107 protein-coding genes, 1 tRNA gene, 1 pseudogene and 1 riboswitch (2 of these 110 running past the window's edge) are annotated in these 115,343 nt (G+C 48.1%); of the genes and pseudogenes, 40 read left to right on the top strand and 69 right to left on the bottom strand.

Annotated elements, in window-relative coordinates; genetic code table 11:
* A protein-coding gene (gene ligD, locus HX448_RS01525; protein ID WP_102331442.1) for a DNA ligase D crosses the window boundary here: on the top strand, positions 1–550 show its 3' end. It extends 1,580 nt beyond the left edge of the window; 550 of the gene's 2,130 nt are visible here — the last part of the coding sequence; its start codon lies off the left edge, out of view; its stop codon occupies positions 548–550.
* Positions 551–893: 343 nt separating this feature from the next.
* On the opposite strand, the gene HX448_RS01530 is transcribed toward ligD, so the two are convergent.
* The 4 genes from HX448_RS01530 to HX448_RS01545 form a co-directional block, all read right to left on the bottom strand.
* Entirely contained in the window at positions 894–1,139 is a 246-nt protein-coding gene (locus tag HX448_RS01530) for a DUF2769 domain-containing protein (RefSeq protein ID WP_102331441.1), read from the bottom strand.
* 79 nt (positions 1,140–1,218) lie between these two features.
* Entirely contained in the window at positions 1,219–2,868 is a 1,650-nt protein-coding gene (locus tag HX448_RS01535; RefSeq protein WP_162485813.1) for an FAD-dependent oxidoreductase, read from the bottom strand.
* Positions 2,869–2,879: 11 nt separating this feature from the next.
* Positions 2,880–3,179, bottom strand: coding sequence for a Rieske (2Fe-2S) protein (locus HX448_RS01540; RefSeq protein WP_102331439.1), 300 nt, complete (start codon positions 3,177–3,179; stop codon positions 2,880–2,882).
* Between the two features lie 185 nt (positions 3,180–3,364).
* Complete coding sequence (locus HX448_RS01545) at positions 3,365–4,270, bottom strand: hypothetical protein (protein ID WP_102331438.1); 906 nt, start codon at positions 4,268–4,270, stop codon at positions 3,365–3,367.
* A gap of 229 nt (positions 4,271–4,499) precedes the next feature.
* On the opposite strand from HX448_RS01545, the gene HX448_RS01550 reads away from it, so the two are divergent.
* On the top strand, positions 4,500–5,156 hold the full coding sequence (locus HX448_RS01550; RefSeq protein ID WP_190259890.1) for a DUF6629 family protein: 657 nt from the start codon (positions 4,500–4,502) through the stop codon (positions 5,154–5,156).
* Between the two features lie 17 nt (positions 5,157–5,173).
* On the opposite strand, the gene HX448_RS01555 is transcribed toward HX448_RS01550, so the two are convergent.
* The gene (locus tag HX448_RS01555) at positions 5,174–5,797 is read right to left on the bottom strand and encodes a glycerol-3-phosphate acyltransferase (RefSeq protein WP_102331436.1); all 624 of its coding nucleotides are present in this window, start codon (positions 5,795–5,797) and stop codon (positions 5,174–5,176) included.
* Between the two features lie 248 nt (positions 5,798–6,045).
* Between HX448_RS01555 and ftsH the strand changes: the two genes are divergently transcribed.
* The 3 genes from ftsH (at position 6,046) to HX448_RS01570 (ending at position 11,143) form a co-directional block, all read left to right on the top strand.
* On the top strand, positions 6,046–7,938 hold the full coding sequence (gene ftsH, locus HX448_RS01560) for an ATP-dependent zinc metalloprotease FtsH (RefSeq protein WP_190259891.1): 1,893 nt from the start codon (positions 6,046–6,048) through the stop codon (positions 7,936–7,938).
* 599 nt (positions 7,939–8,537) lie between these two features.
* Positions 8,538–8,783, top strand: coding sequence for an AbrB/MazE/SpoVT family DNA-binding domain-containing protein (locus tag HX448_RS01565; RefSeq protein WP_102331435.1), 246 nt, complete (start codon positions 8,538–8,540; stop codon positions 8,781–8,783).
* Positions 8,784–8,830: 47 nt separating this feature from the next.
* Positions 8,831–11,143 carry an efflux RND transporter permease subunit gene (locus HX448_RS01570; protein WP_102331434.1) on the top strand — a complete coding sequence of 771 codons (2,313 nt, stop codon included), beginning with the start codon at positions 8,831–8,833 and terminating at the stop codon, positions 11,141–11,143.
* Positions 11,144–11,516: 373 nt separating this feature from the next.
* Here the strand turns inward: HX448_RS01570 and HX448_RS01575 are convergent, their stop codons facing one another.
* Positions 11,517–13,061, bottom strand: a complete 1,545-nt coding sequence (locus HX448_RS01575) for a reductive dehalogenase (RefSeq protein WP_102331433.1) — start codon at positions 13,059–13,061, stop codon at positions 11,517–11,519.
* Positions 13,062–13,287: 226 nt separating this feature from the next.
* Here HX448_RS01575 and HX448_RS01580 point away from each other — a divergent pair, with 226 nt between their 5' ends.
* Positions 13,288–14,844 carry a reductive dehalogenase gene (locus tag HX448_RS01580; RefSeq protein ID WP_102331432.1) on the top strand — a complete coding sequence of 519 codons (1,557 nt, stop codon included), beginning with the start codon at positions 13,288–13,290 and terminating at the stop codon, positions 14,842–14,844.
* Positions 14,845–15,042: 198 nt separating this feature from the next.
* Here HX448_RS01580 and aroF read toward each other — a convergent pair whose 3' ends face one another.
* Both aroF and HX448_RS01590 read right to left on the bottom strand, forming a co-directional pair.
* Positions 15,043–15,861: a 3-deoxy-7-phosphoheptulonate synthase gene (aroF, locus tag HX448_RS01585; RefSeq protein ID WP_102331431.1), complete on the bottom strand. Its 819-nt coding sequence runs from the start codon at positions 15,859–15,861 to the stop codon at positions 15,043–15,045.
* Positions 15,862–16,264: 403 nt separating this feature from the next.
* Positions 16,265–17,509, bottom strand: a complete 1,245-nt coding sequence (locus HX448_RS01590; protein ID WP_102331430.1) for a hypothetical protein — start codon at positions 17,507–17,509, stop codon at positions 16,265–16,267.
* 374 nt (positions 17,510–17,883) lie between these two features.
* Here HX448_RS01590 and HX448_RS01595 point away from each other — a divergent pair, with 374 nt between their 5' ends.
* From HX448_RS01595 to HX448_RS01610, 4 genes are read left to right on the top strand one after another with little or no spacing between them, the layout of a single operon-like run.
* A complete protein-coding gene (locus HX448_RS01595; protein ID WP_102331429.1) occupies positions 17,884–18,582 on the top strand; it encodes a response regulator transcription factor in 699 nt (232 codons plus the stop codon).
* 23 nt (positions 18,583–18,605) lie between these two features.
* Positions 18,606–20,753 carry a PqqD family peptide modification chaperone gene (locus HX448_RS01600; RefSeq protein WP_102331428.1) on the top strand — a complete coding sequence of 716 codons (2,148 nt, stop codon included), beginning with the start codon at positions 18,606–18,608 and terminating at the stop codon, positions 20,751–20,753.
* Between the two features lie 15 nt (positions 20,754–20,768).
* Entirely contained in the window at positions 20,769–21,437 is a 669-nt protein-coding gene (locus tag HX448_RS01605) for a Dph6-related ATP pyrophosphatase (protein WP_162485812.1), read from the top strand.
* Entirely contained in the window at positions 21,434–23,227 is a 1,794-nt protein-coding gene (locus HX448_RS01610; protein WP_226846802.1) for an adenosylcobalamin-dependent ribonucleoside-diphosphate reductase, read from the top strand. The genes HX448_RS01605 and HX448_RS01610 overlap by 4 nt, the downstream gene beginning before the upstream one ends.
* Here the strand turns inward: HX448_RS01610 and cbiE are convergent.
* The 20 genes from cbiE to HX448_RS01710 form a co-directional block, all read right to left on the bottom strand.
* Positions 23,202–23,900: a precorrin-6y C5,15-methyltransferase (decarboxylating) subunit CbiE gene (cbiE, locus tag HX448_RS01615; RefSeq protein ID WP_162485811.1), complete on the bottom strand. Its 699-nt coding sequence runs from the start codon at positions 23,898–23,900 to the stop codon at positions 23,202–23,204. The two genes, HX448_RS01610 and cbiE, sit on opposite strands and share 26 nt — an antisense overlap.
* 11 nt (positions 23,901–23,911) lie before the next feature.
* Positions 23,912–24,757: an ABC transporter substrate-binding protein gene (locus HX448_RS01620; protein WP_162485810.1), complete on the bottom strand. Its 846-nt coding sequence runs from the start codon at positions 24,755–24,757 to the stop codon at positions 23,912–23,914.
* Between the two features lie 23 nt (positions 24,758–24,780).
* The gene (locus tag HX448_RS01625) at positions 24,781–25,575 is read right to left on the bottom strand and encodes an adenosylcobinamide amidohydrolase (RefSeq protein WP_102331424.1); all 795 of its coding nucleotides are present in this window, start codon (positions 25,573–25,575) and stop codon (positions 24,781–24,783) included.
* Positions 25,576–25,593: 18 nt separating this feature from the next.
* On the bottom strand, positions 25,594–26,745 hold the full coding sequence (locus HX448_RS01630; protein WP_102331467.1) for a cysteine desulfurase family protein: 1,152 nt from the start codon (positions 26,743–26,745) through the stop codon (positions 25,594–25,596).
* A gap of 24 nt (positions 26,746–26,769) precedes the next feature.
* Complete coding sequence (locus tag HX448_RS01635; RefSeq protein WP_102331423.1) at positions 26,770–27,024, bottom strand: hypothetical protein; 255 nt, start codon at positions 27,022–27,024, stop codon at positions 26,770–26,772.
* Positions 27,025–27,042: 18 nt separating this feature from the next.
* Entirely contained in the window at positions 27,043–27,999 is a 957-nt protein-coding gene (cbiB, locus tag HX448_RS01640; RefSeq protein ID WP_102331422.1) for an adenosylcobinamide-phosphate synthase CbiB, read from the bottom strand.
* Positions 28,000–28,012: 13 nt separating this feature from the next.
* Complete coding sequence (locus HX448_RS01645; RefSeq protein ID WP_102331421.1) at positions 28,013–28,753, bottom strand: radical SAM protein; 741 nt, start codon at positions 28,751–28,753, stop codon at positions 28,013–28,015.
* Positions 28,750–29,493 carry an SAM-dependent methyltransferase gene (locus HX448_RS01650; RefSeq protein ID WP_162485809.1) on the bottom strand — a complete coding sequence of 248 codons (744 nt, stop codon included), beginning with the start codon at positions 29,491–29,493 and terminating at the stop codon, positions 28,750–28,752. The genes HX448_RS01645 and HX448_RS01650 overlap by 4 nt, the downstream gene beginning before the upstream one ends.
* A 1-nt stretch (position 29,494) precedes the next feature.
* Positions 29,495–30,274 carry a radical SAM protein gene (locus HX448_RS01655; RefSeq protein ID WP_102331419.1) on the bottom strand — a complete coding sequence of 260 codons (780 nt, stop codon included), beginning with the start codon at positions 30,272–30,274 and terminating at the stop codon, positions 29,495–29,497.
* A gap of 25 nt (positions 30,275–30,299) precedes the next feature.
* A complete protein-coding gene (locus HX448_RS01660; RefSeq protein WP_102331418.1) occupies positions 30,300–31,046 on the bottom strand; it encodes a radical SAM protein in 747 nt (248 codons plus the stop codon).
* A gap of 41 nt (positions 31,047–31,087) precedes the next feature.
* Positions 31,088–31,831, bottom strand: a complete 744-nt coding sequence (locus tag HX448_RS01665) for a radical SAM protein (RefSeq protein ID WP_102331417.1) — start codon at positions 31,829–31,831, stop codon at positions 31,088–31,090.
* A gap of 11 nt (positions 31,832–31,842) precedes the next feature.
* Positions 31,843–32,577 (bottom strand): Dph6-related ATP pyrophosphatase, encoded by a 735-nt coding sequence (locus tag HX448_RS01670; protein WP_102331466.1) that lies wholly within the window; start codon positions 32,575–32,577, stop codon positions 31,843–31,845.
* 77 nt (positions 32,578–32,654) lie between these two features.
* The gene (locus HX448_RS01675; RefSeq protein WP_102331416.1) at positions 32,655–33,386 is read right to left on the bottom strand and encodes a response regulator transcription factor; all 732 of its coding nucleotides are present in this window, start codon (positions 33,384–33,386) and stop codon (positions 32,655–32,657) included.
* Positions 33,387–33,410: 24 nt separating this feature from the next.
* Positions 33,411–34,067, bottom strand: a complete 657-nt coding sequence (locus HX448_RS01680; RefSeq protein ID WP_102331415.1) for a sensor histidine kinase — start codon at positions 34,065–34,067, stop codon at positions 33,411–33,413.
* Positions 34,068–34,729: 662 nt separating this feature from the next.
* A complete protein-coding gene (locus tag HX448_RS01685; protein WP_102331414.1) occupies positions 34,730–35,008 on the bottom strand; it encodes a dehalogenase in 279 nt (92 codons plus the stop codon).
* A gap of 11 nt (positions 35,009–35,019) precedes the next feature.
* Positions 35,020–36,510 (bottom strand): reductive dehalogenase, encoded by a 1,491-nt coding sequence (locus tag HX448_RS01690; RefSeq protein WP_102331465.1) that lies wholly within the window; start codon positions 36,508–36,510, stop codon positions 35,020–35,022.
* Positions 36,511–36,849: 339 nt separating this feature from the next.
* On the bottom strand, positions 36,850–38,430 hold the full coding sequence (locus HX448_RS01695; RefSeq protein ID WP_102331413.1) for a reductive dehalogenase: 1,581 nt from the start codon (positions 38,428–38,430) through the stop codon (positions 36,850–36,852).
* A gap of 534 nt (positions 38,431–38,964) precedes the next feature.
* Entirely contained in the window at positions 38,965–40,059 is a 1,095-nt protein-coding gene (locus HX448_RS01700) for a radical SAM protein (RefSeq protein ID WP_102331412.1), read from the bottom strand.
* Positions 40,060–40,382: 323 nt separating this feature from the next.
* Positions 40,383–41,933 (bottom strand): reductive dehalogenase, encoded by a 1,551-nt coding sequence (locus tag HX448_RS01705; protein ID WP_102331411.1) that lies wholly within the window; start codon positions 41,931–41,933, stop codon positions 40,383–40,385.
* 445 nt (positions 41,934–42,378) lie between these two features.
* Positions 42,379–43,917 carry a reductive dehalogenase gene (locus HX448_RS01710; protein ID WP_102331464.1) on the bottom strand — a complete coding sequence of 513 codons (1,539 nt, stop codon included), beginning with the start codon at positions 43,915–43,917 and terminating at the stop codon, positions 42,379–42,381.
* A gap of 946 nt (positions 43,918–44,863) precedes the next feature.
* Here HX448_RS01710 and HX448_RS01715 point away from each other — a divergent pair.
* The 4 genes from HX448_RS01715 (at position 44,864) to HX448_RS01730 (ending at position 46,758) form a co-directional block, all read left to right on the top strand.
* A complete protein-coding gene (locus tag HX448_RS01715) occupies positions 44,864–45,130 on the top strand; it encodes a helix-turn-helix domain-containing protein (protein WP_102331410.1) in 267 nt (88 codons plus the stop codon).
* A gap of 27 nt (positions 45,131–45,157) precedes the next feature.
* Positions 45,158–45,988 (top strand): hypothetical protein, encoded by an 831-nt coding sequence (locus tag HX448_RS01720; protein ID WP_102331409.1) that lies wholly within the window; start codon positions 45,158–45,160, stop codon positions 45,986–45,988.
* 123 nt (positions 45,989–46,111) lie between these two features.
* Entirely contained in the window at positions 46,112–46,387 is a 276-nt protein-coding gene (locus tag HX448_RS01725; protein WP_102331408.1) for a hypothetical protein, read from the top strand.
* The gene (locus HX448_RS01730; protein ID WP_102331407.1) at positions 46,384–46,758 is read left to right on the top strand and encodes a hypothetical protein; all 375 of its coding nucleotides are present in this window, start codon (positions 46,384–46,386) and stop codon (positions 46,756–46,758) included. The genes HX448_RS01725 and HX448_RS01730 overlap by 4 nt, the downstream gene beginning before the upstream one ends.
* Before the next feature lie 1,253 nt (positions 46,759–48,011).
* On the opposite strand, the gene HX448_RS01735 is transcribed toward HX448_RS01730, so the two are convergent.
* The 14 genes from HX448_RS01735 to HX448_RS01795 form a co-directional block, all read right to left on the bottom strand.
* The gene (locus tag HX448_RS01735; RefSeq protein WP_102331404.1) at positions 48,012–48,302 is read right to left on the bottom strand and encodes a dehalogenase; all 291 of its coding nucleotides are present in this window, start codon (positions 48,300–48,302) and stop codon (positions 48,012–48,014) included.
* Positions 48,303–48,320: 18 nt separating this feature from the next.
* Positions 48,321–49,841, bottom strand: coding sequence for a reductive dehalogenase (locus HX448_RS01740; protein WP_102331403.1), 1,521 nt, complete (start codon positions 49,839–49,841; stop codon positions 48,321–48,323).
* 278 nt (positions 49,842–50,119) lie between these two features.
* Entirely contained in the window at positions 50,120–51,577 is a 1,458-nt protein-coding gene (locus tag HX448_RS01745; protein WP_102331402.1) for a reductive dehalogenase, read from the bottom strand.
* 209 nt (positions 51,578–51,786) lie between these two features.
* On the bottom strand, positions 51,787–53,268 hold the full coding sequence (locus HX448_RS01750; protein WP_102331401.1) for a reductive dehalogenase: 1,482 nt from the start codon (positions 53,266–53,268) through the stop codon (positions 51,787–51,789).
* A 204-nt stretch (positions 53,269–53,472) separates the two neighbouring features.
* A complete protein-coding gene (locus tag HX448_RS01755) occupies positions 53,473–54,264 on the bottom strand; it encodes a Dph6-related ATP pyrophosphatase (RefSeq protein WP_226846804.1) in 792 nt (263 codons plus the stop codon).
* Between the two features lie 27 nt (positions 54,265–54,291).
* Entirely contained in the window at positions 54,292–55,746 is a 1,455-nt protein-coding gene (locus tag HX448_RS01760; RefSeq protein WP_162485808.1) for a B12-binding domain-containing radical SAM protein, read from the bottom strand.
* A gap of 10 nt (positions 55,747–55,756) precedes the next feature.
* Positions 55,757–56,350, bottom strand: a complete 594-nt coding sequence (locus tag HX448_RS01765; RefSeq protein ID WP_102331399.1) for a YkgJ family cysteine cluster protein — start codon at positions 56,348–56,350, stop codon at positions 55,757–55,759.
* Positions 56,351–56,419: 69 nt separating this feature from the next.
* Positions 56,420–56,710 carry a hypothetical protein gene (locus HX448_RS01770; RefSeq protein WP_102331398.1) on the bottom strand — a complete coding sequence of 97 codons (291 nt, stop codon included), beginning with the start codon at positions 56,708–56,710 and terminating at the stop codon, positions 56,420–56,422.
* A gap of 22 nt (positions 56,711–56,732) precedes the next feature.
* Positions 56,733–58,529, bottom strand: a complete 1,797-nt coding sequence (locus tag HX448_RS01775; RefSeq protein ID WP_102331397.1) for an adenosylcobalamin-dependent ribonucleoside-diphosphate reductase — start codon at positions 58,527–58,529, stop codon at positions 56,733–56,735.
* On the bottom strand, positions 58,529–58,735 hold the full coding sequence (locus HX448_RS01780; protein WP_102331396.1) for a hypothetical protein: 207 nt from the start codon (positions 58,733–58,735) through the stop codon (positions 58,529–58,531). The genes HX448_RS01775 and HX448_RS01780 overlap by 1 nt, the downstream gene beginning before the upstream one ends.
* 458 nt (positions 58,736–59,193) lie before the next feature.
* The gene (locus HX448_RS10680; RefSeq protein WP_102331395.1) at positions 59,194–59,583 is read right to left on the bottom strand and encodes a response regulator; all 390 of its coding nucleotides are present in this window, start codon (positions 59,581–59,583) and stop codon (positions 59,194–59,196) included.
* Between the two features lie 228 nt (positions 59,584–59,811).
* The gene (locus HX448_RS01785) at positions 59,812–60,495 is read right to left on the bottom strand and encodes a response regulator transcription factor (RefSeq protein WP_102331394.1); all 684 of its coding nucleotides are present in this window, start codon (positions 60,493–60,495) and stop codon (positions 59,812–59,814) included.
* A 539-nt stretch (positions 60,496–61,034) separates the two neighbouring features.
* On the bottom strand, positions 61,035–62,318 hold the full coding sequence (locus HX448_RS01790; RefSeq protein WP_162485807.1) for a tyrosine-type recombinase/integrase: 1,284 nt from the start codon (positions 62,316–62,318) through the stop codon (positions 61,035–61,037).
* Between the two features lie 530 nt (positions 62,319–62,848).
* Positions 62,849–63,865: a hypothetical protein gene (locus HX448_RS01795; protein ID WP_162485806.1), complete on the bottom strand. Its 1,017-nt coding sequence runs from the start codon at positions 63,863–63,865 to the stop codon at positions 62,849–62,851.
* On the opposite strand from HX448_RS01795, the gene HX448_RS01800 reads away from it, so the two are divergent.
* Complete coding sequence (locus HX448_RS01800; protein ID WP_102331390.1) at positions 63,855–64,358, top strand: AHH domain-containing protein; 504 nt, start codon at positions 63,855–63,857, stop codon at positions 64,356–64,358. The two genes, HX448_RS01795 and HX448_RS01800, sit on opposite strands and share 11 nt — an antisense overlap.
* Positions 64,346–64,966 (top strand): imm11 family protein, encoded by a 621-nt coding sequence (locus HX448_RS01805; RefSeq protein ID WP_102331389.1) that lies wholly within the window; start codon positions 64,346–64,348, stop codon positions 64,964–64,966. Before HX448_RS01800 ends, HX448_RS01805 begins: the two co-directional genes overlap by 13 nt.
* A gap of 130 nt (positions 64,967–65,096) precedes the next feature.
* On the opposite strand, the gene HX448_RS01810 is transcribed toward HX448_RS01805, so the two are convergent.
* Complete coding sequence (locus HX448_RS01810; protein ID WP_102331388.1) at positions 65,097–66,026, bottom strand: hypothetical protein; 930 nt, start codon at positions 66,024–66,026, stop codon at positions 65,097–65,099.
* A gap of 166 nt (positions 66,027–66,192) precedes the next feature.
* Here HX448_RS01810 and HX448_RS01815 point away from each other — a divergent pair, with 166 nt between their 5' ends.
* A complete protein-coding gene (locus HX448_RS01815) occupies positions 66,193–67,212 on the top strand; it encodes a PIN domain-containing protein (protein ID WP_162485805.1) in 1,020 nt (339 codons plus the stop codon).
* 512 nt (positions 67,213–67,724) lie between these two features.
* Here HX448_RS01815 and HX448_RS01825 read toward each other — a convergent pair.
* The 13 genes from HX448_RS01825 to HX448_RS01885 form a co-directional block, all read right to left on the bottom strand.
* Positions 67,725–68,621 (bottom strand): hypothetical protein, encoded by an 897-nt coding sequence (locus HX448_RS01825; RefSeq protein ID WP_102331386.1) that lies wholly within the window; start codon positions 68,619–68,621, stop codon positions 67,725–67,727.
* Positions 68,622–68,864: 243 nt separating this feature from the next.
* Complete coding sequence (locus HX448_RS01830) at positions 68,865–69,587, bottom strand: 4Fe-4S binding protein (protein WP_162485804.1); 723 nt, start codon at positions 69,585–69,587, stop codon at positions 68,865–68,867.
* Complete coding sequence (locus HX448_RS01835; RefSeq protein WP_162485803.1) at positions 69,523–70,032, bottom strand: FMN-binding protein; 510 nt, start codon at positions 70,030–70,032, stop codon at positions 69,523–69,525. Before HX448_RS01835 ends, HX448_RS01830 begins: the two co-directional genes overlap by 65 nt.
* A gap of 53 nt (positions 70,033–70,085) precedes the next feature.
* Positions 70,086–71,906, bottom strand: coding sequence for an adenosylcobalamin-dependent ribonucleoside-diphosphate reductase (locus tag HX448_RS01840; RefSeq protein ID WP_102331383.1), 1,821 nt, complete (start codon positions 71,904–71,906; stop codon positions 70,086–70,088).
* Positions 71,893–72,681, bottom strand: coding sequence for a carbon-nitrogen hydrolase family protein (locus HX448_RS01845; RefSeq protein WP_102331382.1), 789 nt, complete (start codon positions 72,679–72,681; stop codon positions 71,893–71,895). Before HX448_RS01845 ends, HX448_RS01840 begins: the two co-directional genes overlap by 14 nt.
* Before the next feature lies 1 nt (position 72,682).
* Positions 72,683–73,204: a cob(I)yrinic acid a,c-diamide adenosyltransferase gene (locus HX448_RS01850; RefSeq protein WP_102331381.1), complete on the bottom strand. Its 522-nt coding sequence runs from the start codon at positions 73,202–73,204 to the stop codon at positions 72,683–72,685.
* Between the two features lie 2 nt (positions 73,205–73,206).
* On the bottom strand, positions 73,207–74,139 hold the full coding sequence (gene cbiB / locus HX448_RS01855) for an adenosylcobinamide-phosphate synthase CbiB (protein ID WP_102331380.1): 933 nt from the start codon (positions 74,137–74,139) through the stop codon (positions 73,207–73,209).
* Complete coding sequence (locus HX448_RS01860) at positions 74,140–74,904, bottom strand: adenosylcobinamide amidohydrolase (RefSeq protein WP_102331379.1); 765 nt, start codon at positions 74,902–74,904, stop codon at positions 74,140–74,142.
* Positions 74,905–74,915: 11 nt separating this feature from the next.
* Positions 74,916–75,704, bottom strand: a complete 789-nt coding sequence (locus HX448_RS01865; RefSeq protein WP_226846805.1) for a radical SAM protein — start codon at positions 75,702–75,704, stop codon at positions 74,916–74,918.
* Positions 75,705–76,122: 418 nt separating this feature from the next.
* Positions 76,123–76,497, bottom strand: coding sequence for a hypothetical protein (locus HX448_RS01870; protein ID WP_226846806.1), 375 nt, complete (start codon positions 76,495–76,497; stop codon positions 76,123–76,125).
* Between the two features lie 108 nt (positions 76,498–76,605).
* Positions 76,606–76,899 (bottom strand): FmdB family zinc ribbon protein, encoded by a 294-nt coding sequence (locus HX448_RS01875; RefSeq protein ID WP_102331376.1) that lies wholly within the window; start codon positions 76,897–76,899, stop codon positions 76,606–76,608.
* 54 nt (positions 76,900–76,953) lie between these two features.
* The gene (locus tag HX448_RS01880; RefSeq protein WP_102331375.1) at positions 76,954–77,259 is read right to left on the bottom strand and encodes a dehalogenase; all 306 of its coding nucleotides are present in this window, start codon (positions 77,257–77,259) and stop codon (positions 76,954–76,956) included.
* Position 77,260: 1 nt separating this feature from the next.
* Positions 77,261–78,859, bottom strand: a complete 1,599-nt coding sequence (locus HX448_RS01885; protein ID WP_102331374.1) for a 4Fe-4S double cluster binding domain-containing protein — start codon at positions 78,857–78,859, stop codon at positions 77,261–77,263.
* 248 nt (positions 78,860–79,107) lie between these two features.
* On the opposite strand from HX448_RS01885, the gene HX448_RS01890 reads away from it, so the two are divergent.
* Positions 79,108–79,578 carry a MarR family winged helix-turn-helix transcriptional regulator gene (locus HX448_RS01890; RefSeq protein WP_102331373.1) on the top strand — a complete coding sequence of 157 codons (471 nt, stop codon included), beginning with the start codon at positions 79,108–79,110 and terminating at the stop codon, positions 79,576–79,578.
* A gap of 1,410 nt (positions 79,579–80,988) precedes the next feature.
* On the opposite strand, the gene HX448_RS01895 is transcribed toward HX448_RS01890, so the two are convergent.
* The 3 genes from HX448_RS01895 to HX448_RS01905 all read right to left on the bottom strand — a co-directional run bounded on the left by HX448_RS01895 (position 80,989) and on the right by HX448_RS01905 (position 82,906).
* Complete coding sequence (locus HX448_RS01895) at positions 80,989–81,240, bottom strand: hypothetical protein (protein WP_102331372.1); 252 nt, start codon at positions 81,238–81,240, stop codon at positions 80,989–80,991.
* Between the two features lie 559 nt (positions 81,241–81,799).
* Positions 81,800–82,282, bottom strand: a complete 483-nt coding sequence (locus HX448_RS01900; RefSeq protein ID WP_102331371.1) for a phosphatase domain-containing putative toxin — start codon at positions 82,280–82,282, stop codon at positions 81,800–81,802.
* 87 nt (positions 82,283–82,369) lie between these two features.
* Positions 82,370–82,906 carry a hypothetical protein gene (locus HX448_RS01905; protein ID WP_102331370.1) on the bottom strand — a complete coding sequence of 179 codons (537 nt, stop codon included), beginning with the start codon at positions 82,904–82,906 and terminating at the stop codon, positions 82,370–82,372.
* Positions 82,907–83,146: 240 nt separating this feature from the next.
* Between HX448_RS01905 and HX448_RS01910 the strand changes: the two genes are divergently transcribed.
* Positions 83,147–83,383, top strand: a complete 237-nt coding sequence (locus HX448_RS01910; protein WP_102331369.1) for a helix-turn-helix domain-containing protein — start codon at positions 83,147–83,149, stop codon at positions 83,381–83,383.
* A 729-nt stretch (positions 83,384–84,112) separates the two neighbouring features.
* On the opposite strand, the gene HX448_RS01915 is transcribed toward HX448_RS01910, so the two are convergent.
* On the bottom strand, positions 84,113–84,805 hold the full coding sequence (locus HX448_RS01915) for a tyrosine-type recombinase/integrase (RefSeq protein WP_102331368.1): 693 nt from the start codon (positions 84,803–84,805) through the stop codon (positions 84,113–84,115).
* Between the two features lie 320 nt (positions 84,806–85,125).
* On the opposite strand from HX448_RS01915, the gene HX448_RS01920 reads away from it, so the two are divergent.
* Complete coding sequence (locus tag HX448_RS01920; RefSeq protein WP_102331367.1) at positions 85,126–86,034, top strand: hypothetical protein; 909 nt, start codon at positions 85,126–85,128, stop codon at positions 86,032–86,034.
* Between the two features lie 13 nt (positions 86,035–86,047).
* Positions 86,048–87,079, top strand: a pseudogene (locus tag HX448_RS01925) (recombinase family protein); the annotation flags it as partial.
* 488 nt (positions 87,080–87,567) lie between these two features.
* Here HX448_RS01925 and HX448_RS01930 read toward each other — a convergent pair.
* Positions 87,568–87,643, bottom strand: a tRNA-Val gene (locus tag HX448_RS01930).
* Positions 87,644–87,879: 236 nt separating this feature from the next.
* Between HX448_RS01930 and HX448_RS01935 the strand changes: the two genes are divergently transcribed.
* On the top strand, positions 87,880–88,773 hold the full coding sequence (locus tag HX448_RS01935; protein ID WP_102331366.1) for a hypothetical protein: 894 nt from the start codon (positions 87,880–87,882) through the stop codon (positions 88,771–88,773).
* Positions 88,774–88,836: 63 nt separating this feature from the next.
* Here HX448_RS01935 and HX448_RS01940 read toward each other — a convergent pair whose 3' ends face one another.
* Positions 88,837–89,916, bottom strand: coding sequence for a type IV pilus twitching motility protein PilT (locus HX448_RS01940; RefSeq protein WP_102331365.1), 1,080 nt, complete (start codon positions 89,914–89,916; stop codon positions 88,837–88,839).
* A gap of 182 nt (positions 89,917–90,098) precedes the next feature.
* Between HX448_RS01940 and HX448_RS01945 the strand changes: the two genes are divergently transcribed.
* Positions 90,099–90,272: a hypothetical protein gene (locus HX448_RS01945; RefSeq protein WP_162485801.1), complete on the top strand. Its 174-nt coding sequence runs from the start codon at positions 90,099–90,101 to the stop codon at positions 90,270–90,272.
* A gap of 134 nt (positions 90,273–90,406) precedes the next feature.
* Here the strand turns inward: HX448_RS01945 and HX448_RS01950 are convergent, their stop codons facing one another.
* Positions 90,407–91,435, bottom strand: a complete 1,029-nt coding sequence (locus HX448_RS01950) for a DDE-type integrase/transposase/recombinase (protein ID WP_102331364.1) — start codon at positions 91,433–91,435, stop codon at positions 90,407–90,409.
* A gap of 124 nt (positions 91,436–91,559) precedes the next feature.
* Here HX448_RS01950 and gatC point away from each other — a divergent pair, with 124 nt between their 5' ends.
* Both gatC and gatA read left to right on the top strand, forming a co-directional pair.
* A complete protein-coding gene (gatC, locus tag HX448_RS01955) occupies positions 91,560–91,847 on the top strand; it encodes an Asp-tRNA(Asn)/Glu-tRNA(Gln) amidotransferase subunit GatC (protein ID WP_102331363.1) in 288 nt (95 codons plus the stop codon).
* 6 nt (positions 91,848–91,853) lie between these two features.
* Positions 91,854–93,311 carry an Asp-tRNA(Asn)/Glu-tRNA(Gln) amidotransferase subunit GatA gene (gene gatA / locus HX448_RS01960; RefSeq protein ID WP_102331362.1) on the top strand — a complete coding sequence of 486 codons (1,458 nt, stop codon included), beginning with the start codon at positions 91,854–91,856 and terminating at the stop codon, positions 93,309–93,311.
* An 86-nt stretch (positions 93,312–93,397) separates the two neighbouring features.
* On the opposite strand, the gene HX448_RS01965 is transcribed toward gatA, so the two are convergent.
* Positions 93,398–93,865 (bottom strand): hypothetical protein, encoded by a 468-nt coding sequence (locus HX448_RS01965; protein WP_102331361.1) that lies wholly within the window; start codon positions 93,863–93,865, stop codon positions 93,398–93,400.
* A gap of 38 nt (positions 93,866–93,903) precedes the next feature.
* Positions 93,904–93,984: riboswitch (ZMP/ZTP riboswitch) on the bottom strand.
* 99 nt (positions 93,985–94,083) lie between these two features.
* Between HX448_RS01965 and HX448_RS01970 the strand changes: the two genes are divergently transcribed.
* The 7 genes from HX448_RS01970 to HX448_RS02000 all read left to right on the top strand — a co-directional run bounded on the left by HX448_RS01970 (position 94,084) and on the right by HX448_RS02000 (position 98,086).
* Positions 94,084–94,401, top strand: a complete 318-nt coding sequence (locus HX448_RS01970) for a TfoX/Sxy family protein (protein WP_102331360.1) — start codon at positions 94,084–94,086, stop codon at positions 94,399–94,401.
* 53 nt (positions 94,402–94,454) lie between these two features.
* Positions 94,455–94,733, top strand: coding sequence for a glutaredoxin family protein (locus tag HX448_RS01975; protein ID WP_102331359.1), 279 nt, complete (start codon positions 94,455–94,457; stop codon positions 94,731–94,733).
* Positions 94,733–95,239, top strand: coding sequence for a ferredoxin-thioredoxin reductase catalytic domain-containing protein (locus tag HX448_RS01980; RefSeq protein WP_102331462.1), 507 nt, complete (start codon positions 94,733–94,735; stop codon positions 95,237–95,239). The genes HX448_RS01975 and HX448_RS01980 overlap by 1 nt, the downstream gene beginning before the upstream one ends.
* An 82-nt stretch (positions 95,240–95,321) precedes the next feature.
* Positions 95,322–95,795 (top strand): DUF6174 domain-containing protein, encoded by a 474-nt coding sequence (locus HX448_RS01985; RefSeq protein WP_102331358.1) that lies wholly within the window; start codon positions 95,322–95,324, stop codon positions 95,793–95,795.
* A gap of 51 nt (positions 95,796–95,846) precedes the next feature.
* A complete protein-coding gene (locus HX448_RS01990) occupies positions 95,847–96,311 on the top strand; it encodes a glycine zipper domain-containing protein (protein ID WP_102331357.1) in 465 nt (154 codons plus the stop codon).
* Positions 96,312–96,410: 99 nt separating this feature from the next.
* The gene (locus HX448_RS01995; protein ID WP_102331356.1) at positions 96,411–96,896 is read left to right on the top strand and encodes an Lrp/AsnC family transcriptional regulator; all 486 of its coding nucleotides are present in this window, start codon (positions 96,411–96,413) and stop codon (positions 96,894–96,896) included.
* 11 nt (positions 96,897–96,907) lie between these two features.
* The gene (locus HX448_RS02000; RefSeq protein WP_102331355.1) at positions 96,908–98,086 is read left to right on the top strand and encodes an aminotransferase class I/II-fold pyridoxal phosphate-dependent enzyme; all 1,179 of its coding nucleotides are present in this window, start codon (positions 96,908–96,910) and stop codon (positions 98,084–98,086) included.
* A gap of 278 nt (positions 98,087–98,364) precedes the next feature.
* Here HX448_RS02000 and HX448_RS02005 read toward each other — a convergent pair whose 3' ends face one another.
* Positions 98,365–98,757, bottom strand: coding sequence for a DUF2780 domain-containing protein (locus HX448_RS02005; protein ID WP_102331354.1), 393 nt, complete (start codon positions 98,755–98,757; stop codon positions 98,365–98,367).
* A 608-nt stretch (positions 98,758–99,365) separates the two neighbouring features.
* On the opposite strand from HX448_RS02005, the gene HX448_RS02010 reads away from it, so the two are divergent.
* The 5 genes from HX448_RS02010 to thyX all read left to right on the top strand — a co-directional run bounded on the left by HX448_RS02010 (position 99,366) and on the right by thyX (position 103,737).
* Positions 99,366–99,605, top strand: coding sequence for a hypothetical protein (locus HX448_RS02010; RefSeq protein WP_102331352.1), 240 nt, complete (start codon positions 99,366–99,368; stop codon positions 99,603–99,605).
* Positions 99,606–99,982: 377 nt separating this feature from the next.
* Complete coding sequence (locus tag HX448_RS02015; protein WP_102331351.1) at positions 99,983–100,735, top strand: gluconate 2-dehydrogenase subunit 3 family protein; 753 nt, start codon at positions 99,983–99,985, stop codon at positions 100,733–100,735.
* 14 nt (positions 100,736–100,749) lie between these two features.
* A complete protein-coding gene (locus HX448_RS02020; protein ID WP_102331350.1) occupies positions 100,750–102,468 on the top strand; it encodes a GMC family oxidoreductase in 1,719 nt (572 codons plus the stop codon).
* A gap of 33 nt (positions 102,469–102,501) precedes the next feature.
* Positions 102,502–102,951, top strand: coding sequence for a c-type cytochrome (locus tag HX448_RS02025; protein ID WP_102331349.1), 450 nt, complete (start codon positions 102,502–102,504; stop codon positions 102,949–102,951).
* Positions 102,952–103,152: 201 nt separating this feature from the next.
* Positions 103,153–103,737, top strand: coding sequence for an FAD-dependent thymidylate synthase (thyX, locus tag HX448_RS02030; RefSeq protein WP_102331348.1), 585 nt, complete (start codon positions 103,153–103,155; stop codon positions 103,735–103,737).
* A 108-nt stretch (positions 103,738–103,845) separates the two neighbouring features.
* On the opposite strand, the gene HX448_RS02035 is transcribed toward thyX, so the two are convergent.
* Complete coding sequence (locus HX448_RS02035; protein WP_104201583.1) at positions 103,846–104,454, bottom strand: COG4315 family predicted lipoprotein; 609 nt, start codon at positions 104,452–104,454, stop codon at positions 103,846–103,848.
* Between the two features lie 391 nt (positions 104,455–104,845).
* Here HX448_RS02035 and HX448_RS02040 point away from each other — a divergent pair, with 391 nt between their 5' ends.
* The 3 genes from HX448_RS02040 to mobB all read left to right on the top strand — a co-directional run bounded on the left by HX448_RS02040 (position 104,846) and on the right by mobB (position 113,648).
* Positions 104,846–108,877: a hypothetical protein gene (locus HX448_RS02040; protein WP_162485800.1), complete on the top strand. Its 4,032-nt coding sequence runs from the start codon at positions 104,846–104,848 to the stop codon at positions 108,875–108,877.
* A 51-nt stretch (positions 108,878–108,928) separates the two neighbouring features.
* Positions 108,929–112,858, top strand: a complete 3,930-nt coding sequence (locus HX448_RS02045; RefSeq protein WP_102331345.1) for a beta strand repeat-containing protein — start codon at positions 108,929–108,931, stop codon at positions 112,856–112,858.
* 145 nt (positions 112,859–113,003) lie between these two features.
* On the top strand, positions 113,004–113,648 hold the full coding sequence (gene mobB, locus HX448_RS02050; protein WP_102331344.1) for a molybdopterin-guanine dinucleotide biosynthesis protein B: 645 nt from the start codon (positions 113,004–113,006) through the stop codon (positions 113,646–113,648).
* Here mobB and fdhD read toward each other — a convergent pair.
* The 3 genes in view from fdhD to moaC are tightly spaced (at most 11 nt apart) and all read right to left on the bottom strand, a layout consistent with a single transcriptional unit that may run on beyond the window.
* Positions 113,614–114,450 carry a formate dehydrogenase accessory sulfurtransferase FdhD gene (fdhD, locus tag HX448_RS02055; protein WP_162485799.1) on the bottom strand — a complete coding sequence of 279 codons (837 nt, stop codon included), beginning with the start codon at positions 114,448–114,450 and terminating at the stop codon, positions 113,614–113,616. The two genes, mobB and fdhD, sit on opposite strands and share 35 nt — an antisense overlap.
* 11 nt (positions 114,451–114,461) lie before the next feature.
* On the bottom strand, positions 114,462–114,938 hold the full coding sequence (locus tag HX448_RS02060; protein ID WP_102331342.1) for an MOSC domain-containing protein: 477 nt from the start codon (positions 114,936–114,938) through the stop codon (positions 114,462–114,464).
* A protein-coding gene (gene moaC, locus HX448_RS02065) for a cyclic pyranopterin monophosphate synthase MoaC (protein WP_102331341.1) crosses the window boundary here: on the bottom strand, positions 114,922–115,343 show its 3' portion. The gene runs 52 nt beyond the window's last position; the window shows 422 of its 474 coding nt (coding positions 53–474); the start codon falls outside the window, past its right edge — the gene reads right to left on this strand; it ends in the stop codon at positions 114,922–114,924. The genes HX448_RS02060 and moaC overlap by 17 nt, the downstream gene beginning before the upstream one ends.

Below are 115,343 nucleotides of genomic sequence, written 5' to 3' on the forward strand. Positions count from 1 at the left end.
TATCGATCCCTATATCTATTCGGGGGAGGAGGCCGCGGGAGGGGAGCCGGAGCTGAATAAAGATGCGTTCAAAGCCGCCGTCGAAGCCGCGTTATGGGTCAAGGAGGCGGTCGAATCGGTAGGACTCACTCCATTTATCAAAATTTCCGGCAAGACCGGCTTACATCTGTTCACTCCGATCAGGCGCCAATTCAATTATGACGTCACCCGCGATTTTGCAGGGGTAATAAGCCGACTGGTTGAGAGCCAGTACCCCGACAAGATAACCACGGAGTGGGCGGTGGAAAAGCGGCGCGGCAAAATATTCCTGGACTATCGGCAGAACGTCCGGGGCAAAACGGTAGCTTCGGTTTATTCGGCGCGGCCCACGCCGTGGGCGGGGGTGTCGCTACCTGTTAAATGGGAGGAACTGGAACACATTTATCCGGGAGATTTCAATATTTTGAACGTGCCTTCTCGCCTGGCAACACTAGGCGATGTGTGGGCAGACATCATGAAATCCAAGAAGCCGTTAAAGACAGAAATAGTGCCCGGAAAAAACTCCTCCTGACCTATAGCAAATGGCTCACGTTCCGCACCCGGCGTGGATAAATTCAGGGATAGGCAGATAGAGCCTTAGTCTAAGACATCGATCAGACAGCGCTGTTTTAGTTCGAGACAAGACGAGCAGTATTTGGGCAGGTAACATTCTTTTAGACAGGGTACCTGACCGCCGGCATGTTGGGGCGACATCGGATACAACAAACCGGCATGACCGCTGACGTAGTCGAGGCAGGCGTTGATTCCGCTACAACTATTTAGGCGACTATATTTGAAGCCGTTCCCCATACGAATTAAAAGTTCTCAACAGAAGAACGTAAGAAATACCTGTCTTAAAAAAATCCTGATACACACTATATTCTGGACTTCGGGTCTTTCCCCGTATCGCAATAGAAAGTATCTTTAAAACCGTTGACTTTCCACACCAAACACGTGGGACACAGGCATTTAATCCGTTTGATCTCCAAGGGGCTTTTGCCCCTCTCGCAGTAAACTCGCGGATCGTTTTTCCCCGGGTAAGTCGGACAACTCTGGCAACGGCAGAACAAGGCGCTATTAAAACCGAGGATGGCCTTTTTTACGGGATTAGAGTTATCCATTGGATTCGGGAATCTCCTTTATTTTTTCTTTTCAAGAAATGCTATGCACGCACAGGGAATGCTTAAGTCCTCAATTTCGTCAAGCGATTTCCTTGACCTTTTCTTCGGCGGCGTTCAAACCAGCGACATATCCGAAAGTCAGGGCATTGCCCAGGGTTGCACCGCCCGCGATGTAGTTAGGCATCGGGGCGGCGATACAGTTGCCGGCCCCGTAGAGCCCGGGGATCGGTCGATTTTCGGTATCGAGGATATGAGCACCGGGGTCGATCCTGGGGCCGCCGTTTGTGTCCAGGGTGCCTCCGGCAATGAGGATGCAATAATAAGGTCCAGAGGCGGTAAACGGGTACATAGTCGGATTCGGTCGGTCGTTTTCCGGCCATTTGGTGTCTTTGGAGGGTATGGAAAATATCTGTGTATGCCACTCAACATCATAGGGGAAGCCGCCGCGCTGGAAGTCCTCGTCGATACCGCGGTTGGCGAATTGATTAAAACGGAGCACGGTCTGTTTCAGATTTTCTTCAAAACCCTCTGCCAGCCTCCAACTACCGATCCGGGGCGCGAGTTCGGCTACCCGCTGCCTGATGTTCCTGCTGAGATCGTCCCAGTCTTTGCCCTCTATGACATAATTCTCCTTCGTTCCGGGCGGCGGGACAGGGTAGGGCTCGGGCGAGTCACCGTACACATCGACGGTGCGCTGATCGTAGATCATACAAAGGATCTGGTTGGGGTACTCCTGTTCAACGGGGTCCCAATAAAAATGAACCTTGGTCCGATCATTGTAATTTCTCTTCTCATTGACAACCCGTTTGCCGTATTTGTTGACCAAAATCATACTGTCCCCGAGCGGCTGCCAGATGTCGTCAGGCGTGCTGGAGAGTTCCAGTGCCGGTTCCAGGGGAATCTCGGCATTCCAGGCGCAGTTCATGTTGGAGAGTTGAGCGCCCACGGCCTGGCCCATATAAACCAGGTCGCCGGTGTTGGTGATGACGGCGCAGCCCCCGAAGGTCGGCCCTTTTTGAAAGTGCAGGATCAAATCGCGGTTGTGGGTGAAGCCGCCGCAACCGAAGACCACAGCTTTTTTAGCTCTGAAGTTTTTAACGGTGCCGTCAGGCAATTCCGCGCTGACACCGACGGCTTCTCGCCTGTCGTTCAATAAAATCCGCCGGGCGCGGTGATTCAAGAGAACCGGAATGCCGTGATCTTTTATCCATTTACTGAACTGCTTGATCAAATCTATTCCAAAACCTGTCATCCCCTGGGGGTTTGCCGGAGCCACCAGTCTGCCGCGCAGCACTTTATTCTCTGGGACGTGGTCGACATAGTCTGGAAGCACCGGTTGTGACAATACAAATTGGCAGGCGCCGATCTTCATAAAATAGTCGATCGCCTTGTACCCGTTGTCGTAATAAGCCTCGAGTAAGCTGTACTCCTGGTCCATGAGTCCGAAATGCGGGTTCGTCGGGTCGTAGAGTTGGGGATAATTGCCCCTGGCCATGAACTTCAGGCAATCCTGACGATCATCAACCGTGCCCTGGTTTCTGAGGAAGACATTGTTGGGGATCCAGGGCTGGCCACCCGATTTCATGGTGGTGCCGCCGACCATTTTGCCCTTTTCAAGCATCAGCACTGAAGACCCCTTGCTGAAAGCCACCGATGCGGCTGCGGAACCTGCTGCTCCGGTTCCGACGACAATTACGTCAACTTCCGAATCCCACTTGATATTTTCCATAGCTTGACCTTTCATGGCACGTCGACGGTGATGTTTTCATCTTCGACCGTTACTTTATAGGATGGTTCTGGCTTTTTCGCCGGGCCGTGCACCAGCCCGCCGGTAGTGACATCAAACGTCGATCCATGACACGGGCATTGAACCTGGTTTCCTTTCAACGTCCCGTTAGACAGAGTGCAGCCCATATGGGTGCAGATGTTATTAATGGCGTAATACTTGCCGCCTATGTTGGCAATCAGAACAGATTTGCCTTCGGATTCGATACCGATCATAGTGCCGGCCGGGACATCCCGGGTCGAGGCGTTAAGCATCTTAGCCCCCTGTGTTTGTCAGTCCTTTCAACAGCATAGCCCAGAAAAAATCGGGTTACTATTCGTAGTTTTACCTAATTTTTCCGAATTGGTCACATAGGTTTCCTATTCGGAAATCCGGTTTTTCACAAACAAAAAAGAGGGAAGCCCGCGCTTCCCTCTTTTCTCTATCCGGCTCAAAGGAATCAAGGGTTGATGACAATCAGGGTGATGTTGACCATGATCGCAGGAGTCAACGGAGTATTGTCCGTATTCACTAATTGGACCCAAAAAACGTGCGGTCCTTGGGAGATGTTTTTCCAGGTGTTAGTCAACGAAGTGGTGGAGACAAACGTGCCGGCTGAGGTCAACGCTGACTGGCCGACGGTGGTGGGCGGAATGGCATCTAGGTAATAAACCAGGTGGCCGTAAGGCGCCTGCCCGGTCTGTCCGGCTTGGACCAGGTTGAAACCGGTTACTTGAACTCCGATGGTGATATCCGGCCCGTTGACCACAGGCCTTTCACCCGGATGAGCGGGATCAAAATCAAAGGTTGGTGTAATGATAGCCAGATCCGCGCCCGGTGCGCTAGTCGGCTGACCGATGGAAACCGGCGCGCCTTCGACTATGACCATGACGTTGTCAAAAGCGGGAACGCTCAGGGGCGTATTATCCGAATTCACGAGCATCACATAAAAAATATGCGGCCCTGTCGGGACATTCTGCCAGGTATGGCTCTTGGCAATCGTTGAAACATAGGTCCCCGGGTCAGTGAGTGCCGGTTGGCCGGTACTGATGAGAGGGACGACGTCGCGATAGTAAATGATATGGCCGTAAGGTGCCTGACCGGTTTGCCCCTCAGGCACCAGATTGAAGCCGGAGACGTCAACGGTTATGGTAATGCTGGTAGGACCCGCTATCACCGGCCTTTCACCGGGATGCGCTGGATCAAAATTGAACGACGGCGAGGTGATGCTGATCACTGGACCCTGAACAGCCGGCCCGGTGGTCGTGGTCTGAGTGTTGCTTCCGGTGGTACAGGCAGCCGGGATTAAAAGCAACGCGAGCGCGGAAACGAAGGCGAAGATTTTGATAACCTTGGCATATTTCATGTCAGCCCTCCTGTGAATACACATACATCCATCGTAATGGCCATGAAAGGTTTGGGTAATCCGTGAAAGCACCTATTTTTTCTGCATTCGGTACTTACTTCAGGGAGATTACGCCAGTAAACTTGAGTTCTGCCCGCGGATCATCAGTTTGTTTTTTGGTAACTGCGCCCGCCGGTGGGACAATTGCGGAGAAGCCATAAGGCTTCAGGATTGTTAGAAACGAAGACGTATGTGTTTCTCAGCGGTTGCCAGTTTCGCCGGAGGAACAGTGATTTCCGGTGTCGGGGTCGCTACCCAACGTGAAAAGCTGAAGCCGGAGCAACGGCTTTTTGCTAGCATCCCCTTTATTTTTGCTTTACAGCAGTTCGCGGAAGGAGCCCTTTGGCTGACACTCGGATCCGGTAGTCACGGGGTAATTCAAGATACCGCCACAAAGATATTCTTAGCAGTAGCTCTGGTAGCCTGGCCGTCAGTAATCCCGTTGTCGATCTATCTTATGGAGAAGGTAAAAGAGCGCAAGGCGGTTTTGATATTGTTGATTGTTGCCGGAGGGATTGTCTCCGCGTTTAACGCCTACTCTCTGGTGAATTACCAGGTGACGGCTCAAATCCAGGGTTTACACATCAAATACCTCGACAATTTCCCATCATCACAGGGATTTATTCCGGTCCTGTATGGCGTTTCCACGATAGTGCCGCTGTTTGTTTCGTCGGTCAAGCGCGTTTGGATTTTGGGGCTGGCGATATCGATTTCACTGGCGGTGTCGGTGATTTTCTATACACAGTTTGTCACTTCCGTATGGTGCTTCTTTGCGGCTCTATTGAGCGTGATGATTTTTTGGATAGTGCGAACGTCTCGAAAAACACTAGACGTCAAAACAAGTTAATCGATCGACAAAACGGCTTAGAAAGAATCCGAGTTGGCATCTTTTTTGTCTGGCTGCTCTGTTTCAGGGCAGGGTTCAGGAACGATGCCCGCTAGTCTTTGCCGTTCTTTGATAAGGTAGATAATTCCGAGGATTACCGGCAGAGTCATCGAGTAAATCGTCAATTGTTTGGAAACGCCGGTGTACCAGCACAGAGGGCTCAACGGTGCGAACATAACTATACTCGTTTTGATGACACTTTTGGTCCAGATCAAGGTGCCGACTGCGAATGTGCCGGCAATGATCATCGGCAGGGGAATGAGTGTCGTCAACACACCGATCGCGGTAGCCTCGCCGCGGCCGCCCCGGAAACCGAGAAACACTGACCAGGTGTGTCCCAGAACACACACGGTGCCTGCCCATAGCATTGCCGACAGGGTGCCGACAAGCGATGATGCCAGGCCGATCACCAGCGCCCCTTTCAGCGAATCGATGATAAATACCATAAGGCCGTACTTGAATCCATATGAACGGGCAACGTTCTGGGATCCGCCGTTGCCATCGCCCAAAGTCATGATGTCTGGGCGCCCGAGCAGCCGTCCGGTCAGGTAGGCAGTCGGGAATGAGCCGATAAAATAGCTAGCTATTATCAGCCAAATCATCGGTTTACATCATACATCGACCTGTTATTGCCTGTCTTTTATATAGCATCTCATGGGGGAGCGAATTTCTGATATGCAGACCATGGGAAGCAGGGCGGCTTGGTGAATCCATGGTACGGATTGTGTCTGGCCGTTAACGACCAGAACAGTCCGGAATCAACCCCCAATGCCATTTTTAGTTGCCGTTTCCTCGTGATAGAGTGAATCAGGAACAGTGAAAACAATCATAGTCTGATAATGTGCGACCGATGACGTTTTCGAAGAGAATTGCAGGTGTTCTCGCAATATTGGGGGCGATATTTCTGTCAGGCTGCGCCGCATCCGGGAACGCGATAAGCGTAAGCCTGGGCGAGGCAATAAGACTATCTCAATCGAATTCGTTCAGCAAAGTACAGATCGACACCGGGTCAGGTACCATGTCAATGGCCGTCGATGCTCCGGCGTCCATTCCGATCACCGATAGTAACGGCACCGCAAAGACCGCATCTACGGGAACGGTTCTGACTACAAACATCGATTCATTGAATATGGCGGACCTGAAATCGCTAGGGTTCGTTTTTCCGGTCAATACATCGACCAATGCCGCGGCCAGCAATCTGACGTCCCTGCTCATTTACCTGGGTATCCCGGTTCTTTTTATCCTGATGTTTTTCTTTTTTACCCGCCGTCAGGCCGCAGGCGGAGATGTCGCCGGTTTTGGGCGCAGCGGCGCAAAGCTATTGTCGCCGGACCGGCCTAAAGTCACTTTTGCGGATGTTGCGGGTGTGGAAGAAGCCAAACAAGACCTGCAGGAAGTGGTTGAATTCTTAAAGGACAGGGCGAAATTCCAGGCTATCGGAGCCACAATTCCCAAGGGTGTCCTGCTGGTCGGTCCGCCCGGAACCGGTAAAACCCTCCTTGCCCGGGCATTAGCCGGGGAGGCGGGCGTCCCGTTCTTTTCGATCAGCGGCAGCGAATTCGTCGAGTTGTTCGTTGGCGTGGGCGCCGCCAGGGTGCGAAATCTGTTCTCCGAAGCCAAAAAAATGGCGCCCTGCATCATTTTTATCGACGAACTGGACGCCGTAGGCCGGCAAAGGGCCGGCAACATCCCGGGGAGCCACGAAGAAAGAGAACAGACACTCAATCAGATCCTGGTGGAGATGGACGGATTCGACCCGAACATCGGTGTGATCGTCCTGGCCGCCACGAACCGGGTCGATGTCCTGGATCAGGCGCTCCTCCGGCCGGGACGGTTTGACCGCAGGGTCACGCTTGACCGTCCCGACACCAACGGCCGCATCGCCATCCTCAAGATCCACTCAAAAGGCAAAGCCCTGGCAAAGGACGTGGACATCGAACTGATCGCCAAGCAGACCCATGGCTTCAGCGGCGCTGACCTGGCAGAGCTCATGAACGAAGCGGCGATTTTGGCCGTACGCCGGGATAAAAAGATCATCAACCAGGAAGAACTCGCTGATTCCATCGACCGGGTTTTAGCTGGACCCGAGAGGAAGAGTCTGGCAATCAGACCCAAGGACAAAGAATTGACGGCATACCATGAGGCAGGCCACGCTCTGGTCGCCCGAAACCTGCCAAATATTGATCCTGTCCTGAAGATCTCCATAGTAGCCCGCGGGTCCATGGGCGGATACACCAGGTTTTTGGAGGAAGACAGGTATTTCATCACCGTATCTCAGTTCAAGAGCACCCTGGCGACGTTCATGGCGGGACACGCCGCCGAACAGATGGTGTTCAACGAAGTTTCCACCGGCCCTCACGGCGACATCAAGCAAGCCACAGATATTGCCAGAAGGATGGTCACCGAATACAGCATGAGCGACAAGCTCGGTTTCAGGACCTACGGTCAGACGACGGTCCAGGGTTACCTCGGCATCGGTCCCCCCGAGATGAAGGACTACAGCGAGGACACCGCCAGGCAAATCGACGATGAAGTACGGGTGATTCTCGAGAACGCCCACGACACCGCCCGAAAAATCCTTTCGGAAAACCGGCCGAGGCTCGACCACCTGGCGGGCATCCTCCTAACCAAGGAAACGCTGGAGGGGCCGGAGCTGGAGAAAGCGTTTACGGAGCCCATTACCGAGCAGCCAGTGGCGAATTCTGCCAATTCGACCGGGTCGGCTGGTCAAACGCAGGCTTGAACACGGGACAACCAAAAATTTCGTACAGCCTAACCTTGTCGCTATCCAAATAAATCCATGTATCGTAATTATCGAGTGGTACGCAAATAAGCATTTCTTTGCGCGACAGGGCAAGCCTAAGCCGGCTCAAGCTTGGCACTTAACATAACAAAACATCAGACCAAAAACGACACGAGACGCTTGACAATCCCAAGGAACACCCGTGCTATAATACCCGCGTGAACGCAAACAGCACGCTTGTCCTCTATCCCCGTAAAACGAGAATCCGGGTGGCGTCGAGGGGTATTGGAGCATTGGAGAATTGGTATTATTCGGACAGGCTGACGTTTGCCCTTTGGTTTTCCTTCGTTTTTGGAAACGAATCCCACGATTGGGCTAAAGCTGAAAATGAATGATTCGTTTCTTGATAAAACTTTTATCAATAATACGAAAAACGAATATTTATCGCTGGTTTTGACCTTGGATTTAGAATTTTGAGCTTAGTTGTGATTTAGAGCTTGGGATTTGGTACTTGGTAAGGCTGGAGTAGGGTCTGGACAGGTGGACATATCACATGGTTTATTCTATCATATTATTCATACTTGTATGAGGATGGTGTGATGGAGAACGATTTTAACGGGGTCTGGTCGCCAAAATTTTACGGATCCACTACGATCGGTGAACGTGGCCAGATGGTTATTCCGGCCGAAGCCCGCAAAGACTTCGATATCACTCCCTCATCAAAGTTGCTCGTATTCGGGAGCCCCGGCGGGTTGATGGTTGTTAAAGCCGAAAACATCACAGGATTTTTGACCAAGGCTTCGGAGATGCTAAGGGCGCTCGAAAAAGCATCGTTGAGCACCTAGTTTGAATCTCAATTTCGATCTTTTTTCTCAATAATAGAGAGGTGTGCGTGGACGCGTTTTTCAAAGGTTTAGGCAGGTTCATCGAAGAAAAAAGAGCCCTGGTGATAATCGCCAGTGTTATCCTTTTAGCCGGAGCTATGTTCGGAGCAACGCGCCTGACATGGGCGACCGGAATGGAAACGATGGTGAACACCGATTCCCAGGTCTATCGAGACTATCAGGAATTTAACGACTATTTTGGGGCCGATACCGTAATAGTATTGACCCGCGCCGACGGCCTGACCGAGTTGGTAAATCTCGGCAATGTGTCCCAGGTGGATGCTATTGAGCAGCAATTGAGCGGCCAGGATGGCGTTTTATCCGTGGTGGGTCCCGGTTTTGCCCTGCGGCAAGCGATGGCTCAAATAACAGGCGCGGCTGTTTTGCCGCCAGACCAGGCAACGTTGAACGCCATACTTCTCGATAATGGCGAGATTCGCCCGGAAATGAGGAACTTCTTCCCGACCGATACCATCGGCATCGTCATCGTCACGATGAAGGGCGGAGTATCTCAGGCACAGATCGATTCGCTGGTAAGCTCAGCGAAGGCGGCGATAGCCGATGCGACATTTACTGGCGTTCAGGGATCGGTGACCGGGGCTTCCGTTATTTTTTCCGAGATGCAGGCACTTATGACAAAAAGCATGAGTACCATGATTAGCATTTCGATGCTGCTGATGCTTGTTATCCTGGCGGTCGTCTTTTCGGTCAGGGGATTCTTTGCCTGGCGGTGGCTGCCGCTGGGTGTGGTGGCTATTGGCAGCATCTACGCCTTCGGTATGATGGGCTGGCTGTCAGTACCAATCACGATGGTCAGCATGGCCATTTTACCGATTTTGATCGGCCTAGGCGTCGACTACGCCGTCCAGTTCCACAACCGCTATGACGAAGAAGCAAGGCGTGGCGAAACGGTCGGGGAAGCTATCATCGATTCCGTCAGACACATCGGGCCGGCTATCGCCATTGCTATCATTGCCGCAGCTCTTGGCTTTGTTGCTCTCTTCATTTCACCGGTACCGATGATCCGCCAGTTCGGCCAAATGCTGGTCATGGGCATAGTAGCCTGCTATCTAGTTTCGCTCTTTATCCTGCTGCCAATCCTTTATATCCACGATCGCGGCAAGGCTGCTAAAACCAATGGCAACAACACCAAACCACTTGCCGAAGGACGAGCCGGATTGGTCGAGAGAGGGTTGGGAAAATTGGCTCCTTGGGTTATTCGCAATCCGGTGCTGATAATTGCTATCGCTGTCCTTTGCACCGTAGCCGGCGTGGCGCTCGATGGCAGGATACCCACTGAAACCGACGAACAAAAATACATCTCCCAAGACCTTCCGTTGATGAAAGATTTCAACGAACTGGCGCAGCTTTCCGGTGGCTCCGCGGCTTTTAGCATAATGATCAAGGGTACCAATGTGACCTCGCCGGGAGCGCTCGTCTGGATGATAGATGTCGAAGGGAAGATATTATCCCAATCAGCGGTGCCCGTCATTGGGGCAAGCGGCATCGCCGATACCGTCGCCCAGATAAACCAGGGGCAAATTCCTGAGACCCAAGCCGGTATCGATCAGGCCCTAAGCTATGTCCCCGCGTTGCTAAAAGGTAATTTGTTAACGCCAGATAATACCGTGGCAAACATAACGATCAGGACTGGCCCCGGTATCGGCACGGAACAACTCAGAGAATTGAAAAATGTGATTCAAAACTACATTGATTCTCCGCCCGCCGGCGTTACAGCTACCGTCACCGGAGAGGGAATCATCGGTTTGGAGATTATGAATTCCCTGACATCCGGACGAACGGAGATGACGCTACTGGGAGTCGCCCTGGTGTTCGTTGGCCTCTTCCTGTTATTTAGATTCAATGCGGCACGAGCCTTGATCGCCACGCTTCCCGTGGCGATGATCATCGGCTGGTCGAGTATCGTTATGTTCCTGGGACACATCAAATACACAGCTCTTACCGCCACCCTCGGATCTCTGATCATCGGTATCGGCGTCGAATTTACTATCCTAATCATGATGCGCTATAACGAAGAGCGCAAAAAGGGTGAAACTCCGGAAGTCGCGATGACAACCGCGATGACTAAGATCGGTAGGGCGGTCATCACTTCCGGTCTGACCGTGGTGGGCGGTTTCGGGGCGTTGCTTTTTGCCCGGGATTTCCCGATCTTGACTGATTTTGGCGCTGTGACGATGATCAACGTCGGTTTTGCGCTGGTTTCAAGCCTGGTAGTCCTGCCGACGATTATCGTGGCGGTGGATCGGAGAAAACTGGAAGTAATTAAGGCGCGCGCAATAGAAACAACGACCGTCAAATAGACGTTGGATTTTAGATACTGAGGGGCGCCACCAAACAGTGGAGCCCCTCAGTTGTTTTTATGCCTGCCTTCAATGTGGGCAGAAGAGGATTCGAACCTCTGACTTCCTGCGTGCAAGCTCACCATTGAGTTGGGAAGAGGGACGATTCATGTTTTTCATGGTCGTCCTCCCGTTACTAATTTATCATACACTAGTTGTTGAGCAAACCAAACATGGTATCTAAATACGTTTTTTGAATAGAATTGTATTTACCTGAAGGCTGCCACTAAAGAATTCATCAGGAGGAGGTAAAGATCACATACATTGAACAAACCACAGAGAGTCCATTTGGACTCTCTGTGGTTTTGGTGCAACGTTGTTTATGGTTGCTAGTTCAATGGAGTGAACTTGACCAGAGGGACTTGCCAGTGCCCCAGGTTGGTAATGATGGTGCCATTTCCCACCATTTCTCTGAATCAAGCAATTCATAACCGAAAGTTTTTCCCATTTGCCACATGAAACCATTGAACACACCGGTAGTTGATACCGTGGCATGTACTAATTCGTGAACCATAGCGCCTTTTTCAGTATTCATAGTACAGATACCTCGGCATACCTGCGAACACCCGTTAATCCCTGAGAATCCTTGACATTGAGTTGTGTTAGTCCAGAACAATCTCTTTCCGGGGTTGTTGATCATATTCGGGACGATGTAGTCAAAGTTCGGGATGTCCCAACTGGGTTCCGCTTCATGTGAGATCGCCTGACTTGGACACATTTCAGCGCACCTTCGGCAAGTGTGGCAGAAGCGGAATATTCCGGCATCGATTGGTTTAGCTTGCATCATTGGGAGATCGGTTATGATGCTATAGTAGCCGGTGACCGGACCATGTTCGGGTTGGATGCAAATTTCACTGCTGCGTCCCATCTCAGAAACACCGCCGAGTACCGCGCTGGCTTCAGCCGGCATCATTCCGCCAGGACCATCGCCGGCACCATAACCATAGCTATGGTAACCCAAGATATTAATGAATGCTTGGAGACAAGGATAAGTTGATTGATGGAACATGCGGTAACGAGCAGAGTTGGACTCCGATGAAAGTTTTGTGGAATTGTTACCCGAACCCGTGGTACTCCAAGATGCCCTAGCCATGGGGATCATCACCCCGATATCCCAGAGAGGTCTATCGGGCAATACTAAATGGCAATCATCCACTCCGTCAATGGGTTCGATATATCCTACATCAACATTCTCGAAATCTATTTTTCTCCAGTATCCAGCGGGAGGGGGCCATTTGTTTACAAAGCCATCACCCGTCGAATTTCCCTTAGGACCAACTCTCGTATAGGTGTAGACAAGGTTTCGTTCATGACCCGAAAGTTCGGCCGTACCAATATTGCCAGCACCAAAACAAATGGAAGCTGCGCGAATCATACGAGCATTCTCTTCGGGAGTTCCTTGCCATTTGGCCATACCTAGTTTTTGCGGGTCCGTAGGGGTAAGACCCATCCATCCGTCCTTAGGATTCTTGGTGATGTAGGGTAATACCGGTCTGTAGGAGCCAAATATACCACCGGCTGTACCGAGCGCCGTGTCGCGGAGTGTATTTCCTTTAGTCCCAACGCGAGCTTTAGTAGCCGCTGAACTTTCTGCCCGGTTCGCCAGCCACTTCTCTGCGCCCCAATGCTGTGCGTTCGGATAGGATGAATGAGCCATCGTCCGATGGTCGTACCGTTTAACTTTACTCCAATCGATCTCTACTGTCGGTTCATCAACTGATTTTACCCACCAGGGGCGCTTCCAGCCACCTGACTCAGAGGCGGTTAATTCATCCAAGTCGTGGAATACGGGAGACGTGAGTGCCGCAGCTCCAACCCCAGTCAGGCCCAGAACTTTCATGAACTCTCGCCTGCTTACTGTGTGATGGAAAGTGGTCATGTAACCTCCTTGTTAATATTTGTAACAAATAATACTCTGTTCAGGTTTTTCGTACATCGTCCTAAAGGCCTAGGTCATCTAAGTATTTTGGTTCTTCTTAATAACTAAAGTATGCATACATATTCCTGAGAATACTCCGAAATGCTTAGAGTACTAGTTCTAATAGACGATATGAATAAATCGCCAATCTTGTAATAATGATATTATCAACATTAGGAGGTTTGAGATGTCGAAATTCCACTCCATTGTTAGCAGGCGGGATTTTATGAAGGGGCTTGGATTGGCTGGTGTTGGTGCGGCTGCCCTAACTGCGCCAGCATTTCATGACCTTGATGAAGTAACCTCCTCAGATTCGGCCAGCTGGAAAAGAGCATGGTGGGTGAAAAAGCAGGATGAACCAAGCGTAGAGTTGGATTGGAGTCAGATTAAACGCTATGACCACCGTCTAATGGCGCATTCTTCTTATCCTCATGTACAGCATATCGGTAAGGAAAAATGGCTCGAAGCAGTAGCACAAGGTCCTATTAAAACCAAAGAGAGACTAGGTACACCGGGTTGGGATATTCGGTCGACTGCTCTTTCAGGTAGCCAAGGCGTCTGGACAAGTGATCAAATGACCCGTAATGATAAGATGGTTGGTTCGGATAATGGTTTTAAAACTCCAGAACAACAAGGTCTACCAAAGTGGAGTGGAACACCTGAGGAAGCTAATCGAATGATGCGGGCAGTAATACTTGCTTATGGTGCAAATCAACTGGGGGTCACCCATATGGGCACGGGGGGAGATAAACACCGGAATTTAATCTACACTTACAGCCGTACCGGTCCTATAGGAGCTTCTACCGGAGATGAATGGATCGATAAATGGCCACCACCGCCAGGTTATTGGCGGAAAATTGAAATGAGGGATGTTGCAGTCGGTTTTGAAGAACCGTTAGATGGTGTGAAAGACGTCGTCCAAGTTTTGCCAAACGCAGATCTTTGGGATATGGGAATTATGATTGCCATGCCCAGGGAAGCCTGGCGAGTTGGAAACGGCGTAAATAGCGGTTCGCAGATCTCCAGTTGGGGAAATGGTATGCGTTACAATATATATCATACATCAGTGCAACCGGGAGTGAAGAGATTTTTGCGAGCAATTGGTTATCACGCATACGGTTATTCTTTCCCGGAATTTTATGGTGGTTTAATGCCCTCGGAAGCCAGCGGCGTAATGGGCGGTGTTGCTGAATGTGCTCGAAGTAGCGAGATCATTATTAATCCTGAAGTGGGACCCACCGGCGGTTACTTTAGCATATTGACCGATTTACCGATGTCAGTCGACAAACCGATAGATGCCGGCATTTTCCGCTTCTGTCACTCATGTCATAAGTGCGCTGACTATTGTCCTTCGGGTTCGATTTCCAAAGATGCTGACCCTGATTGGGAAATCCCATGGCAGCGTTGGGGTTATAAGGTACCAAGCTTGACAAATAATCCAGGTAAAAAGCTGTTTTGGAGTGACATGACAACGTGCAGGATATCTTATGGCTACATTAATGCCTGTAACCAGCTTTGTAGAGGCGTATGTTCGTTTAATGTCAATAATTCAGCCATGATTCATGAATTAGTACACGCGACAGCGTCTACGACGGGGCTTTTCAATAGTTTCTTCTACTCAATGAGTAAATCGTTTGGGTATGGGCCATTAGATCCGGACGATTGGTGGGCAATGGCTGATGGTTTACCTGCTCGAGGCACTGACAGTACTGCAGTCTCCTTTTCTGGCGGATATAAAAAGTAGTCATTGCGGTTAATTGATAAGAATGACGGGCAGAAATGCCCGTCATTCTTATTGATAGTGTGGCGAACATTAAAGAGATATCAGGCAGATTAGCCCGCAAATATTGTACCCCACACGATGTTATGGAATCAGATTGTATCTTTTTTTAAGCTCTTTAAAGACCCGAGGATTCTTAGATTAGATTAGTCCACCTTATCCCTATACTTCTCTCCCAATTGCAGGAATGAGAACCTCAAGTTGCTCCATAAGGCTTTGGAATTGATCCGTGGTTAACGTCTGGTCACCGTCAACCAAAGCTGTATCAGGGTGAGATGTAACTTCGATTAACAAACCATCTGCCCCGGCTGCTATGGCTGCTTTGGAGGCGGAAATAACCAAGCCCCTGTTACCGGCAGCGTGGCTCGGATCAACTATGAGGGGTAAATGACTCATTGTTTTTATTACGGGGATCGCCAGAATATCCAACGAAAAGCGTGTGCTATTTTCAAAACTACGTATTCCCCTCTCGCACAGAACAACATTTTTGTTACCCTGGGCAAGTATATAATCGGCTGCACTTAGTAATTCAGAGACTGTATTACCAAACCCTCGTTTCAACAATACGGGAAGTTTCGACTCTCCAACCGCTTTAAGTAGGGCTGTATTTTGCATGTTCCGGGCACCGATCTGAATCATATCGGCGTATTTCTCTATGAGGTCAACATCCCGGAAATCGGTTATCTCTGTCACAATCGGAAGGTTGTATGCTCTGCTTGCCTCATGTAGCAGTTTTAGAGCGGTGGAACCTAAACCTTGAAAATCACGGGGTGACGTGCGTGTTTTGAAGGCTCCTCCCCTGAGCATGGCGGCTTTGGACTTCGATATCTGAGAAGCCGTTTCAAATAGTTCTTGCTTATCAACGACAGTACACGGTCCAGCGATGATTACTATCCGCTTGCCGCCGAATTTCACGTTTTTTACGCAAATTTCTGTGTCGGATTGTTTAAATTCTCTTGACGAAAATAAAGGTGGTTTCATATCGATAGAAATATCTCCAGCGTATAACCAGTGAGAGTGTATTCCAAATTAATGAATGGGACAAGCAGATCTGACGGGAGGATCCATATTATTTGGTGATCGCAAGCCCCTCAGTCTAATGCCCACCCCCAGGTGGTACGCAGCCATGGCAAAGAACGCAATTCTGATCGGAGGGGGATTCTGCAGTCGAAGTAACGATCGGCAGCGGAACGTTATTGACAGTACGGTCTGGGGAAGAGTTGTGTGGAGCGCACGCTATTGCCATGGACAGCCATAGTAAAATTAGAACCAAAAATCCAGTGTTGATTCGCATTTTAACGCTACTTCTAATTTATATTATATTTACAAATTTGTTGTTTTGGTATATCGATCGTACAGCGACGGATTCATTTGGCTCGATTCATCAATGCTTTTTCCCGATCAGCTTGGCGGGAATTTCAGGTTCCAATATCGATTGGATGTCATCGATACCAAAGGTTTTCTCACACAGATGACATCGGTGACATTGGTTTTTACAGTTCATTAAAACACGTTCCAATTTTTTACCCTGGTCAGTCATCCAGAAATTGTTGCTTAATCCAGATTGTATTATTTCTGGATCTGTCACTAATTGAGAGAAGATCCCGGTTCCGAAAATCCAAAGATATAAAGGTTCGAATTTGTTCTCAATAATCGTCGAGAAGGAATCCGCGGCGACCCGATTCGAAAATAACCACCCTGCTTTCAAAGTCCCATTACCCTGAGGGATGATGGGACTCAATCTTCCACTGTATTTAAATATGTCTACTAATTCCGCGTATTCGTTGAACGTATCGACACTCGACCAATAGCAATTCGTTCCGAATCTAGGAATCGTATTGTCACCGAGAACATCTCTCCAAGTTTTACATGTCAATTGAGACCACGGATTGAGTTCATAGTTGATTTTCCGTAAATGCATCTGTAAATCATCGTGTTCCCTTTTGAAAGGGCATGATGGCATGCAGTCCTCCCAAACCAACATACAAGTTTTGACATGTTTTTCGGGGTATCGCTCTTTATATTCATCAACAGCCTCCCTGATCCGTTTGAGTTCATCCATATTGCGATTCAATGAACGGTCGAGCTGGACAACGTTGTATCCTAAATATAAGTAATCAAGGACCTGTTGTGCAGTGGAAACCTGCTGATTTACCGTATTTTTCCATTTCATCTCAGGAAACCGTTTGTGTAAAACTCCTGAACGCATCAAATGATTGTTTGCCAGGGTACAACTCCTTAAACCTCTGTCATAGAACTCTTGAAGCCAGTTGATAAAAGCCTCAAGCACGCGATCATTTTTACTATAATATAACTCTATTGGAACATTGAGTTGGTTTATGGTGAGTGAGATCTCAATACCAAAATCTTTTTGAATTCTGAATAGATTATCGATTTGTTCGTTCGTGGCTTCGACTCCCATCACGTTGCCATAAAGGACCTCATGGGGCTTGGGGTAGTTGTCCCAAGCTTCCTTTTCCCGATAGTTGTACCTAAATTTCGCCCCGAAATAGATATCGTAGATTTCTTCCTTGAATTGATGAGTTGAACTGTTGATCGCTTCATAATACAGAGAAGGGCTCGGCCAGTTATCGCGATGAGGGATTGAAAATCTCTTTGCTAAATTCATGTATCAAGATCTCCGCTATCGGTCTTTCCGATATTTATCCTCAATAATGTTATGACTGGGTAAAAAACCGTTCTTTTCTGGTTGTTATTATACCATGTCTCTTCAATCCAAAACGCCTTAAGATTACCGACTCCACTTCATTTGTATCATTCTCAGGTAGACGACCAAAGATGCAAAAGACCTACTGATCCCGCGGATTTTATCCCTGCGTGTTTTTTGAGGTGTTAACAATTAGGGAACTAGAGTTAAAAAGAGTTAACTATAATTAATGTTTCTTTATGGACAATTAACTCAAGATTCAGGTAAGTTCTAGGTGTTACTCCATTAGCCTACACGGAATCGGAGGCTATATTTGTCTAAGGGGATATTTCGATATGAAAATATTAATAATTGATGACGACGAAAGTATTTTGGAATTGCTTCGCCTAACGTTTGAATTTGGATGGTCCGAGGTCGAATTGCTTGAGGCAAAGACTGGGGAACAGAGCCTTAGAATTGTTGAAATAAATTCACCTGATGCTATCATTTTAGATCTAGGTTTACCGGATATGAGCGGTTTTCAGGTGATAAAACTGATCCGTTTATTCTCCAAAATTCCAATCTTGGTGCTCTCGGTTCAGTCCAGTGAACAAGATAAAGTGAAAGCTCTCACTTGGGGAGCAAACGATTATCTCGAAAAACCATTCCACCAGATGGAATTGCTGGCTAGAATGAAGGTATTGACCCGAAATGTTAAACGTACTAATCATGATGTTTCAATTAGAAGCGGGGACTGGCATTTCGGAAGATCAGTAACCGAATTATTTCGAGGTTCTGTCTTCTTCGACTTGACCCCTGTCGAGGGTTTCATAATGCATACCCTGATAAAAAATGCGGGACAATTTATTGATACCCAACGTCTTATCATGGAAGCTTGGGGGGGATCTTCCCGTACAACGCCAGATACGCTGCGGGTTCATATCCATCATATTCGATCGAAAATCGGCGATGAACATTCCAATCCCAAAATCCTGATCAACAGGCCGGGAAGAGGATATGCTTTTATCGATTCGGATTCACCCGCAAATTTTTAGAATCCAATACTACGATTATTGATATGAAAGTTCTACTTGCATTTCCGCCCCAGTGGGTTCCTTTTAGCCCATATTTAAGTCTGCCGACTCTTGCATCGTATTTAAGAGCGGGGGGTGTCGAGGTTATCCAAAAAGATCTGAACGTCGAATCGTACGAATACATGCTTTCACGATCCTACCTCAGGCGCATAAGACATACTATATTGACGCAATTCAATTCTCTTGAATCTCTCAATGAGTTGACGATCGAACAACAAAAAGAATATAACGACCTCTTTATCGCAAAGTGCCTTTTACGTAAATTGGTGAAACAAATCGACGAAGCGAAAGGGGTTTATCGGGACAAGGAAAAATATTACGATCTTAACAAGTTGGCATCAGCCAAAAGGCTGATCGACTCGGCGTTGGAAGTAATATCCTTAGCCCACTCGCCTACACATTTTAGCTTAACTACATTTGAGATGAGTCCGGGACAAAACTCTATTGATGACATAGAAAGAGCGACGGCAGACAAATCAGAGAATCTATTTGTCGACTTCTACGCCTCCAACTTTATTGAGTTCGCTAAAAAACATCAGCCGGATGTCATCGCGATTTCAATTGTAAGTAATACTCAATTGATACCTGGATTGACTCTTTCCCGGATGCTAAAAGAATCGGGGATTAAATCGCATATTGTTGTCGGTGGGACCACAATAACATGTCTCAAAGATTCTTTATATAGGTTGGGATCGAAATTTGGTGAATACTTTGACAGTGCCATCTTTTACGAGGGAGAACGTCCTCTACTTGAACTTGTAAGATGTCTCGAGAATAAACAACACTTAGGAAAAGTCCCAAATCTGATGTTTCTCGATAATGGCAAAATCGTAACCAACGAAATCAATACAACCGAAGATATCGATCTATTGCCAACACCTGAATTTGATGGGCTGCCACTAAAATTGTATTTTTCTCCCGATTTGGTTTTGCCTATACTTGCTTCTCGTGGCTGTTATTGGTCAAAATGCGCCTTCTGCTCCCACGGATTAATCTACAATGGCACTTTTAGAACACGAAGCATCGATAAACTCATTAACGACTTCCGAACTTTATCACTAAAATACCAAACCAAGAATTTCGCCTTTTCTGATGAGTGTATTTCTCCTCACACTTTAAGATTGCTGTCTGAAAAACTTATCGAAGCCGATGTGCAGATAAAATATTCATTGGAGGCGAGATTCGAAAAACAGTTTACCCGGTCACTATATAACCGCCTTGCTGAATCTGGCTTGAAGATCATTTATTTCGGATTTGAATCGGGTTGTGAACGTTTACTCAACTTTATGCACAAGGGAATTTCTTTAGATACGGCCGTCGAAGTATGCCGTAACGCGCATGACGCGGGTATTTGGAATCATCTATTTATATTTTTTGGTTTCCCAACTGAAACATTAACAGAAGCTCAGGAAACAGCCGATTTTCTGATACTACATAAAGATATTATTCGATCGTTTAGTGGTGGGAGTTTTGTTCTATCGAAGGGTTCGGAAGTTTCAAATCATCCAGAAAATTATGGGATCGTTAAAGAAGAAATACCAAACTATGAATTCCAAGTGACTTACGATTATGCTACGACATTAGGGATAAGCCAGCAGCAGGCCAAAACACTCAGTGAAGAGATTGTAGACAAAATTTATAAGGAGTATCCGAGTAATTCTTTAATCGATGTTCTAGGCCAAGACAACTTACTCCACTACCTCATTCATTTTGAAAATACAGATCCATTTCTAATTTCGGCGACTCTCCCAGACAAATCACTAAACAAAATAATAGGAGGTACAAAAAAACAAATCACTGGGAAATCAATTCCGACTTTACACGAGCATATCGTATGTGAGTCCGTACGATACAACATTTTGGAAATTAGAAATCATATTACACATTCTTCAGGTAACAATGTAATTCCCAGGGTCACAAATATTATTTACGATATAGACTCAGGGATGACAAGAGAAATAACACAAACAGCAAAAGAAATCCTGGATCTATGTGATGGAATGACGACCGTGACTCGCGTGGCAAAGGCGTTGGCTGCAAAGTACAGACAGAATGTTACCTATATTCAAGATGAATGTTCTTCATTTCTAAAGGAAATGATTTCCAATAATGTAGTCTTCCTAAAAAATTAATGGAAAGGAATTCTGTTGAAAAAAGCTTTTTGTTCCTGGAGCGGTGGAAAAGATAGTTGTTTGGCGTACTACCTTGCCCAACAAGAAGGTATTACATTTAGTTATCTCTTTAATGTTTTAGATGAGGACGGGGAGACTTCATGTACCCACGGACTCCCAGCTTCATTAATGCGACTTCAAGCTAAACTTGCCGGTATTCCTCTCGTGCAGTTGAAGACGAATGGAATAAGGTATGAAGAAGATCTCAGAAAACAACTTCATGAATTTAAAGACCAAGGCATCAATACAGGCGTTTATGGTAACGGTGATATCAGCCCCATTTGGATAGGAGGCGTTTCTAAAGAAGAGGGTTTGGACCCGGTCTTCCCGCTGAAAGATATCCATAAAACCGAAGTTCTCAATAAATTGATTGTCCTCGGCTTTAAGACCATCGTTGTAACGGCGAGGGCGGACTTGCTGGGTCAACAATGGCTTGGTAAGGAAGTCGATGAACAATTCATTATTGATTGGGAACAATTGAAAAAGAAACATAACATCACCCCTGATCAAGAGGCTGGTTTGTATCATACTCTAGTTCTGGCTGGGCCGATCTTCAAAGGGCAATTAGAAATCGTTAAAACCGAAAAAGTATTAAGGAACGGCTACTGGTTTTTGGACGTCCGCGCTGTTGCGGATACCCAGTGAAAAAAATTGCATGGGTGAATGATAGTATGAATACGATTGTTCCACCTTTAATCACCAAAAATGGGCAACGTGTATTGGAAAAAAGGTACCTAAAGCGAGTTAACGACAGATATGAAACGATTGACTCCATGTTCCGGCGAGTGGCTAAACGAGTAGCTTCGGCGGAGAGCCTTTATTCCTCCGGACCAGAAACCCAGATTATGGAGCAGGATTTTTTTCGGGCGATGGCGGCTCTCGAATTCCTTCCTAATTCGCCTACTTTGTTAAATTCCGATCTTGACGGGCAAATAGCATCTTGTTTTGTGTTGCCAGTTGGTGATTCAATCGATGAAATCTTCGAGGCGGTAAAAAACACGGCTCGTGTACACCAATCCTGCGGGGGTACAGGATTCTCGTTTTCAAGAATCAGACCCGAAGGTGATGTGGTGCATGATCAGCCTGGCATTGCGCCTGGTCCTGTGCCATTTATTCAAGCGTTTTCATTAGCCTCAAACCTGGTAAAGCAAGGAGGTGTGAGACAAGGGTGTAATATCGGCATCTTGAACGTTGACCATCCAGACATCCTGAAGTTTATCGCGATGAAGGATGATCCAGAGTATCTGACCAACTTCTGTATTTCAGTAGCGATTACCGACAAATTTCTAGATGCTCTCTTCACTGGGGGAGATTACGATTTGATAAACCCCCGTACGGGTCAAATCCAGGGTTATCTAAATGCTCAATTTGTGTTTGATAAAATAACTAATCAATCTTGGAAAACTGGAGATCCTGGATTGATTTTTATCGATCGAATAAATCGTGATCAACCTACGCCGATTTTGGGTAAAATTGAAGCAGTAACAAGTTGTGCCGAACAAGTACTCCTACCATTCGAGTGTTGTCACCTTGGCTCAATAAATTTGGCCAAAATGTTGAAAAATAGCACCGATGGGACACTTGTAATCGATTACCCCAAAATTGCCCGAACCGCAAGGCTCGGTATCAGATTTCTGGATGATTGTATAGACATTAATAATTACCCTCTTCCTCAAATTGAGGAGGCCACAAAGCGGACCAGGAAGATTGGCTTGAGCGTTATGGGATACGCAGACATGCTGGTCATGCTTGAGATTCCTTATGACTCTGATTTGGCCCTGGAAACTGCGAATAAAATCATGAGACTTATAGACGATGAAGCCCACATAGCCTCACAGGAACTCGCCCAAAAGAGGGGGGTATTCCCTGCATATAGCGGAAGTAAGTACGACCGCCCCAACGGACAGCGGTTACGGAATGCTTCATGCACGATGATAGCTCCGACAGGTTCTCTGAGCCTGATCGCCGGATGTAATAATGGGATCGAACCTTTTTTTTCTATGGTCTTTGTCAGGAACATTCTTGATGGCGAACATTTACTAGAAGTGAATCCATACTTTGAAACTTACGCTAGAGAAAATGGTTTCTTTAGTGAAGATTTGTTGTATCGCCTTGTTCAAGGAGAAAATTTAAGGGATGTACCCGGAATTCCGGAAGCTGCAAAGCGCATTTTCGTTACCACAAATCAGGTGAAACCTGAATGGCATGTGAGGACTCAAGGTGTCTTTCAAAAGAATATCGACGGTGCAATAGCCAAAATGATTAACGTGCCCGCAAGCACAACCCCCCAAGAGATTGGAGAGATTTTCCTGATGGCTTATCGTGAGGGCGTGAAGGGTGTAACGGCATATCGTGACACAAGTCGGAAGATCCAATCCTTGTGCAATGACGAAAATGGTTGTGATCTTGTCAGGGATTACATGCGGAAGCTTTAAAGGGAGACTTCCCGTTAATCACTACTAACACCGACTGCCAGTCAAAGTTGAGGTTAGTAAGCTTTTCAAGGGAACAACGAGTGATTGTCTCTTGAAGTTGCCCGGGATTCTGGCACACCAAGCAAGGTGTTCGATTGTCAATTCCCGCATGAATCAAGAATGATGCCGTCTGTTTTGGTGATTGTCTCACTCCCGTCAGCACTAAAAGGTTAAAACCACGTTCAAGGGCAAAAACCATTCGCTTGCGTTTCAATCTTAGGTCTCGCCCGCCATCATGTGGTAAGGGGTGATAGGTGAATATCTGACAATCTGAGAGTGAAACTGGGACTTTCGCTGCAGTAAGTTGGATTGTGCTGATACCCGGAATAATCCTCATATCAAACTTATTGAAAATACGTTTCAGATCCTCGAGTCCTGCAGGCGCAATCAAGGGATCGCCAGTTTTCAATATTGCTATTGATGCATGAGCCGAGAAAGCTTCCAGAGCTGTTTTTTCGATGATCTGTTTGTAATCCGCACACGTTTGAAAGATTATTCGTTTCCCGTCAGGTAATTTACCAAGAGGTTTAAAATCCAGCTCCCACCCGATTATCCAATCTGATTGTTCGATTGCTGTAAGAGATGCTGGAGAAACCCAGTCTGAAGATCCCGGACCAACACCGATGATAGACACTTTGGGTTTACTCAAAGTTGATGACCCGCAATAAATATTGAGGGGTAAAAAATGCGCGCGAGGCTTTCGAGACCATCAACCATTCTGGGACCGGCTCGACTAATCAAGCTACTATCAACTCCGTACACTTGCCTCGTTAATATGGCTTTTACGTTGGCTAGTTGGGGCTCGTTCAATGCCTTTTCAAAGGGGGCTTGTGGATTTTCGCCGTACCCCGTTTCCGCAATAATAATGTCCGGATTTGCGCGAGCGATTTCGCTTAGAGTTGGCCTTGGGTAACCGGTACCAAAATCCCGGCCAATGTTATATCCTCCAGCCAAGTCCGTAAGTTCATCTCCAATCGTACCAGCTCCAAATGTCTTCCATGTCTCTAATTCATGCAAAAAATATACCCGAGGTCTTTGGTTTAAAGCCAGCCTTTTGGTCTTAGCTGTTACACTTTCAATCCGGGTATTGAGACTTTTGATCAGCATTTCTACCGCTGCCTTTTTCCCAGAGCATTGGCCGAGGATTTCGATAGTCTTGAGCATACCAGGCAAGTTGCTCGATTCCAAAATTAGAACTGGGCGGTGAGTCGCCTCAAGACTTTTCATGTTTCTATCGTATTGAATTTTGCTTGCTAGTATTAAATCGGGCAAAGCCAAGTTTATTCTGTCAATATCCACCGTGCTATAACCGCCAATTTTTGGTTTAAGCTGAGCCTCTTTCGGGTAATCACAAAATTCGGTTACACCGCATAATAATTCTTCTGCTCCAAGTGCGTATATTGATTCGGTTATACTAGGGGCTAAGGACACAACACGTCTAATGGGAAAATTTATGTTTATTTCACGATCTATTTGGTCAATTACAATCAACGATCTCGATCCTTTTTGACAAATTATAACGGATCAGGTTCAAGTTCAGTATGGTAATGGGGATTTTTAGCGAGTTGTCGGCTGCAAGCCATTTTGCACGCTCTGGTGACTGCCTTGGCGATAAGTTCGCCCAATTTGGTGTGGCCGCCAACGTATCGGCAAGGAAAATCATGGCCGGATACTACGATAATTTGATCCGTACCAGTCCCCGTTGCTTGCAATCTAGGATTAAAAGAACTATGAATCATGAGGTCTTGGAGGGCGATCCCTTTGGCTTCGGTAATTGTTATAAAACTAGATGCCATTGTAGCTAATGAGAGCGAGGCATTTGTTGAGAGAATGATGTTAATGGTCCCGCATTCAGTGAATTTTCCACCAATCTCGATTCCATGAGCGGTATCAACCCCAACTCTGAGTGCGTTGTGTTTGAAGCCAGCTGTGACCCACGCGACAACCCAAAAATCCCCAAAAGTTTCTTCTGCGTATTCCATTTCGTTCATATCCACCCCCGTGGAAATCAACGAAATATCTTCCAAGTTAACATCATAAATGTTAGCTAGTTGAAGCGCGATCTGTCTCAAGTGATCGTTAAAATCGCAATTTATGTGATGAAGATAGTCACACAACGATTTCGGAAGGTAGCAATTACATACAAGCTTTGGAAAACTATAACCATTGTCACCGGAAAGACTTGGCCTGGGTTCGCTAAAACGCAAAGCTATTAGATTGGCTTTTTCGTCGTCTGTCTGATAGTCAACAAAATCAGCAATTACTCCATGGCATTTATAGATTTCTCGCTTATCGATAAGTCGTATCATAGCAAGTGTTCCAATATGCTACACGAATGAATAGCTTCTGATGTTGGCAACAACTTCGCGTAATATTTCTAAGGAACTTTCAAGTTCGGATTCGCTGTTTGCCTTACCTAATGACATTCTAATCGAGCAGTTTGCGAGTTCACGTTCAACTCCCATTGACAAAAGAACGTAGGGTGCTTCGTGAGTATTTGAACTGCAGGCTGAACCAGTTGAAACACATAAACCTCGTTTAGCCAATTCTTTGCAGAGGTATTCACCCTCTACCCCTTCGAAACTGATGTTAATGTTGGTTGGGAGCCGGTGTACCTCATGGCCATTTAAAGTAGTATGCGGGATTTTACTTATTATGCCATTTATCAGTTTCGTAGCTAAATCTTTGATCCGCTTTGAATCATCGATCATTTCTGCCCTGGCAATCTCCGCTGCTTTGCCTAATCCAACTATGCCGGGAACATTTTCAGTTCCGGATCTGAAACCTTCTTCCTGTCCACCACCGAATATCATCGGATAAAGAGATATTTCTTTGCTAACGTAAAGCGCCCCCACACCTTTTGGCCCTGAAAACTTGTGACCTGAGAGGGAGAGAAGATCTAATTGGGTTTTTTTAACGTCTAGCGGTAAATGCCCAATCATTTGAACCGCATCGGTATGAAATATTACCCCATGTTTGTGACAGACACTACCGATTTCTGATATTGGTTGAAGAGTACCGACCACATTGTTTGCGGTCATGATAGTGACAAGAACAGTGTCACTAGTAATTGCTCTTTCTAACGCTTGAGGAGAAACTTGGCCTTTATTATCAACTGCAAGATAGGTAATTCGCCAACCAAGTTTTTCAAGGTGATGGCAAGTCTCCAATACTGCATGGTGTTCTATTTCAGAAGTGATGATGTGATGACCTCGGTTGGAATACGCGTTGGCAACCCCAACAATTGCCAGGTTATCCGCCTCTGTTCCGCCACTTGTAAACACTATCTCATCGGATTGACAACCAAGTAGTGTAGCCAGACTTTCTCTTGCGTTCTCAATAGCATTATGTGCTCGGATTCCCATCGGGTGAATAGATGAAGGATTACCATAATCGATACAAAAATAGGGCATCATCGACTCCAAGACTCTGGAGTCGATAGGGGTGCTAGCGGCATTATCGAAATAAATTAATGACACGAATATCAACCATTACATTTTAAGCTAACATGCTGGAGCTCTTGGTGTTGGGCTTCTAAGACTTTTATACGCAACAATCGTTGCATCAATTTCTTTGCCTAAAGCTTCAATTTCCCTCAATTGATTTTCATCCAATTCAGCGTATTCACTTCTGTCTGAGTTAAAAGCAATTAATTGTAAACCCAGTTTGCGTTCAAGGCTGCGGACTTTATCGAGATTATCGTCATCGAGCCGTTTAACAGGAATTTTTACGAAACAATGGGTCATTTCTCTCGCCATTTATTTTTACCTCTCGTTTTATAGAAGCAAGTATAGCAAATATATGACACTAGCACTGGCTAAAATATCGAATGCGGCAACAGTTCTAAATAATTTTACTGAATGTAAGATCGTTTCCGATGTTAGTGGATTGATCGCGTCACCAAGAGAGTAATACCCTGATCGATCCAATCTTGCATTTAACGCTCCAGCAGTAGCGGACATAGGCCAACCAGCATTAGGACTTTCTGTATTAGAGTGATCCCTCAACATAATTTTCCAAGATTGCCTGGTATTATAGCCCAATATCCAACTCCCCAGCACGAAGAGTAAACCTGTTAATCGGGACGGGATGAAGTTAAGTATGTCGTCGAACCGCGCAGCAAACTTACCGAGGTATTCATATTTCCCTCGATGACCGATCATGCCATCAAGCGTGTTTGCAACCCGATAAGCAATTGCGCCAGGTACACCTAGGATCAAAAAATAAAAAAGTGGTGCCACAAAAAAGTCTGAAGCATTTTCAACAAGCGATCTGATCGTGGAGGATATGATCGCAGGCCTAATTTCTTCGCCGCCCTTTATTTCAACGGTCGACAGAAGATATCTGATATCGACAGCGGCACTTGAAGGATTGTTAACTTGACCATTTTCAAGAAAAATTTTGACAAGCAAAGAGAGTCGACAGCTATATCTGAGACAAAATGCAGGTTTCAATAATACACTTCCAAGTACAACATAAACCAAGATTCCGAATCCTGAGGCATAGGCGAGAATTAGGAAGCTCAAGTACCCCAAGCCTAGGATCAGGAACAAGGAACCGAGTGCCCCAAAAACAAATTGCCAAATTTTAGAACGGATTTCCAAGCCGAATTTTTCTAAAATGGCAATGATCTTACCAGTCCAAACCGTCGGATGTATAATGGATGGAGGTTCAGAAACCACCAAATCAAGTAGGATCGCCAGCAATAATATGATCACGTTTTCGTAACTCATGAGAAAAACCTCGTTAGAGAATTGTTACCGGTTTCCATGACTTATCTCTCATGTCTGAAGTTACTTGGTCAACGTTTGGCAAGTACACTTTGGCTCTAGCCACTGCCGATTCAACCTGAGGCCTTGTTGCCGAAGGCCAGGGAGCGCTTGGTACAGAGATATACGATGTCACTCTAAAAATTATTTGATCGTTAACACCTGCGATAAACTTGGCTAATTGTTCTATCTCATGTGTTTCTACCAATCCGGGAATATAGGCGATTTCTGCCTGAATCTGCTTCTCCATCGCGCAGAGGGTTTTGAAATTATCGAGTATTTGTTCGTTGGTTTGTCCAGTATATTTCCTGTGGATTTCAGGATTGAATGCTTTAAAACTGAAAATAATCTCGTCTATTGCATTTACGTCAGCCAAAGTAAGTCCATTGGTGAGAAGTATATTTGTTGATTTGAAACGGTCGTGTATAGCCCTTGCTAAAATTGGCATATCTGGATCAAGAGACGCCTCCTTACCCATAAAGATGGTGTAGTGAGGATCAAGATGTTCTGTTTTAAGCAACACTTCATCATTAGAAAAAAAACGATCCGGTTCGGCGATGACGCTCATCTTGCTGAAGTCAATAAAATCATTGTCTAGAAGCCCAAGATCATCTCGATAGAATCGTTTGTAACACCCTTTACAATTTAGATTGCAGCCCCAAAAATGCAAATCGAGTATGTGTCTTTTAGCCTCATAAGTGACCTGGAACACGTTCATCTGATCTGGCTCTTAACCTTTTCGTTTTGGCTTGCTTTTTGTGGGATAACCATTATGGTGTTCCAATGGGAATTATAAGAAGCACTTGCTCCTAAAGTTGTCCAACTCAACTTTTCTGCAGGCGTAGCCAGTTCCTCACAAAGAAGTACTTGAGTTGTTCGATCGACTTTTTGTGAGAGAAGAAACTCGGCTATATCTTCAGTAGACTGTTCGATATCACTAGAAATAATTACATTACTCCCCTGATTAAAAGCTTGAATCATTCGAGTTCGGTTGGTTTCAAGTAAATCAAGATCGATTCCACCGTTTTTATCTGGACTGAAAACAACCATTAAAGTATTTTCTAACGATACGCCTGCCGCCGCCGCTGCGAGTTGAAATCTGCTAGAGCATGGGACAAAATCAAGTGTAAAATCCTCGAACGTTTCTTGGAAATATTGAACGGGAACCGAATAAACTAAGGGATCGTCAAGAACGAGAAGAACAATGTTTTGGTTGTGCAGCTTTGCGTAACGAGTCGCTGTTTTTAGAATTTCCCTATATTGGGTGGGATCCTGGATAAATATCATTTTATCTAAAATTAGCGACTCAACGATGGAAATCGATGCCTGCCATCCGACGATTATATCCGCCACCTTAAGAATTTCCTTTGCCTTATCGCAAAGATATGGCGATCCCGTTATACCCATCACGTAAGCCCGTGGTTTAGGCTCAACCTGGCTCGTAGGGCTAATGTCCATTCTATCCATCTTCCAAGTATTCATTGATAACAGGATCTGGAAAGAGGCTTACAACCTCATATTTGAGCTGCTCTTCGCCCGTAAATGCTAATACCCTGTTGAGGTGGCGCTTCGCGATGTTAGTAGCCTGCTCCATTTGGTCAGGCGTAGGACGTTTCCAAAGGTTATTTCCAGCCTGGAAATAGGGCAGTATAATGTACAATAGGTTTTTGTCTATCCCTGAAATAAACTCTGCGATACGTTCCGTTTCTTCCAAGTCGATGTATCCCGGGATGAAGACCGATTCGATAACCAAGTCCTTCCCTGAACGATAGAGTTTCCGCAAATTTTCTATGATACGAGCGTTCGAGACACCAGTGTAGTCTCGATGAATTTCATCACTGACAGCTTTAAGCCCAAAACCAATCTTGTGGGTGGACCTGAGGTCAGGGAGTTCGTAGCCGTTTGTAAGAAGTAAATTACGGCTAGCAAATCGTTTTGAAATTTCTTCAGACAAGTGACCATAGAAGGGAAACGTCGAAGCCTCTTGACCTTCGAATGTCACCTCTTCTAACTCCACTCTACTTAGTATTTCCATTACCTGATCATAGGTTAAGAACTGTGTTGGCGGTATTGCCATCTTAGGTTGTTGGAGGTTATAGCCTACGCAATCGCCCAACATCGAACTGAAAACTCTTCGTTGGCAATAACACCCTTTGCAATTCAAGTTACAACCCCAGAAAAATAGACTGGCAGCTTTTGTTGAGGGTGCATAAGTGATGTGATATATATTAGTTAGCATATGGCGATCATCGCATTCCTATTCATTAAAAAAGTCTGACCAATTCATATTCCATCGTTTCGTCGCCTCCCCAGCCGTGAACATTTTCAAGATACCTTTTCGCCACGGATACTGCTTCAGCCATTTCAAGGGGATTTGGCCGTCGCCATGGATTGTGGCCCGCTTTGAGGTAAGGTAGCATAACATATGGAATTTGCTTATCTACGCTCGCAATGAATTGAGCGATTTTCTCGATCTCTGGCAGCGCAATATATTCAGGGATAAACACCGATGTCGCAGCGAGCTTAATCCCTGAATTGTATAGACGTTTGAAGTTTTGTAGTACCTTTACGTTGGATTGTCCCGTGTATTCCTTATGCAAATTATCCGTGATCGCCTTAATCCCAAAAGCAATCTTGTCCGTGTTTTGAATGTTGGGAATCTCGAAACCATTCGTAAGCAGGTGGTTTTGACAACCGAAAGTAGAGTGCAAGGTTTTTGTTAATTCGCCATATTCTGGATCAATACCAGCTTCCTGGCCTTCAAGGTAAACTCTTTCTAGTTCGACTGTCTTAAGAATGTCTACTATCTCAGATATTTCCAAAAATACTTGTGGAGGGCTGGCGATTGTGGTGGGTTCGGCTCGGAATTGATCAAGATTTTCTTTCAGCAGAAAATTGTATATTTGTTTTTGGCACAAACAACCGCGACATCGGAAATTGCATCCCCAAAAGAAGATTGTCGCCTCTTTGGCAACCGGCGCATATGAAATATGGTAAACTTTTGTCTTCATATAAATGGTTGTGATTTGGGGGGGACGAATAATAAGCGGATTTAAACTACCCGCTGCACATCAAACAAAATTTCCTGCTCGGTGCCCTGGCAGCCGGACACATTATAAAGGTATTTGGACGCGACCTGGACCGTTTGCTCGATTTCTGTGAGGTTAGTTTTACGCCAGGGATTATTGCCGGCTGGAAAATAGGGCAACACGAAATACGGAATTTTCTTATCAACACTTGATATAAATCGAGCAACCTTTTCGATTTCCTCTTTCTCCACCAATCCTGGTATGAAGATGGTCGCCGCCGTAAGATTGATGCCATCCTCGTAATACTTAATGAAATTTTGTTTAACGATATTGACGTCTCGTCCTGTGTACCATTTGTGTAAATCGTCAGAAATTGCCTTGATTCCGATTTCGACGCTATCCGTATTTTCAGTACTGGGTTTGAAGAATCCATTTGTGTATAAAATGTTCTCTGTATGATATCGGGCATGGAAATCTGCTGTGATTTCAGCATAATGTGGGTCAATGGTTGCTTCCTCACCGGTTAAGAATATGCGCTTCAGGTTTAGAGAAGATAGTTGGCGATCGACTTCTTCAAGGTCGAGGAATCGACTCGGTTTGAATTGTTGGGTCTGAGACTCTTTGCCGGTTCGATATTCTTTCAGCAGGTGATCAAATATCCCCTCTTTACAAAGGCAACCCTGGCAGGTCATATTGCAACCCCAAAAACGAAGTGAAGCGCTCGAAGTCTCTGGGGTATAGGTTATATGGTATATGTTTGTCTTCATACAGTTAAATCTTACAAAATGGTAGCCATCTCCATCTTTTCGGCTAAGGCACAATTTTCAATATCTAAATACCAAAAAGGACATCTGGTTGGCTTTCCATCGAAAAGACCATATTCCCGGAATACTAAATTAGATTTTCGAATGTCAAGTCGGTTCTTAAACAGGGGGCCGTCTATTGTAAGTGTATGATAACAACCGACCTCTCCATTATGAGAATTTGAGTGAAGGTTTTGGAGATCCCTCAGCATCTCCCAATCCATGATTTTACCTATCCAATTATTACCGAGTTTATTGTCGTCGGACGCAATAATGAGGGCTTTGAAGCCTGATTCGATCAAGTCACTCAAAATGCTAACCCTGTTCTCATCCCAAAGAGGCAATATGATTTCCATGTCGGCAGCCTGGCATACCCGTTTGATCCAAGTGAGATGATCTTTTGCATCTGGATTTCCCAGACTTACGTCCCCAAATACTCCTGCGGTAATACCGTCTCGACGAAAATCTTTGAGCATTTTAATATAGCTCTCAGTGTATTGTGCGCTGGATGTCCATTGGATCCTTAAAGGGATATCCATCGCTTTGGCTTGTGCCTCCAATATTTCCGGCATAAGATGATGCGGATACAAACGCCCCATTTCCGTAGTTACCATACTCGCGAGAGTACGGACGTTATGCCCGGCATTGATTGCCCGATAACATGATAAAGTGCAATCCTTGCCTCCGCTCCACGAAACGAAAACGTCCATCTGTCCTAGTTTCTCCTTCATATATTCGATGCCCTGGTGATAGATACCAAAATCTCCTAAAACGGTGACCGCATTGATTATCCGAAATGATCTTTGATGGTGTATTTATTGACAGCCAAGGCTGCTTGGGTGCGGTTCTTCACTCCCAATTTGTGAATGATGCTGGCGACCAATTTCTTTACACTAATTTCCGATAGCGATAATGATCTGCTTATTTCCTTATTGGCGGCACCCCCAGATAGGAATTGCAGCACTTCTTGCTCTCTGGGAGACAGCAGTTCAGTCAGAAGAGGGGCTTCGTTTTCGAGTTTTTCGTTGTTTAATTGCATTTTTTGCTGCAATTTCAAGTTAGATATTGCCTTACGGAAAATATCTCTTTCCCAAACCAAACCACCCCTGACCACAAGCCTTATGGAATTCAAGATAAAATCCTTAGTGCTATCTTTTGTGATGAAACCCGAAGATTGGCTTTCGATTGCATCCTGCGCGAAGAATTCGTAGTTATAACCGGAAAGCAACAGGATTGGGGATTCACAGCCAACTTTTTTGATCTCTTCCATTGTTGCAAAGCCGTCTTTTCCAGGCATCTTTACGTCCAATAAAATAACGTCGGGTTGTTTTGTGCGAATCTGCTCAATCGCTTCGTCACAATTTGATGCTTCACCGATGACTTCTATGTCGGTTTGATTTTGCAGGATCATTTTCAATCCATTGCGCACAATTTCGTGGTCGTCGACGAGTAGCACCATTATTGGTTTGGTTTCATCCTTGCGAAAATTCAATTGTTTTAAAACTAATGTCGAATCCATTTACGTACCAAATCGAATGGATCACTACTGGATCGGGACCAACGCTTCGATAGCCGTCCCATTTTCGTTACTTCTAACCAAGAAGGTGCCACCCACCATTTCTATCCGATGTTTCATACTTTTTAATCCGCTTGGTCTTGGATTTTGTAATGCTTTCTCAATGTTAAATCCATTACCGTTGTCCTCGATTAGCATTCTGATGCTCGATCCTATTCGACATAGGGAAACAAAAATAATTGTTGCGCGCGCATGTCGTTTGATGTTGAAGATAGCTTCATGAAATACGCGATAGAGAGTGATTTCGGAGGTTTGACATAAATTTGCTGTATTGCACTGAATCTTGAGATGACATTCAAATCCCTCATGCCCATTTAGGGCGTCCAATTCATTGGTAATTAGAGAGATAAGATGGTACTTAGCGAGGGTAGAAGGATAAATACCATTTATGACATCTCGTGTTTCTTGTATGGTGAATTTAACGTTTGCACGGATTCTTCGAATCATCTCGCACGTATCCGGATGATCTAGCATCTCGAGGGTTTCAAGTTCGTGGAATACTCCGGTGAGAGGCTGAATTATCCGATCATGGATTTCTAATGCTATAGATTCTCTTTCTCGTTCTTGGGCTTGAACATAACCGATACTGATTTCAGGTATTTGTGATTGCCTTGTGCAGATCATAATAAAATCATCCTGAAATATATTTTATAGTTTGATATGGGATTGGTCCCACACTGTCATTTTGGCTCAGATTTGATCTCATATCCACCTCAAGCTGATAAAGGCGAGCGAATCCATCACTGTGTTAGCGAAGGGAAGGAATAATCACTCGGGTTGGAGTCTGGTGTTGTTGTGAGCTGGGTTATGAACACCAGCTCACAACAACTAAATCGTCTAGGGTACTAATCGGTTGTAAAGAATGATAACCAATGTTTAGGTTAATATGTAGTTAATATACATTAAATTATACTAATTAATCCGTTTTGAAGCTCGCTATCCTAGAAAAATCAGCATTTATGCTTAGACCGCTATTGTACTTAAGGCCAATGGATTAGTACTGGGACTTCCATAATCTGCGGCTGTAAGGAGCAAGGGAGGCGAACGTTTAGCGAGAAAAACTATTAGCAGAGCGCCCTGTTATAAACAAAGCTCCCCTGTGAGAAGGGGGGCTTCCCTGCTGAAGAGCCCCCTTTTCATAAATGTTCTCTCGGTTGGTTTTTAATCTCACGAATTGAAAACCGAGATATTGTAAGAAGTTGTAGGTACTGGTAAAGATGCTAGTTCTTAAATGAAAAGGGGAGAAACCCAAACGTTTCTCCCCTAGACGACGAAATTACTTCAATCTAGGCTTTTGCTCCACGCGCTCTGCGAACTGCCAATTGCCATGCAATAGCCAACAAGATAAGAGCCGGTAACCCCGTCACAAGCAATAACATCATCGGGGCTTTTGTGACCCGCTCTTCGACTGCTTCTAATACGTTTTGGATTGTAAACATAAGTAATAACAAACCCGCGATTCCAATTAACCAATCGTACCATTTTAGGGATATATTACGTTTGCTGAGCCACCAAGCTATACCCACAAGGCCAGCTCCAACTACCAATGCTACAAAGAACCACATGATAAATCCTCCTATTTATTGTATCCGATGTCCCAGGCTTCGATGGATGTATCGGAACCGAGCGACGGTAGCGATAAATCCCACCAACTCTCCATTTCTTCGGGGGGAACAACTCCATACCCAAAGCTTTTACTAATGTTGAACAGGAAGCCATTGAACAGTGGCACGGTCGAGATCATACCTTTTGACAGTTTGTGGATCATGGCGCTTGTGTCAACGTTAAAGCTACATGTGCCGTAGCATATGCCGCAACCGCCGGCGTTGTAAGCATAGTATAAGTGGCATGTATCACCATCACACCAATATGCCTTTTTACCTGGGAAGTGATATACACGTTCCTTTCCGCGCGATAGAGGGATTTCCCAGGTCGGTTCCTTTTCGCGAGAGATTGAGTTGGATGGGCAGAATTCAGCGCATTTTCCACAAGTAGCGCAGAACTTAAACATGCCAGCATCAATCGGTGCTTCTGGGGCCAGCGGAATATCAGTCCAAGCCGCAAAGGTACCGACACATGAACCATCTTCAGGCGTAAAACAAAAATTGTCTTGCCTAGCCATTTCGGCGGCGCCACCCATAATACATGCTGCGGGGCTAGATATGGGATCATTGCCATCAGACATATGTGTATAGTAGTGATACCCTAATCCGTATAGGAAAGCATGTGGTCCTTGAGCTAACGGACCGTTACGCAGTCCTCGTGTGCCGTTGGCTATGTTCTTGAAAATTGAAGGTGATCGCCTCCATAATTCTTTGGACATCGGAGTGACTATACCGATAAGGTACATTTGTTTGTTGCCGGGCAAGGTAATCGAGGTTGTGTTTTCGTAACCAACGTCCTCGTTCACCCACTTGAATTCTTTAGACACAGTAAGTGGGGGTGGCCATTCTCTACCGAGTAATCCTTCCGAACCCGTTTTCAGATATTTGAAGTGCATCTTTTTTGAATTGGAGTCAACGGTTGATATGCCTATTTGACTGGCGCCCCATAGTCTGGTCGCGGCATGAAGAAGTTTACTATTCTCTTCGGGCGAACCTTGCCATCTGGGTACACCTAGTTCCTCAGGGCTCTTAACCTTTTTTGATCCAGTCCACGTTTTCGTCGGTCCACCAGGAGAAGCCTTATCAAGAGCGTAAGTCGGGTGACTATAACCTGGAACATTGGCTTTCATGTTGGCCAATTCTTCATTAGCGCGTTTATTCTGTGATTCTAATGCTTCCATTTCATCGAAACCGATGTATAGAGCATGGGTATGAATATGGTGAGCTTCGAGGCGCTGGTCAAACGAACCATCCATCATGCTCCAGTCAATGTCGGTGGTCGGATTGCCTATTTCCCTGGATTTTACCCACCAAGGACGCTTGTTATAACTAGGGGAAGACAATAATTCATCTAGATCATGAAATGCTGGACTAGTCAGTGAGGCCGCTCCGACACCAGCGCCGGCTAAGCCGAGCCCTTTCATGAACTCGCGTCGCGTAACTGTACTGTGGAATGTCGACATTCTAACCCCCTATCAATTCTTTCGCCTGCATCGGTCTTTCCCGATTGCCATCCGATCTTTAATGCCAACTATCATTCGAAGACTTTAACGTTTTCGGAACAGGGTTGAGAAAAGATACTAATTCCTGTGTAACTCTTACTCTAAGATATAGGCACATTATTATTTTCGCATCGTACTTAAGGACTATTTATCTAAGCATTTTGGATTTTCCACAAAACTAAGGTATATATTCGAATGTAAGAATTTATTCCCCCCAATTGTTAATTTGGTTTTGGATGAAAAACCAAATAAATAGGCTGGGATGGAACATCCCAGCCTATTCCTAAAGATCGTTTAGGGCTAATCCGCTGCATTCCATGCATTCAAAGTGTTGTCTACGCCCCATGACGGAAGACCGGGAGCGATGTCCCACCAATCCTCGGCATCAACGAATCCATAGTCGAAAGACTTGCTCATCTGATAAAAGAAGCTGTTGAACATCCCGGTGGTGGCTGCTGTTGCTCTAACCAGCTGGTGGATCATGGCAGCATCATGAGTGTTGAACGCACAGATCGGCCGGCATTGGATGCAGCCCGTCCTCCCTCTTGTTGCCTGACAACTGGTCAAGTCAGTCCAGAAGAGTTTCTTCCCCGGGTTATTATCAAGACTTGGAACTTTATAATCCCATCTGGGTATTTCCCACGAAGGTTCGGCGTCGAAGGATATTGCCTGGGCGGGGCAAGAATCCGCACATTTGCGGCAACTATGGCAAAACCTGAAGATTCCAGCATCTATTGGCTTGCTAGATGCCAATGGCAAATCTGTAAGAATGCTGTAGAAGCCGGAAACCGGGCCAAACTCAGGCGTGATCGTTACTTCGCTTGATCGCCCCATTTCACCTTGGCCGCTCAATACTGCGCCAGCCTCAGCAGGCATTAACCCACCGGGCTGGTCGGCGATTATTGTTGGAAGTTGTCCCGGCTTAGAGCTAGCCTGCACCCGCGAACAGTATCCATAGCCATGGTATCCAATCCCCCATAAAAAGGTTTGGAGACCGGGTAGAATTGATTCATGAAACATACGATAACGCGCATCGTTGGAGTCAGCCGCGATTGTGGACTTCCCTCCCGGATCAAATGAGATTGTACGCCAACCCGGTCTGGACATTTGAATACACACGCTTACATCCCACAGGTCTCCATTCGGTAAAACACATCTTTGCCCATCAGGAGTCTCATAACCTACGGCGACATCCTCGAAATCGAATTTTCTCCAATTTCCTGCAGGTGGCGGCCAGGGGCCGTCAATCCAGTTCGCTCCGGTTGAACTACCGGTAGGCCCAGTTCTATTATAGGTATATATTAGCTTTCTCTCGTCGGGTCCTAAGTGAGCACAACCAATCTGCGCCGCACCGAAGGTTTTCGCCACAGCTCTAATCATTTTGCTATTCTCTTCGGGAGTCCCTTGCCATTTCGGCAGTCCTATCCCCGGTCCGAGTATGTTTTCATTAGTCGGTGTTTGCAAAACACCCAAAAAGGTATTTCTCGAACCAATTGTACGAAATACGTGACCGCCGGCATTAAGGGCATAGTCCCTTACCGTAAAGCCCTTTTTCCCTAGAGAATCAATTGCATACTGTTTTTGTTCGGCGAGTATTTTTTTCCACTCGTCTGCACCCCAATGTTGTGCATTGACATAATTAGAGTGGCTGGTCAATCGGTGGTCAAATCGTTTGATTTGACTCCAATCAATTTCTACCGTGGGTTCATCTTTTTCCTTGACCCACCAAGGTCGCTTCCACCCTGGGCTTCCTGAAGATATCAGTTCATCGATATCATGAAAAGTTGGTGCTAAAGCCGCCGCAGCTCCTACACCCGCTCCCGCTAATCCCAATGCCTTCATGAACTCCCGCCTGCTAATTATGCTATGAAATTTGGACACTTATAACCTCCTTTAAGTTTCTCCGATCTATTGCTTTCATTCTTATCCGTGAACCTAAGATATGCACGAATTAACTCACCTCGCGGATTTGGACCCGGAACTTTGACAGGGATTCACTTGCCACCTGATAATAGACAATACGGAAGGCTATTAAACACTGACCCTTAACCGGCAGTCTTGATACCTTCCTTTCTGGCGGCCTCTCGCCCAGGCCGCCGGTTTTATTTGGGTTCCCAAAAACACAAAAAGCACCAAACCTCGCTAGGTCTAGTGCTTCAGAATCGATAGGCTACCCCCTTTCGCAAAGGTTTATGAGCCTTCAATGATTAAAATTATTAGACATCTTCTGCTTTTTTATATCCCCAATTCATCAATAATGCATCGTCCCAAAGGACTATTTATCTAAGCATTTTGGATTATGATTATAACTAAAGTATAAATAATTGAAAATAGTGGATTAAGAAAATGAACCGACGTGATTCAAGTAGGTATTGCTCCGCACTACCCCAGCCTATCGATGGGAGATTGGTAGGCCTATGCATTTTCCTTTAATAGCGAGACGATGTCATCAACCGAATAACGACTCTCCTCACTTGACTTTTCAGGATTGATTTCATTCCTATCACATTTCAGCCTTCTATCATGTCTCTGTTTCTCCCACTCTGGAGGATACTTTCCAGCCAGAACACTCCAATAACTATTGCCGGTTAGAGCATTCTTACTCTGTTTAACAAATCCGTTGCAGTCAATCACCGAATATGAATAGCCTTTATCCAAAACTTCCCTCATGATATCTTCTACTAGACCTCCGTCATCCATCATGGGATAAAAGGCCTGGTAGAGCTCAACATCGCCTACGGTTTTCACTATTTTTTCTAACTGTTCTGCGCTATAAATTTCAATCTGGCAGATGTCCAGATGTTTAACGCCAATGTCTTCGATAATCGGTAGCATTTCAAACAGTTTATTTCGATGAGGAGGCCAAGAAGGTGTTTCAACAGTAACCGTCGGAATATGCTTAACCGCGAGTCTCATATTATCGTAGACTTCCTTGGAGAAGTTTGATGCTCCCGGATGAATTCTCACTTCATCAAATCCCATATCCTTTAGCTTCAGGATATTATCCAGGTGTAGCAGAGTTCCATTTGTGTAGATCTTTGCCCATCCTTTAGTCCCCATCAAAGGGTCAATTTCTTCCCTGAAGAATCTCATCCATTGCTCAATAACGGGGAGATAAAATAATGGTTCACAGAAGCCAGTAAACTGATAATATTGCATTTTACAATGAGTAGTAATTTTGTCCTTTTCTGCAATCAGAAATTTTCTAGCGGCATCTTTTCCAACATCTTGCACTCTCCAGCCACTAGGTACAGCATAGTTCTGTTGAACCAAGTGAGGTTTGAAGCAATAAACACAATTCTTGTTACACACATCTGGCAGTCCGACGTCCCTACCGAGCATAAATCCACAACAATATGCATCGGAATGAAAACATTCATAACATCCCGGAGAGACATCTTCTCCTATAAAAGCACAACTCCCGTGGCATTTGAATTTGAGTCCGCTCAGTTTTTCTTGTCGTTCAATCTTTGTCTTATAGGCTGTTTGAATTGGGATAATCCGTATCATTTGATTAATTCTCCTAATTGTATATGGTATTAGATATATATATTATGCTTGTATCATTAACCATAGAGTTTATAATATTATAATGAATATAATGGAGCCACAAAATATATCGAAATGAACCCGGCACTCTTACCATTCACCAAAAGTAACTGATGAAAATGCCACGGTAGAAATCATATCCCTCACGATCTAAGAAACCTGGGAGCCCTTTTGGAATGACCGATTTAATAAACTTAATTACCCCATCGATAAAATGGAAAGGGAGAGATTTTTAAAGCTCTCCCTTTCCATTGATCTATAACGAGAACAGGTTCACCCGGGCTTTACCTTAAAGAACTTGACCAATCAGTAATACCAGTGCCCCAGGTCGGCAAGCCCGGAGCGATCTCCCACCACGTGTCTGCATCCATTAATTCGTAACCGAAGGTCTTGCCCATTTCCCAGAAGAACCCATTGAATAAACTGGTCGTTGAAACCGTTTGCTTGATCAAACCATGAACCATTGCACCAGTCTCAGTGTTCATGGTGCAGATACCTCTACAGACCTGCGAGCACCCATTGATCCCTGAAAAGCCTTGGCATTGCGTCGTGTTGGTCCAGAATAGCCTCTTCCCCGGAGCATTGATCATATTCGGTACGAGGTAGTCAAATTTAGGTATATCCCAACTGGGCTCAGCTTCGTGAGAGATCGCTTGGCTTGGGCAGAATTCGGCACACCTTCGACAAGTGTGACAAAATCTGAAAATACCTGCATCTATTGGTTTGGCAGGTTGCAGGGGCAGATCGGTAATCACGCTGTAATAGCCGGTTACTGGACCGTGTTCGGGGTTGATACAAATCTCACTACTGCGACCCATTTCGGAAACGCCTCCAACTACTGCACTAGCCTCGGAAGGCATCATTCCACCAGGTCCGTCGCCCGCGCCGTAACCATAGCTGTGCCAGCCTAGAATGTTGATAAACATCTGCAGACAGGGATATACCGACTGATGGAACATGCGGTAGCGGCCGGTGTTGGACTCCGAGGAGAGTTTTGTGGAGTCATTACCCGTACCGGTGGTGCTCCAGGATGCTCTAGCCATCGGTATCATTACCGAGATATCCCAAAGCGGTCTGTCAGGTAATACCAAACGACAATCATCTACGCCATCGATCTGGGCGTTATAGCCAACATCAACATTTTCAAAATCGATTTTCCTCCAGTAACCTGCAGGTGGTGGCCAGTTGTCTATCCATTGTGTTCCCGTAGAATTGCCTTTTGGGCCAATTCTTGTATGGGTATATACAAGGTTTCTTTCATGCCCAGCCAGTTCGGCGGTTCCAATATTACCAGCTCCAAAGCAGATGGCAGCTGCCCGTACCATCCTGGTGTTTTCTTCTGGAGTCCCTTGCCATTTGGCCATGCCCAGTTTTTCTGGGTTCGTCGGGGTCACACCCATCCAGCCTTCGATAGGTTTCTTGGTGAGGTATGGTATCAGAGGCCTATAGGATTGAAAATAGCCACCAGCCGTACCAAGCGCAGTATCCCTTAGCGTGTTCCCTTTGGTACCAACACGAGCAGCGCTAGCCTTAGAACTCTCTTCCCGGTTTGCTCTCCATTTGTCCGCACCCCAATGCTGAGCATTAGGATAGGATGAGTGAGCCATGATCCTATGGTCGTACCGTTTTATGTGGCTCCAATCAACTTCCACCGTGGGTTCATCGACTGATTTGATCCACCACGGGCGTTTCCACCCGCCCGATTCTGAAGCGATAACCTCATCCAGATCATGGAACGTTGGTGCGACAAGTGCAGCCCCGCCTACTCCGGCACCAGCTAGACCGATGATTTTCATGAACTCGCGTCGACTTACTGTGTGATGGAATTTGGACATCGAGAGTTCCCCTTTCTGCTAATTAATATCAGTTTTTCCCAAGTGACACCCGGTCTTTCCCGATAGTCAAAGAATCGATAGGCAATTACCTCGCTAGACTAAACCTCACCCTTGATCCACAATCAATACCTGGGAAAATGAGAAGATCAAAACCGTAGTACTTTTGCCCTTTTATACCTTCAATCACTAAAACTTACATCGTCCTTAAGGACTAATTATCTAAGCTTTTTGGATTCGCGCATGAACAAAAGTATGCATACTCAATGTTGAACATTCTCAGCGTTGAACATTTTTTCTTAGCGCGGAAGTTTCCGATCTGTAAATGTTGATCGAAGTAAAATTTGTTCGATGGCGAGATAAAATGCCCTTCAAGTTGTTGGATAACTAAGAAGAATAGACAAAGGAGCCGATCAAAATCGGCTCCTTTGTCCGTGATCGCTTTTTATCAGACCCCGCGAGTCGTGTTAAGCGTCGGGAATGTACCCCATGCTGGCAAGCCTGGCGCCATTTCCCACCAGTCTTCGGCAGATAATGTCCCGTAGCCGAAGGACTTACCCATGTTCCATAAGAAACCGTTGAAAACCGGCGTGGTGGACAGCGTTCCCTTGACAACCTCATGAATCATCGCTGCTGCGTTGACATTCATTGTGCACACGCCCCGGCAGAGATGGTTGCATTTGTTAAAATACCCGCTTGACGCCTGGCAGGCGGTCATATCCGACCAGAAGAGCTTCTTACCCGGATTGTTAATCATGTTTGGCACCTTGTAGTCGAAATTGGGTATCTCCCAAGAAGGTTCACTGTCTTTGGAGATTGATCCTGAAGGACAAGCCTCGGCGCATTTCCTACAGGTATGGCAGAAGCGGAAGATGCCGGCATCTATTGGCTTGCAGGGTTCTAGGGGCAGATCGGTAATAATGCTGTAGTAACCGGTAACGGGCCCATACTCAGGATTAATGCATATTTCACTACTGCGGCCCATTTCGGATACACCCCCAAGTACAGCGCTAGCTTCGGCAGGGAGAGTGCCTCCCGGTCCGTCACCTTTGGGATAGGCGTAGCTATGGTAGCCTAATGCCCTAATAAAGCTCTGAAGACCAGGTAACACAGATTGATGGAACATACGATAACGGGCTTTATTCGCCTCAGAAGCAATCATTGTCGATGACATCTCATCGGCGGAGGTGGTGCGCCAGGACTCTTTTGCCATCGGTATCATTACACTGATATCCCAGAGGGGTCTATCGGGCAACACGCACAATGAATCCTCTACACCATCGATCGCTGCCGTGTAGCCTACATCGACATCCTGGAATTCAAATTTAACCCAGTTGCCAACTGGCGGCGGCCATTTATCAATCCATCCGGTCCCTGTAGAAGAACCCGTTGGACCGGTTCTGTTATAGGTATAAACGAGTTTGCGTTCATTCCCAGCTAGCTCGGCAGTACCAATCTGGGTGGCACCAACGTGAATTGCCGCTGCCCGAACCATACGAGTGTTCTCCTCAGGGGTGCCCTGCCACTTGGGAAACCCCAATTTTTCCGGCGTGTTATTGAACTCTGTCCTACCCATCCAAAGTGGACTTCTCTTTGGCCAGAGGTCAAATGCGTCACCGCACCAGTAGAGAGCATAGTCTCTGAGTTCCCAGCCTGGTGTACCTTTAAGAGCAGCGTCTTTGACCTTGCCTTGGGCTACCGCTTCCATCCACCTGTCTTTACCCCAATGCTGTGCATTAGGATACGCTGAGTGTGCTGTAGTTCTGTGGTCGTAGCGTTTTATTTGACTCCAGTCAATCTCTACCGTGGGCTCATCTTTAGATTTAACCCACCATGGTCGCTTCCAGCCAGCCGTGGGTGCTGAGATTGCTTCGTCCAAGTCGTGAAACATCGGTGCTGCGACGGCCGCGGCACCAATTCCAGCCCCAGCCAGACCTAGATTTTTAATAAAATCCCGCCTATTTAAAGTACTGTGATAAATTGACATTTTGGCCTCTCTCTTACAATTTCGCTTTTCATTGTAACCCCGGTCTTTCCCGAGAGTCTTTGATACATAGGCAAATCCTCGCTGTAATTTGCATCACGTTGAAAACCCGAACTTGCGATTAACGATAGCCTAAACGTGAGGCCGCCAGAAACTGACTTAGGTAGAGTTAGGATTTTCTTTCTAGCAACCGCATCCGTAAAGCCTTTAATGATTAAATAAATTTCAGTATCCTTTTGCGTAGTTATACTCCCGCCCTACTGACGATACATCGTCCTAAAGGACTATTTATCTCAGCATTTTGGATTGTATTTGTAACTAAAGTATATGGAATCTAAAAACTAGTGGCGGATTGAACGAGACGCATCGCTACTGGGTCTTTGTGAGAGTGTGATCTTAGTTATAAGCCATGTTTTACTTAGTGTTAGTACGAATGGAGTGGCTACCGGGTAACCAAGTTTTCCTCAAAAGAAGTTTTGAATGTTGTCCTTAAGAAAGGTTCGAGGTACCAAATCGGATGTCCCCCAAACACTGTAATTACTCCCAAAGCATATATTGCGGACTTTCTCCTAGTGAAGTAGGAGGTTGATAGCGCGATTCTCTCCGACCGGGCGGGCTTTGCTTAATGTTAAGAAGCTTTCTTGATTTTTATCCATCTCGAACTTACAGTATGGGGTCCTCGGTTCATTGTCGACTGCCGATAAAACATCTTCTTCAAATGTTTCAGGCTTGTGGCATTAAGGGATTGCATCAAAAATTAGATTGACGTATAAGGATTTCCTGCTATAATCGTAATCAGCTAAATTGAATATAGGAGTCCGGTTAGACCGGACACGGTGCCTTACAGACAGAAAGCGGCAACCGAAAGGTAGCCGCTTTTTATATTTTAGGAGTGAAAAATTGTCCTGTACCGGGTGATGAATCGCTAACCGTCGGAGGAATATAAACAATGCCCAGAAATATGACGAAAATCCGTGTCCTCGAGGCTTTTCAGAGTGGTGTCTGGGGCGCCTGGATGACTTCTCAAGAGGTCGCCTTCGCATGCGATCTAAGTTTGACCAACGCCTCGGCCCTGTTGCGACATTACTGCCGGCAGGGACTGCTCAGGCGCCAGCGTAACCCGGCCGTCCCGAAAGGTTACTTCTATTTTTTGACTGAAGCCGGCCAAAATCGTTTTGTTTTTCTCACCGAAACGATAACTGCTGATGAGTACTGAGTCAGCGGATAACGAAAGGGGGTACCAATGCCGCATTCGTACGAAAAGCGCCTTGAGGTCAGCCTGCTCTATGTATTTGGCTACACATACAAGGAGATCGAAGACGAGGCCGACGTGTCGCACGGCAGTATCAATGACATCGTCGGTGATCTGAAATCCGGCGACTTGAAGATTTTGGGAATCCCGATGGAAGAGGTCGTCACCCTGCGCCAAGTATCGGTCGAAATTAACAAAAAGGGGCTGCAGCCCGCTCAAGCCTTGCTTGGTGGCGTCTTCTTTAAGAGGTGCCTTGAGTTAGGCATCGAACCGGCGTCCCTGGACCTCCTGGGCGATCTGGTCAAGAAATTCGCCCCAGGCGGTTTTCCAGCCCAGGACTTTTTTAAGGTAGCCTTCAGACTTCATACTCTGGAGCAATCCGAGGGGACGTCTTATACCGAGCTTGGCCACAAGCTCGATGATTATCAAGCAACCCGTGGCGGACTTCAGAAGGAGATTAGCTCGTTACAGGAACTGAAAGCACAGTTCATAGCAGAAGAAACTACGCTTGAAACCGATAAGGTCACCAAGCAACTAGCCACCAATCAGGCACAGGCAAAGTTAGAAACGTTGACCAGTGAAATCGAAACGGCCAAGGGCAAGGTGGCGAAGGAGCAGGCGATCCAGATGCATCTTAAAGCCGAACGTCAGGACCTGGCGGTAAAAAACCAGGAGCTTGCGGCACAGCTCGGCGCCAAGCAAGCCGCCCTGGCGATAATCAATAAAACCGGCTTCTCTGAGATCCATCTCTTTCAACTGCGAAATTGCATCTTGGAGCTTGCCGCCGACAAAGGCACCAGCCCGGAAGTATTCGCCGACTAGTTTTTCACCGCGCTAGAACACTTTGGGAGCGTTGCTGGCCTGGAGTGTGCCATTACCGAGAAGGAGAAACACTGCGCGTGCCTCAGAGAAGAGGAGGCTGCCCTTACGGGAAGGATCGAAAGTTTGAAGAATCAGGAGTCTTGCCTTTCGGCCAAGATCAAAGCTGATGCCGAGGCGGCCACCGGGATCATCAACCAGACAGTTGATGCGGCAGTCCAACGGATCAGTGAGTGCGTGTGCGCTACAGAGCATCGGGTGAAGGATCTTGTCGAGACCGCAGCGCGGACCGGGGCGATCGTCGGCCAGCAGTTACAGGCGCAACTCGGCGCTGAGCAATCGATGACCGAGCTAAGGACCGGACTCGAAGAAATAAAGGAACGCGTGAGCCGACGACCATGACGACCGGTGGAAGTTCCGATGTCTTAGGATTTTTTCAGAGCGCCCTGGCCGAGCTTACAGGCCGGGCGGAGAAAGGGCGTTGTGAGCTTACTCGGTTAGGCCGCCGGGCCGAAAGCCTGAAGGTGACCTGCCTGATATCAAGTCTCGAAGCCCAGCGCATGGCGCTGGCCCGGCAGAGAGCGTGGACGGCGCTAAGCCAGCAGCCTGGCAGCTTCGAAAATATTGTTGGTAACGTGCTTATAAACATCATCAGTGTTGGGACTACGATTGATAAGCCATCAGAAGGTTTATCCTATATGCTGGAAAACGCCGACCGGAGCCTGCGCCGCTATGGAGAAGCTGACTGGATGGTGAGTATAGGTCGGACCTGATTGTAGCTCCGAGTTCTAACATAGATGTTGGCAGTAAATGGGTTAGCTGGGACCGTCTGATCGCGGCGCTGGAACTCTTGGCAGCCCAGGCCGAGGCCGGCCAGGCTCTGGGAACCCTGGACCGGATGCTAGAGATCGCCGAGAAAACCGGTTTGCTCATTCACACGATCACTATTCGCGCGATCTAAGTTTGTGAACCGAAGGTTGATTCAGACCTACCTTCCGGCAGCGACGAACCCTGTACTCCCCAAAGCCCTATTTCCCCCCGCTTGTGCTCAACTCAAGCCTCACGGCCATTCCTATCAACGAAATCCGCCGGTCAAATTTTGGCCAAAATCCCGTCGAATCAAGGTCAAATCGGTCAGATTCATGTCGCCATCTACCATGATACCGGCGTTTTTTACTATTCAGAACGACTAACCCGTTACCAATTTCAAACTTTAATGCTTAATCTGGTTTCTAGTGTGGATTGCCATAAGGTTGACCAGATAATGACCGGAGATGCGGTAGAAAAATGACCGACCGGGCGCAACTGTTCGTCGGCGAAGAAATTCAACTTACGCCGTGGTTGACTAGGCTGTTGGTCTTATCCGTCCACGAGTGAGGCTGGTCGGGTTATGGCGGGAGATTTACTCAGAGGTGACCCATCGAGGTTATCCGACGGCCTGGTTAGCTCGATTTCCGAGGGGGGCTGTCCCGAGCGCGACTGGGAGCGACCCGTCGGATAGTTTATCAACTAGGGTCATGCCGGAGTTTCGCGAAACGATCAAAATTAACTCTGAGGGATGCGTTTCGCTCAATAAAGGTCCGCTAGATACCAAAGATAAGCCACCGAAGCTAAAGTCAACCCTGATAAAAAGGAACCTTTATTGGTTCGCTTTTATGGTGAAGACGGGGGAGAGTCGGACTCTCCATGAAACGCGACGGAAAATGGATTGGTTAGGGACTAGATGGACCGAGAGCTCATAACTCTCGTCTCGTCTACAGTTATGTTCTCCTCGCATAGTCGAACTCTCTTTGAAACACGAACGATAATCGGTTAGCTATAAGTTAAACTTGCGAAACGTACTTCTTTCCACACGATGCTCAGTTTAGCCTGCTCTTTTGCTATCAACGTCAGTCCTTTCATCTACTGACATTTTCCCTTAACAGTTAGCTTTTGACTAAATTGTAGACCACCGACAACTCTTGCTGGAGAAGCCTAAAAAGGGGTGACGGGGCATTGCGCCCCGTCACCCCTTTTAGGCTTTACGCTAACTACTAGCTTTTTGTCTTCTGGTTATCAACTGCCATGCAACCGCTAACAGGATGAGTGCGGGCAGACCAATTATTAAGAAGCCCAACCATGCCGCGTAAGGAAATAGCTCGGATCGGGCCCCAAAAAAATGTTGTACCGCCGTTAATAGCAGCACCAAGCCGATGCCACCTATCAACCACTCGTACCAGGTCGCTTTTAGGCCTCTCCTTTGCAACCACTTAATAAATGCGAATATGCCCAAGGCTACAACTGCACCAATTAGTGCAAAGGGAATGAAGTACTGCATAATTTCTTTCCTCCGATTTTATTGGCGTAGGTTATTTGGATTGGTGCCATAGATGTACCAGCCATCAGGTGTATTCCACCATGTTTCCATGTCCTTATCCTGTTTGCCGTAGTGGAGAACGCCCTCCATACTGGCGAAAAAGCTGTTGAAAACAGGAGTGGTAGACACGGTTGCTTTGACCAGACTATGAATAAAGCTACCGTTAGCGATTGTGTTGAACGGACAGGCACTTTTACACGCGCTGCCACAAGGTGTAAAGGCGCAGGCAAATAAATTACATCGCCAGCCTTTAAAGCCCGGCATGTTATACATCGTTTTGGTGCCCCCGGCCTGCTTATCATCAGCCCAATCCTGACCGCAATTAGAGTCCCAGTTTTTGTTAACACCGCGGGGCGGTAAAGCACCCACCGGGCAGGTATCGGCACAGGTTCCGCAGCTCTCACAGAATCTGCCGAAACCAGCATCTATGGGGTTGGTCAAGGCTAAGGGCAAGTCTGTGTAAAAGACAGCGTGGGTGCGCATCATACCGCCTACTTCAGGCGACCCGACACACTGACTCATGCGGCAATGTTCGCCAACTCCGCTCCAGACATCCCAGGCTATAGCTGCCTGAAGATCGTGCCCGTAGGCTACGTTGTAGCCCAAGCCACGGATAAACTGTTCAACTACACTCTTTGCATAAGCCACCCGGGCATAAGACATATTTTCACCGCCACCTGAAGCATTTGAGCCCGAGAGGCTCGTACGTAAAAATCCGTCACAAGACTGATTGTGGGTAGCAATGACGTACTTATGGGAAGCCGGTATATGGAAGGTGGTATCAGTTTGGTAGGATTCGGTAATACCCGGGTCAAAGATGATGTGTCTATGTCCATACTTAGGGTCTCCGCCCGTTACGCCTTTGCCGTTGTATTCCCAAACAAAGTTTTGAGACTTTTCGTCAAGCATGGTGGTGCCCATCATCGGCCCCAACCCAACTAAGCTGAAAACGGCTCGCAGTATCGCCGTATTTTCTTCGGGCGTTCCTTGCCACACCGGCATACCAATATCTTGAGGACGAGGCGCCGGGACCTTCGTTGGCATTCCGAATTGATTTGCGTTGATGACATATCCAGAGTTGCTGTAACTAAAGGACTGGAAGGCATTTAATAAAGCGCTATCCCTAGTAGTAGGACCCTTATATTGAGGCCAGACCTCTTTCAGTTTTGCAGCCGAGGCCTCAGCCTGTTGGTGTAAATGCGCCTGGAATGCTGGCGGACCACCTGGGTAGGCATTCATCATCGTGGGAAAATCCCAGTTGGAGAACCCGCGCAGGTCGCGGCGTTTCATAAGGTTCCAATCGATTTCGACCGTCGGATCGCCGTAATCTCTATCCTTTACGTACCATGAACGATGGAGAAAGGCTTTGGGTGAGCTGGCCACTTCGTCTAAATCGTGAAAGGCCGGGCCAACGACTGAGGCCAGTCCTAATGTAGCCCCACTTAAGCCCAAACCTTTCATGAAATCTCGTCTTGACACTATATTATGGAATTTAGACATTTACTTCCTCCTTTTTGTTTCCATTTAGCTTTTCGGTTTTCCTAAGCACTAGCTCCTCCTAACGGTGAGAGCCGGCGGTTTTCCATATAGTGTTTTGAGCGATTAAAATCGGGCCTCTTTGCATTGAACCTTACATTTTGCTTTGCATAACATCTTGGCCGTAAGCAAGCCTATCCGTAACCCAGCATTCATGGCTGAATCTAAAATAGGTTTTGCTAATCCCATTGGCTTTCAATCGTTTATTACCTTCTATTGGAATGTTCTTTCCAACCTAGAAATCAATAGGCAAGCCCTTTGGTCGGAAGAGCCGTATCGAAACTATGAGCTGGTTGTGACTTGTCGAACCAAGCCTCTTTATCGTCGGCGATGTCATACCCAAAAACTTTACCCATTTGCCATAGGAAGCCATTAAATGCGCCTGTGGTTGCGACAACTGATCGTACATACGAATGGACGGGTCCCTGATCGGTGTTAAAAGTGCAGACGCCCATGCATTTACCACATCCGCCCCATTGCTGTTTTGCTGTCCAACACTCAACCCCGTTAGTCCAGAATTGCTTTTTGCCAGGAATATGGGTTGTATCTTTCTTACCAAAGATATCGGGTATCTCCCACGTTGGTTCATGACTTTTAGAAATGCACTCGCACGGACAGGTATCTGCGCATAACGTACAAGTCTGGCAGAAACGCCAAGAACCGGAGTCTATCGGATGTGTTGGGGCAAGTGGTAGATCGGTTAACATAGTGAAAACGCCGGTGACTGGACCGTAGCTGGGGGTGATAAACACACCATTGTTGCGGCCGCCTTCCCCGAGGCCGGCAAGAGTCGCAGGCCCTTCAGATGCCGTTGGGCCACTGGTTCCAGACGAAACATAGCCATACACGGTGAAACCCAGGCATTTCATGAATCGCTGGACTCGCGGCTGGATAATGGAGATCTCGCTGTAACGCATGCTATTCGCCGCACTCTGCAAATCAGACGAGGGGGAGGAACGGAACTCTTCCTTGTTCATGGGATAAAGCCAGGCAAAATCATAGAGAGGGACATTTGCCGGCAATACCATTTTTGTTGCAGCTTCATAGCCCACCGGGACATCTTCGTAGACATATGGCAAATTGTTAGCCTTATCATATGCCCGAATTAGTTTCTTACTGTTGGCGGTAAGTTCGTTGTAACCGATCTCGGCAGCACCGAAGTGAATCATGGCAGTACGTAGCAGTCTTGCGTTTTCTTCCGGTGTGCCATTCCATTTTGGAACTCCGAGAGTCTCTGGAGTACTGCCACCCGTAGGTCCAAGGTAGCTGATGGGGTACTGGTAATTCCCTTGCGAAAGCGCCCTGCATCTAAGTGACATGCCGTTTTGCCCTGATTTGAGAGCCGCGGCGCTATACGGACCCCCTATTGAATTGCGGCGTACTCGCTCTGTCTCGCCAAGAAAGTAACTTTGGCAATCGGCACCTTGGCCAGTCCAATTACCTACCGGCTTTCCGGACAGCGGGCTGATTGACCCTCCCGGTCGGTAGATCATGCTCCAATCGACTTCAACGGATGGTTTTTCCAGTTCCAACTCTTTAACATACCAGGGGCGTTTCCAATTGGCGTTTGGACTAGCCATCATTTCATCAACGTCGTTGTACACGGGAGCAACAGCAGCCGTAGCGCCAATACCTGCACCAGTTAGACCAAGTTTCTTCATGAATTCTCTTCGACTGATTGTTGAATGGAATATTGTCATTTACTTACCTCGCCTAGTATTTTTGAATCTTTCCGTTAACCTATTCTGATGTTTTTCTTGGAGCTCTAGCCATCAATTGCCAGGTTACGGCAAACGACTAGAACCCAGATCATAACAATGCCTTCTTTTCAACCAGAATCCAGTTCAATGATCCGATTTTAGGTCGCCAAAGAATTTGATTACATGCCTCCTTTTTGTATAAAAATTGTTTACATATCCTGACCCGTGTCAAGGCCCCAGGGATAGATATCTGCGTCCCAGATGGTGTCTGGGTGTTTAAACTTATTTGAACCAAAACTCCTATTCATGCTCGCAAAGAAACTATTAAAAACTGAAGTAGTACCCGCGGTGGCTCTAACTACGTTGTGGATCACAGCCTCGGTCGAGCCGTTACGGGTAAAGGGACAGACAGTCATGCAGACTGGGCAATGGTGGCACTTGGTGGTGTCATTACGCCAAGCCAGGTAACCGGGATTATAGCGGTCAGCGTATTGATAGGACTCTGGTGCTGCCCAGGTGGGGTCATCGTATGGGATAGATTGAAAAGTACACTCCTCAGCGCAGATGGCGCAGGTATGGCAGAACTTGTAGCCGCCGAAGTCTATTGGTTTTGTTGGCGCCAGGGGCATGTCGGTGAAGAAGCCCCACATGACACGGGATTGAAGGCCCATTAGCGGTTGCATCGGCGTGCCTTGCCGGCATTGCTCGCCAGTTCCAGCCAGAACGCCGGTAGGGCCTGAGGGCATGATGCCGCTTGCCCACTGTAGAGAAAGATAGCCCAGCGAAATCATGGATTCCTGTATTGAAAAGAGGGTAAGGCGATTGTATGCGTGCTCCTGGACGATACCTTCATATCCGGCGTTCGCACAATATTGATTACCCTGAAAGTAAGGGTGCTTCTGCGTCCAGTGCAGGAACCACTTGCACTTGTTGGGTATCACCACCCTTTTTGGGGCGCGCTCACTCGGCTCAAATACGAAATTGTCCACGTCGCCCCATTCATAAGCTGTTCCAGCAGGCGCAACAGCACTTCTGCCCCACATAAGCCTTTTGAAGTTGTCGTCGATCTCAATGGCACCGATACCTTCCGCACCTGCCATCCTGCCAAGGACTGTCATGGTACGCAGGTTCTCCTCCGGAGTGCCCTCCCACCTGGAAGAATAGCCACGTTCTTTCCAGCTTGGCTGAAACACCGAACCCCAGCCACTCGGCTTACCAACAGCACTCGTGTATTGGCCTGCAGCTGTGAGAGCAGCGGTCATTGGCGCCGTTAAAAAGCTAGATTGGGGGTGACAATGGGTTATCGCATCCCACCTCATGTCAGTAAGTAGTTGGGCCGTATGGGTTCCCGGAAGATCACTCCAGTGGCCTGATGGCTTCCAATCAGGGAATTGTTTCTGGAAGTATGCGAGGTACGGCTCCAAATTGTCCTGCGCAGGAGTTGTTACTGGCATGAGCCTCGTCCTGCCAGGCTTAATCATGCTCCAATCTATGGGCACCGTCGGTTCATCCACTAGTTTTACCCACCAGGGTTTTCTGAGGACAGCTGTTGGTGAGGCGAGTGCTTCATCTAAATCATGAAAAGCAGAGTCAGTAGCTAAAGAAGTTGCAGCCATTCCGAGACCGGCACCAGCCAACCCTAAACCTTTCATAAATTCCCGCCTGTTTACCGTTGCGTGGAATGTAGACATTCGATTTCTCCTTTTTCTTTCTTGCTTCCCTAAATTCAACTTCCCCAGTCTCTTCTGGGCGTCAAATTATCATGTTCTTGTCCTCCCTAATTCTTTTCACACAAACCTATATATAATGTTTGCCATTTTTCATTCATGGTCCGTCATCAAGTTTGTTATTCTTATATTTCAAAATTTGAGCTATATCGCCTCCGATTGTGTTCATCAAACAAAAACAAGCTCTTCTTCCCGCAATAATTTGCACGATTCGTTAGTGGACTTATCGACGAGGTGGAAACGCTTGATATCCAGATACCACATATCATTGAGCTTGATATCCACAGACTCATCAATATCCAATCGCTTATTAAAAATTGGTCCATCAAGAACAAAAGTGAGATAAAGGCCGACCTTACCATCAGGAGCCGACCGATGCCGTTCGATAAACTCGGATAAAAGGTCTTCGTCGAGGACGCGACCGAGATACTCTTTTCCTAAACGGTGGTTGTCACACATCACAACAATGGCTTTGAAACCTTCAGCGACGATATTTCTGATTATGGATTCGCGGTCCATTCCCCAGAGTGGCAGGTATGGGCGCACCTCTGCGGGACGGCAGACTTCATCTACCCAACTACGTTGCTGCTCGAAAAACGGGTTGCCAACGCTAACAACCCCAAAGACACCTCGCGTGACCCCATCAATCCTTAACCCCTGCAACATCTCGGTAAATTTAACGTCATAATCGGTGACCCTGGTCTTATCACGTGACACTTTTGCGGGCACAGTCACCCACTGTTGGATAAGTGGAATGCCTATGGCTTTAGATTGGGCTTGCATGATCTCAGGTGTCAGATAATGGGGAAAAAGTCGGCTGTTATTCGCGGTCATCATTGAGGCCAGGAAACGTACATTTAATCCCTGACGCATAGCCAAGTAACAGGCGTAAGCCGAGTCTTTCCCGCCGCTCCAAGAAATACAAGCGTCTTCCTGCTGATATTGGTTAACAATATCCACTTGACCTCCTCATCGACTTACTCATCGTCATGTCGGGTTGATTGCTGTTTCATTTTGCTGAAGATGGAAACCACTTATCGAAGATCGAATATTCATGATTGGTGTTGTATGTAAGGAGGAGCATTTGAACAACCTGACTAAGGCACGGATAAATTCACGTGGGTGAAGCACCACGTCCTTGAAATATGATGGATTGTGGCGCAGAGTGAATCTGAGTCGCCTCCAGGTATAGGTCTGGGCGTAGTCTGCAAGTGCATTATCGATAAGAGGTGTAGGCACTTCACTGAGGTTGATTTCGAAAGGAGCCCTAGCAGAAAAATCAGCCCACTGGATTGGGGTAACCGGAGGTTTAAAGTGGCCCCTATCAACGCAATAATCAAATAGTCGGGTGCCAGGTGAGGGTACAAATCGGCGGTAGATATATGAAGGATAGTCCAGCCTTTTTAGGAACTGTTGCGTCATGTTGAAGTCTTCGATGGTTTCGCTAGGAAGTGCCTCCATGATGTACAGATTAGGTTTGATCTTGTAGGCCAGCAAGGTCCAAAAGGTTTTTTCGATTCGTGCCAAATCGACATCCTTTTCAAGGAAAGAAAGCAACCGCTGGCTACCGGTTTCTACACCCAAACCCACTGCGACGCAGCCTGCTCTAGCCATAAGAGCGATGTCAGATTCTGATAAGTCTGCCCGAGCTTCGCAGTCCCATTTCAGCTTGATTTTCTTATCTATGAGGACCTGGCAGAACGCTCGCAGTCTTTTACGATTAGCGGTGAAGTTGTCTTCCAGAAAGCGGAGGTACTTGACGCCAAAGTTCTTCTGTAAGGTCGTGATTTGGCCAACAATTCGGTCTACCGAGAACTCGCCTCGATAGCCTTGATGGTAAGGTCCGTTGTAGCAAAAAGAGCAATGAAATGGGCACCCCCGGCTGGTATTTAAGCTAATAGCCCAGTACTTCTTAACGTTTATCAAATGCCAAGCGGGATCTGGAAGTTCGTCTAGATTTACGATGAATGGTCGAGGTTCATTAGTTAATACCTGATCGCCTTTCTTGTAGACGAGACCTTTTATTTGCTCTAAATTGTCAAAACCGTCCTCAAGATGCTCCACCAGTTCAAGCAGAGTCTGCTCACCGGCTCCGACGATAACATAATCAACACAAGATTCGTTTATTACTTGCCCAGGTGTCAGACTGGAATGGACATTACCCCAGACAATCTTGGCTTCCGGTAGGAGCTTTTTGAATCGCTCTGATTGCGCGAGGGCGTTAGCGATGTATGGACCGGTCAAGACGGAAAATCCAACAATTTTGGGATCGAAAGCGACAAAATCATCCGGATGTCGGTCATCGACACTTGTGTCGTATATTTTGACCTCGTGGCCGTTATTTTCGAGGACAGCGGCCAAAAACAGAAGGCCATTTGGAAAAGTGGCGAAAGTGTCTTTGGTGTCTGTGTCGTTGGAAGCATTGATGAGTAAAACTCTCATATAATTTTCCTTAGATACTGTTAGAAGGAACTCTATTTGTTTCCGTAGCTCTTGATTGTGCAAATACATACGGGTCAAAATCACTGATAAATTTAAAGATATCCCTCTCTCCCCAAGCGCTTATACCCCATTCATTCCTGTCTGAACCGTTGCCTGACTTCCAGCATCGGACATATCTGGCTTCATGGGGACGAACCGGATGAATCATGCACGACCGGCTCTTCTCATCGAACAAGATACAATAGCCCCGATCGTAAGTCCTTAAAGGTGGTATGCGCCCCCCGGTTATGTCCTCCTCGCCATGTTTAGCCCAACGCAGAAAAAAGGTCTTACAATCCGGCGTATCAATGACCATGTATTTTCCAATTAACTCATCTACTGATAATTTGAGGTAGCTAGCAATCGGTTCGATCTCGTCAGGGCGAGGAGTACAGAACCGTAGGCAACACTGTCCGCAACGTTGACAACTCTTCAAGCCGAACTTGACTGCCATAGGATTTCGCAACGACATAAGACGCAGGTAATTGTCGTAATCTTCGGTCAGTTGTCGCCAAAAAGCTCTTTCTTGTAAAGACATCCCGTTTCGGGTTTGTTGTTCTGTCATGTCAGTCCTTTAAACGCGGCACACGTCTGGAATCAAAGCCCAGCGGATTTACCAATAATGCTTTCACCATCATTCATAAGCTGCATTAAAACTTTCCGAGTGGCGTTTTTTATCCCTCAGAGGGCAAGGCAACGCTTCTTGTTTCTGATGGGCATCACTTAAGTTGGTTTCAGTATCTTGGATGCCTTCATTCCAGATAAAAACCAGATGCTGAATGCCTAGTCTTTTGTAATTGTTTATACCTATTGCGGGGCCATAAGGAACTGCATCGTCGATGCAATTTTTTATCCATGCGTTATGAATAAAAATCCCAAGAACTGAGAACCCTGCAACAATGAGTCCAATTATGATCAGTGACATTTATCCCCTCCTGGTACGTGTTTTAATTCATCATTTCAAAAAATTGTTCAATTTTTTTCACCAGCTTTACTCCTTCCTCTCCCATAGATAGCGGCTGTAGTTGTCGACTGTTGTCCCGATAAACGGTGATACCCTTCAGTCCCTGCTCATAAGCCATGGTGAAGACCCGTGCGATGTCATCCCTCGTGGCTGACTTGGGGAAGTTCACCGTCTTCGAAACAGCTGAGTCGGTGTGCCTCTGGAAGGCAGCCTGAAGCCTCACATGCCAGTCGGGTGAGACTCTATGAGCGGTGACGAAGAGCTTTTTTACTTCTTCCGGAATCTCGGTCCTGGCATAGAGGTGATTGGAGGTTACCAGCTCTTCGATCAGCTTCTTGGTGAAGAAGCCTCTCTCTTTGGCTACTTCTTCGAAATAGGGATTGATCTCAAGCAGGTTCTCACCATCAAGGATGTTTCGGACAAAGACCGAGGCAAAGAGAGGTTCGATCCCTGAAGATACTCCGGCAATGATTGAGAGGGTGCCTGTAGGTGCTATCGTGGTACAGCAGGCATTCCTCATTGGGATGTTCTGCCTGCCATAGATGGAGTCACCCCAGGCAGGGAAGGCTCCTCTTTCTCTGGCTAGTTGCTGTGAGGCTTCGTGGGCGGTGTCGGTGATAAACTCCATCACGCTCTCAGCCACGGCGATGGCCTTGGTGGAGTTGTAGGGAATGCCCAGTCTTAAGAGCATATCGGCAAAGCCCATGACTCCAAGGCCGATCTTCCTGGTGCGCTTGGTGGCAGATTCTATCTCAGTGGTCGGGAACGAGTTCACATCGATGACATCGTCAAGTAAGCGAATTGACAGGCGGACGACTCTCTCCAGTTTGTAGAAGTCGACTTCAGGTCCAGATCCTTCGTCCATAAGCATCTTTACCAGGTTGATGGAGCCAAGATTGGTGGACTCGTAGGGAAGAAGCGCTTGCTCGCCACAGCCGGTGATAGCCGAGAGTCTTCCGAGATTTGAAGTGGGATTGTCTCTATTGATACGGTCGATAAAGATGAGCCCGGGATCGCCTGTTTTCCAGGCTTGGTCGACAATTCGTGAAAAGACCTCTCGTGCTGATAGCCACCTGACTACTTCCTTAGTGTGGGGATCTATTAATGGGTAATCTTCATTAGCCTTGACTCTCTCCAGGAAATAGTCGGTGATTGATACCGAGTTATAGAAGTTGGTGAGTGTGTTGGGGTCGGACTTTGCAGTGATGAAGTCGAGGATGTCCGGATGGTTTACTGATAGGACCACCGAATTGCAGCCGCGTCTCACTCCACCCTGGCGGACGAAATCGGCGGCAGAAGACAGGACATGGATAAGAGCCACCGGGCCACCGGCGGCATCTAAATGATTTTTGACCCTGCTCCCTTTTGGTCTTAAATCGGATAGATTGAAACCGATCCCGCCGCCACTCTTATGGATCAGGGCTGTATCCTTGACCGTTTCAAAGGCCTCTTCAAGAGAGTCTGGCACGGGGAGGACGAAACAGGAGGAGAGGGTGCCTGAGCCGATGCCGGCATTGAGGAGGGTAGGTGAGTTGGGAAGAAACTCAAGTGAAGACATCAGTTCATAGAATTCTTCTTCAACGGCTTCAATGTCCGCGTTACCGTCGTAGATAAGCTCAGCTCTGGCCACAGACCTGGCCACCCGGTGGAACATCTCCTCGGGGGTCTCGATGACCTGGCCCCGACCGTCTCTCCCCAGGTAACGCTTCTCCAGCACTCGGTGTGCGTTGGGTGAGAGGCGAGACTTAGACAGGGTCTTTAGATCAAAGGTGTCCAGCATTAGAGCCCTCTGTAGATGAACCGCGTTGGGAAGGCAGCCATATAAGCTAGATCAGAAGCAGCGTATTTGCCTTGAGGCAAGGAGTAGAGGAGGTGTAATAGTTCGTCTGACACTTCCGATGAGGCTGATGCCTTAAGAAGCTCATCATTGGCTAATGGGTGCACTATGTCACCGGAAACTTTTGAGAGCTTTTCAGTATCGATCATTGCCTCTATTTTCTCTCCTATTTCCTTCTATAAATGGCAAGCGCTGCGGTGAACCCCGATTACACCCAGGGAGCTCACGGGAGGGGTTTCACAGCGTATTAAGCCAGACTGGTCGCAACAGCCTGACACCCTGGTTTCCCCCACCGGAGCGCTTGCCGATAATCTCAAAACGCGATCAAAATCTGATTTTTCAGCTTTTCCACTTAACAGCATTAACTCGAGACTAAAAAAAGACATCTCGGAAACTCCTGATCGTTTCGAAAAAAGTGTTTTATTCACGATGCATCACTATCATCCAAAGATGTCGACCTTAATATTATGACTTGGTAGCATTGACAATCCTTGATTTCAAAACTAGAAGGCAATTCTTGTCCCATCCGAATTGAAATGCTTAATTGCGTAAGTACCCACGACCGAAATAACACACATAATTGATAGGATGAATATTTCCATCTTGTTCAGCCCCCCACGGTCTTTCGATCTAATGGATCCTTTGAATAGCTTATGATCGTTGATATTAGATGGCTGCCTGATAATGGTTTAAAAAGATAATTGTCTGCGCCTAAGTGCAACGCCTTAATGAGACGATTAGCTCCAGTTCTGACATCGTCAAGCACGACAATTGGGATTCTCGTTCGGTCACGAAGTGAATCAAAGATCTCTAAGCTATTAACATTCTGGCAATCTAAGTCAAAGAGGATTAAATTTGTGTCGAGAAAACTCTGTTTACAATTCACTATATCTTTGGGGGAGACTCGAGATATACTCACTTTTCCGAGATGTTGGATGATCATGCTCCTGGCCTCATCGAATATTTGAGGATTCTCTTCGACAAACTGGACTTTCATCAAAATCTAAGTCCACAACTGAATCTACCAAATCGTCTTTAAGGATAGCGCCACATTGAATCAGCTAGGATAACAATTCATTAATAGTTTCGAATTGAATCGAAGCATTAGGGAATTGACATGGTTCAAAAAAGCTACATTTCGTAACGGAATATCACTAATTCCTAAAATAAATTCGGAGGCACAAATGCCTCCGAATTTAATAAGAGAGTCTTTTTACTTAGAGGTCTATTTAGCTAAAACTAATCTGAATCCGATACCCCGCTCTGTGACGATCCGGACACTGGTGATATCGTCAGTACACAACTTTTTTCTCAAACGTTGGACACACATTCTGATAGCAGCACTAGCCCCAGGGACATTATTGCCCCAAATTGCATGTGCAACGTTATTGTATGTGGTAATCCGCCCAGCGTTTTGCATCAATCGGTACATGATGATGTTTTCATTCCTAGTAAGGGCGACTTCGCGCCTATCAACAAATGCTCGATGCACATCCGCTTCAAGCCTCATTCTACCGGAGGTGATTGAACTGACGTCCTCCCTCCCTATATATCGACGAAAAACTGCTTGACATTTGGCTATCAGGTCAAGTTGGGCAATCGGTTTTGATAAGCATTCGTCGGCACCGAGCTGTAAACTCCTAACTTCATCGGATTCAAGGAGCCCTCTTTTAAGGACAATCGTTGGTTTAGAACAATGCAAGAAAAGCATTTCAAGGAAATCGAAACCACTCATATCTGGTAATTCCAGATCGACGATAATAAGATCAAAATCAGAATGCCCAACCTCAATTAACCCCAAATTGCCAGTCGTACAACGAATAATTTGGGCATCCGGCCATGGAACCTTGATCGCCGATATTGTTATTTCGGTTTCATCCCGGTGACTATCAACAACCAGGATATTCATTAAGCTCAATTGAGGATTCACCCCTTTTTGAGACTATTAAGGACTCACGACGAAGAATTATGCAAGCGATTACATTATATCCATTCTATATAGAAGAATTATATCGTACCTAAGTCTTAATCACTAGTGTACTTTATGCCTATTTTACACAATCAAAAAGAATTTTGAGGTCGAATCTCCACCAGTGCAATGAACCATTATGCCATTCGTCTGGGTGACCTCTGCTTTGAGAATCTTGGTGATCGTATCTACGATTTCCAGGTATTTTTTGCCTTTCTGATACAGGCTGGGTTGGATCTTTGCCGCCGTAAAGATCCTCAAGTTTCCTATATACAAGAAACTGCAAAAGTTGCGGATCTTACGCGGGCCTCCCGTTATTCAGGCAAACGACATATCCAAATCCCAATTCGAAGAGGTTCGGCCAAGCCATTACGGCATGCGGCGGGTCTGCCACTCCGGAAAGCTTGGCAGGTTCCTACAAGACCTGGAAAAAATGAGGTGGCAGCACTTTATTTGAGAGAGACGTAGCGCCACTCGTTTTAGGAAAGTTCATTTGTTTGAGAAATAGCATTGACCTTTTCGTGTCTTAATTTTAGCACCGTAGATTTGCCGTAGTCGGTCAATACCCAATAATCCGCGTCGACGCTGCCTCTGATCGAACCGGTTCGGCGCCGTTGTTCGATCCGAATGACTTGATACAGACTTAGTTCCTTTAGCAGATCATCAGTTTTGTCCCACAACTCTTGGGGATTATCCTTGCTTAGTGAATATTCTTCGATCAACTTGGTCAAGAGGTCACCAGTTGTCACTCCCGAGATAAATTTGCCCCAGGTGCGTTCAAGAACAGCCAGACAATTCATCTTTACGCCGCTAACCCATACGTCGAATTCCGACAACCCGGCGATCGTTTCATCCATATCCGCGCCAGCGAAGTCAGAAGGCTTTTCCATGTTTGTTCTTTTTACTGCATGGTGTAGGTCTTCGGGCAGAAGATCAAGATATCTTCCTGTGGTGTCCAGTCGTTCATGTCCCAGCCAACCCTGGACTTCGCGTGCCGTAAAACCTTGTCGGAGCATCCAACCAGCGCAATAATGCCTTAGACTATGGGTATGTAATTTAAGTCCCGCCCTTTCCGCCGCATCATGGATTTTGTTGGTGATGGTGAATTTGGTCATTCCGAATAGTGACTGTTTAGGGTCCTTGCCTTCGATAAACGTAGAGAGTGGTTTAACCAACTCCGGGAGGATGGGGACCATCCGATCTTTGCTGCCCTTACCATGGAAAATTACCTGGGGGCTCTTGCCGAGCTCAACGTCGCCAATGATTACCTCGGCTGCTTCTTCTCTGCGGGCACCGGTCCGCCCCAGGAACAGTACCAGCAGCCTGTCGCGGGGGATGTTAGCTCTGAAGGATCGCCGTTCACCCATGGCTTCGATCAATTTATAAAACTGTTCATCTGTGACTACCTGTGGCAGCGGTTTCCCGACAGGTATATCGATTCTGAAATCTTTGATTGCCAGACCAGCGTCAGAGGTGAAGAGCCCAGCGATCATATTGGCATATCGTCGCTTGGTCGACGGGGCCCGGTCATTGAACTGGTTTAGAAAACCGAGAGCCAACTGGCGAGTGGGTGGCAAGCCGCCACAGTGGTTAAAGAAGAGATCAAGGGTTCGCATGTACTGACGGTACTGATCATCCACCAACTTGAGCTTTAACTCTGCCGAGTACTGGGCAAGGAGTTCCTCATTGGTCATGGTGCGTACCTGCAGTCTTCTCCTGGCGCTCTTATCAAGCAGCCCCTCTAGAAGCTCCCTCAGTCCCAACTCTTCCAGGAAGTCAGGGTTTGATGGTGGGCGCTATCAGTCAATAGACAGAACTTTTAGCTGGGTATTTAGCCTTACTCCAATGCCGAAGGTTTGAATATTTTGACCTTTTACTATCCACTATCCCACTATGCTATCTCGTTTGGGAACCCATGCGAAACACACTGGATAGCAAAATAGCTTTGTAGGAAAGTCAAACGGTCGATAGCACTTGGGTGATAGCCGGATAGCGAAAATTGAAAACCTCTATACAAATTAGCTGAATGTGATTTCCACACCAAACCTGTGGTTGCACTCAACGCGCGAAAAAGAGGCGAGGCTGGCCGTAATATTGAATCAGGACAACCGCCAAAAGAATAACGTCGACGTAGTAAAAGTATCCGACGAGACTACGCCACGATAAAAATACCGGCAAGATTGAAAGTGGTATCGCCGCCACTGGGTATTTGCGGCCATATATCAGGTACCAGGTGAGACCACCCGCAAAGGATATCACTTCCATGAGGGTGAATAACAACGTAGAGTGGATATCAACGATACCCGTTTGCACCAGGCTGACCAAACCAATCCCCCGCCGGGTAAAGTGGATTGATCATCGGCGCAAGCACTGAGTTCAACCAGAGAACTGGATCAGTGACAATGAATGGCAAGTTCAGGAGCAAAAAGGCAAAACAGATGAAGCAGAATCCGATGACCGCTTTTTTCATTCCCCATGAATGATATACGTAGATTGCAGCAAACGGTATCAGGAACCAAGACGTTTGGTAGGTTGCGGCGGCAACGCCAAGGAGTCCCATCGCAATGAAGGGCCTTTTGGGGATAAGCAACCACCCTGCCAGCATGAAAGGTAGAACGATCAAACGTTTATCGACCTGGATGATACCCGCGATCCAAAGTTCGAGGCTGAGGAACATCGCAAGCAAAAAGAGTAGTTTGCCTCTATTGGGAATCAGCCATATCCCTAATACAACCGCTCCCAGGAAAAATATTAATATGAATACCTGGATATTGTTAATGCCCAATAACAGAAATGGAGCCATAAGTAAAAAGGACCCCGCTGGATAACAAAGGTGTGACTCAACCTCGGGTGGCAGGATTTCCGGCGTGAGCCTAGCTTGTTGCCAGAATGCATCGAGTTGTTCTGGTGTGGGATAAGGGAATGATTGCGCGAACTCGCCGATTTGAAGTGGGGTTACATTGGTATATGGACGTTGGGTGAAAAACTGTTTATCGAATTCTTCAAGCGCGGTGATTACGTTTGCAGATGAGTAAGGATTATTGCCACTAATTAGATCCTCGGCAGCTTGGTGAACCAACGCCGTCCCATCACAGTAGTGGGGCTGATCACCAAGGATTGTCAATGGGGCTTTCAATATATCGGGAACGACACTAGCTTGAAGGGCATTGCTTTTTAAACCAAGGTAAGAGCCTCCGACTGCGATACCAATAATCACTAATACGACTACCGCGGCTTGGGCTAAGTATCGGATTTGTTTTTTCAATTTTTCGTGGGATCGATCTGTTTGGGGTAAAACGATGCCGGCCAACGTCATAAACGCCGTAGCCGGAGTATTCAATCCCAAGCTAAGCAAAGCCGCAGGTAAAGTGGCGGTGGGGCTTGTGGATAAATCTGCTGAACAAGGTAAAAAAGCCTCCGATGTCTTAAAATCCTTGGTGAAGAAGACAGGCGACGGGGCGAAGCAGGGGGCAAAGCAGTCTATTTCGCAAACGGACGATGTCCTAAAAAAGCTCCCCCTCGAGAATCACCATGTATTAACAGATAAAAACAAAACGTGGACGCCGTTGTTTGATAAAATCACTAAGAACTATAAGTTAGACTTGAACGGTAGTTGGAATAAAGTCAAAATACCTCACAAAGGTCGACACGCCACCGAATATCATAAATGGGCTTATGAACAATTACAGAGAATAGATGCTACTGCAAAAGGAAACGCAAGGGTCTTTAATGATATGTTTGGTAAGTTATCTCGATTTGTAAATGACAATCCTGGAATGCTGAGGAAGTCATGGTGGAAATGAAGTTGCCTAAAGTAGCAAAGCCATTTGTCTTTAAGTTATTTGCTGGTGGGCCTGTTTGGCCGAAACTTGGTGGCGTTGTGTTCACCGGTAAGAACGACTTGAAAGGGTTCGATGAATACAGGTTTTACGAAGGAAAACTAATCGATGATTGGCCACCCGGTATTACTTTTTACGTCAAGGGAACGGGTGAGGAAGATTATATTTTGGTTGGGATCCATTGGATCGTCGTATCTGACCGCGTCAAAACTAAACTCGAAGAATGTGGAGTATTTGGCGTCCAGTTCTTACCAATAACTGTCGTCAATGACGAAAATGGAGAGAAACTCGGTCCTTATTGGGCATTGAATGTTTTTCAAGAAGTTGACGCTTTGGATTGGGAACATACTCGCTGGATCAACCTTGGGGATAAACCAGAGGATACCCACCATCCTCTTTTAGGAGCTGTCAAGGTGGCTTTGCGTTTTGACAAAGTTAATAATATTGATATATTTCGCCTGAATATCAAAGGCAGAGGAGACACAACTATTTATTTATCCCGTCGTGTCAGAGATTGCCTAACAAATAACCGATTTACTGGACTAGAAATCGACCCGGTGGCGACCTATTGAAAAGACGGTGGGTTTTTTCCCAAGACATTCAAATTAACCCCGTGTGGATCAGAATGGGTCTCTTATGCAACCGAATGAAAAACTTATCGTACTTTACAAGCTATTGTGTCGCACATCGATGAAATCATCATCAAGTGGTTGTCACTTGCAAATTCCACCGACCATTTGGTGGAGCTTCCATCACATGAAAATACAAAGTGCCAGTAAAACCATAGACGTAGGTCTCATAAGGTTGCTCGCGTATAGCCTGTCCATTCACAACTAAATCTCCATTTGAGTTAGTTTTGACCTGCACCGCGAAATGCCCATTCCAGTCAACCGAATATTTGAGTTTAAAGGGAGAAGCACTATTTGTGAATGGAGGGGTATTCATTTTGCCAATGCCAGAATATGAAAAGACTGTCAGGGACAAAGTCCGGCCATTAAGGTACCTCGCAAATTTCTCGTCAATTACATATCTAGCTACGTTGTTATGAGTAATATCTTTGACAAGGTACCGGTTTTGTAGAATATGCAGCATATTATCGAGTTCAGGATGGTCATCATAGTAATAAACCAGCTCGTGGCCATCCTTAGAATTATAAATCCAAGACCTTTGCAAAAGAACGAATTCACGCTTGAGAGGATTTTCAACTAGGTCTTTACGCATTTCTGCCAATAATTTAGGCATCAAAGCTTCAAGATCGGAGAATTCATCCTCTAGATGGGATACTTTACATTCAAGCGCCCGAGCAGCGTTTTTTTCAGAGAGTATTTTCCACTCCAGGAGCTTATCGACCGGATAACGATTCGCGTCATTGTCGATAAGTTTTGCACAATTCTGGCACAACCAGATTCCATTGTCTGGTGCCTGTCTTTGGGCGCTCGTGAGAGTATTATCGAAACGAGGGCCACCCTCTGATGCGGCGGTGATGTGGGCGGCGACACCGACGTTTATCGATTTATCCGGGTCATCTTGGGGGCCGCTAGTGGGCTGCCGGCAAGCCGGGTTCGAACACTTGTTGGCAACCCGCTCAGCCAACAAATCTTTGGTTTGCACTGAAAAATCGTCTCGGGGCATAGCAATTTCCTCGTGTTAATTGAACAGATTATACTATCAAACGCGCTGGGCGAGCCAGAACTGATCACTCAGGTCGGCTTCGTTGACCATACTGACTTGTATTTCGATCTAGAGAAGTATGTGATTCGGTTGAATAGTCCAATACGCGGTGCTATAACGTTACCGATTGGAAAATTTATCACGCAATGCGAGGGCAATTACCGCCGTGATACACCTATTTATTGACACTAATGCATACCTCAATTTTTATCATTTCTCCGAGGATGCATTAGAAGAACTCAACAAGCTTAGTGTAGCAATCCGGAGCAAGGAAATTCTTCTTTACATACCCATGCAGGTTGTTGATGAGTTCAATCGTAATAGAGAAAACAAGATTTCTGATGCTCTGTCAAAGTTTCGTAACCAGCCGATACCTGATCAATTTCCGAACATCACTAAAACCTACGATGAATATAAAGAAATGCGTAGCCACTTGGAGGCTGTGCGAAAAACGCGAGCTTCTCTCCTCGAAAAAATCCGAATAGAGATCGATGCAAGAGAGCTGGCCGCAGACAGAATAATAGAGAGCGTCTTTACTGCAGGGAAATCCATTAAAACAGATGACGATATCGTAGAAGAAGCTGTCAAAAGAGCCAATCGAGGAAATCCTCCTGGGAAAAATGGCTCGTTGGGCGACGGAATTAATTGGTTAACTCTTCTCAATTCTGTTCCCAAGAAAACTGATTTGTATCTAGTCACTGAAGATGAGGATTTTGTCTCAAAACTTGATGGGAATAGATTGTGCGAATTCTTGAGGCGAGAGTGGATTTCAGAAAAAGAATCAAATGTTTATCTCTATAGAAAGCTCACAGATTTTTTCCGGGATAAATATCCAGAAATTAAACTAGCTTCGGAGCTGGAAAAGCAATTGGCAATCGATGCTTTAGTTACCAGTCCAAATTTTAAAAGCACCCATGCTGCTATCAAGGACCTAACTAAGCATTCTGATTTTACCGATACTGAGTTGAATGAGATTGTGCAGGCGATGGTATCCAACAAACAGATATCTATGATCTTTGAAGATGAAGATGTAAAAACATTTTCCGAACAAATTCTTCGAGGTCGTGAAGGGGTTATTGATCCGGTGCTATACCAAGAGTTCTCTACGATTTATTCTTACATTAATCCCGATGATATCCCCTTCTAGAGGGATGTATCGGACTGCTCAACCCTAGGCTGAACGTTTTAGATCTCAGTCAAACAAAATGTTATTTTGTTGCCCACCAGGCATCGAGAATCTACAATACAACTAATATTTTGAAAAGGAGAAAATCGATGGGCAAAGAGTTTCACAAGCCAGGAGAGAAAGCTCCCGATTCAGGCCAGTATCCTGTAGTTGGTCCTCGTGGTGGTGACAGGGGAACTGAGCGAACAGTGACAAAAGGAGAACCATTCCCGCCTACTCCTAAAAAAGGCCAGGGTTACGGGACGCCTGACAAAACTAAGCACTAATCGATCCTTTGAACCAAATAAAGGGGGCATTTTTATGCCCCCCTTTTTGCAACCACACAAAAGTCAGTTTTGTTATCGAACCCGTTGTTTCTAGCAATTCGTCTGGATTTTGTGTCCAAGTAAAGGCAAATAGGTTGCTTGGGAAAAAGATTCAAAACATATTTTGGATAAAATAAAATCACGCCAAGTCCTAAGAGCGAATCAGCTTTATCCAGTTGATTCAGTCACGAATGAATTGATTTCGCAGGTATATCCCGCGATCTTTGAGAGATGTTTAAAAATGATGTAGGAGTATTCTGCAAACAATGTTAGGTTTTCATGAGTTGCTTCTTTACTCATTTCAACCTGATATCCACTATTTGTTTTTAATCCTGGAGCATATGTGGACAATAAGTGTTCGTTCACTGACGCCTTCAAGTTTTGGATACGATACGGTTTAATAGTGCCTTTCGAATGGATAGTTGCATGCCTCACTTCGGTTACTAAAGAGAACCATTCTTTTAGATCTATTCCGCGATTGTTAGTATTTTCAATTCTTTTAATTTCAGGAGCAATATTATGAATTGCCTTAAGGACGTGGGTATTTTGCGGATAGAATCTATCTATGAATCCTCTCCAGTAGTCAGTGTCACTAGGTCTTCGGTCCTTCGTTTTAAGATGATTGTCAAATTCAAATATCTTGGCTTTATCAACAAAACGAATGTTTAGTCGGAAAAAGGTGGCAAGCAAGTCCCGCAAAAAAGTTTCAAATGCCTCAAAGCTTTGTGCTACTGCATGTGCGTATTCTTTTAGCATTAGCGTTTGATTAACCTTAAAATATTGTTCTCCTTTAGCTATAAAACTCGAAGGGGTTGGGTAGTATATTGCCCAACCGTTTTGAGGCCATTCATCTAAGTCTCTAATAGCGAGGCAAGCGGCTGAGACCATAAGTGACTGGTCAAGGTGGATACGTTCCAAGTAAATTCTGATATATTTTTCATATTCATCAAGACGATTCTCAAAGTTGTTAAGCAAGCCGTTAATGAGATTGAGAGTTTGAATTAGGACATCAAACGGATCACGCACAGGATTGCCTTCCCAACCATCTATGAATCGAATTGCCATCCTCGGATTCTAGCCTCAATATTCTTACCTATCAACCCGGGTACGAGCTTGCAATTTCGACATTGCACTTTTCGTCACATTGTTAATCGATAAATTTTGGATTAAGCATCTAAAAATATCCAAAACTAGGTTTGTATCTGGGTTAGATATAAAATCGTGTTGGCCTACTTTTTCACCCTAACGCAGTTATTTTGTTAGCGATAACTACAAGGACCATAATCACACCTACTCCCACCAGCGTTGCTACGAAGATGTCGGCGAAGGCTTTGGGTTTTCTAACGCTTTGCGTTTGGGCCATAGTCCGATAACCCCTTTTCTGACTTTGAGTACAATTTCCATAACAGCGCCTACTGGGCACAGGTAATGGCACCAGAAATTGTAGACAAACACCGCCGCCAATAGGGCAAAACCCATGAGAACCCATTGGTCCACCGAGCCTTTTAGGCTGAATAACACGTTCCATGGCTCGAAGACCGACACAGACGGGTTTTTGAGTACGAGCACCAGGAATAGAGCGATGAAAAGTAGGACGAAACGGGCGTTGTTTAACACCTTGAACCATTTCGGATTCGGCCGGGCCCTTGATCCGAAGGCAAGATGCAACAGCTCCTGTACTGCCACATATGGGCACAGCCAAAAACAGTAAAAGTTCTTGCCGAAGATAACCGCAAGACCTATAACACCGAATACAATAATATAAATGACGAAAAAAGTCTGCAAGTGAGGCGAATAACCCACCAGCCAGGAGGCAATATTGGTTAGAGAAAGGGGAATCGATAGCCAAATGCCCACAACCACAAAGCCATAGGTAAGAGTAACGGCTCGCGGCCATGTGTGCCGTCGTAACCCGGGCAACATCCTGGCTAGCACCACCGATAGCATTCCCAATAACAGGCCAATCTCAGGGAACCCAATACGGATAGGGTCCGATGGACCAGTGTAAGGATGGCCCAGGTATTCCGCCAAAATTAGCCTGCCGCTGCGCACCCCCAACCGCGACTCCATTCGAGGAAACGGTAGATCCGGTATTGGCATCTATATCGGCGAACAGTTGGAGTGGTTCACTATAAGATCGTCCGACGTACTGATTGAAAAAATCATTTTTGGCTAACACTTTCCACCACGGCAGGTCTTCGTGGTGTTCCGGCACTATGACCGAAGTGATGACCCCATCGGTCGTCCAGCCGACCAACACTGACATCGGCCCGCCGTAGCCGGGTCCTTCGGCAGCCGTAATGAAGCCGACAGCTTCACCGGTAGTATCCACTGCCTGGTAAAGCGTTGTCTTTCCTGAGGTCTTAAGGGAACTATACGAAGCCGCCTCAGGTGTTAACCCCGGAAGGAAATTTTCATAGCCGGATTGCTGGTGGTTAACCTGTCCGAAAACAGCGGCAGCGAGGAGCACTGCCACTATGCCTACAACGAACAACTTTCGGTGGTGTCGGTTCCAAAGGGTACTAGAGATCAAGCCACAATCCTGCTTTCATGGTAGGCTCTGACCAACTTAATACCAGTTTCCCCCGTACAAAAAGGCTGCGACGCGCGACTATCGTCACGATAGACAGTGATGCCTTTAAGCCTTGATTCATATGCCTGCAGGAAGATACCAAATAGGTCTTCTCGAGTAGCGCTCGCAGGTAAATTGACCGTCTTGGATACTGCCGCATCGGTAAATTCCTGGAACGCTGCCTGCATCCTCACATGCCATTCCGGGCTGACCTCGTGGGCGGTAACGAATATTCTACGGATTTCTTCGGGTACGTCCGCCTGATCACCGAGATAGTCGTGCCGCACCAACCGCTGTAAAAGATCGAGCGACAACACTCCCGATCGCCGGACAGCATCTTCAAAATGAGGGTTTATGTCGAGCAGTTGGTGTTCGCCCTTGAAGGCGTTCCTGACAAACACCGTTCCGAAGGCTGGTTCGATACCGCAGGTGCATCCGGCAATAAGCGATATCGTTCCAGTAGGAGCGATAGTCGTACAAGCAGCGTTCCGTATCGGACTCGCCCCATGAACATCGTAAATGCTACCTTTGAAGGCGGGGAAAGAACCACGCTCAAGCGCCAGTTCCCTGGAAGCCCGGTGAGCTTCCTCCTCGATGAATTCTATCACCTGATGTGCCACCCCAATCGCTGCTTCAGAGTCATACGGGATCCGCATCTGAAAGAGCATGTCGGCGAAACCCATGACTCCCAGCCCGATTTTCCTGGTTCTCAAGGTAGCTAACATGGTCTCGGGAGTCGGATACCGAGTGACATCAAGAGCATCATCCAGAAATCGGACGGCGGTGGCGGCTACATACTGCAACTTATCAAAGTCAATGATGAGTCCGTCGCCATCAACTTTGAGCATTCTGGAAAGATTGATCGATCCCAAATGGCTGAACTCATTTGGCAGTAATGGCTGCTCTCCGCAGCCGCTCACGTGTTCGATACGGCCTAGATGTGGTGTCGGATTATCCTCGTTGATGCGATCGATGAAGATCAGCCCCGGATCCCCGCTATGCCACGCCTGGTCGACAATCTGGTCAAAAACATTCCTGGCATTCAACCAACGAACCGGCTCGTTTGTCCGTGGATTGATAAGTGGATAATCCCTGCCGGTTTTCACTGTCTCCATGAAATCATCGGTGACTAAAGTGCAGGTGTAGAAATTGGCAAGTGACGTCTGGTCGCTCTTCGCTCTAATGAACTCCAGGATATCCGGATGGTCCACGCTTAAGGCAACCGAGTTGCAACCGCGGCGTATGCCGCCCTGCCGGATAGGCTGGGTCGCCCGGGAGAGAATATCGATTAACGCCACTGGGCCGAGGGCAACATCAAGCCGACCCCCCACTTGTTCGCCCTTTGGCCTAACATGGGAGAAGTTGAAGCCGATACCGCTGCCACCCTGGTGGACCAGCGCCGCGGTCTTAACCGTATCGAAGATTGATGCGATAGAATCTTCGACGGAAAGTACCACCGAACCAGCCAGTTGCCCTGAGCCGGTGCCTGCGTTTAGAAGCGCCGGTGAATTCGGCAGGAATAGAAGCCCTGCCATAATCCTATAGAACTTATCGGCGATTGCCTTTGTGTCCGCTTCAGGGTCGTAATTAAGTTCAGCCATAGCAACGGCTTCAGCAACTCGTTGAAATATCTCCCTAGGGGTCTCGATTAACTCACCGCGCTCATTCCGCCTTAGGTAACGCTTTTCTAAGACGATCCGGGCGTTGGGCGTCAACTCGGTGAAGGCATCTGTGTCTGGTCGCCATAAGGAAGATAATTCAGTCTTAAGATCGAGCATCGTGTTTAACCCCCATCGTGTCTAGCCTGACAACGCCAAACTCAATAGACTCTGTCGACATGGTGTCCATGTCCCAGTCAAAAAGTAGTAGGGAAGGTTCGCCGGAATATCTCAAGACGGGCTCGCCATATATAAGCACCATACTCTCGGCTTGCGTCCAGTCAACGTTTCGTTCGATGCAAGTGCGGTTGCAGACCCAAACAGGGAGGCCGGTGTCTGATGAAAGTCTCTTCCAGTGTTCCACCGGCGGGTACTTGTGCCCCCAGGCAGTGCTTACTACCAGCAGATTTGCGTCTTTCCCAGACAAGGCAACACCGTGATGAGTGCCCCAGGTATCGGCACAGATAAGCATCCCCACCTTGACTCCACCCACGGTTGCAGGTTCGAGGGTCGTCCCGGGCGAAGACCAGCTTTCCTCGGCGCCGGGATGGACTTCGATCTTGCGGTGCCCACCGGCAATTACTCCTTTGTCAATGGCGAAGACGGTGTTGTGGCTCTTGCTGGTTGCCTCATCGAGTTCAGGATGAGACAGGAAGATACTCAGGTTTTTCTCCTGGCTGATGCCCATTATCCGTTTCATCCATTGATCAGGTTGGGGATTGATCCAATCGCTGCCGATGACATCAGCAAAGTAATAGCCCGAAACGCATAATTCAGGAGTCATGATCCAATGCGCGCCGTTTTCGGCTGCGGTTAAAATGAGCCGCTCGATCAGACTCCGATTGTCATCGATTTCGGCAGGTTGCGGCTCAATGTGCAGAAAAGCCACCCTCATCCTAGTAGTCCAGTCCTTTCCTGGCTGGCAGGCCGCGATCGAAAGGATGTTTCACGTTACGCAGGTCCGATACCAAGTCGGCGGCTTCTATGATCTTTTCATCGGCATACCGGCCGGTAATTATGAGCTCGGTGTTTTCGGGCTTATGCCGGATAAGATCGAGTAGTTCATCCGTCGGGATGAGCGCCCAGGCGGCGGCTGTGTTGGCCTCATCAAGGACGATTAAGTCATAGTCCCCGCTGCATACCGCCTGTTGAGCGAACTGCAGAAGTTGCCGTGCCTTCAGTCGGTCTTCGGCTCGGATGTTTTTGGGGCTTAGAAGTCCAGCCCGGCCGTAGTTCTTATGCTCCACCCCTAAAAGGTCGAGTGCTTCGTATTCTCCCTGCTTGCGGCTGCCTTTCATGAAGAAGACCACCAGCACCTTCAGCCCGTAACCCACAGCCCGCATGACTGTACCCATCGCCGCCGATGTCTTACCCCGGCCTTCGCCGGTGAATACCTGGACCATTCCTTTGGTTATCATGTTCACCCTCGCATTAGAGATACCAAAGTCAGCGTTGAAGCTGCCGTAATTATCCAGACCGTCATGCTTACCCGAAAAAGCCCGGCAGCCTCGGAAATATTCCCGGGCGTCAGATCCCTGGTCGATTGCCCGATCTCATAGTGACCAGCTTTGTAAAGCTTCACCCCGAGCGCTCCGGCTGCAGCAGCCATCGGCCAACCACCATTGGGGCCAGGTGTCTTATCGTGGTCCGACAGCATCGTCCGCCAAGCCTGGCCGAAACCGAAACCGCGGAGTCTTGCGGCTATCACTATGAATAGACCCGTGATTCTGGCCGGAACAAAGCTAGCCAAATCATCGAGAACCGCGGCGAACTTCCCGAGATACTCGTATTTCCCCCGATATCCGATCATATTGTCCAGGGTGTTAATAACCCGATAGGCGATTGCACCCGGCACACCAAGGAAGATGTAGAAGAACAAAGGCGCGGTGACAAAGTCCGATGCGTTCTCGGCGATAGATCTGACACTCGAAGATATGATGTCGTTCCTGGTAACAGCGTCACTATGGCTGATCGTGTCGAAAAGCCCTTTCATCCCAAGAGGCACTTGCGCGCCTTTCTCAAGTACTGCCTGAGTCTTCTCCGCTACCTGCCATTGCTGCTTCAAACAGAAAGTCGGTTTCAACAACACTGCGCCTGTTACGATGTAAAGCCAGTAATTGATTCCCTTCAACCAATCAAGTAATAGCCAAGCGGGCAGTGTGAAAAGCGCGATGATCGCCAGGCTGATAAACAATCCATATACAAATTGGAAGCCTGCCGGCCACCTGAAACCCGGCTTGATCAGGAATCCTGTCACCCTCCCCGCCCAAACCGTCGGATGCAGACCAACCGGATACTCCCCAACGGTAAGGTCGCTTAAAAGGGCCAGAAGCAGGATCAGTACCAGGTCCAACTAATACCCTCTCGCATTCCTGATAGCGTTGACCGTCGATCGGGTGACGGCTACCGCCATCATCTCCCCCAGCTTGGTGTGGCCGCCGACATAGGTGTATTTGTATTCTAAGCCCGAGACGGTAATTATCTGGTCAGTACCGGTGCCCGTGGCCAGGCGCGTGGGATCATAGGCGCTTCTGATGTCTAACTCTTGCAAGGCTACATTTTTAGCTTCGGTAATTGTTATGAAAGATGAAGCCAAGGCAGGGGGCTCGAGAATGGCGTTGGTCAGGACAATGTTGTTGATAGTGCCGATCTTCTCGAATTTGCCATTACGCTCGATGCCGGTGGCTTTATCCACCCCGACGCGCATGGCGTTGGTTTTGACCCCAGCCGTAGTGATGGCCAAAACCCAGAACTCTTCATAAACCTCTTCGGCAATAGCTAGCTTCTCCTGATTCAGGCCGGTGGATAAAAAGGCGATGTCCTCGATGGTGGTGCCGTGTTCTTCAAGGACTTCTTTTATGATCTGGCCGTAGGTCTCCTGCCAGCAGCGAGACTCGTCATGCATATAGTCCCAGAGCGTCTTGGGCACGTGACAATTGCAGATGACGTCGGTTACCTTATAGCCGTGGCGGGTGGAGAGCATCGATCTTTTCTCCGGCAAGTCGATACACAGGGTATCGGCCGGTACCCCGACGGCATTGTGGTAGACGACATCGACGTCTATGCCTTGGTAATTTCCTATTTGTTTCCGGGGGAGTTTCTTATCGATCGTAGTCATCTTTCTTTCACCTAATACAGCCTGACCACTTCGTACATCAGGTCAGTCTTCTCCAGCTTTTTCGCTGTCTGTTGCGTACAGGTCACATTGATCAGGTGTTTTTTGGCTGCAGCTACAGCCGCTGCCATCTCTTGGGCGGTGGCCCGCCGCCAGGGATTGTCCGCCCCAGATTCGAAATATGCATCGATGCGGTAGGGAATCGCCTTGTCGATAACCCCTACGAACTCGGCGATCTTTTCCGTCTCCTCCTGGTCGATTAGCCCAGGGATAAAGACGCTCTCGGCCCGCAGTTTGATACCTCGGTCATACACCTCCGCGAAGTTCCGGAGCACCCGGTTATTCGTGTGAAGGGTATATTCACGATAGGTCTCCGGCGTCACCGCCTTCAGACTCATCACCACCTCATCGGTGTAGGTAAGGTCTGGCAGCTTGACTCCATTGGTGTTAAGGGTAATGTAGGAATGGAATTTCTCCTTTAGAGCCTTGGTGATGGCGCCGTAAGCCGGGTCGATCGAAGCTTCCTGACCTTCAAACAACACTTCTTTGACCGGGACTTTACTGAGCGTGTCCATGAGATGATCGAGCGGAAGAAACTGCGACGGAGACTCAGGTTTCGGCAACTTAGGATCCCTCAGAACCACGTCGAGGTTCTCCTCTAGTGCCATGCAATTGATCTCTTTGTTGCACAGGCAACCGCGGCATTTAAGGTTGCAGCCCCAGTGAAAAAGATAAGCCTTGGCTATTGCGGGCGCATAGGCGACATGGTAGACCGTCGTGTTTATCGCATCGTGTGTTTTCAATTGTTCCTCCCTAATAAATTTAGCCCCCTCCGAACGGCAGGAGGGGGCTAAATTACTTTAACTCCATTCCCACCTTCTGTTACCACCGGAAGATGTTGTGTCTGAAACCGGCGCTTTACTGGCTCGTGGTCACCCACACACAGTAGGCGGTACTGCGCCGGACTCTCACCGGCTTTCCATTCCGTTCGCTGAAGAAAAATTATCTTCAGTGGGTTTCAGAAGCTCGATTTTTAATGTGCGATGACAATATCGAAAGGCGAGGGTCTATTCCTGATCATTTTTATCACGATTGTCGGTGTCACCAAATTTCCTTCCGATAATACAGACAACAAGCATCGCGATGACAATGATTATATACAGTAATTCGCCAGACATTGCTTTCGTCTTTTTGGATATGAGTAGTTCATCAAACTGTCTTTCAGATGTGCACTGAAAACGGAATGCTAATTTTCTCCCAGAAATCAATGTAAATTTTCACGGTATAAACACCTGGAACGTATCCATTTCCGTTCGCTTTCAAACTAAGTGTTACCGGAAATTGTGAGTGGATGTTATCATCTATTTGAATGGGGTCGGGCTTGCCTTCACTGAACCACCTCACGTTTAATGTACGGCAACACATGTCATCAGACAAGGAGAACACCAAGTAGATTGCTCTACCTGATACCGAAAACTCGTTATCCGAAGTAATTGGACGACCATACGGATCTAGCGTATCCGTCACTACAGCCTTTGTAACTAACAACCCCAGGTCAGGACATTCATCGGGTATGGTTTGTTTCGCTTCCGGCACAGCACACCCGACGCACACGAGCAAGATCGTCATCCCCAAACAAAATAATTTGACTACTAGCTTTCTCCTTTTTATTTGCGTAAGGTTAGCCTCCAAAGCCCGCCACCTTTATCTACTCGCCTTTTTAGATATCTTCTCAGCTTTCACTTTCTCGATCCATGCACCCGGGTCTAGGGATTTATCCTCGCTCAATCGCCTTTCAGCATAAAACATTTTCTCGTCAGCGCCATGTTTAAATTGTTCAAGGGATGACGTTTGGTGTTTCCACGAAAAGCTAGACAATAGGCGGTATCCCTGTGCTCCGCAATTAGGACAATGGTTTATATTTGTGCCATCACTGATTTTAGCGATGACCTCAAATGTGTTTTGACATCCAGGGCATTCGTATTCGTATAAGGGCATACTACCTTCTCGTTCAGCGGTGCGGGTATTACCCGCACCGCTGAATATATTCGATTATTTTGCGAGGGTTTTCTGGCGTCGAATCAACTGGAACGTAACCAAAGCAAGGAGAATGCTTAGAGCGAATGCAATGCCCCAACCAAAAATGGCGCCCTGCGCAAATACCTTGCCTCCCAATTCTTCACCCAGTTGGGCTCCCAGCCACGAGAAACTGAATATCCAGAGGATTGCCGAAATAACAAACATGAACCAGTGCCACCATTTGACTGCTTTTCCGTAGCTTTTCGCCATTGAAAATAAAGCCCAGGCAACAGCAGCCAAACCAAGTCCCATGAGGATATTTAGCAACATCATCCACATATTACTTCACTCCGATCGGAGTTTTAATGAAACTCCCGATGTACTCATCAGTTTTTATCCACTTTGGAGGCTCATAAACACCCTTGTAATTTGGTGGATTGAGTTCCTCGTTATAGTGCTTGGGATACAAAGTCCGCTCTGCCCAGATAGCCACATTCTGAGAGACACCCGTTGGATCGTGCGATAGAACCTCACGTACGAAGCGATGGACCCATGTGTTCTTTTTAGTCCATGGACACACGGAGACGCATGCTCGGCAGCCCATTGGACCTGCGCCGAGATTCCATCCATCGCGACATTTCGCGAGGTTTGTGTTAAACCTGCGCAGACCATAAATTTCGAAATCCGGTTCATTGGCGTAGCTGATACATTGAGTCGGACAAACCTCAGCGCAAAGCTTGCAGCGGCTGCAAAACTCACTAAGGTTAAAATCGATTGGCTTATCCGCGGCCATCGGTAGGCTTGTAGTGATGACTGCAGGCCGAACGTTACCGCCAAAATCTGGCGCGATGCAGTTCGATGTGCGTCCGATTTGGCCCATGCCGCATTCAGCACCAATTCCGGGTATCGGCATATCGTACCCGCCAAATGGTGAATGCCATCGAGCAGGGTAACCCAAGTGTTTGAGGAATTTTACCATTTGCTGCGCAATCTGAGAGGAAATATTGTATCCGGTCCAAGAATCACCATAGTTTGGATCGCCGGCATTAACGTCCCAACTCATCGTGCCAGACACTAGGATGGCGTTGTCCCACCATTCGGGAATCTTGATTGGAGTATTCAAGCCAAAACCGCGGCCTCCAGTACCAGCGCCCAGCCCACCAAGCGCAGCATGACTCCAAGCAACCCAACCCTTATTCAATGGGGTTACCCCTACAAAGGTTGCTCCCAGATCAGCCGCCATGCGTTTTACTAATTGACTCGCCAGCTCGGGGGTATCAAAAACAGCTCGACGTTCCGATACACCCGACCAATCGTTTTGTTCGGGTGGAGTAGTGACAGACGAAACTGGTACGGCACGTTGGGCTTCCGATCGAGCCATGGCGATTAAACCTTCGTTCTGGTTGAAATCAGCGCGGCTGTCGATGCTTGACTTAAAACGTTCGATAAGTTGGGGGAGCCAGTCGTATTTGTACTCTTTATCGACATCGAGCATCATCGGATACAGCTCATAGTACCGCTGATATAGCGGATCTAATGCCGCAACGCCATTAGAAGGCCATGTGTTTGGCAGGCAATCCACTTTGGATGGATCATAGCCTATAGCGGGGCTGCTTCCTGAAACGGCATGTCCCGTAGTTTTAAACCTTTCACCGTAATACCATCGCATGTCGACCCGATGATACCCGTTGACAGACTGGCCATTGGGTAAATCCTGCCCAAGAACTTTCCAGCTGGAGGTAGGGACTTGGTCCACTTCAAAGGGTACGCGATCGAAGTAAACATGACCTTGGCGGTGTTCTTGACCTTGCATTGAGAACGCCGATTGGCCTTCGTGATAGCTATTCCACGTACTGCCAGCAGCTGCCACGGCAAGTCCGGCGCCACCGATACCGGCGGCTTTAATAAAAGCCCGCCGGCTTATACCATTTTCGCTCATCTTCTGACTCCTTCTTTATTAATGCTTTGGTCTTTCCCAGCGTCACCCGGTCTTTCCCAGGAGTCAATGCAACATGGTCACCTCCAAGCCTAAACTTTCAGGCTCTTGTGCACCAGGTACGTTATCGGGCACGATATCGTATATGATACATGAGGTTACCGTTAGTAACATCGTACTAAGGTACTAGTACCTAGAAAATATTTTTTCCCCCTAGTATAATTGAGCTACTGAAAGGACACGGGTGAAAAATGCTCATTGAAAACAGCTGGCAACATACACCTGATGATGATGACGATCTGAGCCTCCTCATAATGCGTACCCGAAGAGCTATCTACAAAGAAAAAGAGCGGGCATATGCCAAGCTCGATATCAGCCCTGAACAACACGGCGTACTTTCGCACCTCATGCAACACGAAAAAGCGACCATCGGCGACATTACCGAAAGGATGCTCAGAGAACCTCATACCATTCTCGGCCTTGTGACCCGGATGGAGGCAAGAGGATTAATTACCAAAACGAAAGACATGAACAATAAGGGTTTGATCACCATCACTCTTACCGATCCCGGGCGTCGGTTGTGTAAGGACCTTGAGTTGGTTGATAAAAAGTTTAAGCCTACTGCTGTTCTCACCGACTTAGAACGGGATCAACTCGCGCATTCTCTAGAGAAAGTGCTCATTGGTTGCCTTTCCCGTCTTGGGAAATACCCCGAGCTATAGTCTGACCCTTGCCCTCGATCCTCCTCCCCCCGTTGAAAAAGAAAGCCCCCTCCTTCGTTTGGAGGGGGCTAACAATGTTAACTCCATCCTACCTTCAGTTACCACCAGAAGGAGGTGTATTCCTGAAACCGGCGCTTTGCTGGCTAGTGGTTACCCACACACAGTAGGCGGTACTGCGCCGGATTCTCACCGGCTTTCTCTTCCGTTATCTTCTCATTAATGCAGGACGTTTCAGGTTGCCAATTATTTTGTAAGGTACAACTAGACCTTTGAGCGAATTACCCACAGAAGGCGTCATTCTCGTAATGTATGCCATTAACTGGGAAGGGGTTTTGTCTACCATATTTATCATCGTACATAGTACTAATTTTCATTATACTTAAATGCTTATTTTAACCTCGAGTATTCATTGCAACCACCCCAATGCCTTATCTGCCAGCGTATTAACTCCACGTAGAGCATTACCGAAAACCTGTGATCAATTTTTTCAAAAACAATTTATCTTTTGCCCACAAAAGATTGCACAAGCTCTGCAAATGTGTGAGGTTGTGAGAATCTCACCATGTTGGAAGCCACAAGACAATGGCTTCGGTTGGCCCGGCTGCCCATGAATCGAAAAGCGGTGCGGCAACTACTGCGTTAGCGCTAACGTTCGTTAGCGCCTGTAGTAACTTATTAGCCCCGACAGCCCGCTGACGCTAACCCCAGCTAACAATAACTACTGTTAGCTGGGGGGATGGCATCTTCCCAGGCCTAATGACCCGCCAACACTAACGTTTGGTAACGGGGGTAGCGGTGTAAATGGTAAGTGGTAAACGGTAGTGGGCTATAGCCCGTTACCACTACCCCCGCTACTGCCGCTACCATTTACCGCTACCACCCCGCTAATGGGAGATTCGGTTCAAGAACGCGCCCTGTCAATCAGTTTGCCCTATAGTCCGTTCCATCAAGTCCCCAGACAAGCATCGAGCATTACTTCGGGCACTCGGCATGTTTTTGATCAAGCGGTTTTGCCAAACCCAGCCGGTCCATTACCGCCGGGCGGTTCTTCGGTCAGGGACAACTAAGATAAATCCAAGACACAAGGATAAAGAAGACAACAATCCCGAGGACAACGCTACTTGACGCGTCAGGGACGGCTGCCCGTGACACTCCGTGTGAAGCCGAACCTGTCTCATAAATTGACACCGGAGCATCTCGCCCTGTAAACACCACCTAGGCATCAAAAAACCCTTCAGAATAGAGGAGGGGGTTCGGGGGAGGGGACTGGCCAATGTGTCGCGGCGGAGGTAACACCATGACAAACAAGACCCTACGACAATTTCGATAATATGACAGTTTTCAGGACAATCATGTTGAAACGGTCTTTGAGGTCGAACTGTCACCCGGTTTATATGTCATCCCGATAGGCTATGATTGGCTTCCAAACAAATCGAAATTGCTCCAGCTATCCAGATTAGCAAACAAAACGCCGAAATTGCCAAGGAGTGTGACTATTCCTTCACGTTGGCAACCAAAATCAGACATTTGACTAAAGAATATAAGCATGCCCCCAAGGGCGACCGACAAACATATGGCTTGAGCGTAGGCTTTGACCGCATTCTCCTGGTCTTTTGGTCTCGATTGACCCAAACGTAGTGCGTGGATGAGATCGATTGCCATCTGCGTTTTCCAACCCTAGCTCAACAGTTGACAGGCAAGGATATTCCCGGTGCGACCCAATCGGGCTCGCAAGAGTCAGCCACCGGTTGCTAGGCCTCTATCAACTTGTTGATGAACTCTATTGTCTTGTCTATCTGACCTGGACCCGGGTCGGTGAAATCGACGATAGACCTTTGAAGATCCCAAATCTAGATCTTCTCTATTTGAGCGCTGTTTAACAGAGTATCGCCTAGGAGTTATTAACCATCAATAATATATTATTGATGTCCATAAAATTAAGCCAAATTGTAATTTAAGAGCTTGTCGATATTCGCTATCCAGTTGACTATCCGATTCACTATCCAAATCGGTTAGTATCCTGTTTATACCTACGCATTCCGAAATAAGATAGCATAATGACTCGTGAAGTAGTAGGTGGTTAGGATACCAAATGGGATACCAAATAGGACGCAAAAATATTGGGTTTTGTGGCCCCGGTTACCTTCAATAATTACGTTAATATTGGTCTCTTGGTTCAGGGCACACAATAACATCTACTTATAAGGGCTCGAATGCCGAGCTACATATTTCGAAGCTCTCGAAAATATTCTCTCACCGCACTTTCCTGGCTCTTCGGTTCAATCGAACCCGGCCTCAGGCTCCGGACATGATCAATGGCGCTTTGCGGCTCCCAGTCGCGGCTAACCAGGCAACAGGCAAGAATGGTCCCAGTGCGGCCAAAACCGGCTCCGCACGAAACGCCTACCGGTCTTGTAGCTTCGAGCGACTTTGCGATGAAGGCCACTATCTTGCGTATTTGATTCAGCGTAGGGGCTGTAAAGTCGGCTACCGGTTCGTGGCAATCCCAAAGTCCGAGTTGGGTGATTTGAGAATTGGTTACCGGGGTATATTTAGTTTCTTGCATTCTCACGAGGGCAAGGACTCCTTGCTTCTTCAACCATGACAAGTCTTGCTCTGATACGGGGGCTGCATGTCCGGCTAACTCGCCCTCAATTATCCAGCTGAAATTCAAATTGTTCGTTTTCGGGATACTCTTTTCCATGGTTTTGCTTGGCGAGTTGTACTTGCTGCTCAGGCGGTGGAAATGTATTTGATTCCTCAAAGAGCTTATTACCCACTTGAAAGATATTCAATTATTTGTCATTTCCCAAAACCCTGAGCGGGAATGGTCACTGTAGATCCTGTACATAATGTGAACCGTAGCTTGTTCTATTGAAGAGCTATTCTCGATCAATATAAATAAATCGTCGCCCACCCCGGTTCCAAACCCACCGACATACGGAAATCCCGAATGCAACGAAATGGACTTGTTTAATGAGGTTCTGACGTTATTGAAATTGGCGCTCAAAATGCCTTTTTCGTCTGAAATGATTATGAAGTCAATGTATTCATTCCCAGCAAGATGAACCGGGTAGAGGTAATTACCTCGGGCGGGGATTGTTAGAGCGAGTCCTGCATATTTCATTGACAAGGCAGACTGGCTTTCATTGGCTATCTCCTCGAATCTTGTAGCTTGATATTTAGAAGATACAAGATCTTGGGACAGTCCGGTGTTATCAGCCAGTAGCGAGTCATTCGATTTGTCTAGACGATAATAGGAATACCCCAGGACACCAACCGACAGAACGATTAAAACAACTAACACGCTAAGAATGACTTTCTTCATCTTTCCTCCAAGTCTCGGACTCAGGGTGAACCACCCCACAGGACCATCAACCCTGGTCCTACAGTTCTGGCCAGCTTTGAAAACACCTTACAAGCAGCGTTCGGAAAGTTAATCGTCTGGGATAGTTCAGACACCTGGTTCATAATGGCAGAACATCCTTCGATAAAATGATACTTATAGTCTGTAGACTCATATTATACATCACCATATCATTCGTCAAGCATATTTTGTTTGGCTGAAATGACCGACGATATTATCCAGAAGCGCTTTGGCGAAAGAATCAGATCTCTCAGGCAACTCAGAAGATTATCGCAGGAAGAGTTGGCTTTTAGGGCTGGTATCCACCGCACCTATCTCGGCGGTATCGAACGGGGCGAGAGAAACCCTGCACTCAAAAATATCAATTCATTAGCCGATGCCTTAAATGTAAGCCTTCCTGAACTGTTTCAATTCGGAGAAACCAGGAAGTCAAAATAAATCATTCCTGGTCAATTGGGTTGCCCAATTAAACCGAACGGACATTGTCCTACAGTTTTCTACTTTCCTGTCATATCCACTTTCCACCGTCGAAAATGAAGCCTATAGGACAGCCCGCCCCGACGGTTCTCGGACGGTAGATTTTGACGGTAACTCGACGCTGGGGATGAATAATGCCGACGTTTCTTAAACAGCAGGGTGCCTTGATTAATAGAAGATTGGGCAGCCAGAATCACACAATTCGATATTCTTTTTCTGTGAACCCCCGCCTTCTTTGGGCTTTACGCGGCTTTAAAATCGCAAATCGGGTTGAACAATTTGTTTATTGATTTAGGCAATTGTGCACTTAAATATGAGTCGAAGGAAACGGTCATCTATTGGTGCAGAACCCCCAATTTTCCGACTGTAGGGCCTGTGGCACCGGCTATTGGAGATTTTCCGGCAACAGGATTCGGCGGGAGAGCCTTCACAAAGAGATGCTGACCCAAAAAAGTCTCGGGGATTTCCCTAAATTTCCTTGAGGTCAGTTTGCTTTCCAGGGAAAAGTGATAGTGTCCGAAATAAGGCTTAAAGGGTAAGTTTCGGGGACACACTTGGGAAAACTTTGAACAGGAAAGTAACGGGACACCGTCTGACACCATAATTTAGCTATGAATAGGCAACTGCAGGACAGTAACTGGAAAGTAGCTGGAAAGTGGATTGAGTAACCGACCAAGGTGATTGTGGAAGCTAGTCCTCTGAACCACCAGTCCATAGATCTTGATACCACTTCCGGTGTTCCTCACCCGCTATTTTCCGGTACTTGGCGGTGGTATTAAAACTTTGGTGACCAAGGTGCTGTTGTAGCATCCGCATCCCTTCGCCCGAATCATTGTGTTTCATGGCGAAAACCGCAAAAGCATCCCTCAATTTGTGGGGTGAAGCATTATGAATCTTCCCTGTTTCCGGGTTAATCAGCTTGGGTAAACCGGCTTTTTCAGCCAGATTCTTGATTATTTGCCAGGCTCGATGCCGGTTGATCCCGAAAAGGACCAGTCTGCCGTTCCGTTCTACCGGACCTCCTGATGCGATGAATTTCTTGACAAGGCTTAGGAGCGTATCATCCACTGGCAAGACACGTTGTCTTCTGACGTCTTTGATGTCATGTATCGCCGATTCCACTTTGGCGCCGCAAGCCGGGCAGAATATAGTTGTCAGGCATAAGGCCGCCTGGCACTCCGGGCATTTAAGCTTGATCCTGCTTTTGAGATGTTTGATCGTAATTGTCCCGTTTGCAAAGTCGATATCATCAACGCCTATGGCCAAAGTTTCACTGATGCGCGTACCGAGACGAAAAGATGTTGAAACAAGCAGTTCATCCCGGACATTTGTCGCCTCTTCTTTCATTTTGAAGATATCGGTAGGTTCAAGATAAGCTTTCATAGGGATCAGCCTCCTTGTTCATCGCCGGATCAAGTCCATTGGCCGCAGTGCAAACGCTGGAAATGCCTTCGTCCATACCATTTCTTGGTGGAGAAGAAGACCCCAACTCCCTAAGGCGGCGACGGACAATCAGCCTGGCTAAGATTCTCATAGCCAGATGACGACCGTCTGAGTTTTCCGGACCCCATGAATTGCTCACCATTCTATTCTAAGGCATCGGATCAACGCAGATGTCTAAGGCAGCTATATATTGACAATGACATAATAGTATGGTATGACGTACAAATATCACAGGTGAACTCATACCGGAGGTGTTTTTGATGCCGAAGAAAAAAATCCCTTCACCCAAGGAGATGCGAGATTGGCTGGAGAGCCGAGAGAACGGAACCTCCGAGGTCGAACTCGCCCGAACTAAGGGACGGGATATCCGCACGATCAGGGCTAGTCTTCAAAAAGCGATGGACGAGCGCAGGTTTAACCTGGCTCAAATCGAACTACTAAGAAACGCTCTTAAAGCCCACCAGGAGCAGCTTATGGGGGCTGTAGACTGGCTACAGCAGAACGATGATTTGCCGCCGCGCGATCTGGATATCCCGTGGCCGGTGGGGAGCGGAGAAATCAATTCTTCGAGCGAGGAACCTCCGCTGGAAGTCGCTTTACTCAGGGAACATTTGCCAAAAGACCAGCTGTGGATCCGGCTCGATCGATGGCAGAAAGCACGGAAGGATTACATTGACAGTCTGGCTAACGTCAAACAAATCGCTGCCGAAATGTTGATGCAACGAACCGGCGGCGTCTTTGTTGACGAACGTTTCAATCCAATCGAAGGCGCTCCAACAAGCGTCGTCAATAGTGAAAATACCGTCAAGCTGGTTGAGAGTAACCTCTTGGAACTGGCATACAAACGGTCGATCGATTCAATATTTCAAAAGATTCCCCATTCTAATGAGAACCTCGAAAAAAGCATCAAAATCGATAAGCACAGCGGTGAAGCCCGGCTTGGTCAGGGAAATACCCTTGCGATCTGCCCAGGTAAAGAGTCTGTTTGTAAGGCGTCGATCGTTTCAGTTCTAATAGAATTGCCCGTAACACCTGCAGCAAACAGAATCAAAACCTCGTGGGAAGAACTCGTTGCCGCCAAAAAGGAGCTCGACGAGACGCTTAAAGAAATCAAGCTCGGAATTCTTATCACCGGGCAATGCCGAATTTGTAAAAGGCTCAAGGGTTAAAAGAGAGGGCGTTATGGATGTCGTTTTGTATGCCCGCGTCAGTTCGGAAAAACAGGATGTCGACCTCAGTTTATCAGCGCAGCTTAAAGCTCTTCGAGCTTTCGCTTTGAGCAAAGGCTACACCATTGTGCGTGAATACGTCGATGAAGCTGAAACCGGCAGAACGACCTCCCGTCCGGCGTTTAAGGAGATGATCGCCGCCGCTCGTCGTCCCGGCAAGACTTTCCAGGCAATCCTCGTTTGGAAATTTTCTCGTTTCGCCAGAAGCCGCGAAGATTCGATCGTCTTCAAGACACTTCTGCGAAGAAATGGGGTTCAGGTCATTTCAATCAACGAACCATCTGAAAACACACCTGTTGGTCATTTAATGGAAGCAATTGTCGAATCATTAGACGAATTTTACAGCGAAAATTTAGGCGAAGAAGTCGTTAGAGGCATGCGGGAAGCCGCCTCGCGCGGGTTTTACCAATCATATCGGGCTCCCTACGGATATCAAAAGGTCAGAGTGTCTGACGGAGCTAAAGTCAGGACGAAGCTTGAATTGAATACATCTCAATCCAAAGTAGTCGAAGGCATTTTCAACGCTGTTCTTTCAGGCCAGGGTTCTATCGACATCGTTAGAGACCTGAACTCCAAAGGCATTCCCAGCTCCAAGGGCAAGGCTTGGACCAAAGGTACTATCTATTCGATGCTTGGCAATGAGATCTACACCGGCACTGTTGTCTGGGGACGCGTCAGCAAAAGGGGGCTGAAACCCATAAGAGTTGAAGGTGCATGTCCGAAGATCGTCGAGCGTGAGACCTTCGACAACGTTCAAAAATTGCTGGGTGAACGGGCTCCAAAGAAGGTTCATCCGAGGGTGGTTTCCAGTAAGTTCCTCTTAAGCGGACTAGCGCGCTGCGGATACTGTGGTCGCGCTCTCACCGGGGCGGACGCAAAGAGTGGTAAGTTCTCATATTACGTGTGCGGTAGTCTGACTAAGAAGGGGGCGGGTTCTTGCCATTCCAAATACCTGAACGCTTCCAAATTCGAAGACGCAGTGATTGCCGAAATCAAGAAAGCAATTCTTACAACGGAGAATCTCACCGACCTTGCTAAGATTGCCAGCGAGGAATGGAACGAAACGCTATCCCAGCTCAGGCAGGAAATCGACACTGTCCAGGATAGTCTTAAAGATACTGGATACCGGCTCTCTAATATCTATGATGCCATCGAGACGGGAAAATTCGACTTACCGGATCTGTCGCTAAGGATCAAAGAACTGAAGATGCAACAGGAGAAACTGCTGGAAAGGAAACATCAGATTGAACTCGAGTACGCTGAGCATAGATATGAATTACTTGACCCCAAACAAATGGAGGCTTACGTTGAGGATCTGAAATCACTGCTTGATGAAGGCCAGGTCTTCGAGAGAAAGGCGTTCATCAAGGGATTTGTAAAAGAGATACGGGTCAAGGGTGATGAGGTGATTTTGGAGTACACACCCCCGTTACCTGAAGGGGTAGGGGAAACGGTTCTATCTATTGGAGGTCATGGTGGGCAGCAGAGGATTCGAACCTCTGACTTCCTGCGTGTGAAGCAGGCGTTCTAACCACTGAACTAGCCGCCCACGGGGAGAATTATTCTAGCCCAAAAAGCGAACCCTTTACAAATACAATACTTGATTTTGCCAAGACATTTCGGATGTAACTCGGGAGAAATCAGAGAGGAGTGTACTCTTTGATTCACTGCCCGGTCTTTCCATCGGTACCAAGGCTGGTTTAAAATATTGTGCCATACCCGACGGGGAAAGATACGAGTAACATCAAATTACTGCCAAAATCGTATAAAATAAGGATAAATTTGTTGACGGATCCCTTAGAAACATACTCGCTTCTGTTCGATAATCTTAAAAATTGCGATAAACAGTCGCTTTTGAAGACTCGAGATCAAGTGGCTGATGTTGTCCGGAAGGCACTTACGTCTTCGTTACAAGATGTTTCTCGGATGCCTGGTGTCAACGACCAAAAAAATGTACATCTCCCCATCCTACAATACGTAGCTCATCTGCTTGACTCGCGTTCTATCATTTTCATAGGCATTATCGGTTCTCCGGGTTCGGGGAAATCCACTATAGCTTCTTATTGGGCAATCGCATTAAAACTAGGTTTTGGCTTGGATGTTTTGATGCTTTCGTCTGACGATTTCTATTTACCGAAATCGGAACGAGTCAGTCGAGGGTATACTTGGCGAGGCAGCCCCGAGACACACGATATAAGTTTATTCCGCGATACAATACAAAATATTTATCAGGGAAAATTTCCTCTCGTGGTCCCAAGGTTTGATCCAAAGCTCGATGATCGCGGGGCACCGGATTTAATCGAAGTAAAGCCAAGAGTGTGTATCCTTGAAGGTTGGATGATCGGTAAGCTTGCGGAAATGGCTTGTGGTTCAATTCGACCGTTTTTCGATTTTCTGGCGTATTTGAATATGTCTGACATCGGTGCCAAACACGCCCGCTTCAAGAGAGAATCAATGATTTATAAGGAAAGCCGCGGTGAAATGGGATTCAGTCCTGACGAGATGTCCTCATTTTGGTTGAACAGTCTCAAACCTAATATCGATAATTTTGTTAAGCCATACTTGAACCTTTCGGACCTGATTCTGGAGCTGGGCCCCGGGCATCGGATTTGTAGCATTGCAAAACCAGTTTGCAGTGGCGCCATCACCAACATTACACGAACTTACCGAGAAAAATGAAAATCTAAGAAGCCCCTTTCCGGGGCTTCTTTTTTCTACGAAATTTTCCCGATGAACTACGAACTATTTCCCGGAGATTGTGCGAACATTAACACCGAGATATTTTTTAACCTCGGTTGGGTCATTGCAATAAGCGAATACAGTTTTCAAGGTGATTGTTCCGGCTTTATATAATTCAGCCAGACTCTCATCCATGGTTATCATACCGCTTTCGCGGTTGGTCGTTATCACATTGTGGAGGTTGTGGACTTTGCTTTCCCGGATCATACTCTTGGCTGCCGGGTTAGCGATGAGTACCTCCATGGCTGCGATTCTGCCTTTTCCACTAGCTCTTGGAACCAGGGTCTGGCATAGCACCGCAACCAGAAGAGACGCTAACCTGGCTTCGGCCAGGTGCCTCTCCTGGGGCGCAAACAGGTCGATGACGCGCTCAACAGCTTGGGGTGCTGATGGAGCGTGGCTGGTTGACAGCACTAGATGACCTGTTTCAGCCACAGAAAGTGCTGCCGCAGCTGTATCGGGATCCCGAATCTCGCCAAGCATGATGACGTCGGGATTTTGTCTCAGGATATGCTTCAGTGCCGAGGGGTATGAATTGGTGTCTTCTCCGAGTTGGCGCTGGGTTATGGCGCATTTCACCCGCTGGTGAACATACTCGATTGGGTCCTCGATTGTGATTATATGATGCCCGCCGGTCTGATTGAGGTGTTGGAGCATCGCTGCCAGAGTCGTGCTTTTCCCGCTTCCCGTAGGACCGGTCACCAATAGCAGTCCGCGCGGTTGAACCGCCAAGTCTTTAAGGATCTGGGGTAATTCGAGTTCATCAATGGTCGGCACCGCCGGTGGCAGAAGCCGGATGGCCAGGCTGATGCCGTGCATCTGTCTCGCTACGTTGCAACGCAGGCGGCCGTAGTCATCCATGGTGCAGGCGAAATCGAGTTCTTTGGTCTGCAGAAACTTCTGCCTTTGTTCTTCATCGGTAAGCTGGGTCAGCGCCACATCTATATCGTGGGGGGTGAGGAAAACATTACCCAACTCCTGAAGTTCGCCATTTACCCTAACAAGAGGCGGGCTGTCGATGACCAGATGGAGATCGGAGGCTTTCAGGTCGCTGGCAGTTCGCAATAACTCCAAAACGTCCATGTTTCCAGTTTAGTCACTCAAACAGAGGATTTCAAGGGTTTTTTAAAAATTATTTTAGAATATATGTCGTTTTTAACGATTTTAACAACAAAAGGCGACGTGGGGTCGCCCCGTGTTGGTAATCAAATGGTTCTCCTAATACTGTCTTGCCCCTAAGAAATTTGGGGGAGTAAGATGTGGGTATGAAAAAAATCATTCCCGCCGTCGTTGCGTTCCTCGTAACATATCTCGTTTCCGATGCCATAATTGGCTCGTTCATTATCGGCAACTCCACAGGCGATGAATTGATAAAAACCCTTTCACCGCTAGGCTTAGGTTTCCTCGCTTCTTTTATCACTCTCGCAATTGGCAAGTAAATCGTTCGTTTTGTCACGCTCTTTTCTCCATTGATAAGTCACTATAACCATTACTACCCCTTGTATAATAAACATCGCAATTAACCATTTCTCGGCGGTATCAAATGTTCCCCATGACTCTAATACGCTGAACATTATCTCCGCCCCCTAATCGTCATTGCCCCTGTTGCGATTGGTTTTCTAGCCCTAACTTTTGCCGATTGCCTTTTACGATAGCCCATATTAACCGGCTGAATTGTGGACTGTATTAATGGCTTTCGAGAGTAAATAACCTCTTTCCAGTTTTCGTTAGGTGTCTTTAGCCCACATATAGCAGCAGGAGTTTGCCCGTCTAGGCTTTCGTGTCCTCTTAGGTAGTTATAGAAATAGACATACCCTAAGAGGTTCATTTTGGCTGTCGCTAGGCTTTTGAAGTTACGGCTTACTTTGTGCTTCTCTTTTAGCGTTGAATTAAACCTCTCGATTACGTTGTTGGATTGCCCGTTTTTACCCTCAAACGGCTTGGTAACGATGTGATGTGTCGTATCACCGAAAACCATTTTGACCATTTCAGGATAGGCGGTATACCCATCTGAAATGACCACTTTAGGCGGCTTGGTCATTTTTAACTTGGCTTGCTCGAAAGCTAACTGTATCGCCCTTGCCGTTCTTGCCCGTGATAGATAGGCAGATAAGACATATTTGGAAATTGGGTCTACAACAACAACACACCAATATTTCTTGCCAGAAACTTTAATTACAGTCTCATCGGCAGCAACAGTATCACCAATATTAGGCTTGTCATTTCGTGTACTGTCTAGCGCTGCTTCTGTGGCTTTTTTAATCCATTGGAGTATCGCAGGATCGCTAGGTTCTCGGCCTGTTTTTTGTTTTATTTCGCCTCGAATATCGGCAAGCGATGATCCTGTGTAGTACTGATAAACCGCCGATGCTATGTCCTCTGGAGTGTACTTATCGTGTGGCAGACAGGCATTATTTTGGAATGTTCGGCCACACTTGGCGCATAGCCATTGTTGTATTTCTCTCTTATGCCCATTCTTTTTAACATCTTGGCTACCACACCACTTACAGGCCACATATTCTATTTTGCTTATTCTCGCCTCATTCACTATCTCCATAACTCTAACACTCGCTTTCGCTATATTTACTATTACTGTTTTCATTGCCGCCTCCGTTTAGGTTTACCCAAACGTAAAACGGCAAAGTACCTATGTCAAGACTATTTTAGGAGAACCAATCAAATCGTTGATTGCTCGTGCTGGTATGTGATGCTATAATCCCGTGAATATGGAACTTTCCAAACAAGAAGTCCTGCATATCGCCCGGCTAGCGCGCCTCGGCATCGAAGACGCCGAAATAGATCGCCTTCAGGGGCAGCTTTCTGATATTCTTGGCCACTTCTCGGTGCTTGCTCAGGTAAAGACGGATGGCGTGCCGCCCACGGCGCATACATTTGCTCAATGCAATGTCCTTGGATATGATGAACCCGCGTTGTCTCTCTCGACGGAGCAGGTCCTTGCGAACGCGCCTGAACGCGAAGGAGATCTTTTCCGCATCCGGGCTGTCCTCGAATAGTACGCCATGATCGACGTCAAATCGCTGACCATTGTTGAATCCGGCAAGCTCCTGAAGGACAAGGAAGTATCTTCGGTCGAACTTACACGCGCTTATCTCGACCGTATCGATACCGTGGACCCGAAGATTCAGGCGCTTATGACCCTGACCGACGAATTGGCTCTGGCACAGGCCGGGGAAGCCGATTCGATGATCGCTAGGGGTGATGGTGAGGCGCTCACCGGCATCCCGATAGTTTTCAAAGATGTTCTCTGTACCAAGGGCATCCGCACCACCTGTTCATCCAAAATGCTGGAGAATTTTATTCCTCCCTACGATGCGGCGGTCGTAGAGCGTCTTCGCGGCCGCTGGGCTGTTATAATTGGCAAAGCTAATATGGACGAGTTTGCCATGGGTTCTTCTACGGAGAACTCGGCCTATTTCACCACCCGCAATCCATGGGACACGTCACGAGTGCCGGGTGGCTCTTCGGGCGGATCGGCAGCCGCCGTAGCCGCTGGTCTCGCTCCGGCAGCCCTCGGTTCGGATACCGGAGGTAGCATCCGCCAACCGGCGGCATTCTGCTCGGTAGTTGGTTTGAAACCTACATACGGACTTGTATCCAGGTACGGTCTGATCGCATTTGCTTCGTCCCTCGACCAGATCGGACCATTTACCAGGGATGTCGCCGATACGGCTCTAATGTTGAATGCCATTGCCGGCTATGACCCGCGCGATTCCACCTCAGTCCCCCAACCCGAAACCGATTATTACGGTTGCCTTGGCGACAGCGTCAAAGGCATGAGGATCGGTGTACCCAGAGAGTATCTTGCCCAGGGCGTCACCCCGCAGGTTAAAGCAGTGGTTGATGCTGCTCTTAAGGTCTACGAAGACCTGGGCTGTAAAATCGAAGAATGCTCGCTGCCGACCACAGATGCAGCACTGGCGGTCTATTACATCATCGCCCCTTCGGAAGCCTCGGCCAACCTCGCCCGGTATGACGGTGTCAAATACGGCTACTCCTTTAAGGATACCGATAGTATGTGGCAGGCGATGGAAAAGACGCGCGCTATCGGTTTCGGGCCGGAAGTCAAACGACGTATCATGCTGGGCACCTATGCCCTGTCTGCCGGATATTACGACGCCTGGTATGTCAAGGCTCAAAAGGTCCGTACCGTCATACGCCGCGAGTTCGATGCCGCCTTCGAAAGATACGACGCTCTGGTCACCCCGACAGCGCCGACGATGCCGTTCAAAATCGGCGAAAAAGCGGCCGATCCCTTCTCGATGTATCTTTCGGATATCTGCACCATACCGGTTAACATCGCCGGTCTTCCCGGAATCTCAATCCAGGGCGGATTTGCCGAAGGCCTTCCAGTCGGCCTCCAAATCATCGCTAAACCCTTCGCCGAAAAGACGATATTGAAGCTCGGCCACGCATTCCAGCAAGTAACTGAGTGGCATAAACGCCTGCCGAACATCTAATCCAGCTTCGATAATCGGTGATGGCATGAGGCTGCGAGCCATGACGACTAATCATACGATCGATCCCGTCAAAAGACGCTGCCTCATTAGCTCCCGTCATATAAGCCTTTTGTTTTATTTTGCTGGACGATCCGATAGAATTCGGCGCTAACATCGACGCCCTTTTCACGCAAAACACGTTCCGTCATTTCTACGGCATGCGACAGGTCCAGGAACTCATGGAGCCATTTATTGTAGTCATCCGGTGATTTTTTATATGCGGCTGAAAATTCGTTGTATTCCTCGGTGATCTTGTTGAACTGGTGCGCCGGGGTAAATTCGCCCCGAACTCGCGGGAATTTGAAGATAGCCTTTACCGCGCCGAAATGCCTCTGGAAAATATACTTGTCGACATACCAGAACACTGAAGCCAGAAGAAGCTGGTTTAGCAGGAAAGCGGGGAAAGTTGGGATGGAGAATTGATCGACCAGGATTACCTGCAGGATAGCTCCGGCAATTCCCGACAGCAGAATCCATCTTCCGAAGACGTACACGAACCATTCTTTGGAAAACATCGTTGCTTCCTTTCTCCGTCAGAACAAAAACCGCCTGAGCATTTAGCCCAGGCGGTCGGCAAATCCGTCGCTCGCGCTCCGTGTGGTGAACTCCACTTCCGCCAGTCGCGCGAACACTCAAATTTAATTTAACAATATCGTGCCGAGCGGGTTCCTGTCAACGTTTTGCACTCCATTTTGACACAACTATTTTCATAAGCCACAATGGAAATGTGACAATGAAATGGGAAAAGTGTTCCACCGAACTTTCGGCCACTTTGGCCGCCGCCACCGCGGGTTCTCCCGCGCAAAAACGGATGATGTTCGGTTGCCCGGCTTACTTTATTAACGACAATATGGTGACCGGCGTCCACCAGTCGAATATCATCTTGCGGTTGAGTGAGGCCGATCGGCGCTCTATGTTTAAGGAGTTCGACGAGGCTGCGCCCTTTGAGCCATTTTCAGGGCGATCGATGAAGGAATATTTAGCTCTGCCAGCTGTGGTGTCTGACAACTCCACCGTTTTTCAGTCGTGGCTTTCCAAGGCTTTCGGTTAAGTCTTGTCACTGCCGCCAAAGAATGCAAGCAAAAGAGGAATAAGGAGAAATAGATGGCTCGAGTTACAGTTCCCGGTGTCGACAAGGGCAATGTTATGTTGTTCGCTTTATCGACCTGCGTTTGGTGCGGCAAGACTAAGAAATTACTGGAAGAAATGGGTGTAGCTTATACCTACGAATATGTCGACCTGCTCTCAGGAAAGGACAGGGATGCCGCAGTGAAGGAAATCATGGTTTGGAACCCTGCCACTTCCTTCCCCACCCTGGTGATAAATAATGAAAAGTGCATTGTCGGTTTTAAAGAAGACGAGATTCGGCGGGCTCTGGCATGATGGATTCCAGGCATGATACCGCTGCGGTTGATAACCTTTTCGCCAGGCTTAACGCCGACGCTGAAAAATTCGGTTATCACCTCAATCCGGATATCGAGTTCACACGGTCGCTGGTGGAAGGGCTTCTTACTAACATCGGCAGGTATGGCTACATGGCTTGTCCATGCCGGCTTGCCTCCGGCATACGTGCTCAGGATCTTGATATCATCTGCCCCTGTGACTACCGGGATCCGGATTTAAGCGAATACGGTGCCTGTTTCTGTGCTTTGTACGTTAACACTCCGATCCTTCAGGGTAAACAGGCGTTGAAGCCTGTGCCCGAAAGGCGAGGTCAAAAAATGGTTGAAAAAAAACAGGAATCCGCTTCAACCGGAAGTGTGACCATAAAACTGTCACAGCCGGTGTGGCGTTGCAAAGTTTGCGGGTACCTTTGCGCTCGCGGGGAACCGCCGGAGATCTGTCCCATCTGCAAAGCGACGAAAGACCGGTTCGAGCGTTTTGTCTAGGTACCAATCGCTCTTTTATTAAAGGATAACTGGATTTACAATTTCGATCTGACAAAACTGAACAGCGATCACGCGGCTAGAAATGAAATACCTTACTAGGCTGGTTTTTGCCTCGAGTCTTATTGCCGTAATGTCTTTGGTGCTCATTCCCGGCTGCGACCTTGTTAAAAGTAGTCTCCAACGCGATCTCGATGCCGCTCGTGCCAGGTGGGAACGGGCAGACATCAGATCTTACGAATTTCGCCTTCGCGTAGGCTGTTTCTGCCCGCCCAACATTATTTTCCCTGTGATCATGACAGTTCAAAATGGAGTTAATACGGACGCCGAATATGCTCAAGAACCAAAAGAAATTACCACCGATTTCTTCAAACAGTACGACACTATCGACAAGTTGTTTGAGGTCGTCCAAAAAGCTATCGATGACAGAGTTGACAGCCTGACGGTTGTCTATGAATCCGCGAATGGTTATCCAAAATCAATTAACATCGATCGTATTAAAGATGCAGTTGACGATGAAATCGCGTTTTTCGTTGAATCGTTCGCCCCAACCTCCTGACATAGGCACTTTCGGACGTGATAAAATAGCTCCAAACGTCCGAGGTTTCCGATGGCAAATTTGAAGGGAAAACCGTCAAGCATAGAATCCCTGGTTGATGCCTTAAAGCCTGATATTTCGCTCAAAAACCAGAAGCGGTTGCGTTTGAATATGGTTTTAAGGGTAGCCAGGCGCCTGGATTCGTCATCCCTCGGCTGCGAGTCATGTGTTGGCCACTTGCCCGCAATCGATCGACTTATCAACGGCATTAAAGATGTTGATCAGTGGCAACTCCCGGAATGGAAAGCCTACTACCGGCAATTGGATGGCATCATCAGGCATCTGAAGACCGCTCACCACCTGACGGAGGAGGGAGAGCACCTTGCTCTGTGGATCGCAATAGGCCTGCTTATGGGCACGGCAATCGGCAGCGCTTTTGATGTTAGTATTCTCGGTGTCATCCTGGGAGTGGCGTTCGGGGTAGCCGTCGGTGGGTTGTTGGATGCCATCGCCCACAAACAGGGACGAGTCATTTAACAGATTTCCGTCTCCCGCGTGACGATAAGAGATCAGTTCTTTACACTCGTTCTTCTAACTGCGTATAATGAACGACACACTCGGCAACAGGGGTTAGCTATGCTGAAGCATGAAGTTCTTAAGATCCTGGAATCAGACGCTCGAACCACCCCCGAAGTGATCTCTCGGATGACCGGTGCCTCTCTTGACGAGATCAAACAAATCATCGGTGAAGCCGAAACCGATCGTACGATCGTCCGTTACAAGACAGTCATCAATTGGGAGAAAGTTTCCAATGAACGCGTCGAAGCTATCATCGAGGTCAAGGTGACTCCCCAACGGGACACCGGCTTCGATGCCATCGCCCGTCGAGTCTATAATTTCCCTGAAGCCAGGACTGTTTATCTCATGTCGGGTACATATGACCTCGCAGTGTTAGTTACAGGTAAGACAATGCATCAGGTGGCCGATTTTGTTTCCCAGAAGCTGTCACAGATTGACGGCGTCCAAGGAACCACGACTCACTTCATGCTTAAACGCTACAAGGAAGACGGCGAGGTTCTTGCCGGAACCGAGCAAATCGACCGGCAACAAGTCGTACTTTAGGTCTGGAATCGATGCCTACCGAAACAAGTGTCAAGCGTTCGATGACTTCAAAAGCCGTAAAGGCTATTAAGCCGTCGGGAATACGTAAGTTTTTCGATTTGCTGGCCGATATGGAAGGAGCGATTTCGCTCGGCGTCGGCGAGCCGGACTATGTTACCCCGTGGCACATACGCGAAGCTGCTATTTATGCCCTTGAGCATGGCCGGACGATGTATACCTCTAACGCCGGCACACCCGAGTTGAGACAGGAGATCGCCCGCTACCTTAATACGGCACATGGTTTAGAGTACAATCCTCTTGGCGAGATCGTCGTAACCGTGGGCGTTTCTGAAGCCCTTGACCTGGCGGCCAGGGCGATCCTTGATCCCGGCGACGAGGTGATAATCCCGGACCCATGCTACGTGTCGTATCCTTCCTGCGTAACTCTTGCGGGCGGCGTACCGGTGACGGTGCCGACCTGGGAGTCCGAATCGTTCGAACTAAACCCTAGAGAAGTCGCCAGGGCAATAACGCCGAGGACGAGGGCTATTCTTTTAGGTTATCCCGCCAACCCCACCGGGGCAGTGATGCCTTACGACAAATTGGCGGAGCTGGCTATCCTGGCTGCTCGGCACAACCTGATTGTCCTCTCGGATGAGATTTACAATCGCTTGACCTATGGCGTGACTGTTCCGTCGTTCGCGAGCCTACCCGGTATGAGGGAACGTACCGTCGTCCTTAATGGGGTATCCAAGGCGTATTCTATGACCGGGTGGCGTATCGGGTATGCTGCCGGACCAAAAGAAATCATCGCCGGCATGACCAAGATCCACCAGTACACCATGCTCTGTGCTTCCTCAATGGGCCAGGCCGCAGCTATCGAGGCATTGAAAAACGGCGAGTCTGATATTCAGGCGATGGTCGAAGACTACAATCATAGGCGTCAGGTGATGGTGTCCGGCTTTAATTCGTTGGGCTTGAGCTGTTTCGATCCCAGGGGTGCTTTCTATGCCTTCCCCTCGATAAAATCGACCGGACTTTCCTCGGACGAATTTGCTGAGCGCCTCCTGAAGGAAGAAAAGGTTGCCGTCGTTCCGGGCACTGCTTTCGGGGAGCAGGGAGAGGGTTACCTCCGTTGTTGTTATGCCACTTCGTTGCCACAAATCGAAGAAGCGCTAGAACGCGTCAAACGTTTCTTGACCCGCTTGTAACCATCTTTCCCGGCGGAATAAAAACTCGTTTCCTCATCCTCCCAGCTCATTTCTTCGCTTGAGTCACCAGGGACATCAAGACAAAAACCAGTCAATCTCCAGGGTGCAATTGTGGAATTGTTTTGTTTTAGAAGCCAAAAGAACCGGCTGTAGCACCAGCCGGTTCTTTTGGAGGGGGGAGATTGATGCCTGGAACCTTATTGGTACTATAATCCATGGGCAATGGAAAGTCAAGACATCTTTGGACAATAAATATCTACTTATCAAAATTAATGAAATTAATCTAAACTTAAGGCTTTTTCCAACGACATCCTTGCAGTATCCCCGCTTTTGCCCTTAACGAAATCAAGGATGATCCGTTCGAATTTTTCGATCATCTCGGCGTGCAGCCCCAATTTCAAGAATCCTGTCCTGACGCCGGCCGCCGAACCCAGGCTGCCCAACTTCCTGCCGAAGATCGAAAACATCTTCTCGACTTCACCCATGACGGTGTTGTCTGTCGCAGGTAGATCCCTTACAAGGGTGCTGAGATCGGAGGCCATCGAAGAAATGCCGGCAAATTCCTTGTCCCCGAGGGCGTCCTTTGCGCGCTTGAGAATTAACCCCGCGCCTCCCTTCGCCTGCGCTTCCGTGACTCCCAATTTGCAGATTAACAGGTCTACTAATTCCATCCTATGGCCTCAATTTGAATCAGTTTTGATTATCGTTTAATAGGGTTACGCTGAAGAAGGAGACAGGCGATGCACCTGCCCTTGAAACTAATTCTATCGGCCGTGGGGAACGGAATCAAATGCGAAAATAGCGCGATTAAGCGCCAATTCCATGGATGAGCAAATCATCGGAACTAGGCGGAAAGCTTGGTTTAGATGGCTCTATTCAGACCACGGTGAGCAACAAGATGTTCAGCAAACGTCTACAGATCTTTCAAACCCCAACAGTTCCCAGGTTAATAGGTTTTCTGCCATCCTTTTGACCCTGGCGAGCTCGGCTTTCGAAAGATGATACGTGCGCTTGATAACGTTCAAGACATCCTTAAGTCTGCGATTTTTACTCTTTTCAAACAATTCCACGGCTTCTTGGGCTGCAACTTCAAACACGGGTTCCACCATTCCTATTATCCAGCTTGTATTTTTTTATTTTTCAGCGGATAAGGTACTCCTAAATTTTAAAGAATGCAATTGTACTATAGTCCTAATTCCTCCCAAAATGGTTTATTTAGGTATTGCTTGACACCGAAAGAAAGAATAGAATCGTTTCAGTCACGCTGAAGGAGATTTATATGGATGCAAAAAAATCGCCTGCCATGATCAAAAAAATGTTCGATACGGGAAAAGTGACTTTGGTCGATCCGGATACCAAATACAGGTATTCTTTGACTGCTAAATGCCCTGACGACGGTGAATATGCCGACGTAGCCAGGTTTGACAAGGCCGGAAGCTCTTTGAGCAGGGTTGTTTTCAAATGCACTCAATGCGAAGAGGAGTTTGAGGTACCTCGAGAACAGATGATGGTCATTTGAACTTTGATTTGCTGAAATTTCATTATTTGAAAATATTTTGCTTTGGAGGGCCTCCAAAGCAAAATGTCTTTGATCTGGATAGTCGGCGAGATATTCCGTCGCTCCGGCGCGTCAATTAAGATCAGCGTACATTCGCCAAAAATGCCTCGTTGGATCGCTTCACTCGACGGGCTCCACCTTTCCCAAATGACCCTCGCTGAACTCAATTTTTTCTGAATCCTCGATATCTTTCAGCCCTTAATTCAAACGTAAATTGACAGTTTCTCGTTTTCTAAAAAGCCTCTGAAAATTAGGTAATCAAGCTGATTGGAATTACGTACTTGTACGGATTACTCAGTTTGAGGGTAAGGGGTAACATCAGCTTATGGAGGACTATCATGCAAGAAACAACGATTGAACCGACTAAAGAAAATCTCGGCGTTTCCCGCCGATATTTTGTTAAAGGGGCGGGTATCATTGCCGGCGGCTTTGCCATTGGATCTATGGCTCTGGTCCAGGCCTGCACATCGAATAATCCCACAACTACTCCGACGGGAACGACCACCGCCCCGCCCACGACCACTCCCCCGCCAACCACCGCTCCGCCGGTGGTTGAAACTTACCTCTTTTTTAGTGCTGTCGAAGCCGCCACCATCAAAGCCGCTTTTGGCAGACTTCTTCCGGGTTCCGCTTCGGATCCGGGTGCTGTCGAGGCCACGGCGCATATTTATCTTGACCGGGCTTTGAACGGGGCTTATGCAAATCTGGGAGTGAACTATCACCGTGGCATTACTGCGATGAATGCCTACTGCCAGACCAAGTTCTCCAAAAATTTTGGTGACCTGACGGCGGCGCAGCAGGACACCGTGTTGACCGATATGCAGGGAGGAACCGCGACCGGATTTTATGCACCCGGGGCAGCAGAGTTTTTCGGCTTGCTTCTCAAGCATATGACCGAGGGTACTTTCTGTGATCCGCTCTATGGAGGCAACCAGAACCTTGTAGGATGGAAGATGATAGGTTACCCCGGTTCCCAGGCGGCTTACATCGATTCTGAAATGGCAATCGGTTTTGACCAAGCATCGAAAAAAATTCTAACACTAGCCGACGTCGAAGGCATCGTTATGCCGCTGCCGGCCTCTGGATTTTAAAAGGAGATTGCACTATGGCTACTTTGCCTAAAGTCAATGTCGTAATTGTTGGGCTCGGCGCCGCGGGCTGCATCATGGCCAAGGAACTCTCTACCGCCGGATTAAAAGTAGTTGGCATCGAATGGGGGCCTCTTCGCCGAACCCAGGATTTCCAGTGGGATCATGATGAACTCAAATACGAAAGCCGGCAATATCTTTTAAAACCTATTATCGATGAACAACCGATGACTTACCGGCCCAACGCCCAGACCTCGGCCATCAATTCGGGGGTACCTTGGACGATCTCATCTGGAGTCGGCGGCGGTTCTATCCATTACGGCACCTGGAACTGGCGGGCTTTACCGCATCATTTCCGACTAAAAAGCGAAATAACCGCAAAATATGGAGCGAATGCCTTGCCTCCAGGTACAAATGTGGTTGATTGGCCTATCAGTTACAACGACCTGGCGCCGTATTACGATAAAGTGGATACGGAAATTGGTATCTCCGGCAAAGCCGGAAATATCAACGGCCAGATTCAAGCTGGCGGCAATTCGTTCGAAGGTCCGAGATCCAAAGATTTTCCATTGCCTCCGCTCATCCAGACCACCGGGTCGCGCATCTTCAGCCAGGCGGCAACGGCCCTCTCCTACAAGCCTTTCCCAACGCCTTCGGCCATCATATCTCAACCTTACGACGGACGGCCGGGCTGTGACTACTGCGGATTTTGTTCTGGCTATGGCTGCCACATTGGAGCCAAATCTAGCACTATGGTCAGCGTCTATCCCAAGGCAGTCGCCAGCGGCAATTTTGAGGCGCGGACAGGTTGCCGGGTTATCCGAATCAACAAGAGTGATGGCCGGGCGACCAGCGTCACTTATCTCGACCAAGCCGGTGTGGAACAGGAACAACCGGCCGGACTTATCATCGTATCTAATTACACGTGGGGAGCAGTCAGGCTGTTGCTGCTTTCGGGTATGAATGCCAACGGCATGGTCGGCAAATACCTGATGAGCCACCAGTACCAGATCGTTAATGGGATCTTTGATACCCTCATTACCAATCCTAGCGAAGGTCAAACCGGGGCTAATGCCACCATCGATGAATTTAACGGCGATAATTTCGATCATACCGGTTTGGGATTCATTGAGGGAGCTTCGATAACTTCACTTGGCGGCAATACTCATGCTATCACCGGCACTTCATCATTGGCGCCCGGTGATTTCAAGCAGGTAGCAGCCAACCAGAACTGGGGACAGGCTCGGAAGGACTTCATCAAACAGTACTTCAAACGGACGTTGGGGCTTATCGCCCAAACTCCAACCCTTCCTTATGAAAACAACGTTATCGATCTCGATCCGACGGTTAAAGATTCCATCGGACTCCCCGTTGTTCGCGTAACATACACCGGCTCCGACAACGAAAAAGCCATTGGGAACTTTCTTCAGCCCAAAATGGCTGCTATCCTGAAACAGGCGGGCGCATCCTCCACAGTCAATGGGCCGCTATTGATCCCGCCCTGGAACAACCACGAAGTGGGGCCATGCCGCATGGGCACCGATCCAACCAAATCGGTAGTTAATCAATACTTGCAGTCGTGGGAACTTCCCAACATGTTTATTGTGAGCGGCGCAGTTTTTCCAACTTATTTTGGTTACAATCCGACCCATACTATTGAAGCGCTTAGTTATTGGGCGGCTGACAATATAAAGTTACAAGCCCAGACCGGTGGAAATTTGGTGCAGTACTTATAATCGAGACGATCGAGAATAATTCGGAGTGAGAGCATGAAGAAAATCGCGCCGTTTTTTCTAGTCTTAGCGTTGGTATTTTTCGGATTTGGTTGTGGTTCAACACCAACGACAGGTTCGACTCCTCCCGGAACCACCACTACGAGTTCGGGCAATACCTACCAGGCTTTAGCCAATCAAGGCCAGGGTGTGTACGCGAACAAATGCGTTGCCTGCCACGGGGCAAATGGTCAAGGCACCGGTGTCGGGCCAGCGTTGTGGGGCTCTAGCTACCAACCGGGAATTTATAATGGGGGAACCTTGTTTGCGCCCAACGGCCAGGCGATGCTCAATTTCATATCATCCTCGATGCCTTTGAACGCTCCCGGGAGCCTCTCACATTCAGAGGCAGTAAATGTCCTGTGTTACCTATTGATTCAGGACAATCAGATAACACCTTCGTCCACATTCGATGAGGGCCAACTGAGCACCCTTTCCCTCAAATAGTCCGCATTGGTCGCTGGGGCGCTGCATAGAGAGACTCTTTCAAACCGATTAAAGATATCTATCTCGGCTTTCCCTTCCGGCTTTGTTTGACTCTTGCTTCTCACCGACACAACGAAATTTGATTACAATTTCAGTGTCGGCTAGACTTACTGCTCTGAGTCATTTTCGGTTCTCTGCGTAATCCCACGAATAAGGAAACAGATGGAATACGAAGTCGTTGTTAAATTGCTCGCCATTACGCCCAATGCTGAATCCCTGACCGAACAGGCTGGCAGGCTCTGCTATGCCAGCGGGGATAAACTGGGGACCAAAGAAGGATGGCTGCAGGCCCGGGTCAAGCAGGGTCATGACAGCTTGATCGAACACGCCTCAGCTACCTTTTATATCAAGGCGTCTCGCGCTCTGACCCACGAATTGGTCCGCCACCGCATTGCTTCGTATTCCCAGCGCAGCCAGCGGTACGTCAAAGAGTCGGTTGCAGATTACATAACGCCGCCAGAACTGGTAGGGGACAGTGCCACCGCTAGGGTATTCAGAGAGTCCATGGAGGCGGCGTGGAGAGCTTATGGCGAGCTACTCCAGGCCGGGGTGAAACCGGAGATCGCACGCTATGTTCTGCCAAATGCCTGTTCGACCGAGATTATCTGCACCTGGAACTTCCGGGAGATCCGCCACATCATCAGGCTCCGGACTGGCCCTGCGGCCTTGCCCGAGATGCGGGCAGTCATGGCTAAAATCAGAGAGATAATGCGGGAGCAAGCCCCAGGGGTTTTTGGAGATATGTAATCCTCCAAAAACATCTTCCAATACTTAAGGACAATCCAAAATCGTTCTAATCAATCAAAAGCCAGGGCGTAAGCCCTGGCTTTTCGGCACTTTCAAACTCGAAACCGATCACGGTTTGACTACGAACCAGACTCCTCCCAGCGCGTTCCCCATCGTATCACCCGATGATTTGTCATAGACGCTCAAATACAGTGGATATCCTTTATATGTTATCTGCTTCAAGCCAGTGTCCCTGGTAAAAATACCGAAATCGGCTGAATTGAGTCCAGATCCGACCGTAAGTGTTGGCACAAAAAACACCGGCCAGGCGGTGATTGTCTCATCCGGTAGATTGCTGTAGTTAGGCCTGTCGCTGGTAGTGTAGTAAAGGGCGAAGCCTCGGCTATCCACCAGGTAATTCCCGACATTTGTCTTGACAGCGACATTGACCGAATACGCATAGGTAACGGGCGGTTGTATGGTCGTGACCGGGGGAGTAGTTGGCGGCAGTGTCGTTGGTGGGACAGAGGTCGTGGGCGGGGCTGCCGTCGTTGAAGCAGGGGGTGTTGTTGTTGGCGTGGTTGCCGGCACAGAACTTGTCGGCGGATTGGAGGTCGTATTGGTATTCGGATTTCCGGAGGTGGTTGTGGCATTGGATCCGCAACCGGCGACGGTCAAAATTATGATTAACGCGACCATAGGGATAGTGAACTTGGTATAAACAGAGTTACTCTTCACTTCAATACCTCTATCAGATTATTTCTGTCGGTTTAAACTTACCCGTTGAATTATCCCCGGAAAGACCCCCTTATGCCATCAGTATGCTTACGCATTTCTTGGGATTTATGCCCTTAATATTTGTCGTTCTTAATTATTTTACCCGGTAGTTTTTCAAGATAAAGTTGTTTTGGTGAGCAAATCCCCCCAAGGAGATCTCACAGGATCTGAAGTTCGGATCACTAGAGAAGAACTCTGATTTGTGATTAGGTACTTTCCCCGCCGAAATTACGTAGAACCCCTAATACCCATTATGAAATTGTGCGTCTATTATTAATTGTAATGGCGTAGAGCCCTGTTTCCTGCTATGTGGGATAAACAGAAGAAAAAATTCAGGGAGAAAGGACTGGATATGACCATCGCGAACGAACCATCCGGGAAGCGGGTTAGGCACTCGCAAACTATAGGTAAAGGGTACGTTACCCGCCGAACTTTTACCAAGATGACGGCAGCAAGCGCAGCTTTCGTAGCCGCCGCTTTGGCGGTACCTAAGGAAATCCTCGAGGCCAAAGAGGTGACGCCGGAGCAAAAGCTGGTCTTTAAGGAAAAGATTACTCTTGCAGACCGGAAAGCCGCGGCCGAAAACCTGGCAAAGCTCCGAGCCAAAGTTGCCGGCGGCGCAAAAAAGATGGCCAAAAAGTTCCAGATGGGCGGCGGAATGATTATGCCGCCACCGGTGCTGGCCACCGATCCCAACGGTCACCTGATCCCTGATTATTTCGGAACGCCGAACTGGGCTAACAGCCCGCAGCTTACGAAGTTCATCGATAAATTAGCTGGCCTGGGTTCGGGGGCGGCTAACGCCCTCGGCCAGTATATCCCTGTAGCTGTTGCTGATCAGACGACCTATCCCGGCTCCGACTACTACGAAATTGCCGTGGTCGAGTATGAGGAACAACTACATACTGAATTGCCGAAGACCAAGCACCGCGGCTATGTGCAGATATCAACCACCAATGTTCCGGGCCTCCAGATTCCGTTGGTTAATCCTGATGGCAGTCCGATAATGATGCCCGACGGCGTGACCCAGGCTAAAGGTGTAGATCACCCGCATTTCCTGGGACCGGCGATTGTCGCCATGGGTGCCCCCAAAGCTGGCGATCTCGGCACCCCGGTCAGGATCAAATTCTACAACCTCTTGCCCACCGGAACTGCCGGCAACCTATTCATTCCTGTAGACACAGAGGTAATGGGTTCCGGCATGTACGAGGTCGATATTCCCAACATGCCCGGCATGACCTACATGGGGACATACCCACAGAATCGGGTTGTGGTCCACAATCACGGCAATAACTCGGTTTGGACGTGTGATGGCGGTCCACACCAGTGGATCGTTCCCGCAGGAGAGAACGTTCCTTACCATCCTAACGGCCGTGGCGTTGGCGCCGCGATGATACCAGACATGCCGGACGGCGGTCCCGGAACTTACACGATCTACTATACCAACGCCCAGAGCGCCCGCCTCATGTTCTACCACGACCATGCCTGGGGCATCACCCGCCTCAATGTGTATGTCGGTATGGCGGCCGGTTATGTTATCACCGACCAGGTCGAACAGGACCTGATTAATGGTACCAATACTTCGGGCGTTAATCCCGGTTTACTGAAGGTCCTTCCTGACATTGGCATCCCGCTGGTTATCCAGGACCGGTCTTTTGTCGATCCTACGACAATAGGTATGACCGATCCCACTTGGCTTGATCCGACCCAACCTACATTTGGTACCACTCCAGGTACCGCGAAGCTCGGCGACCTTTGGTACCCGCACACCTACATGCCGGCTGAAAATCCCTGGGATCCCAGCGGCGCTGCGGCGTATGGCCGGTGGATGTACGGGCCGTGGTTTTTCCCACCCACAACCGGTTTGAAACAGGGGACAATTCCCAATATCTATTATGACCCTGTCAACGCCCCCTGGCAGCCGCCGGAAATGCCCGGCACGCCCTATCCTTCCATCCCGGGCGAAGCCTTCATGGACACCCAGATGGTCAATGGCACCGTCTTTCCGTACCTCGACGTGGAGCCCAGACCTTACCGCTTCCGCATTCTCAACGCTTCGAATGACCGTTCGCTTAACCTTTCCCTATTCCAGGCGACTGGGATAGTTGGCACGATCACACTGACCGGTGGTGGTTCAGGGTATACCGCCGATCCCATCGTGACCATCACACCCGGTGGGGGCGATACCACCGGGCATGGGGCTCAAGCCATTGCTACCGCCGATGTCGATCCTATGAGCCCGACTTTCGGTCAAGTTATCGGAATAGCCATCACCGTCGTTGGCAGTAATTACACTGCAGATCCTGTCGTCACCATCGCACCTCCCACCGGAGTAGGTGGAACCCAGGCTACGGCAACGGCAACCTTTTTCCTTAATAATGCCTCCGGCTTCCCGTCTGAAGTGGGCATGGTCCCGGTGACGGGTACCAATTGGCTGCCCCCGTTTGATGTGAGCGGTGTCGCCGACATGGCAAATGCCGGTCCGGATTGGTGGCACATAGGCACAGAAGGCGGTTTTTCTCCGGAACCGTCGATTGTGTCTCCGATGCCACTGTCCTGGAACAATAACCCGACGATGTTCAATGCCGGAGTTGTTCTGGATATTTCGTTAGCCGTGGGAACGGCTGAACGCGCTGACGTCATCGTCGATTTCACGGCATTCGCTGGAAAGACGATAATCCTTTACAACGATGGACCGGCCGCGTGGCCTGCGTCGGATCCCCGGTATGACTACTACACCAACTGCCAGGACCAGACCGGTACTGGCGGATACGGCGTGGTACCGCCCGGCAAAGGCCCTAACACCAGGACGATAATGCAATTCAGGGTTGGCACGACCGTGGCTGCGCCCAATGCCGTTGCCGATGTAACACTCGCCAATTTGAAGTCGGTGTGGGCTCAGACTGTGGCCAACGGAGTCGTCACCAAAAAGGGCGTCTTCGCTACCTGCCAGGACCCGATCATCGTCCCTCAACCCTTCTACAACTCAGCTTATGGTAAAACCGGAGTTGGAACCGATACTTACCCAACTGCGACAGACCAGATGTTCATCCAGGTTAATAAGATATCTCACACGTTCCAACCGATCGACGCAGCAGGAAACCTGCAGCCCGCGGTTACACTGCCGTTGGAACCCAAGAGCATCCACGACGAGATGGGTGGTGTCTATGATAAGTTCGGGAGAATGAATGGCATGCTGGGTCTGGAACTGCCGGCGTCAACTTCCCAGATCGCTCAATTCATTCCCTACGGGTTCTCATCCCCTCCAGTGGATATCTATCATGGTTCTTTACGCACCCAGCTTGTCGGATCACTTGGTGACGGTACCCAGATCTGGAACCTCAACCATAATGGCGTCGACACCCATACCATTCACTTCCATCTGTTCAACGTCCAATTGATCAACAGGGTGGCATGGGACGGCATGATGCCCATGACGCCTATTCACCCGATTGAATACGGCTGGAAGGAAACGATCAGGGTCAATCCTCTGGAACAGACATTCGTTGCGATCAGGCCTATTAAGCACGATACCACGGTGTTGCCGTTCCTCGACCAGGTACCGAACAGTGTTCGTCTTATCGACCCGTCGATGCCTGCCGGAATGCCACTTGAATCTCCGCCGCCTGCCGGCTGGTTCGATCCTAACGGAGTCGCCATCACCAGCATCCCGAACCACGTGGTGAACTTCGGTTGGGAATACATGTACCACTGCCATATCCTTGCCCACGAAGAAAACGACATGATGCACGCTATGGCTTATGTGGTGGCGCCCGGTACCCCCACCAACCTGACGATCACGCCAAAGGGTAGTTCGTTAGTTGCCTCTTGGACCAATGTCGGCGTCAGGACAACCGGTTATACCCTGCAAAGAGCTGACGATGCTGCTTTTACAGCCGGATTGGTCACTTGGGACGTCGTAGGCAGTACCAATACTTCGTTTGTTGACAATACAGCTAGAAGGAACAGAACCTATTTCTATCGAGTATGCGCCAATAACACGGTTGGCGACGTCGATACTCTCGGTTTCCCGGTAATGACGGATTCCTCGCCTTTTATAACCGCCCAGTATGGTGCGGGAGGTGCCTTCGCCGCGCCGACAACCTTCACCATCATCACTCCGGCAGTCGCTTCGGGCAGAAATTTCCGCGTTACGCTTAATTGGACGGCTAGTATTACCAACGTCACCAGCTTTACTATCCAACGAGCCACGAATGCTGGTTTCACGGCTAATGTCCAGACGACAAACAACATCCCTGCGTCGAACACATCATTCTCGCAGCTCGTTCCGGCTGGCACCTACTTCTACAGGATTCGTGCGGTCAATGGGAACCAGACCTCCGCGTGGGTCCTGTCCACCCCTGCTAGCATTACCGCACCATAGATGAGGTTAAAGTGAAATGAAAAATACGAAAGATTTGGGGGAAAAAAGAAAATGAATCGCACTTCCGTCATGAAGCGAACCTTCCATCTATGGGCTATACCTGCTGCGATACTTTTAGCAGCAACGGCTATAATCTCGCTGGCCTTTCCAGCTAATGCCCAGGCGATCGGCACATACACCATTACCGGAACGGGCGTTAACGCCAACATCGATTCGGCAGTTGACGCCAATGGTGTAACCCATGTTGTTTACGATCGTGGAGGCAGCATCTACTACAATTCGGGTACCACATCGGCGACCGAAGAAGTGGTCGATACTCCTCCTGCGACTGTGACCGATAGCCATCCCGCGATTGCCATCGGACCTGATGGACTACCCCAGGTGGTCTTTGCCGCAACCGATGGCCAGTACTATACCAAGCGCGCAGCCAACGGGACGTGGTCCCCACTCGTATTGGTTGGAGGACCGCCTATTGCTGGATATCCCGATATCGCGGTTGATGGTACGAATGCTCCGACAGTAGTTTTTGCAGACACAGATCCGGTCACTACTTTAGCTGACGTTTCCATCGCTGCGGGACCCAATCAAACGACGCTGACCTTTGATGTTACCACATTAATATGGAGCGGCTTTTCCGACGCGACCGGTGGATCTTTGTTTTCGAACCCGCACATCGCCGTCGATTCGGCTGGAGCGTATCACGTCATCGCCAATCATGAGTCTGTTACCGCCGCCGGTGTTCATAGTTTCAGCGTCATTTATGACACTAACGCCGGGGCGGCCGGAAATAGCCTTGAATCCGTCGCAAGGGCGAGCGCGGCTAACTTGAGCCAGAATCCTATCACTGCAGCTCCGACTCTCGGAGTCATGGTTGGTTACGACCAGGGTGGTAACGCATATACTGCGACGCTCGGAGCCGCTTGGTCCGAGGTCGTTTTAGGTGCCTTTACACAGGTAAGCATGACCTCTGACGCCAATATGGTGGCAGCGGTTTATCTTAATGGTACCAGTGTTACCTACGCCTTAAGCGGGGGCGGGGGTGTGTTCAGTACCGGCACCCTGGTGGCAGCCGGTTCAAACCCATCTGCGACTTTGATGCCGACAGGGGCAACTCCAAATCTTTCCGTGTATTACTTGGTGGCTGCCGGTGCCAATACTAGTGTCATGTTGAAGGTAGTGGCTTATCCCACGATTCCCCCGATGGTCACGACACAACCGGTCAACCAGGCTATTGTTTATGGTGCTGATGCCGTATTTACCGCCGCAGCCACCGGTTTGCCGGCTCCAACGGTCCAATGGCAGATGAGCATGGACAATGGGGTCACCTGGATGAATATTATGGGTGCTACTACGCCCACTCTTACCTTAACCAAGCCTTCGGTGACGGGCATGATGCCGATGCAGGTGAGAGCAGCCTTCTCCAATGGTACGACTGTGAATTCCGCCGTCGCAACGCTGACAGTCACGGCTAGACCGATCACCGTAACAGCGGCTGCTGCGACCAAGGTTTATGGCGGTGTCGATCCGGCTCTCACCTACAGTATCACTGCAGGAACCCTCGCTCCCGGCGATACATTGACTGGAGCACTGGTTCGTGCTGTTGGCGAAAACGTCGGAACCTATCCAATCAACCGTGGAACGCTGGGTAATGCCAACTATGCGATAACCTATTTTGGTGCAAGCTTCACCATCACTCAGAGGCCCATAACTGTTACGGCTGTCACCGATACCAAGGTATATGATGGTACGACAACTTCGACGGGCACCCCGGCTGTCACCTCTGCCCAAACACCCCCCATCGTCGTTGGGGATACCGCAAATTTTGTCCAGACCTTCGATACTGCTGATGTCGGGACTAACAAGGTATTGACGCCTTCCGGCACTGTGATGAAAGGCGCCGTCGATGTGACGGCTAACTACACCATCACATTTACTACAGTAAGCACCGGCACGATCACTCAGGCTACTCCTGTGATCACTTGGGCTAATCCTGCTGACGTGCTCGTTGGGGCAACATTGAGCGCCGCTCAACTGAATGCCACAGCTAACGTTCCCGGTGCCTTTGTTTACACCCCACCATCAGGCACGGTGATGAACACCGGTGGATCTCAATTCTTATCGGTTGTGTTCACTCCCACTGATTCGGTGAACTATTCAACAGCGACAAAGCAGGTCACGATTTACGTGAATAATGGCAAGGTTGACCCAGTCATTACTTGGGCGAATCCAATTGACATTGTTTACGGAACTGCCCTTGGTCCAACTCAATTAAATGCCACTGCGACATCACCAAATCCCCCAAATGCGGCGATTCCCGGAAACTTTGTATACTCTCCCATTGCCGGTACTATATTGCCGGTTGGTCCAACGCAAACACTAACAGTTACGTTCACACCTACGGACACGGCGACCTTTAATGGTGCTGTCGCAACCGTAACCATCAACGTCACCAAGGCTATCCTCACCCCCACGGTGACGGTACCTAACAAGGTCTACAATGGTACTAATGCCTCGTCCTTCACCAACGGCATACCTACGGGAATTGTCGGTACGGACGTTGTTACCGTCAGCGGCGGCACCGCAACATTCGCCGACGCCAACGTAGGAACGAATAAAACAGTCACTGTCACTGGTCTCGTCCTGGGAGGCGCCAATGCCGGCAACTACCAGCTTTCAGCAACTCCGGTGACTGCTACCGCCAACATCACATCCAAACCGTTGACTGTCACCGGCGTTACCGCAGCCAATAAAGTTTATGACCGCACTACCACCGCGACAGTCAGCGGAACTGCTGCTCTAACCGGGGTCATCACCGGAGACACCGTAACAGTGGCTGGCACCGCCGCCGGAGCCTTTGCTACTGCTACTGCCGGAAATGCCAAAGTAGTAAACATCACCGGTTTGACTCTTGGCGGCGCAAACGCCGGCAACTATACCTTGAGCGGAGCAACGACAACCGCTAACATCACTCCGAAGACCCTGACAATTGGCGGAACGTTTACCGCCAACAACAAGACCTACGATGGTTCTATATCAGCGACCATTGGCACCAATAACTTGACATTGACCGGCATCATCGCTCCCGATGTTGTCACCTTGAATGCAGTAGCCGCCTTTGCGGATGCTACCGTCGCGACTGGGAAAGTTGTGTCATTGACCTCCAGTTCGACGCTTACTGGCGCTGATGCCGCCAACTATGCTATCTCGCTCACTGGTGCTCCCACGGCGACCGCGGATATCGCCGCGGCTCCCGCTGGTGGCGGTGGTGGCGGTGGTGGTGGCGGCTTCGGCTCGCAGCTCATCGGTATCAACCTGGCCGGAACCTCGCCCTTCATGGACGGCAATGGCAAGTCCCTGACTGCTGGCGCCATAACCACCGCCGATGGCAAACTGACCCTCAATATCCCCGTCGGCGTACTCATCTGGAATGCCGCCGGCGCCGCGCAACCCTTCCTGTCGGCGCAGGTCCCGACTACAGTCCCGGCAGGGCCCGCACAGGGTAAGGTCGTCTCTGCCTTTGAGATGGGCACCACCGGCGTCACCTTCAATCCGGGTATCAATATGGTGTTCAAGTACACCGCAGCAGACATCACCGACCTCACCGAGAGCGGCTTGTACATCGCCTGGTGGGATGGCACCGCCTGGGTGAAACTGACCAGCACTGTCGACACCGCCGCCAAGACTGTGACGGCGACTATCACTCACTTCACGACGTTCGCCCTAATCGGTCTGCAGGCGCCGCCTCCGACCACACCTCCGCCGACGACGCCTCCCCCGACCACGACGCCTCCGCCGACGACTAATCCGCCGACAACCAACCCACCGACGACAACATTGCCGACGACGTCCCAGACCACCAATCCGCCGACTACTTCGGGCGGCGGTGGAACCAACTGGCTGCTCATCGGCCTGGTCGTAGCAGCTGCCCTGATCCTCGCCATAGTTCTCTTCGTAGGCAGCAGGTCGAAGAAATCATCCTGAATACCCCATAGAATACCGCGAAGGGCAGAGCGCTCCAGCGCTCTGCCCTTTTTTTGATACCAAAAACCTGTAATGTTGTTTACAATGTGCCTGGACACATTGATCCACCTCTTTGGATCACTGGAGTTTTAAAAGGAGAACTAATATGCCCGCACCCGTAATCGCCTTCGTCGGTAGGAGTGACTCAGGGAAAACCACTCTTCTGGAGAAGATTATCCCTGAGTTGAAGAGCCGTGGTTATAGAGTCGCCACCATCAAACATGTTCCCGGCCATCTCGTCGAACCGGCGGAAGAAAGGGACACCACCAGGCATCTTGCCGCCGGCAGCAATACCTCGGTGATCAACTCTCCCGAGAAGTTGATTTTCGTAAAAAAACAATCGTCCGAAAGCACCTTGTTGAATATCGCCTGGTCGCTGGATGAGGATTTTGACATCATCCTGGCTGAGGGATTCAAGAATTCGCCGGTTCCAAAAATACTGGTCCATAGGCTTGAGGCGGGGTCGCCCCCAGAGTCTTTGAACCGCGTCGTGGCCGTCGTCAGCGACGAATCCGTCGCCCTTGACGTCAGGCGTTTTGGTTTGGAGGATGTATCTGCAATCGCTGATTTCCTGGTCGAGACAGTTATCAATCCCTCAAGGTCGAGAGTTGATCTCAGGGTAAACGGTGAACGTGTGGCGTTATCGAATTACCCGGCTGAAATCATCGCCGCGGTCATGGAAACCATGGCTAAGACCTTGAAGGGAGTGGCAGGGGTCAAGGACCTTGAGTTCCGGTTGAAGAAGCCATAGCTGCCCCGCCTCCAGGCGCCTGTTGACCGCCCACGATTCTCCCGGGATTGGTGTAAACGTTCATTCGCTCACCGCGTACGAACCCGACCAGAGTGATATTCAATCGATCAGCGAGTTCGATAGCTGAGCTGGTAGGCGCTGACCTCGATATCAACAGTCCTACATTCCGCCGGGCGACCTTTGAAACGATCTCAGAGGAGATCCGGCCGCTGGTGAGCAACATCCTGGACGAAAAGTCGAGCCCTCCCAAGATTGCTCTTCCAAAAAGCCTATCGACGGCATTATGCCGCCCGATATCCTCAGTGAAGAACTCGATTCCGACGGGTTCAGCTATGGCGGCGGAATGGACGCCGCCGGTTTCTTTGAAAAGTTCGCTATGATGCTGGAAATCGCGTACCAATTTGTATATTTGTGCCGGCGTGACGTTCAATTTTGACGTAACGGGATTTAGCGAATTGACATCGGCTGCCGAATACAGCGCCGCCCCCCGGCCGCACCCTGAAGATATAACCCTTTTGTAAGTCAGCTCTGTGCTAACCTTGCCCACGGTTTCGACCCGGACCACGGCGGTGACTTCATTGACCGAAAGGTTTTTGATATCGGCTGCTGTTGAAATAATATCCTCTGAGGCGAGGTAGCCCGCAGCCAGGTAATCGAACTCCCCCGGCGAACAGAGCAAGGTCACCAGTTCCTCTCCGTTGAGGATGATAGTAAGAGCCCGTTCCCGCGCTACCTCGTCCTCGATGATCGAGGCTTCGCCGCTGGTAAACCGGGTAATGGTGATTTGTTGGGTCTTTTCCAAATTGAAAGCCTTCAGGCGGCTGCGGACTGCGGGACGACCACTTTGATGGTGTCCCCGGCGTGAACCTCGCCGGCCTTCATTATCCTGGCAAATACGCCTTCAAGCGGCATGACGCACATCCCCACCTGGCGGTAGATCTGGCAGTGGTGATGGCATTCCTTGCCGATCTGAGTGATCTCCATTTCTACGCCGCGGCTGGTGACCAGGCGGGTGCCCACCGGCAGGGTATAAAGTGAAAGGCCCTTTGTAGTAATATTTTCGGCAAAGTCGCCGTAGGTCAGATCGAGTCCCTGGGCTCTCATTTTATTAACGCTGGAGATATCCAGCAAACTGAGCTGCCGGTGGCTATGGGCTTCAGCATGTGCGTCGCCGATAAGTCCGAAATCTTCAGCAAGGTATCCGGAAGCGGCGTCCTTTTTCTTGGTGCCGCGTTTGACGCTGAAGCAGACCGAGAGGATTTTGCCTTCGGTGTTATTTGTTTCGTTCATATCTGCCGCTCTTGCCGCCTTCTTTGCTTTCCAAATAGATATTCTCGATTGTCATCCCGCGATCAATCGCCTTAACCATGTCGTAGACGGTCAGCGCAGCGACCGAAGCCGCGGTCAACGCTTCCATCTCCACCCCCGTGGCTCCTTTGCAGACGACTTCGCTCCGGATGGAGAGAGTGACATCATCGACAAAATAAAAATCGATCGCGGCGGATGAGATTGCCAGCTTGTGGCAAAGCGGGATTAAATCCGGAGTTTTTTTGGCAGCCATTATGCCGGCCACGCGGGCCACCGCCAGCACGTCGCCTTTTTTTACCGCCGATTTCTTAATGGCGATAATTGTTTCGGATTTCATCCGGAGCGTAGCTTTAGCCACGGCTCGGCGCGTCGTGTCGCTTTTTCCGC

The organism is Dehalogenimonas etheniformans (assembly GCF_014672715.2).
Lineage (GTDB): Bacteria > Chloroflexota > Dehalococcoidia > Dehalococcoidales > Dehalococcoidaceae > Dehalogenimonas > Dehalogenimonas etheniformans.

Bases quoted from the DNA above. Each gene is read 5' to 3' on its own strand.
- HX448_RS01705 (WP_102331411.1), bottom strand. From the start codon at position 41,933: ATGTCCAAATTCCATCACACAGTAAGTCGACGCGAGTTCATGAAAATC.
- HX448_RS01670 (WP_102331466.1), bottom strand. From the start codon at position 32,577: ATGGACGTTTTCGTTTCGTGGAGCGGAGGCAAGGATTGCACTTTATCA.
- HX448_RS01860 (WP_102331379.1), bottom strand. From the start codon at position 74,904: ATGACTACGATCGATAAGAAACTCCCCCGGAAACAAATAGGAAATTAC.
- HX448_RS01845 (WP_102331382.1), bottom strand. From the start codon at position 72,681: ATGAGGGTGGCTTTTCTGCACATTGAGCCGCAACCTGCCGAAATCGAT.
- HX448_RS01545 (WP_102331438.1), bottom strand. From the start codon at position 4,270: ATGAAATATGCCAAGGTTATCAAAATCTTCGCCTTCGTTTCCGCGCTC.
- HX448_RS01740 (WP_102331403.1), bottom strand. From the start codon at position 49,841: ATGTCTAAATTCCATAATATAGTGTCAAGACGAGATTTCATGAAAGGT.
- HX448_RS01735 (WP_102331404.1), bottom strand. From the start codon at position 48,302: ATGCAGTACTTCATTCCCTTTGCACTAATTGGTGCAGTTGTAGCCTTG.
- HX448_RS01530 (WP_102331441.1), bottom strand. From the start codon at position 1,139: ATGGATAACTCTAATCCCGTAAAAAAGGCCATCCTCGGTTTTAATAGC.
- HX448_RS01900 (WP_102331371.1), bottom strand. From the start codon at position 82,282: ATGGAAAAGAGTATCCCGAAAACGAACAATTTGAATTTCAGCTGGATA.
- HX448_RS01810 (WP_102331388.1), bottom strand. From the start codon at position 66,026: ATGCCCCGAGACGATTTTTCAGTGCAAACCAAAGATTTGTTGGCTGAG.
- HX448_RS10680 (WP_102331395.1), bottom strand. From the start codon at position 59,583: ATGAAAGTCCAGTTTGTCGAAGAGAATCCTCAAATATTCGATGAGGCC.
- HX448_RS01680 (WP_102331415.1), bottom strand. From the start codon at position 34,067: ATGATCTGCACAAGGCAATCACAAATACCTGAAATCAGTATCGGTTAT.
- HX448_RS01785 (WP_102331394.1), bottom strand. From the start codon at position 60,495: ATGAATATCCTGGTTGTTGATAGTCACCGGGATGAAACCGAAATAACA.
- HX448_RS01675 (WP_102331416.1), bottom strand. From the start codon at position 33,386: ATGGATTCGACATTAGTTTTAAAACAATTGAATTTTCGCAAGGATGAA.
- HX448_RS01690 (WP_102331465.1), bottom strand. From the start codon at position 36,510: ATGTCGACATTCCACAGTACAGTTACGCGACGCGAGTTCATGAAAGGG.
- HX448_RS01975 (WP_102331359.1), top strand. From the start codon at position 94,455: ATGGCTCGAGTTACAGTTCCCGGTGTCGACAAGGGCAATGTTATGTTG.
- HX448_RS01890 (WP_102331373.1), top strand. From the start codon at position 79,108: ATGCTCATTGAAAACAGCTGGCAACATACACCTGATGATGATGACGAT.
- HX448_RS01805 (WP_102331389.1), top strand. From the start codon at position 64,346: ATGGTGGAAATGAAGTTGCCTAAAGTAGCAAAGCCATTTGTCTTTAAG.
- HX448_RS01965 (WP_102331361.1), bottom strand. From the start codon at position 93,865: ATGTTTTCCAAAGAATGGTTCGTGTACGTCTTCGGAAGATGGATTCTG.
- HX448_RS01635 (WP_102331423.1), bottom strand. From the start codon at position 27,024: ATGGCGAGAGAAATGACCCATTGTTTCGTAAAAATTCCTGTTAAACGG.
- HX448_RS01780 (WP_102331396.1), bottom strand. From the start codon at position 58,735: ATGATCGATACTGAAAAGCTCTCAAAAGTTTCCGGTGACATAGTGCAC.
- HX448_RS01825 (WP_102331386.1), bottom strand. From the start codon at position 68,621: ATGGCAATTCGATTCATAGATGGTTGGGAAGGCAATCCTGTGCGTGAT.
- HX448_RS01875 (WP_102331376.1), bottom strand. From the start codon at position 76,899: ATGCCCTTATACGAATACGAATGCCCTGGATGTCAAAACACATTTGAG.
- HX448_RS01920 (WP_102331367.1), top strand. From the start codon at position 85,126: ATGCCGAAGAAAAAAATCCCTTCACCCAAGGAGATGCGAGATTGGCTG.
- ftsH (WP_190259891.1), top strand. From the start codon at position 6,046: ATGACGTTTTCGAAGAGAATTGCAGGTGTTCTCGCAATATTGGGGGCG.
- HX448_RS01980 (WP_102331462.1), top strand. From the start codon at position 94,733: ATGGATTCCAGGCATGATACCGCTGCGGTTGATAACCTTTTCGCCAGG.
- HX448_RS01945 (WP_162485801.1), top strand. From the start codon at position 90,099: ATGAAAAAAATCATTCCCGCCGTCGTTGCGTTCCTCGTAACATATCTC.
- HX448_RS01590 (WP_102331430.1), bottom strand. From the start codon at position 17,509: ATGAATTTAGCAAAGAGATTTTCAATCCCTCATCGCGATAACTGGCCG.
- HX448_RS02060 (WP_102331342.1), bottom strand. From the start codon at position 114,938: ATGAACGAAACAAATAACACCGAAGGCAAAATCCTCTCGGTCTGCTTC.
- gatC (WP_102331363.1), top strand. From the start codon at position 91,560: ATGGAACTTTCCAAACAAGAAGTCCTGCATATCGCCCGGCTAGCGCGC.
- HX448_RS01940 (WP_102331365.1), bottom strand. From the start codon at position 89,916: ATGGACGTTTTGGAGTTATTGCGAACTGCCAGCGACCTGAAAGCCTCC.
- HX448_RS02015 (WP_102331351.1), top strand. From the start codon at position 99,983: ATGCAAGAAACAACGATTGAACCGACTAAAGAAAATCTCGGCGTTTCC.
- HX448_RS01745 (WP_102331402.1), bottom strand. From the start codon at position 51,577: ATGACAATATTCCATTCAACAATCAGTCGAAGAGAATTCATGAAGAAA.
- HX448_RS01580 (WP_102331432.1), top strand. From the start codon at position 13,288: ATGTCGAAATTCCACTCCATTGTTAGCAGGCGGGATTTTATGAAGGGG.
- HX448_RS01760 (WP_162485808.1), bottom strand. From the start codon at position 55,746: ATGAGAGTTTTACTCATCAATGCTTCCAACGACACAGACACCAAAGAC.
- HX448_RS01685 (WP_102331414.1), bottom strand. From the start codon at position 35,008: ATGTGGTTCTTTGTAGCATTGGTAGTTGGAGCTGGCCTTGTGGGTATA.
- HX448_RS01915 (WP_102331368.1), bottom strand. From the start codon at position 84,805: ATGAAAGCTTATCTTGAACCTACCGATATCTTCAAAATGAAAGAAGAG.
- HX448_RS01550 (WP_190259890.1), top strand. From the start codon at position 4,500: ATGTGTTTCTCAGCGGTTGCCAGTTTCGCCGGAGGAACAGTGATTTCC.
- HX448_RS02020 (WP_102331350.1), top strand. From the start codon at position 100,750: ATGGCTACTTTGCCTAAAGTCAATGTCGTAATTGTTGGGCTCGGCGCC.
- mobB (WP_102331344.1), top strand. From the start codon at position 113,004: ATGCCCGCACCCGTAATCGCCTTCGTCGGTAGGAGTGACTCAGGGAAA.
- HX448_RS02045 (WP_102331345.1), top strand. From the start codon at position 108,929: ATGAATCGCACTTCCGTCATGAAGCGAACCTTCCATCTATGGGCTATA.
- HX448_RS01950 (WP_102331364.1), bottom strand. From the start codon at position 91,435: ATGAAAACAGTAATAGTAAATATAGCGAAAGCGAGTGTTAGAGTTATG.
- HX448_RS01970 (WP_102331360.1), top strand. From the start codon at position 94,084: ATGAAATGGGAAAAGTGTTCCACCGAACTTTCGGCCACTTTGGCCGCC.
- HX448_RS01575 (WP_102331433.1), bottom strand. From the start codon at position 13,061: ATGACCACTTTCCATCACACAGTAAGCAGGCGAGAGTTCATGAAAGTT.
- HX448_RS01645 (WP_102331421.1), bottom strand. From the start codon at position 28,753: ATGAACGTGTTCCAGGTCACTTATGAGGCTAAAAGACACATACTCGAT.
- HX448_RS02005 (WP_102331354.1), bottom strand. From the start codon at position 98,757: ATGGAATTAGTAGACCTGTTAATCTGCAAATTGGGAGTCACGGAAGCG.
- HX448_RS01985 (WP_102331358.1), top strand. From the start codon at position 95,322: ATGAAATACCTTACTAGGCTGGTTTTTGCCTCGAGTCTTATTGCCGTA.
- HX448_RS01565 (WP_102331435.1), top strand. From the start codon at position 8,538: ATGGAGAACGATTTTAACGGGGTCTGGTCGCCAAAATTTTACGGATCC.
- HX448_RS01775 (WP_102331397.1), bottom strand. From the start codon at position 58,529: ATGCTGGACACCTTTGATCTAAAGACCCTGTCTAAGTCTCGCCTCTCA.
- HX448_RS01715 (WP_102331410.1), top strand. From the start codon at position 44,864: ATGCCCAGAAATATGACGAAAATCCGTGTCCTCGAGGCTTTTCAGAGT.
- HX448_RS01850 (WP_102331381.1), bottom strand. From the start codon at position 73,204: ATGATAACCAAAGGAATGGTCCAGGTATTCACCGGCGAAGGCCGGGGT.
- HX448_RS01665 (WP_102331417.1), bottom strand. From the start codon at position 31,831: ATGAAGACAAACATATACCATATAACCTATACCCCAGAGACTTCGAGC.
- HX448_RS01800 (WP_102331390.1), top strand. From the start codon at position 63,855: ATGCCGGCCAACGTCATAAACGCCGTAGCCGGAGTATTCAATCCCAAG.
- HX448_RS02025 (WP_102331349.1), top strand. From the start codon at position 102,502: ATGAAGAAAATCGCGCCGTTTTTTCTAGTCTTAGCGTTGGTATTTTTC.
- HX448_RS01535 (WP_162485813.1), bottom strand. From the start codon at position 2,868: ATGGAAAATATCAAGTGGGATTCGGAAGTTGACGTAATTGTCGTCGGA.
- HX448_RS01895 (WP_102331372.1), bottom strand. From the start codon at position 81,240: ATGGCAATCGATCTCATCCACGCACTACGTTTGGGTCAATCGAGACCA.
- HX448_RS01720 (WP_102331409.1), top strand. From the start codon at position 45,158: ATGCCGCATTCGTACGAAAAGCGCCTTGAGGTCAGCCTGCTCTATGTA.
- HX448_RS01905 (WP_102331370.1), bottom strand. From the start codon at position 82,906: ATGAAGAAAGTCATTCTTAGCGTGTTAGTTGTTTTAATCGTTCTGTCG.
- HX448_RS01730 (WP_102331407.1), top strand. From the start codon at position 46,384: ATGACGACCGGTGGAAGTTCCGATGTCTTAGGATTTTTTCAGAGCGCC.
- HX448_RS01595 (WP_102331429.1), top strand. From the start codon at position 17,884: ATGAAAATATTAATAATTGATGACGACGAAAGTATTTTGGAATTGCTT.
- HX448_RS01840 (WP_102331383.1), bottom strand. From the start codon at position 71,906: ATGCTCGATCTTAAGACTGAATTATCTTCCTTATGGCGACCAGACACA.
- HX448_RS01750 (WP_102331401.1), bottom strand. From the start codon at position 53,268: ATGTCTACATTCCACGCAACGGTAAACAGGCGGGAATTTATGAAAGGT.
- HX448_RS01880 (WP_102331375.1), bottom strand. From the start codon at position 77,259: ATGTGGATGATGTTGCTAAATATCCTCATGGGACTTGGTTTGGCTGCT.
- HX448_RS01765 (WP_102331399.1), bottom strand. From the start codon at position 56,350: ATGACAGAACAACAAACCCGAAACGGGATGTCTTTACAAGAAAGAGCT.
- HX448_RS01710 (WP_102331464.1), bottom strand. From the start codon at position 43,917: ATGTCAATTTATCACAGTACTTTAAATAGGCGGGATTTTATTAAAAAT.
- HX448_RS01600 (WP_102331428.1), top strand. From the start codon at position 18,606: ATGAAAGTTCTACTTGCATTTCCGCCCCAGTGGGTTCCTTTTAGCCCA.
- thyX (WP_102331348.1), top strand. From the start codon at position 103,153: ATGGAATACGAAGTCGTTGTTAAATTGCTCGCCATTACGCCCAATGCT.
- HX448_RS01650 (WP_162485809.1), bottom strand. From the start codon at position 29,493: ATGGACATTAGCCCTACGAGCCAGGTTGAGCCTAAACCACGGGCTTAC.
- cbiB (WP_102331422.1), bottom strand. From the start codon at position 27,999: ATGAGTTACGAAAACGTGATCATATTATTGCTGGCGATCCTACTTGAT.
- HX448_RS01910 (WP_102331369.1), top strand. From the start codon at position 83,147: ATGACCGACGATATTATCCAGAAGCGCTTTGGCGAAAGAATCAGATCT.
- HX448_RS01990 (WP_102331357.1), top strand. From the start codon at position 95,847: ATGGCAAATTTGAAGGGAAAACCGTCAAGCATAGAATCCCTGGTTGAT.
- aroF (WP_102331431.1), bottom strand. From the start codon at position 15,861: ATGAAACCACCTTTATTTTCGTCAAGAGAATTTAAACAATCCGACACA.
- HX448_RS01555 (WP_102331436.1), bottom strand. From the start codon at position 5,797: ATGATTTGGCTGATAATAGCTAGCTATTTTATCGGCTCATTCCCGACT.
- HX448_RS01770 (WP_102331398.1), bottom strand. From the start codon at position 56,710: ATGTCACTGATCATAATTGGACTCATTGTTGCAGGGTTCTCAGTTCTT.
- HX448_RS02000 (WP_102331355.1), top strand. From the start codon at position 96,908: ATGCCTACCGAAACAAGTGTCAAGCGTTCGATGACTTCAAAAGCCGTA.
- HX448_RS01995 (WP_102331356.1), top strand. From the start codon at position 96,411: ATGCTGAAGCATGAAGTTCTTAAGATCCTGGAATCAGACGCTCGAACC.
- HX448_RS01540 (WP_102331439.1), bottom strand. From the start codon at position 3,179: ATGCTTAACGCCTCGACCCGGGATGTCCCGGCCGGCACTATGATCGGT.
- gatA (WP_102331362.1), top strand. From the start codon at position 91,854: ATGATCGACGTCAAATCGCTGACCATTGTTGAATCCGGCAAGCTCCTG.
- HX448_RS01625 (WP_102331424.1), bottom strand. From the start codon at position 25,575: ATGATACGACTTATCGATAAGCGAGAAATCTATAAATGCCATGGAGTA.
- HX448_RS02040 (WP_162485800.1), top strand. From the start codon at position 104,846: ATGACCATCGCGAACGAACCATCCGGGAAGCGGGTTAGGCACTCGCAA.
- HX448_RS01655 (WP_102331419.1), bottom strand. From the start codon at position 30,274: ATGCTAACTAATATATATCACATCACTTATGCACCCTCAACAAAAGCT.
- HX448_RS02010 (WP_102331352.1), top strand. From the start codon at position 99,366: ATGGATGCAAAAAAATCGCCTGCCATGATCAAAAAAATGTTCGATACG.
- HX448_RS01885 (WP_102331374.1), bottom strand. From the start codon at position 78,859: ATGAGCGAAAATGGTATAAGCCGGCGGGCTTTTATTAAAGCCGCCGGT.
- HX448_RS01660 (WP_102331418.1), bottom strand. From the start codon at position 31,046: ATGAAGACAAAAGTTTACCATATTTCATATGCGCCGGTTGCCAAAGAG.
- HX448_RS01700 (WP_102331412.1), bottom strand. From the start codon at position 40,059: ATGATACGGATTATCCCAATTCAAACAGCCTATAAGACAAAGATTGAA.